100 protein-coding genes, 1 tRNA gene and 10 pseudogenes (1 of these 111 cut by a window edge) are annotated in these 114,523 nt (G+C 64.0%); 55 read left to right on the plus strand and 56 right to left on the minus strand.

Features of this window, described 5'->3' with window-relative positions:
• The coding region (locus ACQ5DX_RS26875) for a histidinol-phosphate transaminase (protein ID WP_430335823.1) at nt 1–1,092 on the plus strand (1,092 nt) is incomplete at its 5' end.
• A 240-nt stretch (nt 1,093–1,332) separates the two neighbouring features.
• Here ACQ5DX_RS26875 and glyA read toward each other — a convergent pair.
• From glyA to ACQ5DX_RS26915, 8 genes and pseudogenes are all read right to left on the minus strand, one after another.
• On the minus strand, nt 1,333–2,613 hold the full coding sequence (gene glyA / locus ACQ5DX_RS26880) for a serine hydroxymethyltransferase (RefSeq protein ID WP_430335824.1): 1,281 nt from the start codon (nt 2,611–2,613) through the stop codon (nt 1,333–1,335).
• 33 nt (nt 2,614–2,646) lie between these two features.
• Nucleotides 2,647–3,967: pseudogene (locus ACQ5DX_RS26885) on the minus strand (TrpB-like pyridoxal phosphate-dependent enzyme).
• A gap of 171 nt (nt 3,968–4,138) precedes the next feature.
• Nucleotides 4,139–5,386 carry a threonine ammonia-lyase IlvA gene (gene ilvA / locus ACQ5DX_RS26890; RefSeq protein WP_430335825.1) on the minus strand — a complete coding sequence of 416 codons (1,248 nt, stop codon included), beginning with the start codon at nt 5,384–5,386 and terminating at the stop codon, nt 4,139–4,141.
• Nucleotides 5,387–5,459: 73 nt separating this feature from the next.
• Nucleotides 5,460–6,086, minus strand: coding sequence for a non-canonical purine NTP pyrophosphatase (locus ACQ5DX_RS26895; RefSeq protein ID WP_430335826.1), 627 nt, complete (start codon nt 6,084–6,086; stop codon nt 5,460–5,462).
• 86 nt (nt 6,087–6,172) lie between these two features.
• Nucleotides 6,173–6,243 (minus strand) — tRNA-Cys (locus tag ACQ5DX_RS26900).
• Nucleotides 6,244–6,279: 36 nt separating this feature from the next.
• The gene (locus ACQ5DX_RS26905; protein WP_430335827.1) at nt 6,280–7,620 is read right to left on the minus strand and encodes an aminotransferase class III-fold pyridoxal phosphate-dependent enzyme; all 1,341 of its coding nucleotides are present in this window, start codon (nt 7,618–7,620) and stop codon (nt 6,280–6,282) included.
• A 37-nt stretch (nt 7,621–7,657) separates the two neighbouring features.
• Nucleotides 7,658–8,917 (minus strand): pyridoxal phosphate-dependent aminotransferase, encoded by a 1,260-nt coding sequence (locus tag ACQ5DX_RS26910; RefSeq protein ID WP_430335828.1) that lies wholly within the window; start codon nt 8,915–8,917, stop codon nt 7,658–7,660.
• 2 nt (nt 8,918–8,919) lie between these two features.
• Nucleotides 8,920–10,242: an aminotransferase class I/II-fold pyridoxal phosphate-dependent enzyme gene (locus ACQ5DX_RS26915; protein ID WP_430335829.1), complete on the minus strand. Its 1,323-nt coding sequence runs from the start codon at nt 10,240–10,242 to the stop codon at nt 8,920–8,922.
• Between the two features lie 77 nt (nt 10,243–10,319).
• On the opposite strand from ACQ5DX_RS26915, the gene ACQ5DX_RS26920 reads away from it, so the two are divergent.
• The 6 genes from ACQ5DX_RS26920 to ACQ5DX_RS26945 all read left to right on the plus strand — a co-directional run bounded on the left by ACQ5DX_RS26920 (nt 10,320) and on the right by ACQ5DX_RS26945 (nt 15,951).
• Nucleotides 10,320–11,090 (plus strand): YggS family pyridoxal phosphate-dependent enzyme, encoded by a 771-nt coding sequence (locus tag ACQ5DX_RS26920; RefSeq protein WP_430336314.1) that lies wholly within the window; start codon nt 10,320–10,322, stop codon nt 11,088–11,090.
• A gap of 2 nt (nt 11,091–11,092) precedes the next feature.
• Nucleotides 11,093–11,965, plus strand: coding sequence for a PfkB family carbohydrate kinase (locus ACQ5DX_RS26925; protein WP_430335830.1), 873 nt, complete (start codon nt 11,093–11,095; stop codon nt 11,963–11,965).
• Nucleotides 11,962–12,393 (plus strand): GNAT family N-acetyltransferase, encoded by a 432-nt coding sequence (locus ACQ5DX_RS26930; RefSeq protein ID WP_430335831.1) that lies wholly within the window; start codon nt 11,962–11,964, stop codon nt 12,391–12,393. The genes ACQ5DX_RS26925 and ACQ5DX_RS26930 overlap by 4 nt, the downstream gene beginning before the upstream one ends.
• Nucleotides 12,394–12,397: 4 nt before the next feature.
• Nucleotides 12,398–13,621, plus strand: coding sequence for a phosphoserine transaminase (locus ACQ5DX_RS26935; RefSeq protein ID WP_430335832.1), 1,224 nt, complete (start codon nt 12,398–12,400; stop codon nt 13,619–13,621).
• Between the two features lie 329 nt (nt 13,622–13,950).
• On the plus strand, nt 13,951–14,760 hold the full coding sequence (locus ACQ5DX_RS26940) for a YbjN domain-containing protein (protein ID WP_430335833.1): 810 nt from the start codon (nt 13,951–13,953) through the stop codon (nt 14,758–14,760).
• Nucleotides 14,761–15,426: 666 nt separating this feature from the next.
• Nucleotides 15,427–15,951, plus strand: a complete 525-nt coding sequence (locus ACQ5DX_RS26945; RefSeq protein WP_430335834.1) for a hypothetical protein — start codon at nt 15,427–15,429, stop codon at nt 15,949–15,951.
• A gap of 671 nt (nt 15,952–16,622) precedes the next feature.
• Here ACQ5DX_RS26945 and ACQ5DX_RS26950 read toward each other — a convergent pair.
• Nucleotides 16,623–17,474 carry a mycofactocin-coupled SDR family oxidoreductase gene (locus tag ACQ5DX_RS26950; RefSeq protein WP_430335835.1) on the minus strand — a complete coding sequence of 284 codons (852 nt, stop codon included), beginning with the start codon at nt 17,472–17,474 and terminating at the stop codon, nt 16,623–16,625.
• A gap of 17 nt (nt 17,475–17,491) precedes the next feature.
• Nucleotides 17,492–18,079 (minus strand): 2,4'-dihydroxyacetophenone dioxygenase family protein, encoded by a 588-nt coding sequence (locus ACQ5DX_RS26955; RefSeq protein ID WP_430335836.1) that lies wholly within the window; start codon nt 18,077–18,079, stop codon nt 17,492–17,494.
• Between the two features lie 139 nt (nt 18,080–18,218).
• Here ACQ5DX_RS26955 and ACQ5DX_RS26960 point away from each other — a divergent pair, with 139 nt between their 5' ends.
• On the plus strand, nt 18,219–19,124 hold the full coding sequence (locus tag ACQ5DX_RS26960) for a LysR family transcriptional regulator (protein ID WP_430336315.1): 906 nt from the start codon (nt 18,219–18,221) through the stop codon (nt 19,122–19,124).
• A 650-nt stretch (nt 19,125–19,774) separates the two neighbouring features.
• On the opposite strand, the gene ACQ5DX_RS26965 is transcribed toward ACQ5DX_RS26960, so the two are convergent.
• Nucleotides 19,775–20,485: a hypothetical protein gene (locus ACQ5DX_RS26965; RefSeq protein ID WP_430335837.1), complete on the minus strand. Its 711-nt coding sequence runs from the start codon at nt 20,483–20,485 to the stop codon at nt 19,775–19,777.
• 298 nt (nt 20,486–20,783) lie between these two features.
• Between ACQ5DX_RS26965 and ACQ5DX_RS26970 the strand changes: the two genes are divergently transcribed.
• On the plus strand, nt 20,784–21,239 hold the full coding sequence (locus tag ACQ5DX_RS26970) for a hypothetical protein (RefSeq protein ID WP_430335838.1): 456 nt from the start codon (nt 20,784–20,786) through the stop codon (nt 21,237–21,239).
• Nucleotides 21,240–21,576: 337 nt separating this feature from the next.
• On the opposite strand, the gene ACQ5DX_RS26975 is transcribed toward ACQ5DX_RS26970, so the two are convergent.
• The gene (locus tag ACQ5DX_RS26975; protein WP_430335839.1) at nt 21,577–22,041 is read right to left on the minus strand and encodes a hypothetical protein; all 465 of its coding nucleotides are present in this window, start codon (nt 22,039–22,041) and stop codon (nt 21,577–21,579) included.
• 147 nt (nt 22,042–22,188) lie between these two features.
• Nucleotides 22,189–22,653, minus strand: coding sequence for a hypothetical protein (locus tag ACQ5DX_RS26980; RefSeq protein WP_430335840.1), 465 nt, complete (start codon nt 22,651–22,653; stop codon nt 22,189–22,191).
• A 1,731-nt stretch (nt 22,654–24,384) separates the two neighbouring features.
• Here ACQ5DX_RS26980 and ACQ5DX_RS26985 point away from each other — a divergent pair.
• Entirely contained in the window at nt 24,385–26,838 is a 2,454-nt protein-coding gene (locus ACQ5DX_RS26985) for a LuxR C-terminal-related transcriptional regulator (RefSeq protein WP_430335841.1), read from the plus strand.
• Nucleotides 26,839–27,093: 255 nt separating this feature from the next.
• Here the strand turns inward: ACQ5DX_RS26985 and ACQ5DX_RS26990 are convergent.
• A pseudogene (locus ACQ5DX_RS26990) lies at nt 27,094–27,282 on the minus strand (type II toxin-antitoxin system Phd/YefM family antitoxin); the annotation flags it as partial.
• A 127-nt stretch (nt 27,283–27,409) separates the two neighbouring features.
• Between ACQ5DX_RS26990 and ACQ5DX_RS26995 the strand changes: the two are divergent.
• The gene (locus tag ACQ5DX_RS26995) at nt 27,410–27,634 is read left to right on the plus strand and encodes a hypothetical protein (RefSeq protein WP_430335842.1); all 225 of its coding nucleotides are present in this window, start codon (nt 27,410–27,412) and stop codon (nt 27,632–27,634) included.
• Nucleotides 27,635–27,904: 270 nt separating this feature from the next.
• Entirely contained in the window at nt 27,905–28,192 is a 288-nt protein-coding gene (locus ACQ5DX_RS27000) for a hypothetical protein (protein WP_430335843.1), read from the plus strand.
• Between the two features lie 110 nt (nt 28,193–28,302).
• On the opposite strand, the gene ACQ5DX_RS27005 is transcribed toward ACQ5DX_RS27000, so the two are convergent.
• Complete coding sequence (locus tag ACQ5DX_RS27005) at nt 28,303–29,994, minus strand: AMP-binding protein (RefSeq protein WP_430336316.1); 1,692 nt, start codon at nt 29,992–29,994, stop codon at nt 28,303–28,305.
• A 510-nt stretch (nt 29,995–30,504) separates the two neighbouring features.
• On the opposite strand from ACQ5DX_RS27005, the gene ACQ5DX_RS27010 reads away from it, so the two are divergent.
• The 3 genes from ACQ5DX_RS27010 to ACQ5DX_RS27020 all read left to right on the plus strand — a co-directional run bounded on the left by ACQ5DX_RS27010 (nt 30,505) and on the right by ACQ5DX_RS27020 (nt 32,157).
• Nucleotides 30,505–30,777 (plus strand): hypothetical protein, encoded by a 273-nt coding sequence (locus tag ACQ5DX_RS27010; RefSeq protein WP_430335844.1) that lies wholly within the window; start codon nt 30,505–30,507, stop codon nt 30,775–30,777.
• 419 nt (nt 30,778–31,196) lie between these two features.
• On the plus strand, nt 31,197–31,577 hold the full coding sequence (locus ACQ5DX_RS27015) for a hypothetical protein (RefSeq protein WP_430335845.1): 381 nt from the start codon (nt 31,197–31,199) through the stop codon (nt 31,575–31,577).
• 265 nt (nt 31,578–31,842) lie between these two features.
• Nucleotides 31,843–32,157 carry a hypothetical protein gene (locus ACQ5DX_RS27020; RefSeq protein WP_430335846.1) on the plus strand — a complete coding sequence of 105 codons (315 nt, stop codon included), beginning with the start codon at nt 31,843–31,845 and terminating at the stop codon, nt 32,155–32,157.
• Between the two features lie 150 nt (nt 32,158–32,307).
• Here the strand turns inward: ACQ5DX_RS27020 and ACQ5DX_RS27025 are convergent, their stop codons facing one another.
• Nucleotides 32,308–32,844: a YqeB family protein gene (locus tag ACQ5DX_RS27025; RefSeq protein ID WP_430336317.1), complete on the minus strand. Its 537-nt coding sequence runs from the start codon at nt 32,842–32,844 to the stop codon at nt 32,308–32,310.
• Nucleotides 32,845–33,935: 1,091 nt separating this feature from the next.
• On the opposite strand from ACQ5DX_RS27025, the gene ACQ5DX_RS27030 reads away from it, so the two are divergent.
• Nucleotides 33,936–34,319 (plus strand): DUF4259 domain-containing protein, encoded by a 384-nt coding sequence (locus ACQ5DX_RS27030; RefSeq protein ID WP_430335847.1) that lies wholly within the window; start codon nt 33,936–33,938, stop codon nt 34,317–34,319.
• Nucleotides 34,320–34,596: 277 nt separating this feature from the next.
• Here ACQ5DX_RS27030 and ACQ5DX_RS27035 read toward each other — a convergent pair.
• A pseudogene (locus tag ACQ5DX_RS27035) lies at nt 34,597–34,998 on the minus strand (ISAs1 family transposase); the annotation flags it as partial.
• A complete protein-coding gene (locus tag ACQ5DX_RS27040) occupies nt 34,881–35,507 on the minus strand; it encodes a transposase family protein (protein WP_430335848.1) in 627 nt (208 codons plus the stop codon). The gene ACQ5DX_RS27040 and the pseudogene ACQ5DX_RS27035, both read right to left, overlap by 118 nt.
• Nucleotides 35,508–35,833: 326 nt before the next feature.
• Here ACQ5DX_RS27040 and ACQ5DX_RS27045 point away from each other — a divergent pair, with 326 nt between their 5' ends.
• Complete coding sequence (locus ACQ5DX_RS27045; protein ID WP_430335849.1) at nt 35,834–36,505, plus strand: GntR family transcriptional regulator; 672 nt, start codon at nt 35,834–35,836, stop codon at nt 36,503–36,505.
• A 7-nt stretch (nt 36,506–36,512) separates the two neighbouring features.
• On the opposite strand, the gene ACQ5DX_RS27050 is transcribed toward ACQ5DX_RS27045, so the two are convergent.
• Entirely contained in the window at nt 36,513–37,466 is a 954-nt protein-coding gene (locus tag ACQ5DX_RS27050; RefSeq protein ID WP_430335850.1) for a LysR family transcriptional regulator, read from the minus strand.
• A 559-nt stretch (nt 37,467–38,025) separates the two neighbouring features.
• On the opposite strand from ACQ5DX_RS27050, the gene ACQ5DX_RS27055 reads away from it, so the two are divergent.
• From ACQ5DX_RS27055 to ACQ5DX_RS27080, 6 genes are all read left to right on the plus strand, one after another.
• Nucleotides 38,026–38,721, plus strand: coding sequence for a CoA transferase subunit A (locus tag ACQ5DX_RS27055; RefSeq protein WP_430335851.1), 696 nt, complete (start codon nt 38,026–38,028; stop codon nt 38,719–38,721).
• A 7-nt stretch (nt 38,722–38,728) separates the two neighbouring features.
• The gene (locus ACQ5DX_RS27060; protein WP_430336318.1) at nt 38,729–39,364 is read left to right on the plus strand and encodes a 3-oxoacid CoA-transferase subunit B; all 636 of its coding nucleotides are present in this window, start codon (nt 38,729–38,731) and stop codon (nt 39,362–39,364) included.
• 18 nt (nt 39,365–39,382) lie between these two features.
• Entirely contained in the window at nt 39,383–40,684 is a 1,302-nt protein-coding gene (locus ACQ5DX_RS27065) for an ArgE/DapE family deacylase (protein ID WP_430335852.1), read from the plus strand.
• Nucleotides 40,685–41,045: 361 nt separating this feature from the next.
• Nucleotides 41,046–42,539, plus strand: coding sequence for an amino acid permease (locus tag ACQ5DX_RS27070; protein ID WP_430335853.1), 1,494 nt, complete (start codon nt 41,046–41,048; stop codon nt 42,537–42,539).
• Nucleotides 42,540–43,772: 1,233 nt separating this feature from the next.
• On the plus strand, nt 43,773–45,134 hold the full coding sequence (locus ACQ5DX_RS27075; protein WP_430335854.1) for an aspartate aminotransferase family protein: 1,362 nt from the start codon (nt 43,773–43,775) through the stop codon (nt 45,132–45,134).
• Nucleotides 45,135–45,508: 374 nt separating this feature from the next.
• Complete coding sequence (locus ACQ5DX_RS27080; RefSeq protein ID WP_430335855.1) at nt 45,509–46,726, plus strand: acetyl-CoA C-acetyltransferase; 1,218 nt, start codon at nt 45,509–45,511, stop codon at nt 46,724–46,726.
• A gap of 626 nt (nt 46,727–47,352) precedes the next feature.
• Here ACQ5DX_RS27080 and ACQ5DX_RS27085 read toward each other — a convergent pair.
• A complete protein-coding gene (locus ACQ5DX_RS27085; protein WP_430335856.1) occupies nt 47,353–47,898 on the minus strand; it encodes a hypothetical protein in 546 nt (181 codons plus the stop codon).
• 118 nt (nt 47,899–48,016) lie between these two features.
• On the opposite strand from ACQ5DX_RS27085, the gene ACQ5DX_RS27090 reads away from it, so the two are divergent.
• From ACQ5DX_RS27090 to ACQ5DX_RS27100, 3 genes are all read left to right on the plus strand, one after another.
• Nucleotides 48,017–48,268 carry a hypothetical protein gene (locus tag ACQ5DX_RS27090; RefSeq protein ID WP_430335857.1) on the plus strand — a complete coding sequence of 84 codons (252 nt, stop codon included), beginning with the start codon at nt 48,017–48,019 and terminating at the stop codon, nt 48,266–48,268.
• A 258-nt stretch (nt 48,269–48,526) separates the two neighbouring features.
• Nucleotides 48,527–49,030, plus strand: coding sequence for a GrpB family protein (locus ACQ5DX_RS27095; protein WP_430335858.1), 504 nt, complete (start codon nt 48,527–48,529; stop codon nt 49,028–49,030).
• A gap of 742 nt (nt 49,031–49,772) precedes the next feature.
• The gene (locus ACQ5DX_RS27100) at nt 49,773–50,282 is read left to right on the plus strand and encodes a nitroreductase family deazaflavin-dependent oxidoreductase (protein ID WP_430335859.1); all 510 of its coding nucleotides are present in this window, start codon (nt 49,773–49,775) and stop codon (nt 50,280–50,282) included.
• Nucleotides 50,283–50,477: 195 nt separating this feature from the next.
• On the opposite strand, the gene ACQ5DX_RS27105 is transcribed toward ACQ5DX_RS27100, so the two are convergent.
• Nucleotides 50,478–50,627 carry an MBL fold metallo-hydrolase gene (locus ACQ5DX_RS27105; protein ID WP_430336319.1) on the minus strand — a complete coding sequence of 50 codons (150 nt, stop codon included), beginning with the start codon at nt 50,625–50,627 and terminating at the stop codon, nt 50,478–50,480.
• Between the two features lie 684 nt (nt 50,628–51,311).
• Here ACQ5DX_RS27105 and ACQ5DX_RS27110 point away from each other — a divergent pair.
• Both ACQ5DX_RS27110 and ACQ5DX_RS27115 read left to right on the plus strand, forming a co-directional pair.
• The gene (locus ACQ5DX_RS27110; protein WP_430335860.1) at nt 51,312–52,316 is read left to right on the plus strand and encodes an IS481 family transposase; all 1,005 of its coding nucleotides are present in this window, start codon (nt 51,312–51,314) and stop codon (nt 52,314–52,316) included.
• A 253-nt stretch (nt 52,317–52,569) separates the two neighbouring features.
• On the plus strand, nt 52,570–53,412 hold the full coding sequence (locus ACQ5DX_RS27115; RefSeq protein ID WP_430335861.1) for an ABC transporter substrate-binding protein: 843 nt from the start codon (nt 52,570–52,572) through the stop codon (nt 53,410–53,412).
• A gap of 1,579 nt (nt 53,413–54,991) precedes the next feature.
• On the opposite strand, the gene ACQ5DX_RS27120 is transcribed toward ACQ5DX_RS27115, so the two are convergent.
• Complete coding sequence (locus tag ACQ5DX_RS27120; RefSeq protein ID WP_430335862.1) at nt 54,992–55,309, minus strand: hypothetical protein; 318 nt, start codon at nt 55,307–55,309, stop codon at nt 54,992–54,994.
• A pseudogene (locus ACQ5DX_RS27125) lies at nt 55,251–55,379 on the minus strand (L-serine ammonia-lyase, iron-sulfur-dependent, subunit alpha); the annotation flags it as partial. The gene ACQ5DX_RS27120 and the pseudogene ACQ5DX_RS27125, both read right to left, overlap by 59 nt.
• A 38-nt stretch (nt 55,380–55,417) precedes the next feature.
• Here ACQ5DX_RS27125 and ACQ5DX_RS27130 point away from each other — a divergent pair.
• A pseudogene (locus ACQ5DX_RS27130) lies at nt 55,418–55,516 on the plus strand (AMP-binding protein); the annotation flags it as partial.
• A gap of 544 nt (nt 55,517–56,060) precedes the next feature.
• Here ACQ5DX_RS27130 and ACQ5DX_RS27135 read toward each other — a convergent pair.
• Genes ACQ5DX_RS27135 through ACQ5DX_RS27155 form a run of 5 tightly spaced genes read right to left on the minus strand, consistent with a single transcriptional unit; the run spans nt 56,061 to nt 61,243 of the window.
• Nucleotides 56,061–57,005: a polysaccharide deacetylase family protein gene (locus ACQ5DX_RS27135; protein ID WP_430335863.1), complete on the minus strand. Its 945-nt coding sequence runs from the start codon at nt 57,003–57,005 to the stop codon at nt 56,061–56,063.
• Nucleotides 57,006–57,011: 6 nt separating this feature from the next.
• Nucleotides 57,012–58,424 (minus strand): aspartate ammonia-lyase, encoded by a 1,413-nt coding sequence (locus ACQ5DX_RS27140; RefSeq protein ID WP_430335864.1) that lies wholly within the window; start codon nt 58,422–58,424, stop codon nt 57,012–57,014.
• Nucleotides 58,425–58,437: 13 nt separating this feature from the next.
• Nucleotides 58,438–59,124, minus strand: coding sequence for a GntR family transcriptional regulator (locus ACQ5DX_RS27145; protein ID WP_430335865.1), 687 nt, complete (start codon nt 59,122–59,124; stop codon nt 58,438–58,440).
• Nucleotides 59,125–59,180: 56 nt separating this feature from the next.
• Nucleotides 59,181–60,164, minus strand: coding sequence for an asparaginase domain-containing protein (locus tag ACQ5DX_RS27150; protein ID WP_430335866.1), 984 nt, complete (start codon nt 60,162–60,164; stop codon nt 59,181–59,183).
• The gene (locus tag ACQ5DX_RS27155; RefSeq protein ID WP_430335867.1) at nt 60,161–61,243 is read right to left on the minus strand and encodes a CapA family protein; all 1,083 of its coding nucleotides are present in this window, start codon (nt 61,241–61,243) and stop codon (nt 60,161–60,163) included. The genes ACQ5DX_RS27150 and ACQ5DX_RS27155 overlap by 4 nt, the downstream gene beginning before the upstream one ends.
• Before the next feature lie 192 nt (nt 61,244–61,435).
• On the opposite strand from ACQ5DX_RS27155, the gene ACQ5DX_RS27160 reads away from it, so the two are divergent.
• The 3 genes from ACQ5DX_RS27160 (at nt 61,436) to ACQ5DX_RS27170 (ending at nt 65,074) form a co-directional block, all read left to right on the plus strand.
• Nucleotides 61,436–62,785 (plus strand): MFS transporter, encoded by a 1,350-nt coding sequence (locus ACQ5DX_RS27160; RefSeq protein WP_430335868.1) that lies wholly within the window; start codon nt 61,436–61,438, stop codon nt 62,783–62,785.
• Nucleotides 62,782–63,960 (plus strand): amidohydrolase, encoded by a 1,179-nt coding sequence (locus ACQ5DX_RS27165; RefSeq protein ID WP_430335869.1) that lies wholly within the window; start codon nt 62,782–62,784, stop codon nt 63,958–63,960. The genes ACQ5DX_RS27160 and ACQ5DX_RS27165 overlap by 4 nt, the downstream gene beginning before the upstream one ends.
• 274 nt (nt 63,961–64,234) lie before the next feature.
• Nucleotides 64,235–65,074, plus strand: a complete 840-nt coding sequence (locus tag ACQ5DX_RS27170; RefSeq protein WP_430335870.1) for an HpcH/HpaI aldolase/citrate lyase family protein — start codon at nt 64,235–64,237, stop codon at nt 65,072–65,074.
• Nucleotides 65,075–65,378: 304 nt separating this feature from the next.
• Here the strand turns inward: ACQ5DX_RS27170 and ACQ5DX_RS27175 are convergent.
• The 5 genes and pseudogenes from ACQ5DX_RS27175 to ACQ5DX_RS27195 form a co-directional block, all read right to left on the minus strand.
• Nucleotides 65,379–65,624, minus strand: a pseudogene (locus tag ACQ5DX_RS27175) (hypothetical protein); the annotation flags it as partial.
• A gap of 282 nt (nt 65,625–65,906) precedes the next feature.
• Entirely contained in the window at nt 65,907–67,568 is a 1,662-nt protein-coding gene (locus ACQ5DX_RS27180) for an AMP-binding protein (protein ID WP_430335871.1), read from the minus strand.
• A gap of 45 nt (nt 67,569–67,613) precedes the next feature.
• Nucleotides 67,614–68,807 carry a nitrilase-related carbon-nitrogen hydrolase gene (locus ACQ5DX_RS27185; RefSeq protein ID WP_430335872.1) on the minus strand — a complete coding sequence of 398 codons (1,194 nt, stop codon included), beginning with the start codon at nt 68,805–68,807 and terminating at the stop codon, nt 67,614–67,616.
• The gene (locus ACQ5DX_RS27190; RefSeq protein ID WP_430335873.1) at nt 68,804–70,120 is read right to left on the minus strand and encodes a M20 family metallopeptidase; all 1,317 of its coding nucleotides are present in this window, start codon (nt 70,118–70,120) and stop codon (nt 68,804–68,806) included. Before ACQ5DX_RS27190 ends, ACQ5DX_RS27185 begins: the two co-directional genes overlap by 4 nt.
• A 14-nt stretch (nt 70,121–70,134) precedes the next feature.
• On the minus strand, nt 70,135–71,880 hold the full coding sequence (locus ACQ5DX_RS27195) for an amidohydrolase (RefSeq protein WP_430335874.1): 1,746 nt from the start codon (nt 71,878–71,880) through the stop codon (nt 70,135–70,137).
• A gap of 157 nt (nt 71,881–72,037) precedes the next feature.
• On the opposite strand from ACQ5DX_RS27195, the gene ACQ5DX_RS27200 reads away from it, so the two are divergent.
• The 3 genes and pseudogenes from ACQ5DX_RS27200 to ACQ5DX_RS27210 all read left to right on the plus strand — a co-directional run.
• Nucleotides 72,038–72,721 (plus strand): response regulator transcription factor, encoded by a 684-nt coding sequence (locus tag ACQ5DX_RS27200; protein ID WP_430335875.1) that lies wholly within the window; start codon nt 72,038–72,040, stop codon nt 72,719–72,721.
• Nucleotides 72,722–72,765: 44 nt separating this feature from the next.
• A pseudogene (locus tag ACQ5DX_RS27205) lies at nt 72,766–73,161 on the plus strand (RES domain-containing protein); the annotation flags it as partial.
• 47 nt (nt 73,162–73,208) lie between these two features.
• A pseudogene (locus ACQ5DX_RS27210) lies at nt 73,209–73,359 on the plus strand (IS256 family transposase); the annotation flags it as partial.
• Nucleotides 73,360–73,973: 614 nt separating this feature from the next.
• Here the strand turns inward: ACQ5DX_RS27210 and lipB are convergent.
• The 3 genes from lipB to ACQ5DX_RS27225 all read right to left on the minus strand — a co-directional run bounded on the left by lipB (nt 73,974) and on the right by ACQ5DX_RS27225 (nt 78,475).
• A complete protein-coding gene (gene lipB, locus ACQ5DX_RS27215) occupies nt 73,974–74,609 on the minus strand; it encodes a lipoyl(octanoyl) transferase LipB (protein ID WP_430335876.1) in 636 nt (211 codons plus the stop codon).
• Nucleotides 74,610–75,699: 1,090 nt separating this feature from the next.
• Nucleotides 75,700–78,234 carry an ATP-binding protein gene (locus ACQ5DX_RS27220; protein ID WP_430335877.1) on the minus strand — a complete coding sequence of 845 codons (2,535 nt, stop codon included), beginning with the start codon at nt 78,232–78,234 and terminating at the stop codon, nt 75,700–75,702.
• 70 nt (nt 78,235–78,304) lie between these two features.
• Nucleotides 78,305–78,475 (minus strand): hypothetical protein, encoded by a 171-nt coding sequence (locus ACQ5DX_RS27225; protein ID WP_430335878.1) that lies wholly within the window; start codon nt 78,473–78,475, stop codon nt 78,305–78,307.
• 145 nt (nt 78,476–78,620) lie between these two features.
• Here ACQ5DX_RS27225 and ACQ5DX_RS27230 point away from each other — a divergent pair, with 145 nt between their 5' ends.
• From ACQ5DX_RS27230 to ACQ5DX_RS27245, 4 genes are all read left to right on the plus strand, one after another.
• The gene (locus ACQ5DX_RS27230) at nt 78,621–79,214 is read left to right on the plus strand and encodes a TetR/AcrR family transcriptional regulator (RefSeq protein WP_430335879.1); all 594 of its coding nucleotides are present in this window, start codon (nt 78,621–78,623) and stop codon (nt 79,212–79,214) included.
• 35 nt (nt 79,215–79,249) lie between these two features.
• Nucleotides 79,250–79,786, plus strand: a complete 537-nt coding sequence (locus ACQ5DX_RS27235; protein WP_430336320.1) for a dihydrofolate reductase family protein — start codon at nt 79,250–79,252, stop codon at nt 79,784–79,786.
• A 35-nt stretch (nt 79,787–79,821) separates the two neighbouring features.
• Nucleotides 79,822–81,285: an MDR family MFS transporter gene (locus tag ACQ5DX_RS27240; RefSeq protein ID WP_430335880.1), complete on the plus strand. Its 1,464-nt coding sequence runs from the start codon at nt 79,822–79,824 to the stop codon at nt 81,283–81,285.
• Between the two features lie 646 nt (nt 81,286–81,931).
• Complete coding sequence (locus ACQ5DX_RS27245; protein ID WP_430335881.1) at nt 81,932–82,219, plus strand: hypothetical protein; 288 nt, start codon at nt 81,932–81,934, stop codon at nt 82,217–82,219.
• Here ACQ5DX_RS27245 and ACQ5DX_RS27250 read toward each other — a convergent pair.
• Both ACQ5DX_RS27250 and ACQ5DX_RS27255 read right to left on the minus strand, forming a co-directional pair.
• Nucleotides 82,216–83,025, minus strand: a complete 810-nt coding sequence (locus ACQ5DX_RS27250; protein WP_430335882.1) for an aminoglycoside adenylyltransferase domain-containing protein — start codon at nt 83,023–83,025, stop codon at nt 82,216–82,218. The two genes, ACQ5DX_RS27245 and ACQ5DX_RS27250, sit on opposite strands and share 4 nt — an antisense overlap.
• Nucleotides 83,026–83,381: 356 nt before the next feature.
• Entirely contained in the window at nt 83,382–84,233 is an 852-nt protein-coding gene (locus ACQ5DX_RS27255; protein ID WP_430335883.1) for a sigma-70 family RNA polymerase sigma factor, read from the minus strand.
• Between the two features lie 91 nt (nt 84,234–84,324).
• On the opposite strand from ACQ5DX_RS27255, the gene ACQ5DX_RS27260 reads away from it, so the two are divergent.
• The 3 genes from ACQ5DX_RS27260 to ACQ5DX_RS27270 are packed head-to-tail and all read left to right on the plus strand — an operon-like array spanning nt 84,325 to nt 85,978.
• Nucleotides 84,325–84,621, plus strand: a complete 297-nt coding sequence (locus tag ACQ5DX_RS27260; protein ID WP_430335884.1) for a hypothetical protein — start codon at nt 84,325–84,327, stop codon at nt 84,619–84,621.
• On the plus strand, nt 84,618–84,980 hold the full coding sequence (locus ACQ5DX_RS27265; protein WP_430335885.1) for a DoxX family protein: 363 nt from the start codon (nt 84,618–84,620) through the stop codon (nt 84,978–84,980). Before ACQ5DX_RS27260 ends, ACQ5DX_RS27265 begins: the two co-directional genes overlap by 4 nt.
• The gene (locus tag ACQ5DX_RS27270; RefSeq protein WP_430335886.1) at nt 84,977–85,978 is read left to right on the plus strand and encodes an IS481 family transposase; all 1,002 of its coding nucleotides are present in this window, start codon (nt 84,977–84,979) and stop codon (nt 85,976–85,978) included. The genes ACQ5DX_RS27265 and ACQ5DX_RS27270 overlap by 4 nt, the downstream gene beginning before the upstream one ends.
• A gap of 14 nt (nt 85,979–85,992) precedes the next feature.
• On the opposite strand, the gene ACQ5DX_RS27275 is transcribed toward ACQ5DX_RS27270, so the two are convergent.
• Both ACQ5DX_RS27275 and ACQ5DX_RS27280 read right to left on the minus strand, forming a co-directional pair.
• Complete coding sequence (locus tag ACQ5DX_RS27275) at nt 85,993–86,556, minus strand: SMI1/KNR4 family protein (protein ID WP_430335887.1); 564 nt, start codon at nt 86,554–86,556, stop codon at nt 85,993–85,995.
• 90 nt (nt 86,557–86,646) lie between these two features.
• Nucleotides 86,647–87,063 (minus strand): hypothetical protein, encoded by a 417-nt coding sequence (locus ACQ5DX_RS27280; protein WP_430335888.1) that lies wholly within the window; start codon nt 87,061–87,063, stop codon nt 86,647–86,649.
• 272 nt (nt 87,064–87,335) lie between these two features.
• Between ACQ5DX_RS27280 and ACQ5DX_RS27285 the strand changes: the two genes are divergently transcribed.
• Nucleotides 87,336–87,683, plus strand: a complete 348-nt coding sequence (locus ACQ5DX_RS27285) for a transposase (RefSeq protein ID WP_430336321.1) — start codon at nt 87,336–87,338, stop codon at nt 87,681–87,683.
• Nucleotides 87,684–87,915: 232 nt separating this feature from the next.
• Here ACQ5DX_RS27285 and ACQ5DX_RS27290 read toward each other — a convergent pair whose 3' ends face one another.
• Genes ACQ5DX_RS27290 through ACQ5DX_RS27300 form a run of 3 tightly spaced genes read right to left on the minus strand, consistent with a single transcriptional unit; the run spans nt 87,916 to nt 90,514 of the window.
• Nucleotides 87,916–88,824, minus strand: a complete 909-nt coding sequence (locus tag ACQ5DX_RS27290) for a LysR family transcriptional regulator (RefSeq protein ID WP_430335889.1) — start codon at nt 88,822–88,824, stop codon at nt 87,916–87,918.
• Between the two features lie 56 nt (nt 88,825–88,880).
• Nucleotides 88,881–89,414: a 2,4'-dihydroxyacetophenone dioxygenase family protein gene (locus ACQ5DX_RS27295; RefSeq protein WP_430335890.1), complete on the minus strand. Its 534-nt coding sequence runs from the start codon at nt 89,412–89,414 to the stop codon at nt 88,881–88,883.
• Nucleotides 89,415–89,455: 41 nt separating this feature from the next.
• Complete coding sequence (locus tag ACQ5DX_RS27300) at nt 89,456–90,514, minus strand: 2,3-butanediol dehydrogenase (RefSeq protein WP_430335891.1); 1,059 nt, start codon at nt 90,512–90,514, stop codon at nt 89,456–89,458.
• 1,507 nt (nt 90,515–92,021) lie between these two features.
• Here ACQ5DX_RS27300 and ACQ5DX_RS27305 point away from each other — a divergent pair.
• The gene (locus tag ACQ5DX_RS27305) at nt 92,022–92,573 is read left to right on the plus strand and encodes an RNA polymerase sigma factor (protein WP_430335892.1); all 552 of its coding nucleotides are present in this window, start codon (nt 92,022–92,024) and stop codon (nt 92,571–92,573) included.
• Between the two features lie 16 nt (nt 92,574–92,589).
• A complete protein-coding gene (locus ACQ5DX_RS27310; RefSeq protein WP_430335893.1) occupies nt 92,590–93,675 on the plus strand; it encodes a CU044_5270 family protein in 1,086 nt (361 codons plus the stop codon).
• Between the two features lie 217 nt (nt 93,676–93,892).
• Here ACQ5DX_RS27310 and ACQ5DX_RS27315 read toward each other — a convergent pair whose 3' ends face one another.
• Entirely contained in the window at nt 93,893–94,144 is a 252-nt protein-coding gene (locus ACQ5DX_RS27315) for a hypothetical protein (RefSeq protein ID WP_430336346.1), read from the minus strand.
• Nucleotides 94,145–94,192: 48 nt separating this feature from the next.
• Nucleotides 94,193–94,560 (minus strand): annotated as a pseudogene (locus ACQ5DX_RS27320) (integrase core domain-containing protein); the annotation flags it as partial.
• A 93-nt stretch (nt 94,561–94,653) separates the two neighbouring features.
• Between ACQ5DX_RS27320 and ACQ5DX_RS27325 the strand changes: the two are divergent.
• Both ACQ5DX_RS27325 and ACQ5DX_RS27330 read left to right on the plus strand, forming a co-directional pair.
• Nucleotides 94,654–95,025 (plus strand): hypothetical protein, encoded by a 372-nt coding sequence (locus ACQ5DX_RS27325; protein ID WP_430335894.1) that lies wholly within the window; start codon nt 94,654–94,656, stop codon nt 95,023–95,025.
• A gap of 810 nt (nt 95,026–95,835) precedes the next feature.
• Entirely contained in the window at nt 95,836–96,876 is a 1,041-nt protein-coding gene (locus tag ACQ5DX_RS27330; protein ID WP_430335895.1) for an NAD(P)/FAD-dependent oxidoreductase, read from the plus strand.
• A 634-nt stretch (nt 96,877–97,510) separates the two neighbouring features.
• On the opposite strand, the gene ACQ5DX_RS27335 is transcribed toward ACQ5DX_RS27330, so the two are convergent.
• Complete coding sequence (locus ACQ5DX_RS27335) at nt 97,511–97,939, minus strand: GNAT family N-acetyltransferase (protein WP_430335896.1); 429 nt, start codon at nt 97,937–97,939, stop codon at nt 97,511–97,513.
• Nucleotides 97,940–98,669: 730 nt separating this feature from the next.
• On the opposite strand from ACQ5DX_RS27335, the gene ACQ5DX_RS27340 reads away from it, so the two are divergent.
• Nucleotides 98,670–99,002 (plus strand): histone-like nucleoid-structuring protein Lsr2, encoded by a 333-nt coding sequence (locus tag ACQ5DX_RS27340; RefSeq protein WP_430335897.1) that lies wholly within the window; start codon nt 98,670–98,672, stop codon nt 99,000–99,002.
• Nucleotides 99,003–99,022: 20 nt separating this feature from the next.
• Here the strand turns inward: ACQ5DX_RS27340 and ACQ5DX_RS27345 are convergent, their stop codons facing one another.
• The gene (locus ACQ5DX_RS27345; protein WP_430335898.1) at nt 99,023–99,412 is read right to left on the minus strand and encodes a hypothetical protein; all 390 of its coding nucleotides are present in this window, start codon (nt 99,410–99,412) and stop codon (nt 99,023–99,025) included.
• A 524-nt stretch (nt 99,413–99,936) separates the two neighbouring features.
• Complete coding sequence (locus ACQ5DX_RS27350) at nt 99,937–100,590, minus strand: metal ABC transporter ATP-binding protein (protein ID WP_430335899.1); 654 nt, start codon at nt 100,588–100,590, stop codon at nt 99,937–99,939.
• 89 nt (nt 100,591–100,679) lie between these two features.
• Here ACQ5DX_RS27350 and aztB point away from each other — a divergent pair, with 89 nt between their 5' ends.
• From aztB to aztD, 4 genes are all read left to right on the plus strand, one after another.
• Complete coding sequence (gene aztB, locus ACQ5DX_RS27355) at nt 100,680–101,540, plus strand: zinc ABC transporter permease AztB (RefSeq protein WP_430335900.1); 861 nt, start codon at nt 100,680–100,682, stop codon at nt 101,538–101,540.
• Nucleotides 101,541–101,825: 285 nt separating this feature from the next.
• Complete coding sequence (locus ACQ5DX_RS27360) at nt 101,826–102,788, plus strand: hypothetical protein (protein WP_430335901.1); 963 nt, start codon at nt 101,826–101,828, stop codon at nt 102,786–102,788.
• Nucleotides 102,785–103,714, plus strand: coding sequence for a zinc ABC transporter substrate-binding protein AztC (aztC, locus tag ACQ5DX_RS27365; protein ID WP_430335902.1), 930 nt, complete (start codon nt 102,785–102,787; stop codon nt 103,712–103,714). Before ACQ5DX_RS27360 ends, aztC begins: the two co-directional genes overlap by 4 nt.
• A 166-nt stretch (nt 103,715–103,880) precedes the next feature.
• Nucleotides 103,881–104,942, plus strand: a complete 1,062-nt coding sequence (aztD, locus tag ACQ5DX_RS27370) for a zinc metallochaperone AztD (protein ID WP_430335903.1) — start codon at nt 103,881–103,883, stop codon at nt 104,940–104,942.
• A gap of 424 nt (nt 104,943–105,366) precedes the next feature.
• Here aztD and ACQ5DX_RS27375 read toward each other — a convergent pair whose 3' ends face one another.
• A complete protein-coding gene (locus ACQ5DX_RS27375; protein WP_430336322.1) occupies nt 105,367–105,903 on the minus strand; it encodes a TetR/AcrR family transcriptional regulator in 537 nt (178 codons plus the stop codon).
• A gap of 12 nt (nt 105,904–105,915) precedes the next feature.
• Between ACQ5DX_RS27375 and ACQ5DX_RS27380 the strand changes: the two are divergent.
• Nucleotides 105,916–106,305, plus strand: a pseudogene (locus ACQ5DX_RS27380) (ABC transporter permease); the annotation flags it as partial.
• A 426-nt stretch (nt 106,306–106,731) separates the two neighbouring features.
• Here ACQ5DX_RS27380 and ACQ5DX_RS27385 read toward each other — a convergent pair.
• Both ACQ5DX_RS27385 and ACQ5DX_RS27390 read right to left on the minus strand, forming a co-directional pair.
• The gene (locus ACQ5DX_RS27385; RefSeq protein WP_430335904.1) at nt 106,732–106,950 is read right to left on the minus strand and encodes a hypothetical protein; all 219 of its coding nucleotides are present in this window, start codon (nt 106,948–106,950) and stop codon (nt 106,732–106,734) included.
• A gap of 1,228 nt (nt 106,951–108,178) precedes the next feature.
• A complete protein-coding gene (locus ACQ5DX_RS27390) occupies nt 108,179–108,547 on the minus strand; it encodes a VOC family protein (RefSeq protein WP_430335905.1) in 369 nt (122 codons plus the stop codon).
• 172 nt (nt 108,548–108,719) lie between these two features.
• On the opposite strand from ACQ5DX_RS27390, the gene ACQ5DX_RS27395 reads away from it, so the two are divergent.
• Nucleotides 108,720–109,598 carry a LysR family transcriptional regulator gene (locus ACQ5DX_RS27395; protein WP_430335906.1) on the plus strand — a complete coding sequence of 293 codons (879 nt, stop codon included), beginning with the start codon at nt 108,720–108,722 and terminating at the stop codon, nt 109,596–109,598.
• A 453-nt stretch (nt 109,599–110,051) separates the two neighbouring features.
• Here ACQ5DX_RS27395 and ACQ5DX_RS27400 read toward each other — a convergent pair whose 3' ends face one another.
• Nucleotides 110,052–110,522, minus strand: a complete 471-nt coding sequence (locus ACQ5DX_RS27400) for a hypothetical protein (protein WP_430335907.1) — start codon at nt 110,520–110,522, stop codon at nt 110,052–110,054.
• A 227-nt stretch (nt 110,523–110,749) separates the two neighbouring features.
• Here ACQ5DX_RS27400 and ACQ5DX_RS27405 point away from each other — a divergent pair, with 227 nt between their 5' ends.
• Complete coding sequence (locus ACQ5DX_RS27405) at nt 110,750–111,394, plus strand: PASTA domain-containing protein (protein WP_430335908.1); 645 nt, start codon at nt 110,750–110,752, stop codon at nt 111,392–111,394.
• A 70-nt stretch (nt 111,395–111,464) separates the two neighbouring features.
• On the opposite strand, the gene ACQ5DX_RS27410 is transcribed toward ACQ5DX_RS27405, so the two are convergent.
• From ACQ5DX_RS27410 to ACQ5DX_RS27425, 4 genes are all read right to left on the minus strand, one after another.
• A complete protein-coding gene (locus tag ACQ5DX_RS27410) occupies nt 111,465–111,848 on the minus strand; it encodes a helix-turn-helix domain-containing protein (RefSeq protein WP_430336323.1) in 384 nt (127 codons plus the stop codon).
• 939 nt (nt 111,849–112,787) lie between these two features.
• Nucleotides 112,788–113,666 carry an IS30 family transposase gene (locus ACQ5DX_RS27415; protein ID WP_430335909.1) on the minus strand — a complete coding sequence of 293 codons (879 nt, stop codon included), beginning with the start codon at nt 113,664–113,666 and terminating at the stop codon, nt 112,788–112,790.
• A gap of 6 nt (nt 113,667–113,672) precedes the next feature.
• The gene (locus tag ACQ5DX_RS27420; protein ID WP_430336324.1) at nt 113,673–113,951 is read right to left on the minus strand and encodes a helix-turn-helix domain-containing protein; all 279 of its coding nucleotides are present in this window, start codon (nt 113,949–113,951) and stop codon (nt 113,673–113,675) included.
• 296 nt (nt 113,952–114,247) lie between these two features.
• Nucleotides 114,248–114,523, minus strand: the final stretch of a protein-coding gene (locus ACQ5DX_RS27425) for an Ig-like domain repeat protein (protein WP_430335910.1). Its footprint extends 1,146 nt past the window's final position; the window shows 276 of its 1,422 coding nt (coding positions 1,147–1,422); the start codon falls outside the window, past its right edge; its stop codon occupies nt 114,248–114,250.

Consider the following 114,523-nt stretch of genomic DNA (forward strand, 5'->3'; position numbering starts at 1 on the left):
GCCGGATCGGCCGTCGGTATCGACGATCTGCCCATCCGGGAGAACCTGCACGGTCAATTCCCGTACGGCGCACCGCAGTTGACGGTGCCGGTGCAGCTCAACACCAATGAGAACCCGCACCCGCCGTCGAAGGCGCTGGTCGACGACGTCGCCGAGGCTGTGCGCGCGGCCGCCGCGGACCTGCACCGCTACCCGGACCGGGACGCGGTCGCGCTGCGCACCGATCTGGCCGAGTACATGGCCCGGCAGACCGGTGTGGCGCTCGACGTGTCCAACCTGTGGGCGGCCAACGGCTCCAACGAGGTGCTGCAACAGTTGCTGCAGGCGTTCGGTGGGCCCGGCCGCAGCGCGATCGGCTTCGTGCCGTCGTACTCGATGCACCCGCTGCTCGTCACCGGCACGCAGACCGAGTGGATCGCGGCCCCGCGGCACGACGACTTCTCGCTCGACACCGCGGCCGCGGTGCGGGTGATCGAGGAGCGTCGACCGGACATCGTCTTCGTCACCAGCCCGAACAACCCCACCGGGCACAGCATCCCGCTCGAGGACCTGAAGCCGATCCTCGCCGCCGCTCCGGGCATCGTGATCGTCGACGAGGCGTATGCCGAGTTCTCGTCGGTGCCCAGCGCGGTCAGCCTGATCGACGAGTTCCCCACCAAGCTGGTGGTGAGCCGGACGATGAGCAAGGCGTTCGCGTTCGCCGGTGGCCGACTCGGCTACCTGGTCGCGGCGCCGGCATTCATCGACGCAATGCTGTTGGTGCGCTTGCCCTATCACCTGTCGGTCGTCACGCAGGCCGCGGCGCGCGCCGCGTTGCGCCACGCGGACGAGACGCTCGGCAGCGTGGCCGAACTGGCGTCCGAGCGAGTTCGGGTGAGCGCCGAGCTGACCGAGATGGGCTACACCGTCGTGCCCAGCGACGCGAACTTCATCCTGTTCGGGCTCTTCGAGGACGCGGCGCGCACGTGGCAGCACTACCTCGACGAGGGAGTGCTGATCCGCGACGTCGGCATCCCGGGCCATCTGCGTGCCACGATCGGCCTGGTCGCCGAGAACGACGAACTGCTGCGCGTCAGCAGGAAACTCGCGTGACACCCGGGTGCGGGCGGCCAGTCAGGGAGGGTGACGAACAGTCACTCTTTCCTACCTGGGTGATAGGCGGAGTTTGTCGATTCCCGCGTCGAGAATCACTGACAGGCAGAGGTTCTCGGTGTCGCGTGCTGAGGCATAGCCGCGCGTTACAGGCGGAGCCACTCATCGGCAATGATCGGCGGTGGGGCAGTCGGTGGCCTCCTGTTCCGGATCCATCCGGAACAGGAGGCCACTACACCGCTACCGCGGCAGTCCCGGATAGAGCGGATACTTCTCCGCGAGTGCCTTTGTACGAACGCGTAGTGCAGGAATGTCCGGGTTCGGTTGAAGGGCGTGGGCGACGATGTCGGCTGCTTCGATGAAATCGGGGGTTTGGAAGCCGCGGGTTGCGAGAGCAGGGGTACCGATCCGAACGCCCGAGGTGACCAGCGGTGGCCGTGGATCGAAGGGAATACTGTTCCGGTTGGTGGTAATACCGACTTCGTGGAGAACTCGCTCTGCGGTGATCCCGTCGATTTCGGAAGAACGAAGGTCTGCAAGGACGAGGTGGACGTCCGTCCCTCCTGTGAGCACGTCGATACCGCTGGCGTGGGCGTCCGGGGCGAGCAGTCGGTCCGCCACGATACGAGCACCTTCCAGGGTTCGGCGCTGTCTGTCGATGAAGGGTTCCGTACCGGCGAGTAGGAACGCGGTGGCCTTTCCTGCAATGACGTGCATGAGTGGGCCGCCCTGCTGGCCCGGGAAGACATTCTGGTTCACGCGCTTGGCGTAGGTGTCGTCGCGGCTGAGGATGAATCCGCCGCGTGGGCCGCCCAGAGTCTTGTGGCTGGTGGACGAGACAATATCGGCGACGGGGACGGGGTTCGGGTGGAGGCCGGCGGCCACCAGTCCCGCGAAGTGGGCCATGTCGACCCACAGGAGGGCGCCGACCTCATCCGCGATCTCGCGAAAGGCTACGAAGTCGAGATGCCTTGGGTAAGCAGACCATCCGGCGATGATGACCTTCGGTCGGTGTGCACGAGCGAGGTCACGCACATGATCCATCTCGATGAGGGACGAGTTTCGATCAAGCCCGTACGTGACGACGTTGTAGAGCTTGCCGGAGAAGTTCAGTGGCATCCCGTGGGTGAGATGCCCGCCGTGATCGAGCCGCAGCCCGAGGATTGTGTCGCCCGGCTGGGCAATAGCGGACAGTACCGCGGCGTTGGCGGTCGCACCCGAGTGGGGTTGAACGTTCGCATAGTCCGCGCCAAAGATCGCCTTTGCGCGTTCGATCGCGAGTTCTTCGGCCACGTCGACTGGCTCGCAGCCGGCGTAATAGCGGCGTCCCGGATATCCCTCGGCGTATTTGTTGGTCAGCACGCTACCCGCCGATTCCAATACCGACACCGGAGCGAAGTTCTCCGAGGCGATCATCTCCAAGTACGAGCGTTCGCGATCGAGTTCGTCGTCGAGAACCGCCCTGATTGCGGGGTCGATCTGAGCCAACGAGGCGCTGAGGTGGTCATTCAAGTCATTCATGTGAGGTCTTCTTCTGTTGTTTGGATAAGCGGTTCACCGTGAAGTGCCGGACAGCATGGAGTGGTAGGCGGGTAGGTCGAGTTGCCCGTGCCCGGAGAGGCCGATGACAATGGTCTTCTCTCAGTTGGTCTTGTCGAGATACGCAAAGGTTGCAGCGAGCGCGTGGGTGGACTCCGGGGCCGGCACAAGTCCTTCGGTGCGGGCCAGGAGAGCTCCGGCATGGAATGCCGCATCCTGATGGATTGCAACGGGTTTGACCAGACCTAGGTTCACGGCATGACTCAGCGCAGGTGCCATGCCGTGATAGCGGAGCCCGCCGGCATGGATCGGGTCCGGTACGAAGTCGTGGCCGAGTGTGTGCATCTTCATCAGCGGAGTCAGCCCGTAATAGTCCCCGTGGTCGTATCGGTACTCGCCCTGGGTCAGCGAGGGACAGGCGGCAGGCTCCGCTGCGATCACCTGTGTCGACGCATCGGTGGTCAGCACCTCCCGCAGAAACGGGAAGGAGAGTCCGGCAAGGTTGGAGCCGCCTCCGGCGCATCCGATCACGACATCGGCGGTAGCTTCCCCATACTCGCTGAGTTGGGCGATAGCCTCCGATCACTGTCTGGTGCAGAGCAACGTGATTGAGCACGCTTCCCAACGCGTACCGCGCCTGAGGCTCGGCGAGCGCTACCTCGACTGCTTCGCTGACCGCCATGCCGAGGCTGCCCGGGGTGTCCGAATCGCTGCTCAAGATCGCTCGGCCCGTTGCAGTCCGTGAGGACGGACTGGGATGCACCTGACCGCCGTACAGTTCCATCAGGTATCGCCGGTAGGGCTTCGACTCGTACGAGGCCCGCACCTGCCACACCTCGACGTCCAATCCGAACATCGCCCCTGCGAACGCGAGAGCGCTGCCCCACTGGCCCGCTCCGGTCTCGGTCGTGAGCTTGGCTACGCCCTCCATATGGTTGTAATACGCCTGCGCTACAGTCGAGTTGGGCTTATGGCTCCCGACAGGGCTTGCGCCTTCATACTTCAAATAGATGCGCGCGCGGGTGTTCAGCGCATGTTCCAGACGTGAGGCACGCAGTAGTGGGGTGGCCCTCCATGACTTATAGATATCGCGGATCGGCTCAGGGATCAGGACGAATCTGTCCTTGCTGAGTTCCTGTGCCGCCAATGCCGTCGGAAAGAGACCCGTGAGGTCGGCGGCGGTAACAGGCTCGCCGGTCGCGGGATCCAGGTGTGGTGGAATCGGTTCGGGCAGGTCGGCTGCGATGTTGTACCAATGCGTCGGCACGGGCGCGGGGCCTGCTCGAGCATGACTACGTCCGGTGGGATTCTCCTGGCCACCCGGACGAAGTAACAGTTCTGCCGAGTCGGGAGTAACGTTATCTACCCTCTTCATATTCGATGGTAACAGGTGGTGAAGAAGTGCGACGGCGCTGGATTGGGTTCGGACGCCTGGACGTGGAGTCGTCGTCCGCCTCCACTGCTGCTACTTCGGCAGTCAGGCAATCCCGCGCCGTCGGGGAATGTATTACTGGACGAAACCGAAAAGGGGATCCTCTGGTTCGATGCGTTGAACCATACAGCGCGAGCGCACCATTCGAGAGAGCAGTGCGTCGAGGCCGCCACGGTAGCCAACCTGGATACCAACTAGTGCTGGACCGGTTTCCCGATTGTTGCGTTTGACGTATTCGAACATAGTGATGTCGTCGTCGGGTCCAAGCATGTCGTCGAGGAAGCGGCGCAGCGCCCCGGGTTGCTGAGGGAAGTCGACGAGAAAATAGTGTTTGAGGCCCTCGTGTATGAGGGAGCGTTCGAGGACCTCGCTGTAGCGGCTGACGTCGTTGTTTCCCCCGGACACGACACAGACAGTGAGCTCTCCGGGTTCTGGCGCGGCCGAATCCCCAAGGCTGGCGGTGGCGAGAGCCCCGGCGGGTTCGGCGATGATCCCGTCGTGCTGATACATGGCCAGCATCTCCGAACAAACACGGCCCTCGTCGACCGTTGTCACTCGTGCAACGTGGTCGCGGATCAGTGGAAAGGTATGTGAACCCGCGGTCTGGACAGCCGCACCGTCGACGAAGGTGTCGACCGATTCGAGCGCAACCGGGTGTCCTGCGCGCAGCGCCGCTGTCATCGACGCAGCCCCTGCCGCCTCTACGCCGATCAACTGTGTCTCGGGAGTGTGTTCAGCTGACCATGCCGCGATCCCTGCCAGTAGCCCGCCTCCGCCGATTGGAACGATGACCCTGTTGGGAACCTCGCCGAGCTGTTCGACGATCTCACGAGCGATGGTTCCTTGTCCTGCGATGGTGGCCGGCGCATCGAACGCGGGCACCAGCATTGCGCCGGTCGTCTCGGCGTGCGCACTCGCCGCCTGATGCGCCCGGTCGTACGTCTCGCCGGTCGCCATGATCTCGACAGCGTCACCTCCGAGGCTCCGGATGCGTTCGCGTTTCTGGCGTGGGGTGGTGCGCGGCACGTAGATTCGGCCGGGCAAGCCGAGATGATTGCACGCCCAGGCGACGCCTTGTGCATGATTGCCTGCGCTGGCGCAGACCACTCCGACACCGCGGACCTCGTCCTGGATCTGCACGATGAAGTTGTAGGCGCCCCGCAGTTTGTACGAACGCACGACCTGCTGGTCTTCCCGCTTCAGCCAGACTTCCGATCCTGTCATATCCGACAGCCGGGCATTTCGCTCGAGTGGAGTACGACGGATGATCCCGTCAAGGCGCGATGCCGCTTCATCAACTGCCGCGGCGACAACTGCATGCACGTGATCATCGCCTTTCACGTAGGGAGTTCGGGGCAGCAGGGATACGCCGCCGTAGTTGGGTGATGATGACGACTCATCCGCGCGCAAGGACGTCGGTCAGCGCTTCGAATGCGGGAACGAGTGCTGCGAGTGCGCGGGCCCGGTGCGATTTCCGGTACCGGTACTCGGTGTCCCACTCGGCGACGGTGAATTGGTAGCCGGGCCTTTGACCGTCAGGGATGAAGATCGAGTCGTAGGGGAATCCGTCGTCACCCGCGGATGTCGCGGCCAACCGGCCCGACCAGTGTTCTTCGGCAACGTATTCGGCGCCACCAGGAGTGACCAGCGCGAGCGCAGAGGTGAATCGCGCCGTCCGGTGCGGGTCGGTGACGTCGGAGAGCTGGTCGAGCAGCAAGTTCCGGTTGGCGGTGAGGTCCTTCCGGTGCCCGGCCCAGAAGGCCGAGAACACGCCGGGGGCGCCTCCGAGTACATCCACGCACAGTCCGGAATCGTCGGCGAGAGCGGGAAGCCCGGAGTGTGCGGCGGCGACGCGTGCCTTGATGAGGGCATTGTCGCGGAAGCTGAGCCCGTCCTCGACCGGTTCGGGGCCGTCGTACGAAGCCGGTGTCCAGCCTGGCAGGACCAATCCGGTGATGTAGTGGTACTCGGCAACTTTGGTTGCGTTGTGCGTCGCAAGAACGAATGCGTTGTGCTCGGTCATCTACGACCTCTCTTGGCCGGCAACAAATTCGGGAACTATCGGATGCACCACCACGGGGCCCGAGCCCGCGGAGGGTTTTCCTGTCGAGGTGGGGGCAGGATTCGAACCTGCATGCGCGGTGTTGCGCACCGCTACCTGGCCATTCGGTCACCCCACCGTGCTGCACCGACTCCTCGGCCGGCGCAGCGTCGACTCACTCGTGTCGGTTGAGTGCATCCTCGATCACGGTGAGCGCGTACTCGAGGAGATCGTCGGTGACGTCGAGGGTGGGCAGGAATCTGATGACGTTGCCATTGCTGCCGGCGGTGATCAGGACGACGCCGCGACGGGCCGCGTGCTCGCTGATCGAGGCGGCGCTACCTGGCAGCGGTTCGGTCGTTCCGGCCCGGGTCAGTTCGAAGGCGATCATCGCACCGTGCCCCCGGATGTCGCCGATGACGGGATGGTGCGCGGCGATTCGCCGTAGCCCACTGGTGAGCGTGCTGCCGATCCGGCGGGCGGCGGCGAACTGCTCCTCACCTTCCAGCAGGTCGAGGACGGCGTGCGCGGCGGCGATCGAGACGGGGTTGCCGCCGAAGGTCCCGCCGAGGCCGCCGGGCGCCGCGGCGTCCATAATCTCTGCTCGTCCGGTGACCCCGGCAAGGGGCAGGCCGGCGGCGATCTGCTTCGCGGTGAGCACGACGTCGGGGACGAAGCCGAAGAGTTCGCTGGCGAACCAGGTTCCGGTCCGGCCAAGACCGCACTGGATTTCGTCGGCTACGAGAACGACGCCGTTTCGGTTGGTCCATTCCTGCAGGGCCGGAAGGTAGCCGTCCGCGGGCACGATAAATCCGCCCTCACCCTGGATGGGTTCGACGACGAGAGCGGCGAGATCGGCGGCGCCCACGCGTTCCTCCAGGTATGTGATCGTCCGGTCGGCGGCCTGCCGACCCGTGAGCCCGTCGCGGAACGGGTAGGAGTTCGGCGCCCGGTGGATGTCGGGTGCGAACGGCCCGAAACCCGTTGCGTACGGGACGGCTCGGTGGTTCATTGCGAGGGTCAGATTGGTGCGGCCGTGGAACCCGTGGTCCAGGGAAGCTACGGCTCCCCGCCCCGTGTACGCCCGCGCGACTTTCACCGCGTTCTCGACCGCTTCGGAACCAGAGTTGACGAACATGGTCTTCTTCGCGTGCGAACCGGGAGTCTTCTCGGCGAGGCGTTCGGCCAGGTGCACGTATCCCTCGTAAGGCGTGATGCCGAACAGGGTGTGGGTGACTCGGTTCAGCTGCGCCGTCGCCGCATCGATGATGCTCTGCTGGTGGTGGCCGATCATGTTGACGCCGGCGCCACAACCCAAGTCCAGAAACCGGTTGCCGTCGACATCGATGAGCCACGGGCCTTCGGCGTGATCGATGTAGATCGGCAGCGCGCTCCCGATTCCGCGGGGCACAGCTGCGGTCTTGCGGCTGTGGAGCGCGCGACTCTTCGGCCCGGGAACCTCGGTGACCAGCGCTGGCCCGGTTGCGGTGGATGCCGTAGTAAGGGTGTCGGTCATGTGGCTTCTTTCTTGTGTCGGTTCGGTTCTGGGGGCCTCACACCGCGCGGGGGTGTGAGTGTTGCCGGTAGTCGGTGAGGAACCGGGCGAACCGTTCCAACGCGTCGGCGAGTACCGGAGTGTGGGGCAGGAAGGCGATGCGCAGGTGGTCGGGGCGCGCCCAGTTGAACGCGCGCCCGTGGACGAGGAGAACATGCTCGGCGTCGAGGAAGTCGAGGACGAGCTGTTCGTCGTCGACGATCTCGTGGACGTCAGGGTCGATGCGAGGGAAGACGTACAGGCCGCCGCCTGGTTCGTGGCAGGTCACGCCGGGGATGTCCTGCAACAGCCGGACGGTCAGTGCGCGCTGTTCGAAGAGGCGTCCTCCTTGCATTCGGAGCGCGGCGATCGTGTCGTCGTGCAGCAGCGCCGCGGTGATCGCGTGCTGCGCGGGAACGGAGGCGCACATGCGCATCGAGGCGAGCAGGCGAAGGCCTGCGAGGTACCCGTCGTCGGGCGTGAACCCGGTAGCGACAACCCAACCGGCGCGGTAGCCGGCGACACGCGATGTCTTGGACAGTCCCGAGAAGGTGATGCACGGCTGTTTGGGCGCAACCTGAGCGGTACTGACGTGGACGTGCCCGGGGTAGACGATCCGGTCGTAGATCTCGTCAGAGAGCAGGAGAAGCCCGTGCCGATCCGCGACAGCGGCGATGGCTTCGAGCGTGCGCCGTGAGTACACCGCGCCTGTGGGGTTGTTGGGGTTGATGACGACGATCGCCCGGGTATGTGGCGTTACCATGCGCCCCAATTCCTCTGTGTCGGGCGCCCATCCGTCGCCTTCGTCGCACGGGTAGTGCCGGGGTACTCCACCGGCGAGCACTGTCGAGGCCGTCCACAAGGGGTAGTCCGGAGACGGGATGAGGACTTCGTCACCGGGCTCGAGGAGGGCCTGCAGGGTGAGGGTTACCAATTCCGATACACCGTTGCCGATCAGGATGTCGTCGATGCCCGCGGCCGGAAACCCTGGCCGGGCAGCGTAGTGGTCCCGGATCGCTTCTCGGGCGGAGCCGAGCCCTTGCGATTCGGAGTAGCCGTGCGCATGCGGAAGCGCGTCCCGGAGCGCGCCGACCACAACCTCTGGCGCTTCGAACCCGAACGGGGCAGGGTTTCCGATGTTCAGGCGCAGGATCTCCTGCCCGCGCCGCTCCAGTTCGGCGGCGCGTTCGTGCACGGGCCCCCGCAGGTCGTAGAGGACGCCGTTCAACCTCGACGACGAGCCCACCCGTATGTGCTTCGCGACTGGTGTCACGTGCATTGTCACAGTCCTGCTCCTGTCGTGCGTGCGGCTGCCGTGGCCTTGGCGAGAGCGTCGGCCAGCGTCTCGGCAGCGTCCGTGTCGAGTTCGTGGACCGTCAGTCGAATACGTTCGGCGCCCGACTCGGTGCCCAGGGCGAAGCTGTCACCCGTGCGGGCGATCCAGCCGTGACGCATCAGCTGCCCGGCGACGGCATGCGCGTCGGAGCCGGTATCCACCCAGATGTTGACGCCGTCGCCGCTGGTGGCGGTGATTCCGCGATCTTGCAGAAGCTCGACGAACTGTGTGTTTTGCCGGTGATAGTGCAGGGCGGCGGCGTGAATTCGGTCCTGTGTCGTCCTGTCGGTGAGGAGCGCGTGTACGGTGCGCTGGAGGAGGTGGCTGACCCACGTCGTTCCGCCACTGATCTGTGTCGCGAACCGTTCCGCGGTGCCCGGGTCGCTCGCTACGACCGCGACGCGCAGGTCGGGGCCGAGGAACTTCGACACCGACCGCACCAGTGCCCACCGCTGATGGGAGCGCGAGATGATGCTGTGGTAGCGGGCCTGGGAGAGGAGGGAGAAGTGGTCGTCCTCGATGACCAGCACGTGCGGATGGTTGGCGAGCGCGTCCTGTAGTTCTGCGGCCCGCGACGGCGTGAGGCTCAGTCCGGTGGGGTTATGGGCGCGAGGAGTGCACACGACGGCGCGGGCGCCGGCCTCCAGGGCGGAACGCAATCCGTCGGCTGTCATCCCCTCGTCGTCGACCGGGACGGGGACAGGTCGGTAGCCTGCGCGCCGGACGGCGTTGATGCTGGTGAGGAAGCAGGGGTCTTCCAGGGCGACCGCGTCACCATGGCTGAGCGCCTGGGAGAGCAGCTTCTCGATCGCATCGACAGCGCCGCTGGTGACCGTCAGACGGAATTCGCGCGGCTGATCGGCGGCGAACTGCGATGTTGCCCATTCCCCCAGTCCCGGGTCGATTGTCGACTCGCCGTACAACACCGGTGGGGACGGTGGCAGTTGCACTGTCGTGGGGTCGGGTAGAAGATCCCGGTCCGGGTTCCCGTGGCTGACATCACGGAGGACGGTGTCCGGGGCAAAACCTTCCTCGACGAATCTCGGGGCCGGGGCGATCGACGTGCCCGCACCTCGATTGGTTATCGCGACGCCCGCGAGGGCTAGTTGACGATAGGCGGCGACCACGGTGTTGCGATTCACGCCGAGCGACTTCGCCAGCTCGCGGACCGGGGGCAGCCCGTCTCCGGCGTGCAGCGAGCCGGTGTCCACTAGCAGGCGCACACTGCCGGCGATGTCGGCTGCCGTTTTGCCCTCGATTCGCGTCACTTCGAATGTCCTTCCGTCACACCGCTCGTCGACTTAGACTAGACCATGTATTATTTGGCCTATGCCAAGTGTATCCGATGCATCGAGTCGTCCGGAGTACCCGCCGGCCAGCAACCATCGACGACTTTGCGCGCAACATTGCTTCGGTGCGGGCCCGTATCGCCGCGTCCGCCGAACGATCGGGTCGCGACGCGTCCGAGATCCGGTTACTACCGGTGAGTAAGACCGTCGCCGAGGACAGAGTCCGCCTGGCGGTGCAGGCGGGATGCCGCGAACTCGGTGAGAACAAGGTGCAAGAAGCCAAACGCAAGCATGCGAACCTCGCCGATCTTGAAGTTCGATGGTCGGTCATCGGACATCTGCAGACCAACAAGGCGCGGGATGTCGCCGCCTTCGCAGCTGAATTTCAAGCCTTGGACAGCCTGCGCGTCGCCGAGGTACTCGATCGCCGCCTTCAGGCATTGGGTCGGTCCCTCGATGTCTACGTGCAGGTCAATACCTCGGCCGAAGAGTCCAAGTACGGGCTGGAACCGGCCGACGTGCCGGGCTTCCTCGCCGCACTGCCGCGGTACACGGCGCTCAGGGTTCGAGGATTCATGACACTGGCCCTGTTCACTGCCCACACGCCCCGGGTCCGCGAGTGCTTTCGGCTACTGCGCACCGTCCGCGACCACGCCCGTGACACCGATCCCGACCTCATCGGTCCGGGAGAGCTGTCGATGGGCATGTCCGGCGACTACGAGGTTGCCATCGAGGAAGGCGCGGACTGCGTTCGCGTGGGCCAGGCCATCTTCGGCGCACGAACCACCGCGAATGACCTCTACTGGCCCACGCCCACGAAAGAATGATCGTGAGTACTGATCAGGCGACCCACGTCGGCGCCGGCAGTGCGGACGCCCGGCACCTCGAACTCGATCCGCGTCCCGCGGAGGTCTTGGCCATCGGCTCGCAACTGGCCTACGGCTCGGTCGGCCTAAACGCGGCCCTACCCGTGTACGAGGCCTCCGGTCTGCGATGTGCCGCGGTGCCCACCACCATCCTGAGCGTCCTGCCCCACTACCCGTCCATGCACAGGGCGGACCTGCCCGCGGACTGGTTGTGGGAGGTCCTGCACGACTTGGACCGCAGTGGAGCACTCGACCAGCTGCGCGCCATCAGCGTCGGCTATCTCGCCTTGCGGGAACACGCCGCAGTTGTTGCCGAATGGTGCAGTTCGCGCACCGGATCGGCGGTCGACGCTCCGTTCGTGCTCGACCCGACCCTTGGCGACGTCGGAGTCGGCTTCTACAACGATCCGAACGTGGCTCCAGCGCTCCGACGATGGCTGCTGCCGATGGCCACAGGGCTCACACTGAATCTCTTCGAACTCGCGCTCCTCACCGATCGCCCGCTCTCCTCGTTGACACGACTCAAGGACGTAACGGCCGCAGCGCAATGCCTGATGACGCACAAGACGCAATGGATCGTCGTGACGGGGCTGCGCAGCACGACCTTGAGCGTCGGCGGTTCCAGCCTCGGCCGGATCGGTGAGCTCGTTCTCACTCACGACACCGTGCAAATCCTCTCGCGCACTGTCGCTCCCGCTACTCCGGCGGGGGTCGGTGACACCTTCACCGCGTCATTGATCTCACGACTGCTCGCGGGTGACGATCTTCTACCGGCCGTCGACGCCGCCGCCGGACACACAGCACTCCAGATCTGCCGGAAGGAACGTTTCACATGACCACGCGACTCGTCGACCTGGGTCCAGATGACGTGCTTTGGGGGAGTGCCTTACCTATCCTGCAGGAGCTGCGCCCCCATCTCACCAGGGAACTCTTGGCACAGATCCTCCGTGAGGGTGCCCCGCAGGGCCTGCGATTCACCGCTGTCGTCGAGAACGGACGCTGCGTCGCGGTGGCGGGCTGGCGAATCATCTTCGGAACGTCCGCAATTCGCAAACTTCACGTTGACGATCTTTCCACGACGGCGAACGCACGCTCCCGAGGACACGGGGCCACTCTGTTGAGGTCTCTCGCGCAACGTGCCCGCGACCTCGGATGTCAGATTCTCGACCTGGACTCCGGGGTCCAACGGCACGATGCCCACCGCTTCTATCTCCGCGAACGCATGGACATCAGAGCTCACCACTTCACGCTCGAATTGACCTAGGATCATGACGCCCCCACCCTCCACCCGACCCACCCGTCCCCAATTCTCTTCCGGTCCAACGGTGAAGCGTCCCGGATGGAGCCTCGAGCAGCTCGCCGGCGCGCCGCTGGGACGGTCGCACCGTGCCGAGGCGGGTAAGGACCGGCTGAAACTCGCCATCGAGCTGACCCGTGACGTGCTGTGCGTCCCCGCCGGTCATCGCATCGGTATCGTGCCCGCCTCCGACACTGGCGCCGTCGAGATGGCACTCTGGTCGTTGCTCGGTCCTCGGCCCGTCGACGTCCTGACGTGGGAAAGCTTCGGCCACGGCTGGGGCACCGACATCGTCGACCAACTGGGCCTGGACGCTCGTATCATCACTGCTCCCTACGGAGAGCTTCCCGATCTCACCCGAGTCGACCCCAGCGACCGCGATGTGGTCTTCACCTGGAACGGCACCACCTCCGGTGTGCGAGTTCCCAACGCCGACTGGATTCCACTGGACCGCAAGGGATTGACGATCTGTGATGCGACCTCGGCCGCCTTCGCTCAACCCCTCGACTTCGAGAAGCTCGATGTGGTCACCTTCTCCTGGCAGAAGGCTCTTGGCGGCGAGGGCGCCCACGGAATGCTGATCCTGTCACCACGCGCGGTCGACAGGCTTGAGAACTACACACCGAGATGGCCACTCCCGAAACTGTTCCGACTCACCAACAACGGCAGAATCAACGAAGGCATCTTCCAAGGCGAGACCATCAACACCCCCTCGATGCTCTGCGTCGAGGACTACATCGACGCGCTACATTGGGCCGAGGTCAACGGTGGATTGACAGGACTCGTCGCCCGTGCTGACGCCAACGCCGAAGTTCTGACCGACTGGGTAGACAGCCGGGGCTGGGTCACGCATCTCGCCGTCAGGCCAGAAACCCGCTCCAACACCAGTGAGTGCCTGTCGATCGTTGACCCCGAAGTGACCGCAGGAGGTAGTGAGGCCGTCGCCGCATGCGCCAGGGGTATCGTCGCCCTGCTCGAAGCGCAGGGGGCAGCCTACGACATCGGCTCCCATCGTGACGCACCTCCGGGACTGCGCATCTGGTGCGGCGCAACCGTGGAAGCTCACGATCTCGTTGTGCTGACCGACTGGCTGGACTGGGCGTTCACTGAAGCCAAGTCTCAGTCCATAGATGGCGTGAAATACGTTGAACTTCAGCTACAGTGCCGACCGCTACCGCCCTCGAGTCAGGGTTGAAGCATGGTGGATGAGCAGTGAACATCGGCGGCAAGCGAACTTGGACGAATCATTCAGGACGACGAGCCTCTCGCCCGTGGGCCGGAGGACCAGATCCGGGCCGAGTACAAGCTCGATCACCACATCGAGATGGGTGCCCAGGTCAAGGGTGCCGAGACCGAGACGGTGCTGGGTGGCCTGTTCGCATCGAATCTCGACGACTCCGGCGCCTGCAACGCCACCTCGTCCCCCCGCCGGGCACGATTGGTCGCCTCAACGGGGCGCATCTGCCCGAATGGATCGAGCGGCTCGACGACGAGGCCGAGAATGTCGGCAGACTGCTGCTGCCGTTGCACGAGACCGCCGAGGCGTTCTCCAACTCCACGAGCGGGCGGAGCGAGAATCAGCGAGCTGGCGGGCCCGCCGGGGCGAGCCTGAAATTAGAAAAGATTCCGCCGTGGGAAGAACTCTGTCGCGCGTTGGTATCGATGTGTTCGCGCCAGCAGAAGACTCCGCCACCGCATGCGCCGATCTGGCCTCGGTACAGCAGTTTTCGCATCGAGATGGCGGGTTCATCCATGAAGTACCGCGAAGTAGCATTCGCCACGCTGCCTGAGGCGGCGGCAGGTAACCACCCTTGGCTGCATCGCACTCAATACCAGTCGGAAGGGCACACCATGAGGTTGTTCAGGAAGGAAGCGGTACCGGGCATTGAGAGCGGTCTCGCCGCGCTCTCGCAGGAACGAATCAAGGCCGCGCTGGAGCGGGCGGGGTGGTCGTACAGTGTCGACGCCAACGGTGCCATCGGCGTCACTTGGGTGTATGGATCGTTTCACTTCTTAGTCAACGGCGGCAGCGGAGAGTTATTGTGCGTGTGTGGCTTCTGGCACGGCAAGATCGAAGAATCCGACTACCTCCGGGCTCTCAAGGTCTGCAACACGTGGAACTTCGAGAAGCTGTGGCCGAAGGCCTACGTCGAGCGCGACGACGAGGGCATATTGCGTCTTCACGCCGAACTCAATGTCGACTACGAGCACGGTTTGAGCGACGACCAACTCCTGCAGCATCTCGCCTGCGCCATCGACACGGGCATGACGTTCTTCGAGCATGTGAACAAGAGATTCCCGGAGGTGTGGGAAAGGGCTCGGCCTAGACAGTAGCGGACTGGAGACACAGCGGTCGCCACTCGGCAGGGAAGGCCTCGCTTGATTCACTTTCCCGCGAACGGACCAGTGCGTGACCGCCGTGTTCAACGAGCGGATTCGTGTATTTCGACAGATTCCCTGTGCCGTGCGAGAGGTTGGTGCCGTGCTGGTGGGCTCGGCAGATCGTCGAAGTCACTGATACCGGGCCCGCACCGCGGGCGTGACATGCCAGCGAAATTCGTTCCGTGGCAGACAATCTGGAAGCGCAATGCCGGTACGGTCCTGGGAGGCGATCCTGGCCGCACTCCTGGCCCATGCCGATGCGGACGGCCTCGTCGGCTTTGCAGTATCGGTGTCTACGTCGGGTCGTCGAAGGCATCTTCTCGTCATCGCCATTGGCCGCGATCTGGACCGGGCCGCCATTGAGGTCGCGGCCGGTGGTGGGTGCTGTCGATCGCGCGCTCGCGCGGTGCAGGTCGACGGCACCGGTCGAGCGGCACGACAACCGCCATACTCCAACCGACACTGTGCTGAATCACGGCCATTTTCCTGACGCAAGGCAAGCCCCAGCGGCCCTGAAGTTGGCACGATGACCGGACTAGGCCTCGACGGAGCCGGCTGGCGGACAAACGTGTCGGGATCATCGGAACCGGCGCCACTGCCGTGCAGTGTGTTCCGCCTATGGCGGCGCACGCGCAGCATCTGTACGTGTTCCAGCGGACGCCATCGCTGATCGGCGAGCACGGCAGCAGCCCCACAGACCCGGGATGGTGGGATCAGCTACCGGGCGGTTGGCCGGTCGAACGGATGATGAACTTCACCCGGATGGTGTCCGGACACACCGACGGCGATGACATGGTCGATGACGGGTGGACTCGCGTCATGCGCAAGGTCGGGAGCTTCTTCAAGAAGGAGATCCATACTGCAAGTCCGGAAGAGATGCCCGATCTACTCGAAGTAGCGGACTTCCATCATATGGAGGACCTGCGCCGACGCGTCGACCAGCTCGTTCACGACATCGGCACCGCGAAAATGCTCAAGCTCTACTACGGATCCTTATGCAAACGGCCCTGCTTCAGCGACGACTACCTCCCTGCCTTCAACCTGCCCAACGTGTCCCTCGTCGACGTCAGCGCCCACAATGCCATCACAACAATCTCCGATCGCGGGATCGTCACCGCGAGTGCGGAATACGACCTCGACTGAATCGTCTTCGCCACTGGATTCCACATCGGCACAACCATCGTCGAGCGCAGCGGATTCGACATCACCGGGCGCGACGGTGTCGCGTTGTCGAGCAAGTGGCAGGCAGGTCCGAAGACGTCGCACGGGCTCATGCCCACATCCGGTATGACCACCGTGTAACCCAGCGCCAACAGCGGCCCGAACAGGGCCGCTTCGCTGGATGCGAGCGTGCCCCTGATCCCGAAGTTGCGGCCACGGGGGCCCACCCACCGATCGGGCTGTTGCCGGCGATCGCACGCGATGGGCCGTCGTCTGGAGTCAGCGAGTCGTAAAAGGACTGGTACGAAACGACTTTCTCTGGTTGGGCCTTCGGTGGCCGCAGGATCGAGGTCACGTTCGCAGACGCTCGACCGAGCGCGTCTGCCGAGCGGTAGAGGACCTGAATCGCCTGTAGCGGTGTAGGGACGTTCACCATGGCATCCGGGCTCAATTCTCCCTTCGCCACCTCACGCGAAGCGTCTTTCGCGCAGTCGGAGACCAATCGAGCTGGAAGCGCCCGTGCCGCTGCTCATGCGCGGCGATTGCCACGTACGAGCAGCGACGACAGGCGCGACACACGTAGCAACCGCCTCGGTGACCCCGGGGCGCCGACGGGGCGGTATCGGGGTCGAAGCATGTTCGTGCGACAGCGCTTACACGTCGTGTGGAAGCTTGAACGGCGCGGTCAGTCCACCGTCGACCGGCAGAACGACTCCCGTGACGTATCGGGCTTCGTCGGAGGCGAGCCAGAGCACTGCACTGCTGATGTCCTCGGATTCAACCCACGGGATCGGAAGGGCGTGCATCGACTTCATTGCCGAACTCGCCTGTTCAGCGGTAGCTCCGGCGACCCCACCGGTGAACAGCTCGTAGACCGCCGGGTTCTGGATCATGGGGGTGTTGACGTGGCTCGGGCAGATGACGTTCACGCGAATGCTCTTCGGAGCCAGCTCCACGGCAAGAACCTTCATCAGGCCGATGAGCCCGTGCTTCGCCGCCGAGTAGTGCGCCAGGTTCGGGAAGGCGATCATCCCTGCGACGGAGCTGGTCAGGATGATTGAGCCGCCCCGTCCGGCTTTGTCCATTGACGGTGCCACCGCGCGCACGGTCTTCCATGCGCCGGTGAGGTTGATGTCGATCATCTCCTGCCAGTTGGCCTCCGACAATTCGATGGCCGGTCCGTAGCCGGCAATGCCCGCGTTGACGGCGAGGATATCGATGCTGCCGAAGGCTGCCAGGCCGTTCTCGACGGCCTTCTCGATCTGCCGGCTCTGCCGCACGTCGGCCTCGGCGGTGATGATCCGTCCGCCTGCTGCCTCGACGAGTTCTGCTGTGCGGCTGAGGTCCTCGGTGGTCGATCCGGTGTAGGGGGCGGTGTCGAGGTCGCGACAGATGTCGAGGGCGATGATGTTCGCGCCCGCTTCCGCCAGCCGGACCGCGTGCGCGCGACCCTGGCCGCGCGCCGCTCCCGTGATGAATGCAGTCTTTCCTGCGAGTAGCGTCATGGGTTCTGTCCTGTCCGTCAGCGACCGGTGCGGGTGGGAAGATGGGCGACAGCGCCGTTGGCCTCGGCGAGATCCCAGAGGAGATCCGCTGTGATGATGCCGGCGACGTTTCCGTCGTCGTCGTAGCCGACGATCGGCCCGTGGAAGATGCCGAACATCAGGGATTCGGATTCCTGCTTGGGCAGGTGCACGATGCCGCCCGGTTCGTAGACGTAGCAGTTGGGTCCGATGGGGTCGGCCTCACCCTCGTAGGCCCAGTTGCCGAAGATGTTGTATGCCTCGGCGGCACCGATGTGGCGGTGCAGCGGCGCCTGCGCCCCTTCGGAGACGTAGAGCAGAATCGATGTGGCGCCGGTGGTTTCGTTGATGTTGAGGAGCTTGAATGAGGTCCCCGGCATGGGAAACGGTGTCCAGGGGATGATATCGCAGTTGGTGACCCGGGAGGCGAGGCTGTTGGTCGGCCCGGTCACGGGCTGAGCCGCTCGTCCGAAGACCTCGGCCACGGCCGGATTCTGGGACGGGTCGATGGCGGGCCCGCCGTTGGGCACTGCCGGCTGGGCGACGACGGGGCCCGCAGGGGTCGGGGAGTCTGTGCTGATTGTCATGATGAGCCTTCCTGGTGTTGGCTGTGTTGCCTGTCACATCCGGTGACCAAATTGCCTCGACACGTAGGAGGACGTCCATGTCCCATGTCAGTAGGGCCATTAGGATCTACCTAACGGTCCAGTTCCTCCTCGGCTGGTGATGATCTCGATGGAATCCACCCCGAACCTCAACACCCGAGTTCTGCGTTACTTCGTCACGCTTGCGCGCGCTGGGACCTACACGCGGGCGGCGGAAATGCTGCACGTCGCGACGCCCTCACTGTCCCAGCAGATAGCGAAACTCGAGCACGACGTGGGCGTGAAGCTGGTCGAGCGGGATCATCGCGGCGCGCGCCTGACCGAGGCCGGGACCGAATTTCTTCCGCTGGCAATCAATCTGTTGGCGGTGCACGACCAGGCGATAGGTATCGTGCGGCGGCACCGGCGGGCAGCGCAACATCGGATTCGTATAGGTTTCTTCGCCTCGGTCGCGGGACCGCGTACCCATGAAATACTGGATTTGCTGCGCGCGTCTGTTCCGGGTATCAGTATCGAGCTCGTCCAGGTGGCGTGGGGGGAGCAGGTGACAGCCGTGACGGACGGTCGGGTCGATGTCGTCTTTGCGCGTCCCCCTCTGGATACGACGCACGTCAATGTGTTTCCGGTGTTCACCGAGAAACGGGTGCTTGCGATGTCGGCGAACCACCGCCTCGCCGCAAAAGATGAGTTGACGATTGCCGATCTGGCGGGTGTCGTTCAGGTCGATACCGACAATGTGCCGGAGGACTGGCGGAAATGGTGGTCGGTGGACCCCCGGCCGGACGGAACCCCGGTCATCTATGGCCCCATGGTCCATGGCGTGGAAGAAATGCTCGAAGTCGTCGCAACCAGTGACGCAGTCGCCGTCACCGCGGAAAGCCTCGTCACCGCTTTCCCCCGGAAGGACATCGTGTACCGACCGATCGTCGATATAGAACCGTCCCAGATGGTTCTCGTCACGCCCATGGAAGAACGATCGACGATTAGTGCGCTGATCCATGCCGCACAGATGACTTCACGCCCTTAGCGGATTGCGCGGTAGGCCGGCATCGGGGTCATCGGGGTCATCGGGGTCATCGGGGTCATCGGGGTGTCCGCGAGTGGGACGCGATGGTCAGTGGTGGAGCGGGCGAGCCCGACCTCCCAATCGATCGGCCCCTTCTCCGGCACCGCCGCGTCGGCGTCCAGGCTTCCAGACCCCTGCCGCCGGCACGAATCCGCCTACGCCGGACAACCGTTCGCGCGCAGTAGATCGCTGGCCGTCTGGGCAGTCGTCGAACCATGCGACGAGCCGGTGATCGAGATCGGCGGGTTCGATGTCACTGTCGCCGACACGATCGAGACCGAGGTCGAGGTTGCTGCAACGAGTCTCGACGTGAGCGACGTGGACGAGAAGACATTCGTGCTGTGGTGCGCATCGTCGATGGGCTGCGGGCCCGTAAGGCGCTCGCGGGCAATGTCAGCAAGTCACAGGGGTGACTGCTGGCAGCAGCTCAATCGTCGGGGCGGCGAGGGAGTTTCGTTGTCGGTGGCTGCTCGTAGTCTCTCGGCACGTTGATTGAGGGGTGTCGGATGATCAAGCCGCCGGGGAACAGCGACGTGGCGGGCCCACCTGACACGCCTTAGAGCCTGAGTTCCAATTAGCCGGATCGGCCGGCCATTCCGTTTGCGAAATGACTACCTGGAACGCTCATCAAGCCAGATCGCGTGATCGAGTTCCCACGCTGTAATCCGCCTGCCCATGCGGACACTCAACCGCTCCGCAACAGTAGCGAGCACCTGTCGCGCCTCCTCGGGTGACACGACCACGCCGTGCCGGGCGAGCCAACGCAGCACCATGCGGTCGGGCTTCACCTCGTCCTCATTGCCGACGAGCATCCACAGGTAGCCGCGACGGACACCCGCAGTGCCCTCGCCGGGGATCTTGCGCAGATCGGCTTCGACCGCTTCGAGCCGATGCGGATCGGTCAACAGCCGGCGGGCGTCCTGGAGCGTCCGAATGTTGTGGTCGACGAGAACCCGTGCATGCTGCAGCACTGCGTCGGCTTTCAGGATCCCGCCACGCGCTGGCGTGCGCTGCCTGTTCCGGGTCGACGCAACAAGTTTGTCGGTCGCTGGATAGCGGTCCAGGAACATGTCGAGCGGGAGTGGGTCCGGCTCATCGTTGGTCGAGTTCTGAACTGAGGGCGCGTCGACTCCACAGTCCTCGGCGACCCTGTGGACGACTGGAACTACGACTGAGTCGTAGCGGGCGCTGATGCTGTAGACGGCATCGAGGATGCAGAAACTCAAACTCACCCAACGACGCTCGCGCGGCTGCGGGTCCAGTGCTTCGGCAGCGTCAACCAGTCTGGTGAGGTCATCGTCTGACAACATGCCGAGCACCATAACTGAGCACACAGACAGTTCCGGAAGATTCCCGCCGAGGAAGGCTCGACCGAGAGTTCGGCCCCTGAGGTTGGGTTTCAACCGGAGTCCATGCGAGTGTTCTCGAATGGTCGTGTCGCATTGCAGCCCTGGGCGCCCACCGAAGCGCAGTGTGAGCGGCTGTCGCGTGTGGATGCTCCTTCTTGCGCTCGGCCTCGTCAGCGCCTGCTCCGGGCAGGAACCCGTCAACCCATACGCTGACGCATCCGGGGCGGTATTCACGAGGAACGGGCACACGGGACCGCGGGATCTATCAGCGGTGCCCGAACTCCCCACCTCGACGACCCCCGGTGCAGAATTCACACTCGATGGCCTGTGGTCAGGAACAGCAGTCACCGACGACCCAACACATCTGACGTGTGGCCATGACTCCGGAAACAACAGTCAGACATACACCGTCACAACGCCGACAGCGGGACAGTTCTCCGGTGTGGACAACTATCCGACCGCGGACTTCTACAGCCTCACCGTGTTCCTCTTCGATCAACCACAGTCGGAGACCGGAGTCGAACGGACCGCGCAAGTTGTGGTTGGCTTCGCGGATTCGACAGGCACATACGTTCAGATGGCGGCACCTGAACCCAGCAGCGTTGTCGTGCAAGCCAACGAGGACAAATCTGCAGTGGCGTTCTCGATGATCAACGTGGCAGCGGACAAGCGGAGCGACGGATCACCCACCACCGTGGACGGCACCATCACCTGCCCCACGCAGTGACGGAACACTGCCGCAACGCGCTGGCCCCAGCGCCACGGACAACCGTGGAGAATTTCTCCACGGTTGGCGCGGACAGAGGGTCGTGGGCACGTGTGGAGAATTTCTCCACACGTGGCCGAAACCGCAGGTCAGAGCGCACTCGAGCTAGAGCGCGGTCGTTGAACAGGAATCTTCAGCGACAGCAGTAAAGTTGCTGGTCAAACTGTACGCAAGCTTGCGTACCCCGATTCGGCCCCGGTGACTCGCCCGGTCCGTATGACAATCCGAATGATCAGGCTCAACAAGTGCACGCGGATCATACGAGTGCCATCGGGCGTCGCGACGCGGAGCGGTGGGGCTAGCATTCGCCTTTCGCGGCCGCGTAGACGGCCTTTCGGATCTGCTCCTGATCGGACTTGCTGAGCTGGTCCCACTCCTCGTTGCCGGTGGGTTTGCCGGACTCTGCCGCCAACTCCTGAAGCTCCGGGAAGTTCTCTGGATGTTCGATCAGGGCGATGAACTCGTCCGCGGCCTTCTTCGAATCCCATGGTTCGCCTGTCATCTCCGAGAGTTCTTCAAGTCCCTTGAAGAAGTCCTTCGAGGCTGTGCATGTCTCGGTGTAGAGCGCCTTACCTGTCGGCAACTCGCCCGAGGAGGGTGGTGCCGCTTCTGCCGCTGCCGGGGTGGATGTGACGGGGTGGTGCGAGCTGGTCGCTGTCGCTGCGGAAGTGATCGCGGCTTTGTCGGCGCTTTCACTGTTCGAGCTGCAGCCGGCCAGGAGAAGTGCGGACACGGCGATACCGGCCAGCAGGGTGCGTCTCATACCCCATGAATATCAGACAAAGCCGACAAGTCGGATGGATTCGCGCTACATCGCCTCCGCGGGCCTCTCGAGCGCACGTCTTCTCGCTGGACCCGAGTCGCCCGGCAGACATCTCGTATGCCGGTTCCCATGTCGAACTCGGACGACTCAAACGGGCCTGAGAGTGAACAGGTTGTCAGAGATGTCGACGACAGCCTTGAGGCGGGCTCCGACCGTCATGATCGGTTCGGGTTCGCACCGGAAGTAGCCTTCGAACGGTGGCACGTCCGGCCCGCTGATTCGCAGCGTCAGTTCCGCCCACTCGGTCTCGCCGTCAGTGGTCACCTCCATGTCGATAATCTCAGCGACTGCGGGCCGACCGCATTGTCGCAGTCGCGCGAAGTCTGTCCTCTGCTCGCCTGCATCGCTCCACAAAGAGGCGCCCAAAGCCATCAAGAGCGGCACGCAGATGCCGAAGAGTGCCTTCTCCCACCACGCGGCGTCCGCAACGATGAGCCAGGCGAGGGAGCCTAGAGCGCCCATCCAGGCAAGTGCAGCGCCGCAACGGGCCGAAGCGAAACTGCTGCCAGTGAATACGGCTGCTCTACCGGTCGTGTTCCCATCGGTGGTCACCCCGTGATTGTCGCAGTGGATCTTCCCTCGATCACGCTCTGTCCCTCAACATCCAATCGCTCAGGTCGAGGAGCTTCGATCGGAATCGGCACCATGCCCCCGACAACGTCAATCGCGTACACGCGGAATGGAAGGCGCGAGACCGCACTGACTTCGCCGCGAGACCATTGAGCGAGCTCGGTTCACCTGTCCCACAGGGGACACCCAAAGCCTCCTCACGCGAGGTGAGTTGCGTCCGGTAGCCCGCCTCGAGGGGACTGACAAGTGGTGAGTCCCCTCGAACACTGCTCGGGCCCCAGCGGCGCACGATCCGCGCGCAGACCCCGGCCCCTCGCGCGCTTCTTGCGTCCCCGCTGCGTGCGAGTACCACCGACTCTGCCTCCACATCTCGTAAGCGCCATTCGCGAGCGTTGACGCCGCCGCTGATCTGAGTAGCGTCGAAAATCGTTGCCCCGCAGAGTTGAGAGCTCCACACAGGGGTGACAGCCCGCAACAACGCCACACGCATCGAGCGCGGCGGGGTTGTGGGTCCTCGGACGGCACCGCGCGAGGGGCAGACTCAGCGGTGCCGCCCCCTTATGTCAGCCACCCCGGCGGGGTTTCGTGCACGGCGGCCGACGAAATGGGTTGATCTGCGGAGTGAAATCGCTGCGGCTCGTGTGCGGCCCGCTTTGGCCGGTCTACTTTCAGATGCGCCGTATTCCGTAAGCCGAACCGGGGTGCGGCCGGGGGCTGGATCGGTCCCGACACGAGCGGCCCCGCCCCACCACGGCTCGCCCGTCCCGTTGCCTCCTGCAGTAGGCGGGCGATCGGCCGCCCCCACGGCTGAGTGACTGTTGGGCGGCCAGGGGTGGATCGGGGCAGATCTCTCCATCACACCCGATCCACCCCACCCCTGAATCGACGAAAGCCCACGCGGCTTCTGGCCGAGCCGGTGATCCGTCCACTGCGGGGCTATCCCGTCGGCGTGGCTCGCCGGTAGTGTCTGGTCCGCACCACCCCAGACGGTGCACACGCGGCCCCGCCCTGGTCAGTCACTGGACCTTGGCGGGGCCATCCCCACTCCCACGGCATCGGCGAATAGGCTTGCGGGCGTTCAGGCAATGAGCGAATGAGAACCCTCAAAGTCACCTGCACCACACCACGCCGCCGAAGTATTCAGCCGGCTCACCTGCAACCGCTGCGCACTCAGAGCCAGCATCGACGAAAGAGGCCCTTCCGAATCCTTGCCTGTGGTGCGCCACGAAGACGGGTGCGGTTGGGCTCCCTTGCGCCAGAATTAACTCCGTTGCGCAGGCGTGAGCGACTCCATCAAGGTTGGGCCCATCCCCGCCGTGTGCGAAGAATCTGTTGAGCCGCCGTCCAGCTGCCCTCGCGCAGCAGTCGCCCTAAATTCGCGGGCAGAGTCACGACTCCACTGACGAAGGAACCGTCATGAGGTTCGAATCCATTCAGTCCGTCGCGGATAGATGTGCGATCCACCACCAAACAGTTGGCCGCGCCATCAGAGCAGGCCTGCTCACCGAACACCGCGTGGCCCCCGCCTGCATCCGGCCGAACACTGACGAAGCCGACGAAGTGTTCCGGAACCACTTACGGGTGCGGAATCACCTTCGGCAATTGATCCGTGTCGAGCCGGTCGGGTGACCGTGCTCACTGTCGTCGGAGACCGGTTGGTACAAGATATCTACAGCCAGATTCGGACATCATGGGGTCTAGAGGGGAGTGAGGATGGCATCTACCAGTTTGCCGTGGGGACGATCCCGGCTGCTCTCCAGGCTCGACGAGGCACCCCTGACTGTGTTGTCGGCGCCCCGTGGGTACGGAAAGACGACACTCGTGGAGACGTGGCTGGCGGCGCAACCGGACAGCACCGTAATCCGAGTCGAGGTTCCCGATCCCGGCATGGCCACGCAGCAGTACTGGTCGGATCTCGCGGAGAGGGTGAACGCGGACACCGACGTGCTCGTCCTCGACCGCCCAGATCGGCTGTGTGGCGTGACCATCTGGGAATGGCTGCGCACGATCCGCGCGGCGCATCGCGGGTTGCGCGTCGTGGTGTCGATTCGCGAAAGCACCCTGCTGGAGTCCGGACGCTTGCCCGACCCGACCCTGACGGTTGTCACCGCGGCGGAACTGGAGTTCACCGAGGCGGAGGTCGCCGACCTGCTCGCACGCCGTGGCGTGTCGTCTCCGGAGCGGACGGCGCGGGACCTGTTGCGAATCACCGGAGGCCATCCAGCGCTGGTTGCGATCGCCGAGGGCGTGGTCCGAGTCTTCGGCAGCGACCTGGACTTCGAGCGGGAGCGTGCCTACCTGGCAGTGCGGGTAGAGATCGACAGGTATGTCGAGGACATGCTGCTGGAGGAGCCGGGCATCGGCGACATGGCCCGCACGATCGCAGTGCTGCGGCGGCCGTTCCCCGATGCGCTAAAGCTGTTGGGGATCGACGACGGTGCAGGGACCCTCAGCGGCCTCGAACGCGCCGGGCTGTTGCGACGTATGCCAGCGGCACCGGACCCATACTGGACGTGGCCCACAGCGTTCCGCAGATCCGTACTGCGGATCGTGGAGCGGGACGCCGTGGTGCCCTCTCGCGTGGCCTCGGTGACCCTCGCACGCTGGTTCGCCGACCGCGGCGAGCCTGTCGAGGCACTCCGGCACGCGACCGACGGTCAGGACTGGGATCTGCTGATCGCCACCCTCGCCACCGAGTGGCCCGCCATCGTCACCACCGGGCTGGGAGTGCTGGTCCGTGCGTTGCAAGCACTGCCAGAATCGGAGGCGCGGGCGAACCCGGCCGTGCGGTACGCGCGCCTGCTTGTCGCCGGAGTCGGCCTGACGGCGGGAAGTCCGGGCTACATGCGCGGGCCGCTGCCGGAAATCTCCGTTACCGGGACCGCTGATCGCGACTCGGCCGAACTGGCGCTCCTGACCGGCATACTGCGCCTGTGCGTTCAACGCTGGAACGGCGACTACGACGAGGCCGTGCGCGACCGCGACGCACTGGTGACACTCGCGAACCGGGTAGGCGAATCCGGTGGCCTGGACCGGCGCTGGCTCTCCTCGGTCTGGATGCACCTCGGGCTGGCCAGCCAGCTTCGCGGCGGGGACAGACGGACGGTCGAACTCCTCACCCGAGCCGTCGACTGCGGCATCGACGATCCCGGCAACTTCGCGTCCCGTCAAGCCACCGGTCATCTGGCGCTGCACCACGCGGTACGGGGCGAGCCCGAGCGGGCGGCCCACTGGCTCCGGCAGGAGGCGCGGTTCGGGGAACGGGCGGGCTGGATCCGAGCGTTGGTCGAACGTCCGGCGATCGTTGCGCGGGCACTGGAACAACTCGATCGCCTGGATGTCCCGGCTGCGGAAGCCGCAATGGATGAACTGGACGAAATCGACGACGAGCTCGACGAGCTCGGGGCGTTCGTCGCGTACGTGCGCAGTCAGCTCGACCTGATCCTGGGCCGTTCCGAGGTCGGGCTCGACCGGGTCGACAGGAGCCGCGACCGGCTCCGGCGCCGGCTCGGCCCGACCGCCGCTGCGGGCCCACTGCTGACCGCGGCTTCGATGGACCTACACACGGCGGCGGGTCAGGCGGCGCGGGTGCTCGCTCACGCCCGCCTGGCAGACGGACCGATGCACCCAATGATGCGGCTGGCCGCGTCGAGGGCCGCCATGTGTACCGGCGACCATGCAGCCGCGACCGCGTTCTGCACGCCTCTGACCGGGCGCCATGTCAGTGGGACCCGGGTCCGCCTCGAGGCGTTGTTGATCGCGGCCACGCTCGCGCACGAGCAGGGTAGCGACGACGAGGCCCGGATCGCATGGGAACGAGCGACGGCGACGTCTCGAGACAGTGGGCTGGTGCGGCCACTATTGACCGTGCCGCCCGCGATCCGCGACGCGCTGACCGCGGGCGGAGACGCGATTCCTTTCGCGGACAAACTTGCCGAGTGGGGCGACGGGCCGTACCCGCAGCCCGCACCGCTGGTAACTCTGACCAAGCGCGAGGCCGTCGTGCTCGACGGCCTCGCCCGCGGCGGCAGTCTTGCGCAGATCGCCGAATCCCTGTTCGTCTCCACGAGCACCGTCAAATCCCAGCGCCACAGCCTGTACCGGAAGCTCGGTGTGCACTCCCGCCGGGACGCCGTCCTGGAGGCTGCACGTCGCGGACTTCTCTAGACCAGCGTCGGGGGCGGAACTCCCGTTGCGACGGGCAGGGATGTCCTTGCCAGCCACCATCTCGGCGAGGGACAGCTCAGCGGTGAGAGTGCCATCCTCTAGGTGATCGAGCAGCGATTTTCCTCCGAAGATTGACCGCTCAATTGGCCACCAGCTCGCAGCACCAAACGGGTCCTCGACCGGCAGCTGGATGCACGGTCGATTCGGATGATGTCAGCTGGGTCGATCATCGTGGAGGAATTCTTGAGCGCTGACTCACGACTCCTCCGTTTGGCCGAGGCTACGCTGCAGTCTCTCGCGGTTGGCAGGCGATCGGAGTAGACATGCTGTCTCAGCCAGCGACTCGTGTTCGGCAAGCGACGTCAGGACTGCGTTGCCGTGCTCACTGACAATCTCGACTGTCGTCGCATCGTCGTTCACCTGACGGATCAGCTCGCCGAGCCTCTCCTCGGCCTGTTGTTGTTATACGGATGTCAAGTCAAAATCGTTCTTGTACAACTGGATTGAGTCCATCGAGCGTGCTCGCCGGATATTCTTCATCGTATCGAAATCCCAGCTCAGGAGGAGTGCGATGTGCGATGTCCTCGACGATGAGCAGGTCCGGCGTCTGGTGGGCAACGACGTCGACTGGTACCGATCTGCCGGTGGGCTGATCGAGCTCCACGACGATAATGGTCTTCGCTGGTTCCCGCTGTTCCAGTTCGACCAGGACTGGGGTCGTGTTCACCCGATCGTGGCCTGCGTCAATCGGAAGCTCGGCGCGGCCGCCGATCCGAAGGCGATGGTCGACTGGTGAACCACTCCGAGCCAGCACTTCTGTGAGCGGACCCAGATCGATCTCGTCGGGGCCGGCCAAGCGCGGGTTTGTCATAACGGTCAGTCAGAGTCGACTCATCGCTGGTCATCAGGGCGGAGCTCTTCCGGCACTGTGTACTGGCCGCACAAGCCGCGATCATCGCCCTCTGGATACATGTGGTGTTGCTGCTCAGCACGTTCAGCAATCTGGTTGGCCTCGGCTCGAGCTTTGGCCATCCGGTTCTTCAATCGGTTGGACGAAACCGTCGTGATGAACGGGTTCGACGACCGGACCACACGCGAGGTGACCGGGCTCGACGACGTCGTCACTCGCCGGCTGGCCCGTCGGTCCGTCGACGTCGGCCCCGACGTTGTCGCGCTGCTCTGCGCACGGGGTTTCGACCCGGTCTACAGGGCCCGCGGGCTACGACGCACCGTTCGCACGGCGCTGACCGATCCGATCGCGGCTGCGGTGTTCGAGCACCGCCCGGTGGGGACGGAACACCTCGCACTGACCACGCGAGTGGTCGACGGCCGAGTTCGGGTCACCTGCGTGTGATGGATGACCTGCGGCATTCGGTCGGGCTGCTGGCCGCAGCGGCAGGGGACCTCGACCCGGTCCCATCCGGCGAGCCGGATGGGACCAGGTGTCACCTAAGCGACCGCCAACTAGTCGATGAGGTCCTCGTAGCGGTACTCGGTGCTGATCGGTGCGCTGTCGCGGTGTGCGATGTCTTCTCGGTTCTTGAGTTCGACGCGGCGGATCTTTCCTGAGATGGTTTTCGGCAGTTCGAAGAACTCAACCCGCCGGACCTTCTGATACGGCGCTAGATGGTCGCGCGAGTATTCGAGGATCGATCGGGCGGTCTCCGCCGTCGGTTCCCAACCCGCAGCGAGTGCCACATAAGCCTTGGGGATGGCGAGTCGGGTGTCGTCTGGCTGCGGAACGACTGCCGCTTCCACCACGGCCGGATGCTCGATCAGAACGCTCTCCAGTTCGAATGGGGACACCTTGTAATCCGAGGACTTGAACACGTCGTCGGTACGTCCGATGTAGGTGATGTAGCCGTCGGAGTCGCGTTGAGCAACATCGCCGGTGTGGTAGTAGCCGCCGGCCATCACTTGTTCGTTGCGTTCAGGATCGCCTAGGTATCCGGTCATCAGGTTCATCGGACGCTGGCTGAGATCGAGGCAGATCTCGCCCTCGTCGGCCGCTTTGCCCGAGACAGGATCGACCAGCACTACCGGCACCCCTGGCATCGGCCGTCCCATCGATCCTGGCTTCACCGTTTGCCCGGGCGCATTCCCGACCTGAAGTGTCGTCTCGGTTTGCCCGAATCCGTCGCGGATGGTGAGTCCCCATGCCTCCTCGACCTGGCGGATAACGTCTGGGTTGAGTGGTTCACCGGCTCCAAGGAGTTCGCGTAAGAACTCAGGCTTCTCACCAAGGTCGGCCTGGATGAGCATGCGCCATACCGTTGGTGGCGCGCAAAAGGTGTTCACCTCTGCTCGACGCAACTGGTCCATCAAGGCGCTCGCATCGAATCGGGGGTAGTTGTAGACGAAGATCGTCGCCTCAGCAATCCACGGCGCGAAGAAGCAACTCCACGCATGCTTCGCCCAGCCCGGTGAGCTGATCGCCAGGTGCACATCGCCAGGTGTCAGCCCAATCCAGGCCATCGTGGTGAAATGCCCTACCGCGTAACTAATCTGGGAGTGCTCGACGAGCTTCGGCTTGCTGGTGGTCCCCGAGGTGAAATAGATGAGCATCGGCTCGTCGACGGTCGTCACCGAGTTGAACGGACCGTCCGACTCCACCGAGGCCGAGTCGGCAAAAGGCTGCCACCCATCTGGGTTACCACCCACCGCGATGCGGAGATAGTCACCTCCGATGTCGTCGAACTTCGACGTGTCCCCGGCGTTGGCGATCACGCAGCGGACTGCGCCGCGAGCGATGCGGTCACGCAAATCCTCGGGGCCCAGCGCCGCAGTCGTCGGCATCACGATCGCGCCGAGCTTCATGACCGCCAGCATCGCCTCCCACAGCTCGACCTGGTTGCCGAGCATCAGGATGACGCGGTCCCCTTTCCTGATCCCCAACTGCTGCAGCCACGTCGCCGTGCGATCCGACCGGTCAGCCATTTCGTCGAACGTCACCTTCAATTCGGTGCCGTCAGGCTCGACGATCCACAGCGCGAGGCGCTCGTTGCCGCGGGCGAACGCATCGAACCAGTCCGTCGCCCAGTTGAACTGGCCCGTCAGATCCGGCCACCGAAACTCGTCAACGGCCTTGTCGTAGTCATCGGCGAGCGCGATCAGCTGATCCCGGGCCGAACGGTACAGGTCTGTGTTCGTCTTCATGTAGATCATGATCTGCGTCACAGCGTGATCGAGACCACCCCCGAAAGGGGGTCCCACCAGTGGTCGCTGCGCGGGGTCTGCGCCGAACACGACATATAGCGGGAGTTCATCGGGTGAATCTGGCGATCCGCGCTCGACGAGCTTGCCGGCCTTGAAGGGGATTACCTGCTCGACGACATGGTCGTACCGCCCTGCCCGGAGGATTGAGCCAGACCACCTATCCTGACGCCGCTGTTCGCCGACCCCAACCCCAGGCACCGGAGAAGGGGGAGGCGAGGAAGCTCTAGCCAGCGGCGTTCAGCCCCGGTCATCCGCAGATGGCCGGGGATGAGCGCCGTCCGCGGGGACCCCACGCAGACGGCGCTCGTCCGGCACGCCGAAATCCGCGTGCCGACTGATCTCGGTGTCGGTTACTGTCTCGGTGCCTCATGGAGCACCCGACTCCGGACCGGGAGGGCGCGAGTTCGACCCTCGCCGCCAGGTCCACGTTCGTATCTCTCGGGAGGGTCGTTGTCTGATCAGGCGTTTCGGGACGGCCCGGCGCAGTACGCGACCGGGCAGCTGACGCGTGCACTCGAGATCGCGGTGCGTGTGGGAGACACCGCAACGCGTGCGCGGGCGCAGGAGAAGGCGCAGCGGTGGCGGGATGTCCTGGACGGGATTGCGACTGGGCACATCAGGGTCGGCAGCCGCACGCCTGTCGCAGATCTGCCCGCCTGGGTGACTCTCGAAGTGGCGCACGGCGATTTCGCTACCGGCCGCGCGTTGTCCGAAGCGCCGTAACGCAATGCGCGACGCGACAGGGCGCAACGCCAGACGGAACAGGGCGCAACGCGCGACGCGCGGATGCCCGACAGTCTCGACCACGTCGACCTGGCGGGTGGTCGCGGTCCGATCGCGGTGATTGCGAACGCAGCCGATGCGTGGCCGGTCGGAGTGCAGGAGCGCGGTGGTCGGCGACGTCGTTCCACTACGCCGGCGACGAGGTACTGACCCGCGTGGGTGGTTTGCCTCGTCTGGAGCCAGCGGGTTGAGGTGCTTGGTCGGGTGGCCGCCTTTGCGCCGTGGGACGCTGCGGTCGGATGGGTCGTGCCGCACTGTGGCGGTGCGGGTCCGTCGGTTCTGCGGGCAGTAGTCGGTAACGCTCGCGCCCGCTGCGCGATCCACTCGGTGGGAGCTGTCCGACGAAGGGGAGGATCGGAATGCTGAAGAAGTTGGTAGTGAGTGCGGCGATCGCGACGGGTGTCGTCGTGGGGGTGGCGCCGCAGGCGAGTGCTGCGGATCAGGCCTACGTTCCGCCTGCCGGGTACGAGCTGAACACGAGGTGGTTCAAGCTGCCGGGGGAGCCCAGCAGGTCGTGGGACAACAACGCGGACCTGCTCAGTCCGTTCGGTACGAGCGACATCTACTGCTACACCTATCCGGGGGCCGTGACCGGCCCGCTTCCGTTCGACTGCTTTCAGCTCGATCCGTGGCGCCAGACACATCAGGTGATGCGGGTCCCGTTCTCGCAGAACTTGCACACCATCAATCCGGTTGCGACACCGCCAGGGCTGTTTCCGGGGACTCTGGGATCGTCCTGACACGCGTCCGCCCGCAGCGGTACGGCTCGGCCCCTGCACCCCAGGTGGGTGCGGGGCTGTTCTGGTGTAGTGACCTTCGTGGATCGAGTTTCCCGTCTGGGGACGTGGGCGCGCACCGCGTTGCATGGCGTCGCAAACGTTACCCGTCAGTACCTCCCGAACTGTAACACGTTCTAGGACTGGAACATTCACGCGATTCGGTCCTGGTGTTGGATGTATCCACGACGGGGGATCGCGCCTCGTCCGAACACTCAGGAGGCAACCCATGGGTATCGCAACGCTGACGCCGACCGCCGTCGCCGTCGACACGGCCTCGGACGCGGGCCTGTACCGGCTCGATCCGCCGATCGTCGGGGACGACGGAAAGGCGCACGAGTACGGTGCGGCGATGGCCATGCCCCTCGGCATCCTCGTGGACGTGTGGGCCGCCCGCGAGGACGGCAGCCTCGTCCTGGACGACCACGGCGACTGGGTCGCTCTCATCAACTGCTCTCCCGCGCCGGGATTCCGGCCCACCGTTGAGGGCGAGTTCGAGTCGGCAGGGTACGAGGTCTACTGCCAAGGACGCGCGGCGTCGTAGCCCGGCCCGGGCGCCCGGGATATTCCCAAGGTGCCGGGCCGACGCCCGGGCGAACGGAGATGACGTGTGGGAGACAATTCCCAGACGGGTGCCCGTCAGCCCGCGCGGACGACGTGGACGCGTCTAGGGGCGGGAGTGGCACCGATAGCATCACCCTCTGCGGGGAATTGCCGACTGAGCACTCGTTGATCCACTGTCGCCTGTGGCGACCGGCGGTCTCTCAAACCACGCGCCGGTATTCCTATCGCTTGTCGCGGTCTCGCACGATGATGCCTTGATCCTGCAGGCGGCTGTGAAGATCTCTCGCTTTGTCGGACATCGTGTCAGACAGCGCACTTCGACGCTGACGAAGGAGTTCATGGGCCCGGTCGTCGAGGTCGGGTGCCCGTCTGTCCAGCGCGTGAACATGCCTTCGTGGGGATTGGTGTCGGTCCACGGGTAGCCATGTGCGGTGAATGCGTCGGTGAGCGGGCGTGCGTTCAGGTCGTTGCCGTTGCGTCGTGCGAGTTCACGCTCCGTCGAGTCGATGAGTCCCAGGTCCTTGCCGTCGCGGAACACCGAGTGCACCTTCGATTGAGAAATGTAGAGTTCGTCACCGTCCTGATGCAGGAGTGCACCGTTGGAGTCGACGGAACGGCGAGGCTCATCCCCTGTGCCTGCTCCGGAAGGACTCTGAACCCGGTCGATGGCATGGCACGTTCGCTGGAGCCGCGAACTTCATGCTCGCCGACGGAGATGCTCTGCACCAGCCGCGCACCGCCCCAAACCTCTTGCAGTTGAACGACAATCAGCCGCTGGTCGATACTGGTCTCGGATGCCAACCTGCCCAGGCGTGGGCCCTCGATTTCTTCCTCACCCTCGAAGCACCATACCTGCAGCCTGTCGCGGTCAAGACTTCCGGCCCGGCGCCGCAGATGCACGCCGGCTACGGAATCACGGGCGACGGTGGTGAGATCACCATAATTCCCTGGGGGCGCCTCAGGACCTGCGATCGTCGCAAACGCCCCGGCTTCTCGTATGGCGTGGCGGCACGTGTTCGAAACGACGTGCTGGACTCCGCCATCCACCTGGCCCGGGCAGTCCACCGAACTCCGGCTCAGCGATCACTCGGGGGTCATGTGCCGACTGATGCCGGCAGAGCCGACGTCATATTCCCCGATATCGGCACATTGGCCGGGGCTCGGTGGCGGTCCTCAGCTGGGTAACCCACCCGAGACGACCGAGCGCATGCCCCCGGCCGCACCGGGCGACCGACGTGCACCGCTTGTTTCCCGGCGGGCAGGGTTTTCGGGCCAAGGCGTGCGTACAGCCGTCGGTGCAGCCGCCGGGCCTCGCCGACGAGCTCGCGTTCGCGTGGGGTCAGCGGCCGGGCAGACTCGATCGTCGTCGCCGTCCGCAGGAACTCCTCGACACGGGTCAGCTCCGCACGGGCGACACGCTGACGCTTGCTGTCTACCGGCGTCGGCGTCTTCCCTGTGCGGCTCCTACTTCTCCCCATAGCTCGGATACTCGCACACCCCAATGACATCGACTCTCGCTTTCCCGGCGTGCGCAATGTCGGCGGACGCGAGGCGGGACGCCACATCATCCGGGGGGCGGGGCCCGGCCGGATAGATGGCCACGTCTCGTTCGCAAGAGACATCAGCGAGGTGTGCGTGGAGAAGACATGGCGGGGTGGTGGATGGATAAAGCCCTTCGAGTCCGAGAGGCCTGCCCGACGGCGGAATGTCGGCGCGGTCTGGTTCGATGTCGCCAGACAGACTCGGATACAGGAGGGTGTGGATACCGTGGGGACCTGGGGCAGCGGCAACTTCGACGACGACACCGCCGCCGATCATCTCTCGGACCTGACCGGCCGGCTCGTCGACGAGGTCATCAAGGCGATGTCCGGTGACCCGGTCGAGATCGAGCCGGACGACTACTGGGGCGTCGCGGTGCCGTGCAACCTGGAGCTGCTCTACCTGATCGCGCAGCAACACTACGTCGGGGTCAGTCTGCCCGACCCGGAGACCGTTGCGGGCTGGAAGGGCCGGTTCCTGGCCGTCTGGGACGGGGCGATCGATGGGCTGGAGCCTGCGCCGGGCTACAAGGAGCGGCGACGTGAGGTCCTCGTGCGGACCTTCGACCAACTGGCTGAGCTGGCGGCGAAGCGCGAGGGATGAGGAGCCGGGCAGGGCGCAAGCAGTCGACCGCTCGTGTGCGAACTGTCGTTCGTTGGAAGGTCGGGTCCCCGGCAAAGTCGCGTAGGCCCATGTCATATGGCGTGAAGCAGATCGATCGGGCGGTGCGGGTTGCGACTGTGATGCCGTAACCCAGCGGCGAGGTTCGTGATGCCGGCGAGCCGGAGGACACTGATGGTCGTGTTGCGGAGGGTGGCCATGTCCTGCGGCCGGTGCCGGTTCGGGTGGTGGAGCGGTCTTCGTCGAAGGTGGCGTCACGGACCCAATACAGTTGGTTCCCCATGGCCCAGTGCCCGCGAATCCAGGCCGCAACCTGCAACGGAACGGCTTCGGTCATCGGCATGGAGGTGATCGGGTAGACGACCTCGACGGCCTTCCGTCCGTTCCTGGTGACGGTGCGGCGGACCTGTAGGACTTGTGTGGCGTGCGGGAATCCGAGGCCGGCGGCGACCTCCGTGGCTTTGATCGTGCGCCGCTCCCGGCGTCCGTGACCACACCCGGCGATCGAGGATGATGCGGGAATCTCTTTCCAGGGCAGTGCTTTCACGAGATTCCGTAGGGCACGTCGGTTGTTCCTGACGGTGAACACGTAGTGCCCGCCCCGGCCCACGATGCGTTCGGCAGTGGCCCGCCGGCAGCGCAAGGCATCCGCGGTGACCACAGCATCGGTGAGGTCGAGCATGCCGAGCAGATCGATCGGCAGGGGATCTCATTCGTCTTCGCGCCGACCTCGACCTGTCCGAGCACAACCCCGCTCCCCTGATCGAGGGCCGCGAGACGATGCGTCAGATGTTCGGCCGAGTCCTTCGCACCCCGCAACGTCTTGCCGTCGACCGCGACCAGCCGGCGACCGTCGATCATGCTGGTGCGCAACCAGACCCACAACCCGATGACCTGGTCCACCACCCCGGCGTCGACGCGGGCGAGGGTGCGGCGGATCGTCGACTCCGACGGCGGCCGGCCTTCGATTCCGAGTCGGCCCGGGGCTTCTGTCGGGGCATCGTGGACCCATTCGGCTATCGCGGTGAACGAGCGGGCTCCCGCGCACACCGCCGCCAGCGCCACCGTCAGGATCACCGTGAGCCGGTGCCGGACCCCGCGTCGGGCCCGTGGATCGGGTACCTGGTCGCGTACCTCGAGGATCCGGGCGTCGGACACTCGGGCAGGCATGGGGGAAGATGGGGCTGCAGCACGACTCGTTCCTGGTTGTGGAGCTGGTGTAGGAACGTGAATCATTGCCGTGGCGGTCGTGCCCGCCCCAATCAGCGCTCCCGGTCGAGCGGTATCCCGTACTGAAACCGCAGGTCAGCGGGCATCACTCACGACTTTGCCGGGGCCCTGGTGGCGCGGGTTACTCTCATACGAAGTGGTAACGATGGCACAGCGGTCGCCGCGGTACCACCGATTCGAGGACCCCGTGCCTTGAAGGTTGCTGCAGCGGCAGGCAGTGCTTCAATAACTACGTCTAGATCTTGACCTCGATCTGAAAGTCATACATGTACGACGTCCCTGCAGAGTCCACATCAGGCGGCCTGGAAGAGTTGGCCTATCAGCGTCTCAAGGAAGCGCTGCTTGTTGGCACATACGGACAGGGTGACCGCCTGTCGATTCGTGGTGTCAGCGATTCTCTCGACCTCAGCCCTATGCCGTGCCGAGCGGCGATCCGACGACTCGTACATGAGAATGCTCTCGACACAACCCGGGCGGGCACCGCAATCGTGCCGCACCTGACGCGGCGGGGGTTCGAGGACCTCACTTTGATGCGCATTCGGCTCGAGCCTCTGGCATTGCAGCTAGGTGCGCCGAACTTGACTACCGAGAGTTTCGAGCGTCTCGGCACGCTCGTTCGTGATCACGACATCGCTCGCCTCGCCAGCGACACCCTCGGAGCGCAGCAAGCCGACACTGCTTTCCTCTTCGAGATCTATCGCGCTGCCGCCTCGCCCCTACTTCTCCGATACATCGAGGGGCTCTGGTTGCGGCGAAGTCCACTCTTCTGGGAAGCGCGATGGATCGTGATGGGAAGCAGCGTCGGCCGTGTTCTTCGCCACCAAGAAATCGTCGACGCTCTGCATGCAGCCGACGTGGAGGTCGCGTGTGAGCTCCTGACCGAAGAAATCCGAGCGACGGCGGATTTGCTGTTGGCAGAATTCGACTTTCGATCCTGACATCGAATCATCGGTAGGTGCGTTGGGCGATTGGGACTGTGTCCAACATGGACCGAATGCTCCTGAGGAACGCCGCCTCTGCGGCATCGGCACTCCGCCGCGGATTGATCACTAGATGGACCTCGGTCGGCAAGAGTTCAGACGTGGGGAGCAGCGGCCACAGCAGCCCCGACTCGACGTCGGCGCGCGCAGTATGCACGGGCAATGCCCCGATACCCAGGCCCGCGATGATCATGCGGCGAACCTCGAGCAGGTTCGCCGATACCCCCCGCGGCTCGGGGTGCAGCTTGAACCGCTCCCTGAGTTGCCGCACCCGAAAGAGTGCGCCGTTTTCCAGCTCCGTCTGGAACGACACGGCCGTTCTCCCCGCCAGTTCGGGGATGGCAATGCTTGTTCGTCCGAATAATTCGTGCCCTGGGCCACAGTAGAGACCGAAGTATTCGCAATAGAGCACATGACTTTCGACAGCAAGGTCCTCGTCACGCATCAAGCAGATGCCAAGAGAGGCTCGGTTCTGCCGTACTCGACTGAGTACGTCGGCACTGTCAGTCACCACGCTCGAATACGTCACGTCCGGGTGGGCCGCATTGAACTGCCGCAGTACCTCGTCGAAGTGCGGGCTCACTACGTGACTCGCCGCAGCGAGGGACACGTGGCCCGATATGGATTTCTCGGAGGCCACCATCAAGCTCGGAATTCGCGAGACCGAATCGAGCATCGCACTACTTTCCCGGTAGAGTGCCGCCCCCGCTGTGCTCAATGTGAAATGGCCCGGCCGTCGGTCGAGCAACTGGTGGCCGACCGCCTGCTCCAAACGCTTCAACGCACTACTGACAGTGGGCTGACTCAGGTCAAGAAAGTCTGCCGCCCGCGTGATCCCTCCTTGTTCGACGACAACAGTGAAAGTCCGCAGCAGGTTCCAGTCCAGAGACCAGAGGAAAGGTTGCTCGTACGGCCGCACAATAGACTCCAGTAATAGTCGTTGTGCGCAAACATAACCCCGAGGCATGGCGACGGGCAAGTACACACTCCCTCACCGGGAGGCGGCTGCGCAGTTCAGGCCATGCGGACGCAACTGGTCTGCCCATCGCAGCCGACCGCAGGCATGCCCCTTCCGCAACTCGAACCCGGGATGCAGCATCCATTGCCGCACGCCAAGTCCAACTATCGAGGGCCTGGCTCTATCTGGCGCGGTCACGCCGACCCCATCGCAGGCCGCACATTTCAGCCCACTTGCCACGTCGCGAAGCGCCCGTTCGGGAACGACCTCATGCAGGGAGAAGCGGGATGGCATTCTCTACGCGAATAGACAGAATCAATTCTGTCAATAATCGAACATTTCGTTGCCCTCTAGTTGGGGACCTTGTAGTCTTCATCACGACCCGCACACATTTAGGCCGACAATGGCCACGTCTTCTCCCCCCGTTTCTGCGTGGGTGAGCACTCTGCGTGAGTGAACACTCTGCACATCGAGAATTCGACCACGCTACGTCGGCCCTCCGAATGCACATGGATGGTTCGTGTTCACGCTCCCGAGTAAATTCAATCGCATCGAAGAAGCCGTCTCGCAGATCCGGGATGGTGCGGTGGTGATGATCGGCGGATTCGGTGTGCCAGGCACTCCGTTTCTCCTCATCAAGGAACTGGTCCGGCAGGGGCCGCGTCACCTGACCGTCATCAAGAATGACGCGAACGAGGCCGGCTCGGGAGTTGACTGGCTCTTGGAGAACGGGCAGGTCGACCGCATCATCACCAGCCACATCGGACTCAATTCGAACGCTGTTCGAATGATGAACGAGAGGCGGATCGAGGTCGAGTTCGTGCCGCAAGGCATTCTCGCTGAACGCATCCGCGCCGCCGGCGCGGGACTGATCGGCTTCGTCACCGATGTCGGGATCGACACCGAGGTCGCTACGGGCAAACAAAGCATCGAAATCGGCGACACAGTCGGGATTCTCGAGACTGCACTTGCTGCCGACTTCGCGCTCGTGCACGCCGAGAAGTCCGACCCGTTCGGAAATCTGACTTTTTCGGCGGCCGCCAGAAATTTCAACCCGATCATGGCGATGGCAGCCGGCCAAACAATTGCCGAAGCGGAGACATGCGTCGACCTAGGCGCCATCGAGCCCGACAACGTCCACCTTCCGGGCACGTTCGTCGACCACATCATCGAAATGTTCGAACTGCCGGAGACCTCCAATGTTGTTGAGCGCTAAGGAATCGATGCTTCGCCGTGTGGCAGCGGACATCGTCCCCGGAATGACCATAAATCTCGGCATCGGGCTGCCGACCGGGGTGATCCAGTACATCGCCCCAGGAACCTGCGTCTGTCTTCACTCCGAGAACGGCATCGTCGGCGTCGCGCCGACACCGCCCGGCGACACCCCTGATCCCAATCTTGTCGACGCCGGCGGTGCCCATGTATCGCGCCTGCAAGGTGCCGCCTTCTTCGATAGCGCAGTCAGCTTCGCGATCGTGCGCTCTGGCCGTATCGATCTCACGCTGCTCGGCGCACTCGAGGTCTCAGGCCACGGGGACCTGGCCAACTGGAAGATCCCGGTCAAATTCACCCCCGGCATGGGCGGCGCAATAGAACTCGCGCAGAAAAGTCGTCGGGTCGGTGTGGTCACGTCCCATGTCGATCGCCACGGCAACCCCAAAATCGTCTCCGAGTGCACTCTTCCGCTCACAACACGGGGGCGCGTGAGCCGGATCTACACCGACATGGCGGTCTTCGACGTCACTCCAGCAGGGTTGAGTCTCATCGACATTGCAGACGGTGTCAGCGTGCGGGAACTGCGCTCGGTCACCGGAGCCGAATTCGTCGTCTCTGCCCTAAATCCGACTACCTTCTTCTAGCCGAGAGCCGAAATGGTCATGGAAACAACCCAACTGGACATTCTGCGCGCGGTCGACGCACTATTCGACCAGGAGACTGAGTTTCTTGCAGAACTCGTGCGATACCCCTCGCTGCGCGGCAAGGAGACACCCGCACAAGAATTCGTCGCCGACGTCTTGTCCGAGCGCGGATTCGAAGTCGACAGCTGGAATCTTGATGTCGACGAAATATCGGGAATGCCCGGCTTCTCACCTGTCCACGCAGCCTACGACGACGCAATCAACGTCGTCGGAACCCTCCGCAGCGACACGCGCCGAGGGCGAACCCTGATTCTCAACGGACACATCGACGTTGTCCCCCCAGGGCCTCTCGAAATGTGGACCCACGATCCCTTCACACCCACCATCGACGGCGGGTGGATGTACGGTCGCGGTGTCGGTGACATGAAGGCTGGACTGACCACCAATCTGTATGCCCTCGAGGCCCTGCGAACGCTCGGGAAACGGCCCGCCGCCGACGTCTTCTACCAATCGGTAGTCGAGGAAGAATGCACCGGCAATGGTGCCCTCGCTTGTTTGCGCCGCGGGTATCGAGCGGACGCGGCACTAATCTCCGAGCCGTTCTCTGAATCCCTGGTCGCTGCCCAAGTCGGCGTGCTCTGGTTTCAAGTGCGCCTCAAAGGCCGCCCGACTCATGTCGCCTACGCAGGTTCTGGAGCCAACGCCATCGAAGCGGCAATCCCACTCATTGCCGCCCTGCACGAGATGGAACACGACCTGAACACCGCGGCTCGGCGCCACCACGCGTTTGCTGACGACGAACACGCCCTGGTCCTCAACATCGGCAAAATCCACGGAGGCGACTGGGCCAGCTCGGTACCTGCATGGTGCACCTTCGACGTTCGGATGGGCCTTTTCCCCGGCCAAAGCGTCGACGAATTGCGGGCCCGTATCGAATCCGTCATCCACGACGCGGCCCGTAAGCAACCCTTCCTGGCCGACAACGCCCCTGAGATCGTGTACGACGGCTTTGCTGCCGAGGGCTATGCTCTGAGCGACGACACGACCGCGAACGCAGTAAGCGCCCAGAACTTGCTCAAGTCAGCACACCGAGCTGCCACAGGGCAATCGTTGCGGCACACGGCGATCACCGCAACGACCGATGCACGTTTCTTCGGGCTCTACGCAGGCACCCCCGCGCTCGTGTACGGCCCCCACGCCGAGGCAATTCACGGCTTCGATGAACGGGTTGATCTCGAGTCGGTCCGCCGCGTCACCCATGCGACCGCGCTGTTCATCGCGTCCTGGTGCGGACTTGAAGACGACAAGGGCCACTCGTGAATACCACTGCCGTCTTTGACGTTACCGCTCAAGCCACGACCGGCGCCGCACACCGACGTGCTTTCAGCGAGGTACAACATCCGACACTCACCGCCCACACCGTCCGCGCCGCGACCTCGCCGACCGGAGCGGACGGGTATCGAGATGGGATGGCGCTGCATGGTCAGGCCTTGGCGAATGAGGAACGTCCATGAACACCGCCCTCGCTGAGGTCACTTTTCGTCGCGCTCGAAGAGAGGACTGCGGAGAGGGACTACGCGCACTCACGCTCCTCACCGAGTCGATCGGCGGCGTCATCTGAGAAAGATCGGGGCCGCCTCCCCAAGCACCCGCCCTGTAAGGCACAAATCCGAGGATCGATATGGACATCCCCCCGCCCAAAAAGACGCTCACCGAACCGACACCGGAGTCAACGATGACCCAAGTTCCCGGCGCGCCCCTCTTGCGCGCCTCAATCAACAGTCGCCAGATGAGCATGATCGCGATCGGCGGCGTCATCGGGGCTGGCCTTTTCGTCGGCAGCGGAAGTGTTGTCAATACCGCCGGACCAGCCGCGCTGGTTGCGTACACGGGGTGCGGTTTGTTGGTGGTTCTCATCATGAGAATGCTCGCCGAGTTGTCCGTTGCCTCGCCGACCACCGGATCGTTCGCCGCCTACGCCAGCCGAGAATTCGGTAGTTGGGCCGGCCAGACGATCGGGTGGCTGTACGCCTACTCGTGGTCAATCACGGTTGGTATCGAGGCCGTCATCGGCGGCGGTTTGGTGCACGAGCTTTGGCCGCAGGTCCCCGCCTGGTTGGCGGCTCTCGTGTGCATGGTGCTCCTGACGGGATGCAATCTGCTCACGGTGCGCGCCTACGGCGAGGTCGAGTTCTGGTTCTCCGCCATCAAGGTAGGCGCCATCTGCCTCTTCCTCGTCCTCGGAGTCGTTGCCATCGCTGGCTGGTTCCCAGGAGTCCCCGCGCCAGGTACCTCAAACTTGCTCGGAGACGGCGGTTTTGCGCCGCATGGATGGGCAGCCTTGTTGCCTGCGTTGCTGGTCGTGATGTTTTCGTACAACGGGACGGAAGTCGTGACAATTGCAGCAGGAGAAGCCGTCCGACCCGCCGAGGCGGTGCGTAAGGCCATGCGGTCGACCGTGCTGCGTATCCTGACCTTCTACATCGGCTCGGTGGCCGTGTTCGTCACGCTCATGCCCAGTGATGACGCCTCGATCACCCGCAGCCCGTATGCCGCTGTGCTCGAAAAACTCGGTATCCCCGGCGGCGCTCTGATCATGCAGTTCCTCGTTCTCGTTGCTGTGCTGTCCTGTTTGAACTCTGGCATCTACACCTCGTCGAGAATGCTGTTCGCGTTGAGTAGTAACGGTGAGGCCCCCGCCGCGCTCACCCGCACCTCGCGTCGAGGGGTGCCGGTGACGGCAATTCTCGCTGTATCTGCGGTGGGATTCACTACCGGTTTCGCGAACTACTTCTTCTCGACTTCGTCGCTTTTCGTGCTCCTGACCGGCACCACTGGTTCCATCGTGGTTCTTGTCTACCTGTGCATTGCCGCCACCCAGATCCGGAGCCGCTCGCGGGCACGTCGCGAGGGCATCGAGCTTCCGGTCCGGATGTGGGGGTTTCCGTACATCTCTTGGGCGGTGATTGTTCTGCTACTCGCATTCACCGCAATGCTCGCGGTCAACACGGACACTCGACCACCTCTTGTCCTGACCCTCATCGCAGCATCGGTGGCTATGGCCTTTGCAGTCGTACGCCAACGGCGAACTCCATCCCGAACGGACGCTGCCCGCACAGTTACTTCACAGCCGAGGCTGGCAGAGAACGAGGTGGCCCGAGATGGATGGAACTGACGGCCCCACATGCTGCCGCCACGCACCCTGCTTCACGTAGCCAAATCTGACGACACCTGCAGAATGCAGGACGAGCTTGGTGTCGACCAAGCAATCCGCGCCCGGGAAAGTACGACCGGAGATCCGACGTCACCAATCCCCGGTTCACCGATCCGTAGCGGCAGATCGCGGGACGTAGACACAAATCCCCTCCCAGGGTGCACGAGTCGACCACAACCAGGATGTGAGATGCCCCGATGCCCTGCTCACGACTTCTCACCGAGAGCACCTCTCAGGAGGATCAAGGGAAAGGCGAGTAGGTGCTCACAGACGGCACCTCGTTTGCAATGGCGGATGTGCTGACATTGTCGGAACAGCCGGTATCGCGCCTGCCCAGAGCAGGTCACAGATCCAGCAGGCAAACCCAAGCACTACCGGTGTACCGGCCTCCGAGCCAATGCATCTGCCCCGCACAGCTGTTGGGTAGCGCGAAGCCACCGCAGTGACACTGCACGCTCGTCGGACTGGAAGCCACAACGCACCCGGGTGGAAACCCAACAGTTGGCGCGGCATCACGGTCGGGAAGATCAGCCACGGAACGGGACCTTCGACAGGACAACTACGGCGGGGTCATGACCGTTGATACCTAACAACTCTCGTCCCGCCACCACCTGCAGCACGCTGATGAGGGGCAGGCCCGACTACCAGACGTTCGATCGTGATCGGCAGAACGTCCGATTGGTCCGATCGCAGATTGTCCACGATGCCCCGGGAGAAGCCCCGGGCCGACTCGGAATCGACGGCCGGCCGCCGTCGGAGTCGACGATCCGCCGCACCCTCGCCCGCGTCGACGCCGGGGTGGTGGACCAGGTCATCGGGGTGTGGGTCTGGTTGCGCACCAGCATGATCGACGGTCGCCGGCTGGTCGCGGTCGACGGCAAGACGTTGCGGGGTGCGAAGGACTCGGCCGGACATCTGACGCATCGTCTCGCGGCCCTCGATCAGGGGAGCGGGGTTGTGCATGGAAGTGACAGCACCCTAGAGGCATCACCTCGAAAGCCAAACTGTGATCACAAAAGCGATAGTAGTGTGATCGAAGAAAGTGTGTCATCATGATCACGGTTCTGTGCATCCAGGACGCCGAATCGTGCCCGGTCGAAGTGCTGCAACGGCGCGTCCCACTGCCGGCTAGCTGAAACTCACCGCGCCGATCGACGAAAAGACCGAATAGCTCGAACGAGGAGAGCGAAGACCATGCAGGAAACGTCTCAAGCGAAATCCCACCTGTTCTACCAATCTCACGGGCGGCGTCCGCGCGGGTCCCACGCGGCTGGGATATACATCTGGGACGGGGACGGAAACAGATACATCGACGGGTCCAGTGGCGCGATGGTGGTCAACATCGGGCATTCGAACCCCAACGTGATCGCTGCAATGAAGAATCAGCTCGATCACGCTACGTTCCTCTATCGCACGCATTTCGAGAACGAACCAGCCGAGCAACTGGCCGCCGACCTGGTGCAGCGGATGCCCGGCGACCTCGACAAGGTCTTCTTCGTCTCCGGTGGCTCCGAGGCCACCGAATCTGCGCTCAAACTGGCCAGACAGTGGGCCGTTGCGACAGGCCAGAGCAACCGGTGGAAGGTAATCTCACGTTTCCCCTCATACCACGGATCCACGCTCGGAGCGCTCGCGGTAACCGGGTACGACTCCCTGACAACACCATTCGCACCAATGCTCCAAACCATGCCGAAGATTTCAGCCCCAACCGCATACTTGGACCGCGACGACCTCAGCTTCGAAGAGCGAGGCACCCGATATGCCAACCAGCTCGAGTCGATGATCCTCGACGAGGGGCCGGAGTCTGTGCTCGGCTTCATCATGGAGCCCGTCGGCGGTGCCTCGACCGGAGCCTTGGTCGCGCCGGACACCTACTACACCCGCGTGCGGGAAATCTGCGACCGCTATGGAATCCTTCTCATTCACGATGAGGTCATGAGCGGTGCCGGCCGCACCGGAAAGTACCTCGCGGGCGATCATTGGGCGTGTCGTCCCGACATCGTTGCGATGGCGAAGGGGCTCGGCGCCGGTTATGCACCGCTCGGTGCGATGATCGCGTCTGAGCGTCTGGTTTCGCCGATCATGGAATCGGGGGGCTTCGCCCACGGATACACCTACGCAGGCAACCCGCTCGCCTGCGCAGCTGGAGTGGCAGTCCTCTCCGAGATCGACCGATTGGACCTTGTCGCGAATGCGGCCAGCATGGGAACCCGTCTCAAAGACGGGCTCCGGATGTTGGCAACACGCTACCCCTTCATCGGGGATGTGCGTGGCAAAGGGCTGTTGCTGGCCGCGGAGTTTGTCAGCGACAGGGAAACCATGGAGCCTCTTCCGGCGCACTTGAACGCATACAGTCGCGTCGTCGAGCTCGCCTATGAACGAGGTCTCATCATCTACTCGCGGCGCACACGGGGAGGCGCCGCGGGTGACCACTTCCTGGTCTGCCCACCGATGATCGTTACTGCCAACGAGGTCGACGCGATCGTGAACATCATCGACGACACCCTCTTGGCACTAGCGAACGAGCTCCATCTTCCTGTCGAGACTGGAAGATAGCTCGCACCCATGAGCTCAGCGAAATCGGGCGGACCTCCCAGCGCCGCTCAACCTGACGGCGCCGAGATGCTGCCCAATGACGCTCGGGCCGCAACGTGGTACGGGCTTCGGTCCCGCTCGAAGCCTGAGCCCTGTCGGTTCATGAACTCGCAGCGACGCTGATGGGGTTCCCGAGACCGACGCATGCGTAACGCAGGCAATCGAAACCGGCTATCGACAGCCTTGCCTCGCGGGTAAAACCCGACCTTAGTCGACACAGCTATCGACCCCAGTGTGCTTGGAGGACAATCGCTTCGGCGTGGCGTCCCGAGCACTTGTTTTGGACGGGCAAGTGGATTCTCCACGACTCCGCCGACAACTTGAGAGGAGTTTTCATGCCTGAAGCCGTTATCGTCTCGATCGCCCGTTCGCCGATCGGTCGCGCCATGAAGGGTTCGCTGGTGGGAATGCGCCCGGACGACCTCGCCGCACAGATGATCCAGGCGGCCCTCGACAACGTGCCCGCGCTCGACCCGACCGACATCGATGACCTGATTCTGGGCTGTGGTCTGCCCGGCGGTGAGCAGGGATTCAACATAGGCCGCAACGTCGCGGTCCAGCTGGGCTACGACTTCATTCCCGGCACCACCATCACCCGGTACTGTGCGTCTTCGCTGCAGACCACCCGGATGGCGCTGCACGCGATCAAGGCAGGTGAGGGTGAGGTGTTCATCTCCGCCGGCGTCGAAACGGTCTCCCGGTTCGTCAACGGCAACTCCGATTCACTGACCGACACCCAGAATCCGCTGTACGCAGACGCGCAGGCCCACACCCAGAAGCTCGCCCAGGGCGGCCAGCAGTGGGCCGACCCACGGCAGGAGGGCCTGATCCCCGACCCCTACATCGCGATGGGCCAGACTGCGGAGAACGTAGCGCAGGTCACCGGCATCACCCGCGAGGAGCAGGACCGGTGGGCGGTGCGCTCGCAGAATCGCGCAGAGGAAGCGATCAACAAGGGCTTCTTCGCCCGCGAGATCACCCCAGTCATGTTGCCAGACGGCACCGTGGTCTCGAAGGACGACGGCCCCCGCGCCAGCACCACCTACGAGGCGGTCTCGCAGCTCAAACCGGTGTTCCGCCCGGACGGCACCGTCACCGCGGGCAATGCGTGCCCGCTCAACGACGGCGCCGCCGCGCTGGTGATCATGTCCGACGCCAAGGCGCAGGAACTGGGGTTGAACCCGTTGGCACGGATCGTATCCACCGGGGTATCCGGGCTATCGCCGGAGATCATGGGGCTGGGCCCGATCGAGGCGTCCAAGCGTGCTCTCACCCTTGCCGGGATGAGTATCTCCGACATCGACCTCGTCGAGATCAACGAGGCGTTCGCGGTCCAGGTGATCGGTTCGGCGCGGGAGTTGAACATCGACGAGGACAAGCTGAATGTGTCCGGCGGTGCCATCGCGTTGGGCCACCCGTTCGGTATGACCGGTGCTCGCATCACCGCGACGCTGCTGAACAACTTGACCAACCACGACAAGCAGTTCGGCCTCGAAACCATGTGTGTCGGAGGCGGGCAGGGTATGGCCATGGTCCTCGAACGATTGAGCTAGCTTCGATCCCTCCCCGAGGGATTCGTGCTGGGTTATGTCGAGGACGTGGTTGCGATACTCAAGGCCGTCGGCAAATTTTGGAGGAGGGTGGTGAGCGTCCGGCGCCGGGCGGCCCGCGTCCGCCAGGGACGCGCCTTCACCGCGGTCTGTCGAGGTGTGGTTGAAGGAACCGACGAAAAGTTGCGACACGTCATGACCACGGAGGAGCCCTTCTTCGAGAGCGTGCGATACTTCTCTCCTATGTTGGCGGTCAACGGGATTCGGCGAATTCGATTGATCCAGACACGTTGAGAACGGACGCCTACGTGAGCGGGAAGGCGCTTCGGCACTTCTATGTCGTTTCCCAGGTCGACCCGCCTCCGTCTGGCGGACGCGGGGTGGAGGTAGGGTCAGTCCAGCTTTACACCGCCGACACCAGTGTTTGGCGATATCTCACCGTGTGGCGGTCAGGCTGCCGGTGGCAGTACTGCTTGGTCTTAGTTGTCGTTCGTGCTGTCGCCGAAAGAGATCGAGGTGATGGTGCCGTCGCCGTTGCTGGTGGGGCGGTGACTGGGCCGGACGATAGCGGTGAGTTCGTAGTCGGCGATCGCCCTGTTGTCGTGGTAGGCGATCCTAGGGCATGCCTCCTATTCAGTGAGGGACTTCAACCAGGTACAGACCGCTGAGAGGACTACGCCCGCGCGGTAGGTGAGGGCGAGCTTGTCAGCCTCGGCCGTTCCCTCCAGCAGGAGCCTGAACAGCCACTCGGCGCCATCGGCATCGTCCTCGTCGTCATCCGGGACGTGAATCTCTCCACAGCTCCAGGCGGAGTCGGTGTCCTTGCGCCACAGGCATGCAGTTGCCCGCGGCAGCCCGTTGCCGGGTTGTTGGTCGGCTCGGCCGGCACCGCGTCGGCTGCTCACTTGTACTCGGGGGAGGGCTACCAGGGGATTTCGTTCGATCAGAACGAGTCTCGGGTTCCCCCGGATCTGGGCGCTGGTAACGCGTTCGATCGCGTTGTTCCCGAGGAGTGGATCGGTGTGGTCCTCGGTGAGGGGTCGATCTACGACACGGATCCGCGGTATGTGTATGCCACGACTCAGCAGTTGATCGACGAAGCCGTTGTTCGTGGGGAGACACATCCAGTTCGACGTGAACGACCCGGCGATCGGGGGTAGCCGTTTCGGCGTCATCCAGCAGTGGTGATTTGCTGCTGAACTGAGCCGTTCACTGCCCCTGCATCTGTCGTTTGGATGTGGGGGCAGTTTTGGCGGGAAAGGCGAGTGAACTGTGGGGGTCGGGATGGCCGTCGTGGCAGTGATTTCCGCATTCGTCGTGGACGGGCTGATACAGAGGAAGGACAGGCCCGAGGTTCATCGGAAGGTTCGGGCGATTCAGAACCTGAACTGGTGTCTGTGGACAGTGGGCTTCATGATCGTGGCTGTGGTGCACGGGCGCCTGGGATTGGCTGTGGGGATACTCATCGTCAGTGTGGTGGTGTACCTGAGGAATAGGGGCCAAGACCGGGACTGGTACGAACTGAAATTCAACGAGCGGTACTGAGGGACCGGACCGGGGCCGTAGGGGCGGTCCCGGTCGTCGATCGTGTTCGCGCGGCAATGCTCGGCCATTGTGTGCGTCGGCGACGTGGTTCGGCGGCTGCCGTATGCTAGGCCCTTCGGTCGGGTGTTTCTTGCCGGTTTGTGATCGCGTCGATGAGTCGAGTGAGTGTGGGTTGTGGTTGGTTCGGAAGAGATTATGCGGCAACCTGATCCGGATCCGGACGAGGATCCTTGGGTGAGTGGCCCTCCAGCGCCGGAGGTGATCGAGATCGCGCCGTACGATCCTTCTTGGCCGACGCGGTTCGATGAACTCGCGGCCACGATACGTACGGTCCTCGGCACGCGTGTTGTGGCGCTTGAACATGTGGGCTCGACCGCGGTGGAGGGGCTGGCAGCGAAGGATGTGATCGACATTGATCTCATCGTTGCTGATCCCTGTGATGAAGCGGACTACGCGCCCGCGCTCGAAGCGATCGGCTATGTACTCACCGTTCGCGAACCGTCCTTCTACCAGCACAGAATGTTCCGGTTGCCTAGTCCTCGTACGAATCTGCACGTCTTCGGTCCGGATTGCCCAGAACATATCCGCCACATCATGTTTCGTGATTGGCTTCGCACACACCCCGAAGACCGGGCGCGGTACGAGGACACGAAGCGACAAGCGCAGCCCGGCCGGCAGACGGTGATGGACTACAACCGGAGCAAAGGGGCGGTGATCGCCGACATCTACGAACGCATCTTCGCTGCTGCAGGCTTCAAGTAGATCACCTCAGTACGAACGGGCGGGCTGGGGCGTGGTCGAAGATCCAAAGACCTGGAGACCACTGTTGCCGCGATCATGCCGCCGCGCATCCGATTGCGGCCGCCGCTTGCGTGACCACCGAGCAGTTCGAGGGCTGCCCGTTCGATGGCGGTCGGGGCGCGAACATCTCGACTGATGGCTCGGCCAGGGTGGTGACTCTTGGCGACGCAACCACTCACCATCGATGAGCTCTTTCCCTACCTGCAGCCTTCGCGCTACGGAAATCCGCCTGTCACATCTGTCCATGATGTGACCTGACGCCAGTTTCTTAGGCGGGTCGGCCACGCACATCGAGCTGGATGTGCGAGCTCATCGGTGGGTGCCACGCGGCCTCAGTACGGGCAGTCACTCGGCGACGTTCCGTCCATCGTGCCGGCGTCTTGGAACTGTCTTCGCACGAGACGGCTGGCCAGCTCGACTTGTCATCCGACTCAGCGGCACAATGCATCGAACCGTGAACCGGGGCGTCTTCCGATGCGATGGGCTCCGGCGGCGTCGACGCCGTTCACGGTTCCTGAGTTCTCGGCTCGACATGCCGGGGCGACCCGTCTTCCCACGAGCCAGACAACTTGTCACACGGGCCGCAGAATTCGGGTATCCCCGCCTTTACGGGCAGCGCGTTCGTGGAGAATCTTCGGTGGTGACCTTCGCCCCTAGTCGACCGCCGATTGTCGGTGTGCTCTTGGAGATGAAGGGAGCGCTCGTGGGAACAAGCAAGAAGGTGCGCACAGGCCGGCAGGTTGCCCTCGTCATGCTCGCACTCGCCGGCGTGCTGGTCGCATGGCTGGTCTTGTTGCCGAGGTGGTTCAGGCGAAACCGGTCACTGTTGTTGAGCCGAGGGCCGTTCAGGCGGCTGTTGAGGGCGTACAACAACTGGGCTCTTCATATCTCTGGGACTCGACGGTCGTCGTGGGGGCTACTGACCCACTTGGGCCGGCGCAGCGGACGCACGTACCAGACGTCGCTGGGCACGCATCCCTTCGGCGACGGCTTGTTGTTGCCGTTGGGCTATGGCACTCGAACGGACTGGTACCGGAACGTGATGGCCGCCGAGGAATGCGCCGTTGCGTGGAAGGGGCGTACCTATCACTTGGGCCGGCCCGAACTCATCTCCGGTCCGGAGGCGATGGAGGCGTGGCCGATACGGGACCGAATCCTACTGCGACTAGCCGGAATCCACGACTTCGTGTGGCTGCACCACCTGGGGGAGTAGTCGGTCGGCTCACCCCGATGTGGACGCCTCGATAAATGAAACTGTCGTGATTCGCGTCGTCCGCGGACTTCGTGCCGAGCCTGCTGCCCTTCGATACCGATGCACGAGGCCGAAGCGCCACCAGGTCAGACACCCCGGGGCGATCTCCTAGGGTGATTCGAAGTAGCCATGCAGGTCTTCCCGCCGGAAAGCCATCTACTCGCGGGCGGAAGCCAGAACCGGGACGTCGGGGAAGTCCGGCAGGCCACTGACGTGGTCCCAGTGTGCGTGGGTGAGCAGGATTCCAGGCAGGCCGCCGAAGTCGTAGCTAGCAGCGCCCAATTGGTCGCGGACCTGGTCATACACATGAACCAACGAGGCATCGTGGCGAACCGTCGCTCGATGTCACCCCCAAAACCGGAATCCGACAGTGACATTGAAGTCCCCCAGCCATCAACCCCGATGGCTGGGGGCCTTCGACGTTTCCGGCCGAAACCGGGTGGCGCACCTGGACGCCACACCACCCGGCCCGTCGACGCGGTGCCCGGACCTCGTCGGGGGAATGGCCCGGGCACCGCAAATCCGACCGTAACGACGACAGCCGGATCCCGCGGCGACTGTTGCGCACCTCTCGAGAACGGATTTGACCGACACCCGTGAAATCGCAGCAGCGGGCGCGACCAGGCGGGGAACCCCCTGCAGCCACCGCCCGGCCGCTTCGCATCCGCCTATCGGAGGCGGCATGCCCCCTGCCGCTGCATGGCCCGCAGCGATCGTGACGTTAGCGAACGAGTGCCGCCTAGGTGGGAGAACACTTCCACCCCCGTGGATTTCATCCCTAGGTTCGCCCCTTCACGGCCGGGCCAAGTCGTTTCCGGGCCATGGCCAGTGACATCGATAAAGTGACCGTCCCCGTGTCCGCGCACCGTCTAGATGTTGCGGTTCATGAGGTTGATGACGCGGTAGGGAGACGTCGGTAGAAACGGGCGCGGGTCTCGATCGGCAGGATGAGAAGTGCGACCAACTCGTCCCGGCCAGAAAGAGACCCGCGTGTCCCACCGTAACGCCCCGCTCACCCCTGCGGGAAGGCTGCGGCTCGTCCGCCGCTGCGAGCACCGGCCGATCGCGCATGTCGCCGCCGAGGCCGGCATCTCCCGTCAGTGCCTGTCGAAGTGGGTGAACCGCTACCGGACCGGCGGTGAGGCCGGGTTGCTCGACCGGGCCTGCGTCCCGCACCACCAACCGGCCACCCTCGACCCGGCGTTGGTCGCCAAGATCGAGCGGTTGCGACGGGAACGGAAGTGGTCCGCCCGCCGCATCGCCGGCGAACTCGCCACCGACGGCCACCAAGTCTCGGTGTCGACCGTGGGGCGGTGGCTGGTGCGCCTGGGCATCAACCGGCGCCGATTCCTCGACCCGAACGGCGCCGACAACCGCAAGCCCGCGAACACCATCGTCGCCCGCTACCCCGGCCACATGGTCCACGTCGACATCAAGAAGGTCGGACGGATCCCCGACGGCGGTGGCTGGCGCGTGCACGGCCGCGGCAGCGACCACGCCAAGACGGTCGATCGCGGCAAGAAGCGCGGCACCCGCACCGGATACGTCTACCTGCACTCGATCGTCGACGGATTCTCCCGCCTCGCCTACACCGAAGCACTACCCGACGAAAAAGGTGTCACTGCAGTCGGTTTCATCAACCGCGCCAAGGTGTTCTTCGCCGCCCACGGCATCACCCGGTTCACCAGGGTGGTCACCGACAACGGTGCCTGCTACCGCTCGACGGTATTCGCCCGCACCCTCACCGGGATGCGGCACCAGTTCATCCGGCCCTACACCCCACGGCACAACGGGAAGGTCGAGCGCTACAACCGGATCCTCGCCGAGGAGTTCCTCTACGCCCGCGAATGGACCAGTGAGACGCAGCGGTCCCAGGCCCTGAGTGTCTGGAACATCCACTACAACTACCATCGACCCCACACTGCCGCCGGGAACCGGCCGCCAGCGACCCGACTCCACACCGGCGTCACCAACGTCATGACCTCATACACCTAGGCCTCTGCCGGACATGGTGATACGTTGGGTTGCCTAACCTAACTTTCGATTTTCTGCGGTGGAGGTTGGGTGGATAGCAAACTTCGTGAAGGAGTCTGGCGTGAATATGACGACGAGTGACCCACGGGCCACGTGCCGACACCATCTTCCGGACGCGCAGGCATCGGTAAGGGCCGCGCTGTCTCGACGCCATTTTTTGGCCGGAGCATCGACTCTGGCCGCGTTGAGTCTGTCCTCGTGTGCGCGGTCGGCGGTGGCAATCGACGATCAGCCCGAAGTCGGCCTCACTGTTTCGACACCTCTTGGAACCTACGACATCCCCCGGGAGCCGAACCGCGTGTTTGCAGTTGACTCGCGGACCGACTTTGAAACCGCTGTCGCGCTGGGTCTCTCAGTCGTTGCGACGAGCTTACGTGCACCAACCCCGTGGGTGCCGGCACCGGACGGCATCCAGATCCTCGATGGCCCGATCAACCTCGAACAGGTCATCAAGCTCGAGCCCGACCTTATTGTGTGCTCCGGAGTCGATGACGGAGAGTACTGGCCGACAACAGCCTTGAACAAGATCGCACCGGTCCTGCCGACCGATTTCCAACTGGGGTGGAAGAACGATCTCACCCGCACTGCCGACTGGCTCGGCCGACGTGATCGTGCCGAATCTTTGATCGCCGAGTACGACCAGAAGCTCGTCGAGGTTCGTCGCAGGCATGAATCGGTGATCGAACGGGCCCGGGTGGTGCATCTGCAATACGTTCCGAGTTCGGCATCCTTCATCGTAAATGCGAGAGGACGACTCCAGACTGAGATTCTCAGCGACATGGGTGGGCACCTGTTCGGCGACGAGCACGACGCTACGGCCGATGCGATGGTGTCCTTGGAGGTGATCGGACAATATGGCGGCGCTGACGGATTCCTTGTGCAGAACACCGACAGCACTTCAACCCTGGCTTCGATGAACAATCTTCCGATTTGGCGGGACCTACCTGCCGTCCGAGAGGGTCGAGTCGTCGAGACGCGGGGAAATGTGAACTACGGGGGTATCTACACCGCAGGTGAGGTCATTCGCAACTGGTCAGCTCTCTACGACACGATGTAGGCGCCGCGACGATCGGCTTCGGACCGCTCTGGCAGTGAGTCGACACGTTAGCCCGCCTTCCCGCAAATTCTTCGAATCGTCCGAGTGCGCCGAGTAGCCACCAGGGCTCGCGTACCTGAGCTCACGAACCAGGTCGGTCCGACTATCGCCCGACAGTGAAATAGCGTCTCGACCCCGCACCACTCCTTGGCGCGAGGACTCCCGCATCTTCCCGATGCTCGCCGACGCGAGTTGCGTCGAACGGGCGGCCCGGCCACTCACACGCGAGTGTTGGTCACGCTATGAGCGCTCAACCGAATTGGGGTCGCATTCTGTGGCGTCGTCGACGGCAGACACATCGTCACAGTTGATGAAGACGGCGCCGCGTTCTGAGCGAACAAGCGGCGTCGTCGCATGTATGGCGAATCCGCGGTGAGTAGCGTCGAACACGTCGCGTGCTCAGATAATCGAAAGCTCCCAGGACTGGCGGCGGCCCGCGGCAATCCCAAACGCAATATGCGCGGTGGGGTTGTGGGTGACGGGCGGCGTCGCGCGTCGGGGCAGACGCAGCGGCGCCGCCCCTCTCACATGTTGAGATCGTGGTGTCCTGAATCCCGGTTCCTCCTGACTGGCGAGTCATTTCCGGCGTCCTGCATTTTTCAATCCATACGATCGAGTCGATACGGTGCAAGCGGTTGCTTGTTCGCCTGAAATTCGCTCTGACCTGCGTAAATACTCGCCGGCACCGTGCCGCCCCGAGACCCGTCCAGCGGCTCCTCCAGAGCCCCTGTGGTCACGGACGGTCCTCCCTGCATGGACGCATGGTCGTGCGCAGTGAGGGCGGCAAGGGGCCGGCGCCGTCGCGCGCGGCCCGCTGGAGGGCGCAGGGTCCGCGGCCACACACTGTCATCTTGATCGCGAGGTAGAAGCCGTAGCCGCCGGTCAGGTACTGAATGGCTTGAATCATCATCACGGGGCTGCATGGTTCCTGAGGGGTTCTCCACCCCCCGGATCTCGCGCCCGTCCGCTCGCGGGGACATGCCATCACAGCTGGTAAACGCACACTTCTCGCCGCCCACGGCTGGGCTGACGTGCCGTGCGGGCGCGCGGCGTCGGTCTGCACTGTAGGAAGAAGGGCATGGCTTCGAGATTCGAGTGCGACGGGTGCGGGGTCGCTGCGTTCGACCTGCCTGACGTCATCGACCCAGACGATGTGTTCCTGGACGCCCCGGACGGCCGGGTGCTGTGCCAGGGCTGCATCATGCTCGCTCCGGGACCTGGTACGCGCCGATCCGCAATGGCCTACCACCGCAGCGCTGAGAGACGTACTGTCTCCGGCCATGACCACGACTCCAACGCCGAGCATTGAAGACTTGTACGACCTGCTCGGAGGAGCAGACGACCGCTGAGCTGACCAACGTTTCCGCCCAGGTCGCGCTATTCGCCGCGCTCATCGGTCTGGCCCCGGTTGCGGTCGTTTTCGGGATTCTCGGGCTGCACGAAGCCGCTCGTCGGCCACATGAGACCGGCAGCTGAATTTCCTTCGCCACCACGATGTTGGGGCTGATCGAACTCATTGTGGTGATCGTCCTCGCCATCCTTATGACGCGCTGAGTCCGTGCTTGGCAGCCGCGCTCCACGTGGCTCGATGAGCATGGCGACAGGGCGGGGTGCCGTCGAGGGGACGTGTCATCTGTGCAGGCCACGTGCAGGTTCTTGTCCTATCGCCGTTGACGATCACTCGGGAAGAGCGACAGTAGCCTCGTGGAGTGGAGACCGATCGCGCCGTCCTGTCCGCCCGCGTACGCCAAGCCCGCCTGCCCGCGCTTCCCCCGTTCGCCACCGGTGCGGCGGCGGCCATCGAACAAGCCGAGCCGACCTCGCCCTGACAGCCCACATCGGCACCCCCGCGCGGCATGAATTGCGGTAACGGCGCCCATCCCGTTGCGCTCGATGCACGGAATCTGCACCAGTCCACCAACGGGGTTCGGGTGAGCGCGTCCAGACGATCACGCTCAGGCGGCGCGTGACTTCGCGCTGGCAGTCTCGGCGTGCCGCGCCGACCGCGACCGCCACCAAGCCCGGCTCCGCGATGGCGCCGCTGCCCGGCATCTCCGCGAAGATTCGACACCGAACGGCTCCACCGCCTCGTCGAGGCTGCGCCGGTCCAGGACGATCCTTTCCCATCGGAGGCCGAATTCCGTTTCGACGTATCCGTTTACGACCCCGACCGCGACCTGTTCCCGCGCCTGGTTCTGGTGGTGCGGCATCTCGTCGCCGCCGGTGTGCTGCACGCCGAGGTCGACAGAGTTCGACCCCGCGGCGTGGCGGGGCATGTCAGCCGGAACGCGACGGCCGATTGTGGTCCTGAACGTCTGACTGAGAGTTCCGATCCCGACGATGAGGTCGCAGCGTGCGGTACCGCTTGGTCGATGCCACCGTCCATTCGCTGCTGCACACGGTCGGCGCCGACCACGAGCACGTAGTAGATCGTGACGCCGTACTTCTCGATGATCTGGAAGTGGCGGTGTTCGTCCGGCGAGTTGGGGGTGCCCTCGTAGACGACCTGCGTGACGAGGTGAACCGACAAGAAATGTACCGTCCGGTAGTTTGGCGGGTAGGTGTTTGCTAGCGGCGGTTGGCGTCGTGCTCATCTCTTCGGGAGGTGATCATGGCATAGCGCTTCGCAGATTGGCTGGAGGCATTGATCGGTACCAATGCTCGGCAATCTGAGCGCGAGTGCAGATCCAGACACCGTCGACTTCTTTCACGTACGCGATGAACCTTTGGAGTGCGCGAGCTCGGCCGGGGCGGCCGGCCATGCGTGGGTGGAGGCCGACGCTCATCATTCTCGGTGTCTGTGCGGACTCGGAGTACAGAACGTCGAATGTGTCGCGCATATGCTGCTCAAAGTCGGCACCGGTGGCGTATCCGGATGGGAGTGAGAAGCGGAAGTCGTTGACGTCGAGCGTGTATGGGATGATGAGCTGTGGTTTGTCGTTGACTAGCTGCCAGTGGGGGAGCTCGTCGTCATAGGCGTCGCTGTCGTACTTGAATCCTGCTGCGGCGGCGAGTTCTCGACTGTGGAGACTTCCGCGGCCGCTGTACCAACCTACTGGCGCTGTGCCGGTCAGTTCGGTGATGACCTCGATTGAGCGTTGGATGTGTTCCTTCTCGACGCTCGGATCAACGTCGATGTAGTTCTTCCAACGCCAGTGGTGACTGGCGACTTCGTGTCCGGCCGTGGCGAAGGCTCGTCCGACGCGAGGGTTCAGCGCTAGCGCGTGGCCGACAGCGAAGACAGTGACAGGGATCTGTGCCTGTTCGAAAATCCGAAGAAGTCTCCATACCCCCACTCGCGCCCCGTAGTCGTAGACGGATTCGGCATTGACGTCGCGTTGACGAAATAGTGGAGTGGTAGCCGGAATCTCGTGAATATAGTTCTCCGACTGGGTATCTCCGTTCAGTAGTGTGTTTTCGGCTCCTTCTTCGTAGTTGAGCACGAAGTTGAGCGCGAGCCGGGCCCCGTTTGGCCAGCACTGTTCCGGAGGCGTGTCGGCGTAGCCGCGGAGGTCTCGAGGGTAGGGATGCTGGCCCATGTCAACGATGTTCATCTGCACTCACCGCGCCAAGTCTGGAAGCGCACGCAAGCGTGCTTGCGCAAGCTCGTCGTGTGTCATCAGGCCGCGTGCAAGAACGAGCTGCTCGATGGGCTGGCGCGTCGCCACCGCTTCGGAAGCGACTTTGGCGGCATCGGCGTAACCAATCCAGGGAGTCAGAGCGGTGACGAACGAAGCGGACGATCGAAGCTGTTCCGCCAGGAAGCTCGTGTTTGCCGTAATACCGGTGACACAGCGATCGGCCAGAACTTCCGCGGCCGCGGTCAGATGTCGTATTCCGTCGAACAGACTGAGGGCAATGACCGGTTCGAACGCATTGAGTTGAAGCTGACCCGCCTCAGCGGCAATGGTGATAGTCATGTCATTGCCGATGATCTCGAAAGCAACCTGGTTGACGACCTCCGGGATAACGGGATTGACCTTCCCCGGCATGATGCTCGATCCAGCTTGCATCGGCGGAAGGTTGATCTCCGCGAAACCGTGCTGGGGTCCCGACGAGAGCAGACGAAGGTCGTTGGAGATCTTCGACAGCTTCACCGCAGCTCGCTTGATGGTCGCCGAGACCTGAACAAAGACTCCAGTGTCCTGGGTGGCCTCGATGAGATCGTCTGCTGGCGTGACATTCCGACCCGAGACCGCGGCCAAGTGTTCGGCCGCCAAGTGTACGTACTGCGGGTGCGTGTTCAGGCCCGTTCCGATGGCAGTGCCACCCAGGTTGATCTCGGCGAGAAGCCTTTGCAGGTCCGCGAACCGAGGGATTTCTTCTCGGAGGGTTGCGACGTATGCGCCGAATTCCTGTCCGAGAGTCATGGGTACAGCGTCCTGAAGCTGAGTACGTCCGACTTTTCCGATGGTTCGGAACTCCGCAGCTTTGCCGTCGAATGCCGCGATCAGACGATCGAAGGAGTCACTGAGCTCCGTGAGCTGGTGGCGTAGAGCAAGTTTGAGGGCAGTGGGGTAGACGTCATTGGTGCTCTGACTGTGGTTGACGTCGTCGATGGGATGCAGGTGCTGGTAGTCGCCGCGTACCCGGCCGAGGTGTTCGAGTGCACGGTTCGCCACGACCTCGTTTGAGTTCATGTTTGTCGATGTTCCGGCGCCACCCTGCAGCACGTCTACGATGAACTGGTCGTGCAGCGCCCCTGCGGTAATTTCGGCGCAGGCGGTGATGATCGCGTCGGCCTTGGCCTCGTCAAGTTGGCCGAGATCGCGGTTTGCTGCGGCCGCCGCTGACTTCACCTGCGCGAGAGCGGAGAGGAGATGCGGATAGACAGAGAGCGTGCGTCCGGTGATGGGAAAGTTCGCGGCGGCTCGCATCGTGTGGATTCCGTAGTAGGCCGAGGCAGGCACTGCGAGGGATCCGAGGGAATCAGTCTCGATGCGTACGGCGTCTTCGGCGGGGGTAGCGCGCATGTAGGTCCTTGGTTCAGAGGTCGAGTGGATCAAGTGAGAGTTCGTTAAAGCGGGTGATCATGCGGTGGATGATCCGGTCTCGGGCTTGGTGGATGTGGGCGATGCTGGCGGCACGCGCGTCGGACGCGTCACGACGAGCCAAGGCGTCGATGATGGGGGCGTGATCGGCTGCGTTTGTCTGGCCATCGGATTCGCCGATGTTGGTGAACAGGATGCGTTGTATGTCTTGAAAGCTCTGCCGAAGCGCGGTGTGCAGTCTGCGATTGCCGCCTATTTCAGCGATCAGGAGGTGGAAGTCCTGGTTCGCCTTCATGAAGTGTTTGCGGCTTTCCGGATTGTCCGCGGTGATCTCGACAGCCGAGAGCCTGGTCAGTTGCTCGATGTGGTCGGCCGTCGTTCGCGGTGCGGCCAGTTCAGCTGCGGAGGATTCGAGAATCAGCCTCATCTGGAAGAGCTCATGAAAGTCGTTCAATGTCAGCTCGGTGACCGTGTAGCCCTTACGCGGCAGTACACGAATCAACCCGTCCTGCCTGAGCCTGCTCAGAGCTTCCCGCAGCGGTGAAGTACTGACCTCGAACCGCTCGACGAGGGCGGCTTCATTGAAGGCTTGTCCTGGCGCCATGTCACCGACAATGATGTCCTCGCGGATCAGACGATAGACACGCTCGGCCATGGACTCGTTGACTGCTGCCTCGGACACGGTTCCTCACTTCACTGATGTGCTTACAGGGTCGTTGGCGATCTTTACACCAATCGTCAGTACTCTTGGAAAACCCTCTTGACTTCGTTGGCTGCAAGGTCTGATGCCAAAGCCAGAAGCAACAGGACACGAGCCTGTGGGGCGGGAAGATCGCCGGCCGGGATCAACTGGTCCGTATCCGTGAACTCGCCGCCGGACTGAACACTGCCGAACGGCACCCGACTCGATCGAACGACAACGACCTTCTCTGCCGCCACAGCATCGGTCAGGGCCTGCTCGACCTTCGGATGCATGTTTCCGTTCCCGACTCCAGCGAAGACGATTCCTGCTGCTCCCTTGTCGATCGACGCGTGGACGAGATCACTGCTGTCGCCGGCGTAGCCGTACAACAGGTCTACGCGCGGGAGCAGAGGCATCGGCTCGATCGCAAATTCCGAGTTCGTGGTGTGGCGGTGCGCTACTGCGTCTGTCGGTGAAGTGGCGCGTCGGGACGTCCACCAGGTGCGGTGTTGGATGCTGTTCACGGCGTGAGTGTGGAGTTTCGAGAGTCCCCGCGCGGGGTGGATGACCCCGTCCATCGCAACAACCACGCCGAACGACCGACAGGTCATCTGTTGCGACGTCACCCACGACACTGCTGCCTCGAGATTGGCAGGCGCGTCAGAGTCTGATTGGTCGAGTGGACGCATCGCGCCCACAACCACGACAGGCTTGTCGGTGGGAAGGGACAGATGCAGAAAGTAGGAAAGTTCCTCCAGAGTGTCAGTTCCAGCAGTGACGATGACGCCGGTGACCACCGGGTCCGCAACCTTGTCCAAGATGTGGTTCCGGATGATGCGCCAGTCGTGTTCGGTCATGGCTTGTCCGGCCACTGAGCACGCGTCGTCGCCAATGAAGCGGATACCCGTGCTTGTGGCCAAACCAGTCCGAATCACGTCGTTCACGGAGTTTTGAGCAGCCTGATACCGGGTGCCGTCTCCGTGACTCCGTCCTGCGATCGTCCCGCCGGTTCCGATCACCGCAACGGTCGGGGTGATCACCCTTCGGTCCTGATGGTCGCTCGATCTCCGTCAATCAGGATCTTGGTTCCGAACGGCGCGGAGAGACGTTGGATTCGGTCGAAGACCGGGATCGCTGAGTCGTCGGTGAGCAGAGCGGGGAGCCCGACAGACCGTGGGCAGAACGTCGCGCGGAGTTCGATCTCGCGTACGGCGTGGGGTTCGAGAACGAACCTTGCCACAGTGGACCATTCATCGATATCGGCGAAGATGGCTGCTTGGGCCGGCGACGCTCCGGCCCAGTCCTGCTGTGCAATGTGATTGCCCAGGCTGTAGACGATCGGAACACCCTTGTACACCTCGATCGGACCGGGGCTGTGAGTGTGATTTCCGAGAAGAAGATCAGCACCGGCGTCGACAAGCGCGTGGGCGAGGGGACGCTGGTACTCGGCGAGTACCGCACCCCGTCCATAGCCCCAGTGGACACTGACCACCACGAGATCGACCTTGTCTCGTAGTTCGCCAATTTGTGCGGTCAGTCGAGCCAGGTCCTCGCCGCGTACCGCGCTGCGGACCTTGAGGGGCGCGCCCGGTTCGATCAGCATCATCAAGGGATGGAGATCGACCGATTGGTCCACTCGCAGTGGTGCGATTCCGGGTCGAGTTTCCGTCGCGCTGTAGTCCGGCGGCAGCAGACAGGACACCGCCAGCGTGGCAACCTCAAGCCCGCCGACCGTACGGATGACCGGCGCGATCGCTTCGCGGAACGTTAGACCTCCGCCCACGACGTCCACGCCAGCAGACGACAACGCGTCAAGTGTGTCGACGAACGCCTCCTCTCCGAAATCGCAGGTGTGGTTCGTCGCCACGGTCATGATGTCGAATGCGGCGCGTGCCAAGTCATCGGCAACAACCGGTGGCACGCGATAGGCGATCGGTGCGTCGGTTCGGTATCCCCTCGCCGAGAACTGGACTTCACAGGAGCCGAAGGAGGCATCCGAATCGCGTAGGTACGCGGCCGTACTCGCGTATCCGGAATCGACGATCCTCTCCTCCTCGTCCAACAGGCGTTCGCGGATCACAACGTCTCCCGCTGCTGTCAACACTGCCGACTTCACCATGGGGCAACCCTTCTGATGCATTACTGATGTCTGGACTACTACTTGTTCTAGCAGCACATCGATCGTATGGCAAGGTAGACAAGCGCCTAAAAATTACCCCTAAAGAGGGACTGATGTTTTGTTGGTGCATCAGTTACTGTGCTCAACGTCGCAGCGACTGACTACCATCGCCCCCACAGACGGAGCACCCTCATGACCGACACATCGACCCAATCCGCAACGCCTGCCGGCTCGTCGGACAGGCAAGAGCGGCTGGATGCGATCTACAGAAAGATCACCTGGCGGATTCTGCCGTTCATCATGGCGCTCTGGATCCTCGCCTGGATGGACCGTTCAAACATCAGCTTCGCGAAACTCGAGATGCAGGTCGACCTCGGTTTCAGCGCGGCGGTGTACGGACTCGGCGCGGGCATCTTCTACATCGGCTACCTGATTTTCGAAGTTCCCAGCAACCTCTATATGCAGAAGATCGGGGCCCGAAAGACGATCGCTCGCATCGTTATCGGGTGGGGCCTGGTGTGCGCGCTGACGTCCCTCGTGCAGTCACCGTGGCAGTTCTACCTGGTCCGGTTCTTTCTGGGAGCCTTCGAAGCCGGCTTCTATCCGGGCATCATCGTGTACTTGACCTTGTGGTTCCCAGCGCGCCGGCGCGCGAAGATCTTCGGGGTATTCATGTCAGCATCAGCCCTGTCTGGTGTTGTCGGCGGCCCGCTTGCAGCATTCCTCCTCACGCACTTCGACGGGGCCTTGGGACTGAGCGGCTGGCAGTGGATCTTCATCGGTGAAGGCCTCCCGACCGCGATCGCCGGCCTCTTCGTCCTCGTCTATCTCACCGACCACCCACACCAAGCCCGGTGGTTGTCCGACAGTGACAAGCAGCTGCTCATTGCGGACCTCGCCACCGACCTCGAAGCACATCCCGACCAGAAAGACTCCCTGCGCGACGCACTCCGTGACCGCCGTCTGTGGATCTTCACCGCGATCTACTTCTGCACCATCATCGGAAACGCGACGGTCGCCTTCTGGGGACCGACCGTGATCTCCACTCTCACTTCCTTCAGCATCACCACCATCGGCTGGATCATCTCGGCCATCTCCCTCTGCGGCGCGGCAGGTATGGTGCTGAACGGCGTGTGGTCGGACCGCAACGGAGATCCCCGCAAGTGCACCACCGCAGCGTTGGCCTTCGGTGCCGCTGCGTTCTTCGTCCTCGCGTTCGTGTGGACCTCGTCGCCGATCGTCTCTGTAATCGCCTTCGGCTGCGCGCTCGTCGGTGCATACAGCGCCCTGCCCACCTTCTGGCAGATTCCCAACATCGTCTACACAGGCACCGCCGCAGCCGGGGCTGTTGCGATCGTGAACTCTTTCGGCAACCTCGGAGGGTTCATAGCGCCCTACGCTCTCGGCCTCACTGAGACGAAGACCGGCACGGTCACCTGGGGGATCATGGGGGTAGGTGCAGTCATGGTCGTCGCTGCACTCCTGGTCATCTCGCGGTTGCCGAAGGTCAACACCAAGAAGACCGTCGAGGTGCTCTCATGACTACTACCACCGGGATTCTCGATGCCGTCGAAGGCATCCAAGACACCTTCATAACTCTGCGCCGTGATCTCCACCGCCATCCCGAGCTTGCGTATGACGAGGTACGAACTGCCGCCCTCGTTCGCTCCCAATTGGCTGACATGGGCATACCAATCGTTGCGGAACTCGCCACAACAGGCCTGGTAGCGGCGATCCAGTCAGGATCGGGTACGAGATCCATCGGCCTTCGCGCGGACATGGACGCCCTCGCCATCGACGAACAGACCAATCTCGCCCACGCCAGCACCGTCGAGGGCGTGATGCATGCCTGCGGCCATGACGGGCATGTGGCCATGCTCCTCGCGGCCGCGAACCACTTGGCCACTACACGGAATTTCGACGGCACCGTCTACTTGATATTCCAGCCCGCCGAAGAAGGCGGGGGCGGCGCCAAGGTCATGGTCGATCAGGGTCTATTCGATCAGTTCCCTATGGATGAGATCTATGCCCTACATAGCTGGCCGGCCCTGAGGACAGGCACGATTGCCGTCTCCCCTGGGCCGGTGATGGCATCGACGAACGACTTCGAAATCACCCTCCACGGCCCCGGTGGACATGCCGCCTTCCCACATCTCAGCGCTGATCTGATCGGCCTCGCAGCCACAATAGTCACGCATCTCAGGTCACTGACCACGAGCACTCTGCCTCCCGGCACCGAGTCGACACTGGCCGTAACCTCCGTCAATGGCGGAACCGCGATCAACGCCTTCCCCACGTCAGTCTCCATCCGCGGAACGCTTCGAGCATTCTCCGACCAAATCGTCGACACGATCGAGCGTCACATGCGCGAACCTATCGATTTGATGGCCCGCGCGGCCGGAGCAACCGCCACCGTCACGCTCAACCGGATCTACCCGCCCACAATCAACTCGCCGAAACCCGCGAGACGAGCAGAAGAAGTCGCAACCACCCTTGTCGGCGCCGAACGGGTAGTCACACAAACGCCGGCAATGACATCCGAAGACTTCTCCTTCATGCTCGCCGAGGCCCCCGGAGCCTACGTCTTCATTGGAACCGGAAGCGAAGATCGCGTAGCCCCACTGCATTCCCCGCTGTTCGACTTCGACGACGACGCACTCCCCGTCGGTGCCGGTCTGCTCATTGGACTCGCTGAGGCGTCACTAGCGGCTCGCTAGTCCGCCGAAACCGCAAAAGCCGGTGCGAGTCTCGACAGTCCGCTGTCGGCGTCCCGCAAAGATTCGACGAGCACGGTGGGTGTGGTGTGAGGGCGGGCCCGTGACACACGGGCCCGCCCGCGGCCGATCTCTCACACCTAAGAAGCTGACAGCATCGGCACGTTCGATGCCATGTCACAGCCGCGGCCGGATAGTTGAATCGACGCGATCGCCGATCTACACCTACCTGAATCAATCCACCTGTGTAGCAACTAACTATCAGAAGGAACCTGAGATGCGGTCACCAGCCGTCGTCCGATCCAATATTGAACTAGCACGAACCTGGTTGCTGACAGCTGCCTCTGATTCGGCCGCCATCACCGCTGCCAGCACCTGCGGTGCGGACGCAGTGGTACTCGACCTCGAAGACGGAGTCCCGCTCCGCGACAAGCCCGCTGCCCGCGCCCTCACATCCCGATGGCTCGGTGACGGAAACACCGGATGGGTGCGCATCAACGACGCAACGACGACAGACTGGGCCCGAGATTTGGAGATGCTCGCCGATATCAACAGAGTGGAAGGTGTCATGCTGGCCAAGGCGGAGAGTGCCGATCAAGTCGCTGCCACCGCCGAACACATACCTGCCGGAACTCCTGTCGTGGCGCTGATCGAGTCAGCCATCGGGCTCGAGGAAGCACGTTCGATCGCTCGAGTCGACGCAACAGTGCGGCTTGCATTCGGCAGCGGCGATTTCCGCCGTGACACGGGCACGGCGGTCGACCCCGTGTCGATGGCGTATGCACGATCGCGCCTAGTGGTCGCCAGTCGGGCAGAACGGATTGCACCACCCATCGACGGTCCCACGCTCGTGGAGTCCGAAGCCGCGCTACGCGCAGGGACCGCGGTCGGCGCTGCCGCGGGGATGACAGGCAAACTAGTTCTACGACCAGACCACGTCGGGACCATCAACGCTGCACTTTCGCCAACCGAACACGACATCGAATGGGCAGAGAAGGTCATCGGTGAACTCGGACCTGACGGTGCACACGTGACGCGCGGCAGCGATCGACCGAAATTGGCTCGGGCGCTGCAGATCCGACACCTCGTGGCAGTGTTCCGACTCGACAACAGCTAGGTATACCCGGCCAGGACGTTGGTAGCGGGCGTGACGGCTTGATGTGAAGAGAACCTCCGAGTGGGGTGTGGCTTGTCTAAGGCCCACATCCGCTCGGAGGTGGCTCATGGTCCAGCGCCCTCCTCGGCAGGGATCCTCTCCGCTTCCCGCGATAGTGCTGCCTCGCGACGCGCCGTTCACGCATGCGTAGCTCGACGATCCGCGTCTCGACATCGGTCGCGGTCCGGGTCGGCAACGTGTGCGGGCGGGAGGCCGGTCCGATTGCGATCGACTATCAGGTCTGGCTGCAGCCACACGGCCCCGACTATCGGCTCGAGATCCACACCGCGCACGACCGCACGTCCGCGGACGTGCGGAGCAGCATCAAGCTCATCGACCCATCCGTGGAGCGCATCGTGGCATCCAGCCGTTCACACAGCGCGATCAGGTCATCCCGCAAGGATCCGGTATCGATCCGAGTGGCAGCGGTATGCGATGCAGGGCCGGCCTTGATCGCAGCGACAACCATGTCGCGCTTTGTTTCCCATCGCCGGTATAACGTCGCTTTCGACGCTTGGGCGCGGCGGGTGACCGCTTCGAAACTTAAGCGGTCGTATCCCTACTCGCCTAGGAGTTCGAGTACACACGCGAGAATTTCCGCCTCGCGTGACTGATCGCGTGGCCCCCCTCGGCGCGCTAGCCGCGGGGTCAGCGGCCTCCACATTACGCAACGACACGTTCCGTACCGTATCGGGACTCCGCGCCGGATCGCAGGAATTCGGCCCGCCACTCGAGCGGGGCGGGCCGAATCCTGCGTTCCGCGGGGTGATCCGGTTACCCGCGCGTCTCGGTTTCAGTTCCGCTGTTCGTCGTGGTCGATCAGTTCGATCGACAGCTTCCGCATCTCGACCTTGCGGATCTTGCCGGTGACGGTCATCGGGAACTCGTCCACCAGATGCACATACCGCGGGATCTTGTAGTGGGCCAGCTTTCCGGTGCAGAACGCGCGCAACGACGCGGCGTCGAGAGGTTGGGCACCCTCCCGCATCCGGATCCACGCCATCAGTTCCTCCCCGTACTTCGGGTCGGGGACACCGATGACCTGGGCGTCGAGGACGTCGGGGTGGGTGTAGAGGAATTCCTCGATCTCGCGTGGGTAGACGTTCTCACCACCGCGGATCACCATGTCCTTGATCCGGCCGGTGATCGCGACGTAGCCGTCGGTGTCCATCACCCCGATGTCGCCGGTGTGCATCCACCGCGCGGAGTCGATCGCCTCGGCGGTCTTGTCCGGGTTGTCCCAGTAGCCGAGCATCACCGAGTACCCGCGGGTGCACAACTCACCGGGTTCGCCGCGCGGCACCGTCAGCCCGGTTGCGGGGTCGACGATCTTCACCTCGAGATGCGGGCCGACGCGGCCCACCGTGGACACGCGTTGGTCGATGGTGTCGTCGCGGCGGGTCTGCAACGACACCGGCGAGGTCTCGGTCATGCCGTAACAGATGGACACCTCGCTCATGCCCATCCGCTCGATGACCTGCTTCATCACTTCCACCGGGCACGGCGAGCCGGCCATGATCCCGGTCCGCAGGCTCGACAGGTCGTAGGTGTCGAAGTTCGGGTCGGCGAGTTCGGCGATGAACATCGTCGGCACCCCGTACAGCGACGTGCAGCGTTCGGCCTGCACCGCCGCCAACGTTGCCGCCGGATCGAACGATAGACCGGGAATCACCATCGCGGCCCCGTGGCTGGTGCACGCGAGGTTACCCATCACCATGCCGAAGCAGTGGTAGAACGGCACCGGGAGGCACACCCGGTCCTGTTCGGTGTACCCGCACAACTCGCCGACGAAATAGCCGTTGTTGAGGATGTTGTGGTGACTGAGCGTCGCACCCTTCGGGAAACCCGTTGTCCCCGAAGTGTACTGGATGTTGATCGGATCGTCGGCGGAGAGCGCCGCCTGCGCTCGGGCAAGCACGTCACGGCCGTCGCCGAGGGCCCGGCGCCCGTTCTCGAAGAGCTCGTCCCACTCCGCGTCGCCGAGCAGCACGACGTGCTCGAGCGCGGCGCACTCCGGCCGCACCTGCTCGATCATGGCGCCGTAGTCCGACGTCTTGAACGACGGCGCCGCGATCAGCATCCGGATCCCGGCCTGGTCGAGCACGTACTGCAACTCGTGCGACCGGTAGGCGGGATTGATGTTGACCAGGATCGCGCCGATCTTCGCCGTCGCGTACTGCACCATCGTCCACTCCGCGCAGTTCGGTGCCCAGATCCCGACCCGATCGCCCTTGCCGATCCCGATGCCGAGCAGCCCGGCCGCGACCGCATCCACGTCCGCGGCCAACTCGCGGTAGGTCCACCGGCGTCCCGAACCCCGATCGATCAACGCATCCCGGTCGCCGTGCGCGGCGACCGCCCGATCGAAGTTGTCACCGATCGTGTCGCCCAGCATGGGGAGCCGGCTGGTGGCGGAGGTGTAGCTGGGCTGAGTCAGCGCCCCAGTGTTTGTCATGCTTCGAGTACTCCTCGGTAAAGGTTGAAGCGACGGCAACCGCCGTCAGCTGTTGCCTGCCCACCGGGCCAGAATCGCCTCGACGTCGTCATCCCCCGGTGGCGCGATGTGCCGCGATCCCGGAAAGTCATGCGCCGGAGGGGTATATGTGCCGCGCTCGACGAGGAGTCGGATGTTGCCCCGATAGATCTCGTCGGCAGCCGCGTGTCGGACCGGTTCCTGCTCAAGCCACAGATTGGCCGGATGGATCGGCCGGTCGTACATCCGACGGAACAGTTCGGTGCGGACGTCCTTGAGCCAGTTCGAGTTCAGATTCATCATCCGGAACTGGCGCAGCGCCTCGATGTCGATCATCCCCGCGACCACGCTGTTGGCGCCGGACACGGTGTGCCCGATCACCGTGCCGAGGTAGTCGACGACGTGCGAGTTGCCACCGCCGACATCGAACGGGTGCTCGACATCCGGAGTCGTGTACACCGGCCCCACATTCGGACACAGCATGTAGACCCCGTTGAACTGGGCGTGCGCCCGGTTCTGGAGCAGCCACGTTCCGCCTGGTTCGGAGCCCAGCTGGGTCATCGGCACGGCCTCGCTGGGCCGGTACACCACCTCGGCCCCGTTGAAGGCGAGGGCGCGCACCGCCTCCGGGTATTCACCGTCGCTGCAGCAGATGGTGCCGACGTTCCCGATGTCCGGCGTGCGCAGGACCGGGTAGAACGCGTCGATCCCGTCCCCGAAGAGCTCGACCCAGCGGTCGTAGACGTCGTGCGGGGTGCACGAGTGTTCGCGGCACCACACGTGATTCTTCGCGGCTCTGTGCACGATCTCGCCCTGCGGCGAGATCACCACCATCATGTTGAAGAACCGGTCGTCGACGATCTCGGGCCAGCGGGCCTTGCACTGGACGACGATGTACGTCTCGTACAGCCGGGCGAGGTCGGCGAGCCGATCGGTTTCCGGGCCGGGGATGTCGATGAAGAGCTCGCGTGAACTACGGGCGTGTGGGAGGTCAAAGACCTCGTCGGTGAACCCGGTGAGCGCACCCTCCGCCAGCGCGATGAGCTTGACCGGCAGATTGATCCCTACGATGGACACGGCTCCGTGGATGGCCTCCTCGATGGTGTCGAGGTTGCGGGCGATGTGTTTGCGGGAGCCGATACCGCGCACGATCGTCGACAGCCCGACTGCCATGTACGGCGCGATCGGAGCCGACCGCCCCGCAGGAGCGGTCTCGGTCATTCGGTACCACACCACTCGATCGCCGTGAATGCGTATGATTGTGCAGCACAGATGATCTCGTCCACCGAGCAGCGCTCGTCGACGGCATGCGCCATGCTGAGGCTGCCCGGCCCGAGGCCGACAGTGGGGATACCGGCGCGTGACAGCCAGGTCAGATCGGTCGCTGACGGGAACGGCATCACATCGGGTGGCCCGTCGAGTCGCGTGTGCGTGGTCGCCCGGGTGCGGGCGCCAGCGACGGTCAAGCAGAACGGGTGGTCCCCGTCGGTGCGACCACCCGGGTAATGCATCTGCCAGGTGATCGCCGGGGGATGGGCCCGCATCCACGGATCCCGCTCAGCCGCGCCCGCCACCGCCCTCTCGATCTCGCCCTGGATGTCGGACAGTTCGGCCGCGGGCGGGTAGAACACCGCGTACTCGAGGGCCATCTCGTCCGGGATGAAGGCGACGTTGCGACTACCGCCCGCGCCACCGTCGACCACGTCGAGTCCGATGGTGAACTGACCGGGCGTGAATAGCGGATCGATCTTGGTGCTCACCCAGTCGGACTCCAGCCGGCGCAACGCCTCATGCACCGCAAGGCCCGAGTCGATGGCGCTCGCGGCCACCGGCTGATCGCTGCGCTCGGCGAGCATCCGCGAACGCATCGATGCGTGTGCCGCCTTCCCCGTCACGTCGACACGGAAGACGAGGACTCCCGGAGTGGCCGGCATGACCGTCAGGGGTCGAGCGGCGCCGGTCGGCTCCGCCACGATCGCGGCGTCGCCGAGGTAGCCGCGCGCGAGGACGGCGGAGGTGCCCATGTGGTGCTCGAGGTTCTCCTCGCCGGCCACCGCCTGCAGGATCAGGTCGCCGCGCAGCCGGATGCCCGACTCCCGTAGCGCACGGGCGGCGAAGGCCTGGGCCACCAGCCCGCTCTTCATGTCCACCGAGCCGCGGCCCCACAGGTGGTCGTCGGCGACGACGGCGGTGAAGGGGTCGTAGGTCCACGCATCGACGTTGTCGGCGGGCACCACGTCGACATGCCCGTTGAAGACCAGTGAGCGGCCGCCGCCGCTGCCCGCGACCACACCGACGGCATTGTCACGGCCCGGGGCCTCGCCGAACAGCTCCACCTCGGCCCCAGCCTCGCGGTAGACGCTGGCGAGGAGCTGCGACACCTCGGTCTCGCCGCCGACCAGATCGTCGTAGTCCTGGTCCGCGTAGGTCGGGTTGACGCTGCGGATGCCGATGGCAGTGGAGAGCGTGGCCAGGAGTTCGTCGCGCAGATCGTCGATCCGGGCGCCGACCCGGTCGGCTGCCGTGTCGTTCATGTCGTTCACCTTGTTCATGGCGTCACCACCGTCGATTGGTCGGAGGGGGCGGCGAGGTCGCCGCTGTCATGCACGGTGCGTCCACCGAGCAGTGTCCGGAGCACCTTCGTGTCCGCGAGATCGTCTATGTCGCAGCGCAATGGGTCGCGGTCGACGATGAGGACGTCGGCCTGACTACCGGGGGAAAGCGAGCCCACATCCGACCATCCGATGACCTTCGCGGCGCCGGTGGTCCACATGGACAGCGCCTCGGCGCGGGTCAGCACCTGATCCGGCCCGTCGTTGCGGTGATCGCAACCGGCGAAGCGGTGAGTCTGCGCGAGTTCGATCTGCTCCCAAGGGTTCTTGGGCCCCCAGTCGGTACCGCCGCCGAGGTCGAGGCCGGCGTCGACCAGCCGCTTGAGCGGTTCGAGGTCGCGCCAGACCTGCTCGCCCATCCGCTCGCCGTACATCTTGCCCTTGCCCCAGGCAAACCCGGCCGAGGTCGTGACCTGGAAGCCGAGATCGGCATACCGCCGCACCTGAGCGGGGGTGATTGTGATGGCATGCTGCAGGACCCAGTTCCGGTCGCGGAAGTCGTGCTCACGCGCTACCCGCTCGGCGATGTCGAGGAACTCGTCGTGCTCGCGGAACGCACCCATACACATGTTCGCGCGGATCCGGTGCTCTGCACAGAACCGGACGAATGCCTCCTCCTTCTCCGTCGAGAGGAACCGGACGCCGCGGGTCTGTCGCCCGAACGGATTCATATGCGCCTGGTAGGTGGCGAAGTAGCCGGAGAAGCACGGCCCGCCCGGGCTCATCGTCAACCCGTTGATGCGAAGCATGTCGTCGTCGAGGTCCATGGCATCACGAGCGAAATCTCCTAGACGCTCGGTGAATTCGTCGATGGTCAGCGGATCGAACGGATAGAAGATGACCGATTCGACGTCGAAGGTCGCCATGACGCGCAGGGTGAGCGCGTTGCTCGCCCGCAGGTGGCGGTAGAGGGCGATGTGCTCCGGTTCCATAGCGTGACCCTCGTAGGCCGTCGTCACGCCCTGAGCTGTGAACCGTGCCATTTCGGCCAACGTTCCGGCCGCGGCGTTCTCGAGGTTCGGCGGCGGCAGCTTCATCAGGATCTGACCCCAGAACGGGTCGTAGGTGTAGTAGTTGGTCACCGGGCCCCTCAGGATTCCAGTGAGTTCACCTGTCTCGTCCTTCTCCAGGTCCACATCGCACACCCGGTCGGGGATGAAGGCCGTCAGTCCCACCGCGCGCAGGCCGGCGCTGTTGAACGCCACCACGTTCGGCATCTTCGGCGCCCACGCCTGGATCATGACCGGATGCGCGTCGGTCGAGCGATCGAGGGTCCACCGGTCCGGGAGCCGCCGTTCGAGCAGATCCTGCTCCGAGCGACGGATGAAATAGTGCGGTTCACCGACCGGGGTACACATGATCCACTCGCCGGGCGGTGTGATCGCGGCCCTGGCCCGGATCCGTTCGACGATGTCAGCGTGGTCGACGGCATCGGTGAGGTCGACGAGCCCGCCGGCGAGGGTGCCGAAGTGCATCACGTGCGGATGCGTGTCGATCAGGCCCGGCATCACGGTGCCGCCCTCGGCATCGATGCGCTGTGCGCCCGGACCGGCGAGGCTCGTCATCTCGTCGGTGCTTCCCGCCGCGAGTATGCGGCCGTCCGACAGCACCAACGCCTCTGCCTCCGGAACCGCGGGGTCGAATGTGAGCACTCGCCCACCGCTGACAATCGTGTTGGTCATCGCTTCCTCCGCTCCTGACCGGTCCACCCGATCTGGCACCTGAAGCTATGCCGCAGGTCACACCCCGACATCAACCCAACGGATGAGATCCGCTCGGGGATTTCAACCGCGACAGGGTCTGGCCGGAAGCGGCGAACCGCACTAGGGTCTGTGGACCATGCAGCCGCGGTCCGACATCGACGACCTTGCCCAGTACAAGTCCGAGGCGATGGGGTTTCTGGCCGGGTTGGTGCCGATTTCGGGGATCGTCTTCTACTCGGTCGATACCAACCTGAACCCGGTCGATCATGCGTTCCATCGGATCGAATCGGACCGGAACGTGCGCTACACCGAGTTCTTTCACCGGCTCGACCCGTTCCACCCCCGCCGGTTCGCCGCGACCGGCAAATCCCTTGTGAGCGTGCGCGATCTCCACCAGCGCTACCACGGGGGCGAATACCACCGCCGATTCATGGCTCCACTCGGCCTGGACTTCGAGGCCGAGCTGTACCTGTACCGGGCCGGGCAGATGGTCGGCGGCATCTCCCTGCACCGCTCGTCCGAGCTGGGCGACTTCACGACTCACGAGCTGGGGCTACTCGGCAATGCCCGCCCCTTCCTCCAACACACCTTCACTACCGGGCGGTCCTTCGAGGCGGCGCGGCGAGTCGACGAATGGGGTCTCACGCAACGCGAACGCGACGTGCTTCGTCTCATCCGCAAGGGAGCGGCGAACGCCGAGATCGGCCGCACGCTCTACATCAGCGTGCCGACCGTGAAGACCCACCTGCAACACATCTACGACAAGTCGGGGCTGAGGTCCCGAGCTCAACTCATCGCACAGCTCGGCACGACCGGCTGATCCACCCACCGCCCGGTTAAGTCCGATTGGGTGGGCGACCGCGCATGCTCGTGGGCCGCAAGAACGGTGACCTGATTGCAGGCATCCGAGCCGACGAAGTGCTCGAGTGGCAGCCCACCGAGATCACGTGGCGGGTGCACCGCACCACCGGGCCGCACATCCTGCCGTGGCACGAGCTGCGCACCTTCGGGCCAATCCTGCGGTTCGACCACCACCCGGTCCCGCGCGACGAGCATCCCGACTACGGCATCTGGTACGGCGCATCCAGCCCCCGCGGCGCGCTCGCTGAAGCCTTCCAGTCGGCGCGGATCATCGACCGCCACCGCGGTGACCCCTACCTGACCGGACTCCGGTTCACCCGTCCACTCCGGCTGCTCGATGTCTCCGGAATTGGGGGAGCGGCCTGGGTCACCCGGGTCGGCGGCAACCACGCCCTCGATTCCGCTCCGCACGGCCGCTCGCAGCACTGGGCACGAACCATCCACCGCGCCCACCCCGACGTCGAGGGGACGCGACTGGCGCCTTGGGGTTCTGGCAGCCGTTACGAGAAGTGTTCTCCGACACCCGTGAGTAGCGTTTGCTGGTTCCACAAACGGGCGAATGTCTTTGCTGCGCTACCGAAGGCGGCGCATCCGGGAGGTTGTCGACGGTGAAGAAATCTATCGCAGTGGAGTTCGACATGGAGGGCCTTACCCTGAACGATCTTCGGTGACCGGAAGGTTGGCGCTCCTGCACCGGGTGCGGGTCAAGGGGGAGCCCTTTCCGGATCTTGTGACCAACCAGTTTGGGTCGTGTGTGCTGCTGTGCCGCACACGAAACCGGACACTACCGACATACCCGACCAGCCTAGTCGTTAGGCTTTCGGCCATGATCAACAGCACGCGCCGCGCGGTGACGTTCACGATCGTGGCGCGCGAGGACACCCACACGGTTGAACTCGAGGACCGCGCCGACCGGGTGTGGGACCGCAGATTCGCCGACAGCGGCTGCACAGGCCGCCGTACGCGTCCCGCGACTCGTCTCGAGCGAACCTCACCCGACCATGCTCCGGCATGTCACCCACACCTACGAAGGCGTCATGTGGGTTTGACGACCCTCACACGCGGTCCGCTGGCGCACTGGCCGGTCACTGCGCAGACGAGACAGCCCCGCCTGGTCCAGTGACTGCCGGGCGGGGCTGCGTGTGTCGTTTGAGGTGGTGCGGACCGGATAGCAGTCCATGCCGGCGAGGGACGGGCTGGACCCCGGGTCGTCAGGCTGCTCCGAGCGCCGCGGCTACAGCGTCTCGCACCGCCTCTTCGGTAGGGACGGGCCTGTCCAGAGCGGCGGCCATTTCCGCAAGCGAGGTCATGGCCACCTCGGGCAGTCCGCAGGCGGTGAATGTCGAGAACGCGGTCAGATCCGGCGCGATGTTCAGAGCAAACCCGTGGCTGGTCACGCCGCCACGGATCCGCATACCAATCGAGGCTACTTTCCTGTGCTCTGGCGTCCACACCCCGACCAGGCTCTGAGCCTTGGGTGGGGTGTCACGTCGAACGGCCTGCAGATCCAGCGAGTCCAGGGCACTGACCAACCCCTCTTCCAGCCAGCGCACGATGTCCCCGGGGCCGCGCTCGCGGAGATCGACCACCAGATAGCCGATCAGCTGCCCAGGCCCGTGGTAGGTCGCCTGACCGCCTCTGTCCACCTCAACCAGAGGAATCCCGGTTTGCAAGGGCAGTTCGAGACGCGGTGTCCGGGCGCTGTAGGTGATCACTGGCGGATGGGTGAGGAGTGCCAGCCGATCCGCGATCAACCCCTCCTGCCGCCGGCGGACCCAGATGCCCATCTGCTCAACCGCTTCGACGTAGGGAATCTCACCCAGGTCAACCCGTGCCAGCTCGCCCACACCCGACCCTCTCGGTGCCACACCCATCCGACAGACAGGCAGAGCGTACGCGCAGCGGAGATGCGAACGTTGCCTGATGCGGCGCTAGTTCCGCCCCATTCCAGTGTCTTAGTCCTGATCGGTGCACGAACCTGTCGCGCCATTGAATCGTTCGCGGTCTTCGCGTTGAGAGGCGAAACCGAAAGCGACGATTGCTACGATGCAGGCGATGAGGGTGGCGACTATACCGACCGAGTTCAATCTTGGGCCCCTTCCACTTCTCTTCCGGCGTGCAGGGCGGAGCCGTCAACAGCGGGAAACGGGCCCGCCCCACCGGATTCCGCGCGGCCCGGGCCAGCGGGCGGCGCAGCCACCGCCCGTGGACGTTCGAAGGCCGGACGGCACCGTTGAGGCTATCGACACAATCCGGACATTCGATCGATACGTGTCGAGGGTCACGCCAACAATGATCCGATCGGAGGAGCACAGACTTGCGGGAGCGGCACCACGGAGTTCGCCCTGAACGCGGTGCCGCTCGTTACCCGCAACCCCACCGCGCATGATGCGTTTGGCGTTGCCGCGGGCAGCCGCCCCGGCCCAGAGGTTCGATGTCCGCGGGCCGGCACCACTTGACGCTACCCGGAAGCCTGATGACGTCAATGCCCATGAAGAACGGACTACGCATGTCAGAGGAACGGCACCGTGCAGTTCGCTCTGGACACGGATGGACACGGTGCCGCCCAATCGCCGACGGCTGTGCATCCCTGCCGTACGGGGCGTGCCGCCAGCGACGGCCCGATTCGAAGAGCTCTTGTACCGCGTCCGCATGTGGCTGGGCCGCAGAATCGACGCTACTGGCGATCAAACAAGCCCGGGCGAGCGAATGACCCCGCACCAAGGGGTAGCGCGGGGTCTCAGGGTGCACTGCGGCACAGTCGCGGCACGAACATATCGGTCGACGTAGTTGAAGATCACACCGCGAACGCCGCGACTTCACCTCGAGTTTCCTGGCATGCCAGGGTGATTCGTTGGTCTGGATGAGAACCAAACCGACGCGCCAGAACTGGATCCACCGGAAATCTGACATTCCCACAAACCCCACAGCTTCAGGTCAATCTGTGTCCGGTGGTGGTCGTGAGAGTACCCATATTGCGATCTGTGTCCTCGAGGTGAGGCCGAGTTTGGTGAGGATCTTTTCGACGTGTCCCTGGGCGGTGCGCGGGGTGATGACGAGTCGTTCGGCGATGGCTTTGTTGGTCATTCCTTGCGCAACCAGGTCGGCTACCTGATGTTCGCGTGTTGTCAGGCGGGAGGGCGATTGTGCGGTGGTGTGTGCGGGCAGGGTGTCCGCGGCTGTGTAATCGAGGGTCTCGCCGAGGGTCATCTTCATGCCTTGGTGCATCGCGATGTTGAAAGCCCGGGTGCCGAGTGCTGTGCGGCTGCGCTGCTCGAGCTGGCGATGCCAGGCACGCAATCTCGGGGCGATGACTCCGGTGTTGCCGACCGAGGTCCAGAGGGATCGGGCGGCGCCGAACAGAATCGCGGCGCGCTGGTGATCGGCGGCATCGGAGGCGAGGCACGCCAATCCCTCGACGCAGAGAGCTGATCCGATGATGTCGTCGGTCGATGCATTGAGTTGCAGGCTTTCTTCCCACAGCCTGCGGGCGCGGGCGGGGTTGTCGGTAGCGACGGAGAGCCCCTCGATGAAGGGTGCGTATGCGTTGTAGATCGTTTCCCCGCGGGGCGTGGTGATCTCGAGGATTTCGCGGGCGCTGTCGGTGGCACGGGTGGTGTCACCGTGCAGCGCCGACGCCAGGCCCAGGCCGTACAGCACCGAGAGGTGGCGTCGACGGTCCGCCCCGTCCCGTACGCGGCGTAGGAGAGGGATGAAGAGTTCGACTGCGTGGTCGAGGTCGCCGGAGAGGAACGACACGTGCCCCGACGTCTCGGCCACTGTCTCGTCGAGATTGGAATCGTGCAGCGTGGTGGCGAGAGCTTCGGCCTCGCCCAGCAATGCTGACGCGGCGTTGATGTCGCCCTGGTTCGCCGCGATCATTGCTGCCCCGCACAGCGTGGTGACGCGCTCCGCGCTCGGGTCGGTGTAGGCGTCGAGGACTCGGCTGAGCCATAGTCTTCCTTCGTGGAGTAGTCCGCGCGCCAGCCAGAATGCGACGAGCGCGTTTGCGATCACCAGCCCTTGTTTCTCTTGACCCGGTTGGGATACGCAGTGCGACAGCACTTCCCGCAAGTTCGCTCGTTCGCGTCCGAGTCGGGAGATCCATCGAGCCTGGTTCGGGCCGATCCACTCTGTGTCTACGCGCTGGGTCAGTTGCTCGTACCAGTCTCGGTAGCGGCGGCGAATCTCGGGTGCCTCTCCCGCCTCCTCGAGTTGTAGCAGTCCGTATGCGCGGATCATGTCGAGGAATCGGTACCGGACACCGTGTCCGTCGTCGTACTCTTCGCGGGTCAGGATCGACTTGTCGATCAGTGAAGAGATCAGGTGGAGCAGTTCGTTGGGGGCGTGGTCGTCGGCGGTGATGCCTTCGGCCGCGTCGAGTTCGAAGCCCTGGGCGAAGACGGCCAGGCGGCGCCATGCCGCCTGTTCCTCCCGAGTGCACAGTTCGTAGCTCCAGTCGATCGACGCCTTCAGCGTCCGCTGGCGGCGGGGTGCGTCGCGCCCGCCGTCAGTCAAGATATCGACCTTCCCGAGCTGTTCGAGGATCTGCTCGACCGACATCATTCGGAGGCGGGCGGCGGCGATTTCGATCGCCAGGGGCAAGCCTTCGAGCCGGCGGCAGAGGCGAGCGACAGCCTCACGGTTGTCGTCGGTGATCTCGAAGTCGGCAACCGAGGCTTTGGCGCGTTCGGCGAACAGCGCCATTGCCTCGTTGTGTGCCGATGTGCGCGCCGATATGGGGTGCCCGGGGTGGGGCACGGTGAGCGGCGGCACCTGCATCACCGTCTCGCCGCCGAGCAGCAGCCGCTCCCGGCTGGTGGTGAGAATCTGCACGTCGGGGCACGAGCGCAACAGGGTCTCCGCGAGGGTGGCGACAGCGTCGATGAGGTGTTCGCAACTGTCGAGCACCAGCAGTAGGCGGCGCTCGCGAAGGTAGTCGGTGAGCATGTCTATCGGGGGAGCCGCTGACCAGTCTCGTATGCTCAGGCTCGCAGCCACGGTGCCCGCGACGAGTTGTGGGTCGAATTGCTCGCCGAGTTCGACTAGCCATGTGCCATCCGGGAATGATCGTTGTGTCGCGGCTGCAACGTGCAGGGCAAGTCTGGTCTTGCCGACCCCCGCGACTCCCGTGAGTGTGACCAGGCGAGATTCGCCGAGGAGCCTCCTCGTGGCCGCGACTTCGCCGTGGCGGCCCACGAAACTGGTCAATTCTTGGGGAAGGTTTCCTTGATCCCCTCGCGCAACAGCCGGCATAGGTGACTCTCGTCCATCGCTCCTCCTATGGGTTACGGTACGCCCGCCAAACAACCTTTCATTCGGGATCCTCGACGACTGACCACACACGGGTGCCGCACTGGTTCGGTAGCACCGGCCGGGGCCGTTCGAGGTCCTGAGCCTCTTCGGGCCGCAGGGGGCAGCGCATGCGCATGGCGAAACCGGCTGGGTGAGAAAGCGGCCGGCTCGATTCAACGTGAGGTGCAGAGCTTGGCTGGCGGGGATGGGCGGTGTGTCAGCGGCGATCGTCTCTGCGAGCCGGGTGTCAGTACGGACGAAGCAGGACCGCCGCCGCGGCGATGCTGGTCGCCGTGAGCGCCGTGATCACGACAGCGGATGGGATCGACTGGTGCACGTGCAGCGTCACCAGGCCGGGTATCGCAGACAGCGGCAGTAGGAGCAGCGGAACCGCCAACTTCGCCAGTCGACGTTGCACCCGCATCTTCCGTCGGCAGGCAGCGTGTCGTGTCTGAGATGAGCAATCTGACATGTCTCCCCTTGGCCGCCGGATGGAGGGGTTGCGTGTGGTCACGCCCGCCTGATAATAATAAATGTACAGTCATTTAATAATGGAGGGTGATGTGGCGGGACGTCCGCGAAGTATCGACGATGCTGCGATTCTCGAGGCCACCGTGCGGGTGATGGGGCGTACCGGCCCGGCCGCGTTGACCTTGTCTCAGGTCGCGTCGGAGGCCGGTGTGGTGCCGGGAACGCTCGTTCAGCGTTTCGGGTCCAAGCGGGGTCTGATCTTGGCGCTCGCCGAATACAACGCTCAGCGCTTGTCGGACCTGCGTGAGCAGGCGCTGCGCGACCAGCGTCCACCGCTCGAGGTTCTCGCGGAGCTCCTGGTCGGCGTGTGGGAGCAGGCGTCCACCCCCGAGGCCTTCGCCAACCATCTCGCGTTCCTGTGCGCGGACCTCGCTGATGCGCAGTTCCGTGACCTTGCATTGGCCAATCACCGGTCCACGAGCGCTTTCATCGCCGAGTTGCTCGGTGCCGCTGTCGAAGACGGTGAACTGCAGCCTGGCACCGACGTCGATGCGCTCACCGATGCGATCCAATCCACTGTTACCGGTGCGGGATTGATCTGGACGATCGAACGGGAAGGCACACTCTCCGAACGGCTGCACACCAGTCTCGAGCGCGTTCTCGAGCCTCACCGCAACGATCTCTGATCCTCTCATTCACCATCGAAGGAGTCCCTGTGACCATGTCGACCACCCCGCAGCGCAGCTTCCGCACCCGGGTCTTCATCGCCACCAGCCTCGACGGGTTCATCGCCCGGCCCGACGGCAACCTCGACTGGCTCACCGAACGTGGGGAGAAGGCGGGCGATACCGGCTACGACGCCTTCATCGCTGACATCGACACAATCGTGATGGGACGCAACACCTACGAGAAGACCCAGACCTTCGGGTTCTGGCCGTACGAGGGCCTGAACGTCAGCGTGCTGAGCACTCGACTCGACTCCGACGACCCGAACATCACCGTCGAGCGGGACCTCGCCGCCCTCGTTCATCACTTGAATGCCTCGGGTGCCGCCAACGTGTATGTCGATGGCGGACAGCTCGTTCAGTCCTTCCTACGAGAGGGCCTGCTCGACGAGATCACCATCACGACAGCGCCGGTCCTCCTCGGCTCGGGAATCTCCTTGTTCGGTGCACTCGATCACGACATCGAACTCGAACACCGCACCACCACAACCCTGGCCGAAGGATTCGTCCAGTCCACCTACGCAATCAACTAGAGCCCACCGCGGCGCCTCGACCAGAGGGCGATTCAGTGACAGAACAGTCGCAGCTCGCCGCCCCGGCGAGCGATACCGGCACCGGACGGGTCGGACCACTTATCGCGCTCCTGGTGGGCGCCGCCTTCGTCGTCACGTTGAACGAGACCATCATGGGAGTGGCGCTGCCGCGGTTGATGGTCGACTTGTCCATCACGGCGAGTACAGCGCAGTGGCTGACCACAGGGTTCATGCTCACCATGGCCGTGGTCATTCCCATGACCGGATACATGCTCGAACGTTTCACTCTCCGCGCGGTGTTCTTCACCGCGATGGGCATGTTCTCCGCCGGAACTCTCATCGCAGCAACAGCACCCGGCTTCGGGCTGCTACTCGTCGGCCGCATCGTCCAGGCCGGCGGGACCGCGATCATGATCCCCCTGCTCATGACGACGGTGCTGAACGTGGTCGCACCGGCCCACCGCGGGCGCATGATGGGCGTGACAACGATCGTGCTCTCGGTGGCGCCAGCCATTGGCCCGACGCTCTCCGGTCTGATCCTCTCGGCCCTGGACTGGCGTTGGATGTTCCTGCTCGTGCTGCCCATCGCGCTGGTGGCACTCGGCCTCGGAGCCATCTGGATTCGGAACGTCACCGAACCACAGGCTGTCCGGTTCGACGCACTGTCAGTGGTGTTGTCTGCGTTCGCGTTCGGCGGGCTGATCTTCGGGCTCAGCAGCATCGGAGAAGCAGTAACCGGTCATGCGATCGTTCCCGTGTGGATTCCGCTCGTTCTGGGTGCGGTCGCTCTCGTGGGATTCGTTCTGCGTCAGCTGCAGCTCCAGCAGCACGACCGGGCGCTGCTCGACCTGCGGACCTTCCGTTCACGCCCGTTCAGTCTCGCGGTCGTCCTCGTCCTCATCATGAATGCGGGCCTCTTCGGAACGCTCATACTGTTGCCGCTTTACATTCAGAACGTTCTCGTGCTCAGCACCCTGCAAGCAGGTCTCGTCCTGCTCCCCGGAGGCCTGTGCATGGGCCTGATCGCACCCGGTGTCGGTGCGTTGTTCGACCGTTTCGGCCCACGCCCCCTGGTGATCCCCGGAATGGCGCTCTCCACGCTGGCGCTGGCGGTGATGACATCCTTCGACGTGTCCACCCCGATCGCATGGGTCGTCATTGCACACATCCTGCTCTGCGTGGGATTCGGGCTCGCATTCACACCCCTGCTCACCTCGGCGCTCGGTTCGCTGCCGCAGGAGCTGTATCCCCATGGCAGCGCGATCGTCAGCACCATGCAGCAGCTGGCCGGCGCCGCCGGAACTGCCTTGTTCGTGACCGTTATGACTGTTCGCTCGGCCTCGGCGGCGGACAGCGGAGCTGATGCCGTCGCGGCGTCCGCCGAGGGTATTCACTCGGCATTCGTCTACAGCGCAGCCATCGTCCTCGTCGCGGCCGTTGTGTCTCTGCTGATCCGCAAGCAGACCTCGAACCCGGACGCCGAACCCGCACACGTCTGATTCCGAGCCAGCTGTCGTATCGACTTCGAGTGTCGCGCCACCGACAGTCGAGGTCGATACCGCGGTATTCGATTCGAGTCGAATAGATAACCACGCGTGAAGGTTTCGCCGATTTCGGGACAATCTAGGTCACGTCTGTTGTCGCGAGTCTCGCGGGCCACCTATGCGACGTCTCCTTCACGAGAACCACTACTCTGGCCGAGATTGCGAGGCGGATCGACGGCACATTCACACCGTTCTGTCAGCGATGGTGCCGATATGCATCTGTACTGCCATCCACATGGGCAGGGCGCGCGATGCGGTTACCAATGGCTATGGTGGAGGTCCGACTTCGCTGTATTGAGCTGATTTGTCGATGTGACTCTCCGTCCTGACCTCGGGAGTCCAAGCTGAAACGTGTGGCCGGACTACGGAGCAGCCAACCCGCCGAGGCCAGCACGCAGAAATGAACGGCCGCGGGCCGTTTCCCCAGATTGCGGCAGACAACGACCCCCATGAGCTGCACGGAAGGCACAGGGCCCGTGCCGAACAGAACGGGGCCTTTTCTCGAAAGTCACCGCAGGTGGGGCGAATTCGCCTCCGAGCGGACTCGCCGCTTCGATAGCCGCCGCGCGATCGAGTCCGATTTGCGTGCTCACGAGGTCCAGTGACGTTCGAGATGTCTCGCGGCCGGTTCATGGCGTTGGGTGCGGGTGCTGTGGGCGCCGCCAGCACCCACCTGGCGCTGTACCCGTACGCGGGGGAGTTCGCGCTGCCCCGGCACTACGACGTGGTCGACGACCACAGAGACATCGTGCCGGTGCCAGGCGGGCGCGACGACCTGACGATGATCGGCCCCAACGGTTTCCGGCAGGAGTACGCGGGATCGGCGACTGGTCCCGGCGCGGCCGTGCAGGCGGGAACGACGATCGACGCGGCGAGCCCGCTGGCCTAGCGTGCGTCTGACAGATCTCGTGTCGGGGTGGTGGCGTCCTGCTGGAGAATCTCGCTAGCGAGGGCCTTCACAAGTGCCTGGGCTTCTCGCGACGATTCACTCCAATCATCTGTCTCGAGCCCGAGGTACCCGGCGCGTGCCATCTGCAGTAGTGCCCGCTCGTGCCCGGTTCGACGCGTCGCGACCGTCTGCGCTGCGGTGTCCTTCGACACGATGTCGCCGGTCTCCAGGGTGACGATGATCCGCGCTAACGTCAGCAGCACGTTGCGCTCGTCGCCGTCGACCTCGCTGATCAGATTGGGAACCTGGTCGATGGCAGCTTGGCGAAGCAGGTGAGACGGCACTGGGTTGAATACCTCACCGAGCGCGCGGCCCCGTAGTGCGCGGGAGAACTGGAGCGCTGTGGCCAGCAAAATGACGGCGTCGGGATCCTCGGCAGGCTCGGGCAAGGCACCTGTCGTCATCTCCTCGCGCAACCACTCGCCGTACTGAAAGTCGCGACGGGGGCGGGCGGTCATCGGCGTGAGGTCCTGACGCACGAGGAATGTCACTTCCAGTGGTCGACGGCCCGCCACGTCGGGGAACCGCTCGAGGTGCCCGTGCCATCCGGAGATACCCAGTAGCAGCTTCACCAGGCTGGCGCGCTCCGCGCGGGTGAGTGACCGCCGCGTCACAGCGAGAATGTCAATATCGCTGTCGGGTCGCAGACCGGTGCTGGCCGCCGATCCGTAGAGATACACGCCGACGACATCTCCAGGGTCGTGTCGGTCGATGTGCGCGAGAATCGGGGCTAGTAGCTCATCCATTGCGACCAGGCTAGTGCGCGCCCCGACAGATGTGGAACCCTGTTGTGTGCGAGTCTGTTCGAGTGTCTTAACCGATATGACACCAGGACGAGTCTTGCGCGCTCGGGTCCATCTTTGGGGCGCCACCGCGTCCGGAGCTGGGGCTGTGACGATCACCGGTGCGTCGGTCGCAATCTGCGAGCCGTTCTCCTCGACAAGGCCGGGGTCAAGCCACGCCTGGCCGGCGAGGCCGCAGACCCGAGGAGCCCGAGGAGATCACCCTCGGCGGCGACCGTGCCGCCGGGCTCATCGGTGCCGAGAACTGCGACGGTAAACGGATCCGAAATAACGTGATGTGCGCCTCTAGCTGTTGCGGGTCAGGAGGTTGTTGGCAGCATTGCGAGTTCAGCGAGCGGGCCGGTTCGGTTGATATCGATCTGAGCGATTCGGCCTTCTGCGACGGTGATGCTGATGACTGCGAGTTGGTGCCCGCCCGGCGCGATGATGTGGACGAGGCGTCCGTTGGCGAGCATTGGTGTGCTGGCTCGGATTCGGTCGGCAAATAGGGTGGTTTCCTGGGCGATTGCAGGCGCGCCGACGACGGTGGTGGGCGTGTGTGCGGGGATGAGGGCTGGATCGGCGACGCGCACGCAGTCGTCGGTCATCAAGGCGATCATTCTGGTTGTGTCGCCATCTGCAGCGGCGGTGAGGAACGCGTCCACGATGGAGCTGTCGGTGGTGGCACTGGCGGGAATCTGCCGATTCTGGTCGATCCGCTTTCGTGCGCGGCTGGCGTGCTTTTTCGCATTGTCCGGGCTGGTCCCGAGCGTCTCGGCGATCTCCCGGAACGGAGCAGCGAACAAGTCGTGCAGAACGTATGCGACGCGTTGAGCAGGTGTGAGCCGCTCGAGGACCACCATCAATGCTCGGGAGATGTTCTCGCGCCGTAGGTAGTGCTCGTCGGCCGCGACCGCGTCAGCGGGAAGCATGTCCGCGAGCAGGGGCTCTTCACGGCGGCGTTGCCGCGTACGCAATTGGTCGAGACACTCGCGAGTGAGGACGGTTGTGACGTAGGCGGCTGGATTTCGAAGGTCATCATCGGCTACGGCGGATGCCTTGATCCAGGCGCTCTGTACTGCGTCTTCTGCGTCATGGATCGAGCCAAGCAATCGGAATGCTATCGCCGTCAGCTGCGGCCGTGACGTCTCGAACACCGCGATCGATACCACCAGGTGTCACCTTTCTGAGCTGGGAAACGTCGGGACAAACGAGACCACCAATCTCACGCCCGATTACCCCACCAAGAGGAGGCACTCGCTAATGACTGTACAGACGGTCCGGTTCCAGACGAGCCCTGAGCACGCGGACGCAGTCGTTGAACAGATCGCGGCATTGTTCGACGCTGTCCATGCAGCAGCGCCCAAGGGACTCAAGTATTTCGCGGTACGCGAGACCGATGAGCCGGTGTTCATGCTGCTTCTCGAGCTCCCCGAGGATGCCGAGAACCCGCTGCCGTCCATTCCTGCGGCGGCGGCCTTCCGGGCATGGCTGCCGACCCAGACCGACGACGATCCAGCGCCACGCGCGTGCACCGTTTTGGGCAGGTACGACGCATGACGGCGGCACTGTTCACTGCGACGATCGTCTGCATCGTCGCCAGTGCTCTCATCGCGATCGCAGACTACGCCAAAGCAGGATTCGTCGTGAAGAACTCCGCTGAGGTTCATGTTCCTGTCAGCGCCCTGCCCTATCTCGCAACGTTGAAGCTGGCCGGAGCCGCAGGGCTTGTTATCGGTCTGGTAGCCGTACCCTGGCTGGGCGTCGCCGCCGGCATCGGTCTGATCTTGTTCTTCGTCGGTGCTGTCGTCGCTCACATCCGTACCCGGGTGCTCTACAATATCGCGTTCCCCGGACTATATCTGCTGCTCGCGGCGGTATCGACCACTTACATGGTCCAGCTGGCGGCCGGGTCGTGAGTCACAGGAACGCCCCGTTGTCGGTCGAGGGCCGTCGCAGACTTATCCAACGCTGCCGCCACCGGCCGATAGCGCACGTGGCAGCGGAGATGGGAACCTCGCGGGCATGTGCGTCGAAGTGGGTCAACAGGTACCGCCGCTACGGCGACACCGGACTTTACGATCACTCCTCCACTCCGCGCCGTCAGCCAAGCGCCACTCAACCGGAGGTCATTGCCCGGATCGAGTCTTGGCGGCGCGAGCACAAGTGGTCTGCGTCTCGGATCGCGTTCGAGCTCAACAACGATGGGATCGCGATCAGTCGCCGCACCGTCTCTCGGATACTCGAGCGGCTCGGCCTGGAACGTCGGAGGTTCATAGGCTCCAACGGCGACAGCAACCGCAAACCGTGCGTGATCGTTGCTAAACGGCCGGGGCAGATGGTGCACGTGGACGTGAAGAAGGTCGGACGCATCCCCGACGGCGGCGGCTGGCGCGTTCACGGCCGCGACTCCGAGCAAGCACGCACGGCTAAGCGCGCGAAGACTAAGACCGGCAAACGCGGCTACGTCTACCTGCACTCCGCAGTCGATGGGCACACCCGTTTCGCCTACACCGAAGCACTCTCGGACGAGAAAGCCGCGACCGCGATCGGCTTCCTACACCGGGCACGAGCATGGTTCGCCGCCCACGGCATCAATCGCATCGAGCAGATCGTCACCGACAACGGCTCCTGTTATCGCGCTGAGGCTTTCACCCAGACGCTTCTCGGGGCGCGTCACAAGCGGGCCAAGCCGTATACGCCTCGACACAACGGGAAGGTGGAACGGTACAACCGGATTCTGGCCGAAGAGTTCCATTACGCCCGCACCTGGATCTCGGAAGATCAGCGCGCCCAGGCACTGCAAGTGTGGAACGTGCACTACAACTATCACCGACCCCACGGAACCGCCGATGGACAACCACCAGCCTCCCGCACCCCGACAGGCGTCACGAACGTCATGACCCCATACACCTAGGGCGAAGAAGCGTCTCAATCTTCAGGTTCGGGGACGAACTCTTCTGCTTGATCGCGGAACCACGTGAGCGATGCGTCAAGATACGCCTCACCATCGAGTGCCACCAACGAGATCTGGTCGGGGTCATGCACGTAGGAGATCACCTGACCGACCTCGCCCCCGGGGCCCGGGTCGCAGTCGGCGAACAGGACGATCGTGCTCCCTCCAAAGGCTGCGAATGGCACCCACGTGTCGAGGAACCAGCCCGCGCGGATCCGACCATCGCGAGGTACCGACTCCTGCCAGCCCGCGAAGTTCCCCGCAATATCACGCAGGCGATTGCGCAACGCAAGGGACTGCGACACGGACAGGAAGTCCGCACCGGTGAAGAAATCTGGCCGTGTGAACACCGGACTGTAGACTGGCCCGCCGTCGGCCACTCGCCACAGATCGACGAGCCAGTCCACCACCCCGTATCCCAGCGACGCGAGCATCGCGTCACGATTCGTGTCCGCCAGCGGGGCTCGCAAATCCAGAGAAGCATCAAGTTCCGTGTATATCTCCGCAACAGCGTCGAGATAGGCACGAGGTGTCGTCATGCACTTACCCTTTCACTCCCAAGGCACGTGGGTGCCGGCGCTAGTGGCAACCCCGGGCCAGCTTCCGGATTCCAGGGCCGCTCGGGGGGCTCACACGGCGTTGCTGGAGAAGTCGTTGCTGCCGGGCGTGGTCTTCGCGGGGTACGTGACACGACCTTCGCGACGCAGCCGCCGCATCCTGCGGCCGAGCAGGAAGAAGACCAGCGTGAACACGACCAGGCCGCCGGCGGGGATCGCGACCGCCAGGAGCAGGCCTGCGTGTGCGCTCATGGGGACCATCTTGCCTGTCGAATGCAGCACCGGCCGCTGAGCGGCGGTGACGTTTCCAGATCGTCTGCCACGGCCCGAATTCGGCAGGCACGGCACACCGACCCAGTACCGGTAGACGATGCCCTCGACGACCCGGCGGTTGTTGCGGAACGGACGTTCACCCTGTTCGCTGACAGACGGCAGCAGGGGCTCGATAAACGCCCACTGGGCGTGGGACAGGTACTCGGTACGTGACACGCGAGGCCTCGCCACCCGCTCCGACAAACACGCGATCGTCTACCGAGCTGCCGTCCTCATCCACGCCGCAATCGCCTGGTCCCACGCTTTGTCAGACACGCCCTAGCTGACACGCCGCCGGGAACCTCCGCTGGGGCTGTTCGGGTCGGCGCATCCGCATCGGTTGATCTCACAGCCCGAGGGCGTCAGCGCCAGGGCGGGAGCGACTGTCGGGAACCAGGTTTGCGCGCACGTGGAATGCGATTGTCGACGAGGACCCGAGTGGGCGGATCCTGTCCGCTTACATCGCGAAGGAGGAACTCCGCGCTCTACTGGCGACCGTCCGCGTCGGCGGCGATGGACACCTGACCCGGCACCGTTTGAACCGGTTCCTGGCCTGGTGCGCTGATTCGAACATCCCGCAACTTCTCGCCCTCGCCAAGACCGTCGACGCGTGGTGGCCCGAGATCAACGCGTTCGTCCGCACCGGCATCACGAACGCCCGCACCGAGGGCTACAACCGGCTGGTCAAGGCCGTCGAGCGCTCGGCCTGCGGATTCAGGAACCGGGAGAACTCGGCGCGGCGGATACGATTCCACTGCACACGCACTCAGCGAGCCGCGACTCAGACGTCATGCTGACTGCCCGGTCAAGATCGCAGAGCCGAAAAAGGGCATCTTCACACTTGAGGACAAGTTTCGTGGAAGATCTTGAAAGTTGCAGGTCACCGGACAAGTAGATCCGGAACCTACAGCTGACCTCCTCGCTGCTGCCTGTGTGAACTGATGGGTGGCCGGATCTCGCTCCCCAGCGGCCATCCAGTGACCGTGAAAACTACAGGTCAGGCTCTACTCGTGATTGCCGGGGTTCAGGTCACTCCTCGGGCGGCTTCAGTGCCACTTGGCGACAGGCCTGACCGATCGCATCCTGCAGCGTTGCCAGCTCCGGCCTTCGGTTGCCTTCCAACGTGCACAGGGTGACCACGCTCGGGCCGATGTCTTCGATGGGCACGAAGCTGACCAGCGGATGGCGGTAGTAAGTAGGCAGCGACTCAGGTGTGGTGGTGACCCCTGCGCCGGCGGCGACCGCTTCGAGTAGTTCTTCCACGGTCGATACGGCAAGACTCGGTTCGGCTCGGGTGCCGTCCGGCCGCGGGTTCACCATCCAGAAGTCGGTCCATTCCGGCGGCCCGCCGCTGCTGCTTATGAACGGCTCTGTGGCAATCTCGGCGAACCGGATCGACTCCCGGGTTGCCAACGGGTGGTCGTGCGCAAGCACGGCCACCCGTCGCTCTGACAGAATTCGCCGGCGCCGGACGCCCTCCGCAGGAAACGGTTCCCGGACAAAGACTGCATCGATGTCGCCGGCCAGCAGTGGAGCCAGTTGTTCGCTCCACTCGAGGTGGTGCAATTTGACGTGCAGATCCGGATCGGCGGACCGGAGCTGATCCAGCACGGCAGTCGTGAGCAGGCCGGCACCGGTCGCCATGAACCCGATATCGATACCGCGGCGGCCCAGACGGACCGAATCACGCCATCGCAGAAGGGTCTCGTTGGCGGCCACGACTGCGCGTGCCTGCGGGATCAGTGCGCGTCCCGCTTCGGTTAGCTCGACGTGTCGAGAGTTGCGTTCGAAGAGCAGGAAACGCAGGTCCTTCTCCAACCGGGACACCTGCTGACTCAGCGCCGGTCCGGTCATGTGTAGCAGTGTGGCTGCGCGTCCGAAGTGCAGCTCGTCCGCGACGGCGAGGAAACATCGAAGCGCCTGGGGCGGGACATACATGCTTCACCTTGCACGCTATCGGTTGGAACTGGGTGTCAGGCTAGCCGATTCGGCGGCTACCCGATTGCCTTGACGTGCATCTCCTGAGACGGATCGGTGGCGTAGTCGACAAGCTGGAGTTGCCCGACGGCGTCGTTGTCACGCGCCATGTAGTAGTGAAGTCGGGCGTCGGCGACGACCGCGAGTCCGCCATCCGGCAGGTAGCCGGCGATCGGACCTTCGACCATGGCGATCATGACACAGCCGTCCGGGGCAATCGGCGTGTGCACGGCACCGGCTACCTCGCAGGTGTACATGCCGGCCATGCCGGGATCGTCCTCCTCGTAATAGAATCCGCCTTCCAGCAGGTACGCCTGCACGTTTCCCATATGCCAATGCGGAGTGGCGACGGTGCCGGGATCTACTTTCAGAATGAGCGTGAATGCGCCGGATACGAGGTTGCAGTACAGAAGCTTGAATTGGGTACCCGGCATCAGCCAGTCGGTCCACGGAATGTCGTCAGGGTTGACGAATTCCTTTCTTGCGCCCTTCGACGTGACGCCGGGGTTGGTCATCCAGAATGTGGGTCCGAGGTTCGAGGCAGCGGTCATGGGTTTCTCCTTCTATTCCGTGTGAGGGGGCTTCGGGTCCGTTAATCGCCTGCGGTCATATCGACCAGGATCTTGATGGCAGTTTGGTCCCGCAGTGGGCCGAACCCGTCGGTGATGAGGTTCTCGAATGCGATCGTCTCCACCCAACTGTCCAGCGGATAGGCACCGCGAGCCATAAGCTCGATGGCCTCCGTGTAGTCGCGGCAGTACGCGATGGAGCCGACGATCTCGCACTCGTTGAACAGGATCTCGGTGGGGTTGAACTCGACGGGGCGCTGGTGCACCGCGACGACCACGACTCGGCCGTGTCCAGCTGTCGAGCGGACCGCATTGAGGAAGGTTGCCGGAACGCCCGCCGTCTCGAACGACCTCGCGACACCGGCGCCACCGGTGTGCGCGCGCAATTCCGCGACGACATCCGTCTCGTTGGGATCGATGACCTTCGTCGCTCCGACTGCCTCGATCGCCGCGCGCCTGGTCGCCGACGGCTCGATCACGATGACGTCCTCGACGCCTTTGGCCCGCAACGCCAGGAAAACCCCGATTCCGATGGGGCCGGCTCCGTGAACCGCGACACTGCTCCCCGGAGCGACATCCCCTCGGTTCACGGCGTGCAGGGCCACGGACAGGGGTTCGATCAACGCTCCCTCTCGGGTGCTCATACCTTCCGGAAGCCGATAGACGTGATCGGCGTCGACGACTGCAAACTGTCCGAGTCCACCCCCACCCGCCCAGCTGTAGCCGACGGCGGCGATGCTGCTGCAGAGGTTGTACGAGCCGGCCAGACAGGCCGCGCATCGTCGGCAGTTGACGGTGGGTTCTACCGCGACAGCGTCGCCGATCGACAACCCGTCAACCTCTGAACCCATCGCTACGATCTCGCCGGAAAACTCGTGACCGAGGACGACTGGGACGCTCACCCCAGTCAGCGGATGCGGTGTGATCGGCGCCATCATAGGCGCGTGGTAGTACTCGTGCAGATCGCTTCCGCACAGGCCATTGAAATGAACCCGAACTTTCACCTGACCCGGACCTGCAATAGGCTCGGCGATATCTTCGAAACGGATATCCCCAACTCCGTGGTAACGGGCTGCCTTCATTCTTTAACCTCCCATTTTCGAAACTCATGTTGGTTTCGAAGTGATGCAGACAACAGTGGCACCGGGCATGTAGAGAAGTCCAGGTACTTTCTTTCGGGTATCGATAAGCCGCGCTTACTGATCGGCGCGGAGTGCCTCTTCAGCCTGCAGGTGAACCGGACCGCGTTTGCTGCACGCTCGCCGCGGGGTGCAGCATGTCCCACATGCCCACGCGGTACTGAGTGGCGGCGCCGCCGGTAATGGCACGCTGTTCGACACCGAGCTGCACACCGGTGAGTACCCGCTGATTGAGTTGGCCGGTTCAGTGAGGACGCGATCACCCGCACTCCGTGGGTGGCAGCTTCGGTCTTTGGAAGATCAGCGTGCACCTACTGCTGCTTTTACTGGCGCCGGTGCGGCCGATGGCGAGGCCGTGTGCGACCTTGTCGAGGTCGCAATAGACCGTGTCGCTGCCCTTCTGCGGGCCGATGCAGATCTTTAGTCCCGGATCTTGCCGGTCGTCTCGCTGAAGACGGTGTTCTGTTCTGGGGGAACGTGATTGAAGGCGATGACCTTCTCGGGCAAGTAGCCCCAGGGTCTGCAGCTTAGCGGCCCGCGAGCCGCTTCAGGAGGGCGTGGTCTCCGGCTGTCGGACACCGCGGGCATGATCGCCCGAGGGGGGAGCACTCGCGGATGATGAGACGCAGAGCTGACGCGCCGTCTGGGCCGCCTGCCGCTTCCCCCGCGACCGTTCACGAAGGCTCGATCGCCCCGATTGTTCGCTGGCACCTGACCCGGACCCTGTTGTTAGGACTCGCGCTACATCGTCGACGTACCTCCGGTTTCACGGGTCGCCGACGTTCTGCAACTCGTCAGCCCTATCAACGATCAAATCCTGCCCATATCGCGTGTACACGGAAGGACCCTTGGAGGCTCGTGTGAAGGTAGACGCTTTCCACTCGTCGAATCCATTGAATCCCACATCCTTCCACTACCATCGGAACAGCCCCATAGGAACTCGAATACCAAAGTGCAACAGAAGTATTGGTGAGGGAAACCGGTCGCGCTGCCTCATCTGTGCCGAGATCGACATTTGCGAGTCGCGCATCGCTTCGCGCGACCACTGATCGGCAAGAGAGGCCGATGCCGGAACGACAGTCATGACCGAGGCGTCAACATAGTTCCAAGCCACCGTGCCCGCGAACTCGCCTCGATCCGTCCGCTCCATGTGTTCGCGACGGAGGCGCACGCCGTCGACGAACCGGGCAGTGCCGCGCTAGAAGATGTAGTCACCGCCCGGCGGGTCGTTCTAGTGCCGAGGGTGCGATGCCCGGGCCTTCAGCGACGCGGTGGCCATATTGCCGTCACGGGACTACGCGGGGCGGCCTTGTCCGCGTTGTCGGCCACATCGATCGCGTAACCGGGCGTCGATCGGCTCGAAATGGGGCAGGACCGGGTGTTCGGTGTGTTCTAGCCAACTCCTTCACGACTATGGGAACGCTGGAATGTCACGCGGGCAATAGACAGTGTGAGTATCGAAACCGACACCGAACCCGACACGAGAGGGCCATGGTTGGAAGCCGCGGACTGGCAGGACCTCTATAGCGCTCATGCGCAGTCGCTGTACCGCTATGTCGTGCGCAGGGTAGGCGAATCCGCGGCCGAGGACATCGTCGCGGACGCATTCCTGGAAACCTGGCGAATTCGTGATCGGTACAACGCGAACATCGCGCAGAGCCGATCGTGGCTGTTCGGCGTCGCGACTAACAAGATTCGCCACTACTACCGCGCCGAAGCACGTCGGCTGAAGGCCTCGGCGAGGAACCTCGCCGCGGAAGCGACGACTGTGTCGAACGACCCTGCGGATCTCGGCTGGACGCTGGATTCGCGACTGGCACTTGCTCTGTCGAACCTGCGTATCGAAGAGCGTGAAGTGATATTGCTCGTCGCATGGGCCGATCTGACGCCGTTGGAGATCTCGAGAGTGCTGGATCTGCCTCCAGCCACCGTGCGCACGAGGCTCTTCCGTGCGCGGACGGCACTCAAACGATCGTATCCCCAGGTCCTGGACAGGTCCTGAGATGAAGGAAGAAAACATGAACGAGACGATCTCCGATGAACAGCTCGACGCCGACCTGTGCCGACTGGGAGGTGACGTGCCGGAGCTCCCCGAAGGACTCGCCGCACGGATCGACAACCTGATGGCCGACCGACGGATCGACACCTTGATGGCCGAATCGAGGACACCGAAGTCGCGTGTGTGGATCGCGGTTGCTGCCGCGGTCACCCTCCTCGCGGGGGGCGTGGTGGTCGGAACCTCGGTCGTGTCGAGCAACCCCGGCGCCGACTCCACTGCTGGCCCAAGCAAGGAGTCACCCCTGGCCGCGGATCCCACGAGGATGACGGTTGACGCGCTGCTGCTCGCGTCGTCCGAGAAGCTGGCGAGTACGCCGTCGACGCGTGCCGCCTTCACCTTCGTCGAGGAGCATGCATGGTGGATGTCGTCAGGCGACGGTGAGTATGGAACGTTCGCGTACCTGGGGGAGAACATTCTTCAGACCTGGATCCCGGCAGACACGAACGACGAATGGCTGCAACGTCGTTCAGTGTCGCCGCATCGGCAGTGGGTTGTGGGCAACGAAGAGATCGCTGGAAAGTCGGCGCTCGGACCGGGATGGCCCGAGGGAGAATTCCGTGGTCGGCGTGGACAGTTCTTCCCGAGCGCGGGTGACGACGCTGTGCCGGCGTCGTTCGCGAACCCGTCCGCTGAGTACCTTGACGGACTACCCGACGACCCGACGGCGTTGTACGAGAAATTGCGAGCCGAATCGGGAAGTGACGCACAGCTACTGTCCGACGTCGCTTCGGGCCTGCGCAGCGGTCTGGTGAGCAACCACGTAACCAGCAACATCTACCGCGCTCTGATCGCACTTCAGACGCTTGAGGTCACCGATGGGCAGGCCAACCTCGATGGGCGGATCGGCACCGGAGTCGGCGTCGTCAACGACGGCCGGCGCACTGAGATCATCATCGATCCCGTAACCGGTGAGTTCATCGGCCAGCGTGTCGTCACGCTCGACGGCTACGACGACATTCCGCCTGGTACGGCCGTGGAGTTCAGTTCGGTCACAAGGTTGGCTGTTGATGCGGCGGGGGAAACGGTCGGCTCTGGGACGCGATAGCCGGAATGCCAAATCCGGCGCATCCCAGGACGCCGCAACGCAATCCGGCGTCGCATGGTCGTCCTCCGGCTCGGCTCTCGGCTGCCTTGCGACTCGCGCCTTGCGCCTTGCGCAAGTCGGCCTCTACTGGTCGTCGTCCAAGTCTCATGGGTATCCCAGGGGCGCAGTGGGAGGGGCACTTCCGATCAAGTTCGACAGCGTCCCTCCCACAGGGACATCACTTCAGGCAGCACTCGGACACCAGGTCATAGATCGCCTGCGACTGTTCAGGTGCGGGGGACACGTCCTGGTACGCGGCCCGCTTGCCGGCGTTGGACACGATGATGTGGGATTCCTTGCCGACACTGATCTCCTGGCAGGTGTTCGCCAGTAGGGTCGCGATCGGGGTGTCACGCCGTCCGTTCGATAGCTCCGGGTATGCGGAGCGGAAGGCGCGACGAACGCCGCGGTGTCGCTGTGGTCGGCTCATCAGTTCGCGCTGCTGATGCGGCAGGCGACGAAGCTGCAGCGCTGTGCCCGCAGGCGGCCGGTCGCCGTCGGCGGTGTGGGGTCGGTGGTAGTTGTGGTGGATATTCCATACCTGCAGAGCCTCGGAAAGCTGGGCGTTGCTGGTCCAGGTGCGCGCGTAGAGGAACTCCTTGGCGAGGATTCTGTTGTAGCGTTCGACTGTGTCGATTATGGCGCGGGGTGTACGGGGTGATCCGCTGATGCCGCGCCCCGTGCAGCACCTTCGCGAAGTCGGATGCCGTTGTCGGTGACGACGCGGTGAACGTGTTCGATGCCGTGGGCGACGAAGAACGCAAAGGCTCTGTGCACGAACATGATTGGGGTGGTAGCCCTCTCGGCAGTGAGAGCTTCGGTGTAAGCGAGGCGGGACAACCCGTCGCGCCAAGCCGTAAAGCCAGCGCGTACGGCACGGTCCCTTCGGCGGCGCCGCGCCAACCTCCGCCGCAAACGACAGATGAGGAAGAAGCACCGGTGGACGACCTGTACCTGCCTGCGTTCGGGCTGTTCAGCAAGTGGGGATTCAACGACGGCAACGTCATCTGGGAATGGATCGGCGCCGCCGAGGACTCTGGCCTGGTCGAGCCGCGCCAGCTCGACGTCGACACTCACGTGGTGCTGATCCAGCTCGTGACCGAGCATCTGCTACCTCTGGTGCCGGGACCGTTCACGATCCAGCACATCGACACCATCCACAACCCGATCCGTGTCGGCAGCTGGCGCGGCGAGGAGTGGGACGACTACGCCAAGAACGCGCCCACTGAGGTCTCCGACATCTCGGTGGTTGTCCCCGGCCGGCTCGTGCTGCGGGCGCTCGTCGAGCACCTGGACGGCCCAGTCCCGTAGGAGGTGATGCGCTCGCTCCTTGAGCTGCCTGACGTTCGCTACGCCGTCACCCAGATGCAGCAGGTCAGCGAGCGGTCCGGGATTCCGCGGTCGACGGTCTCTAAGATCCTGACGTGGCGCTGGCGACCGACCTGGAGGAGGTGGCGCTGGCGCGCGTGTTTCGAGGTGAGAATAAGCGAGGTGATGAGGGCCGTCGATCGGTCCTCGTCGTAGCCGCGGCTGATCGCTTGAGGTTCACGCCGTCGGCCCCTGCACCTTTCGGGTGTGGGGCCTTTTGGTTTCCTGACCGGGGTGGATGGCATGTCCCGGTGGGGCTGGGGTGTGGTTGGGTTTGTGTTGTGGGTTGGGAGGAGCGTGTGGTGGGTAGGACTGTGGGTGGTTTCGGTGTGTTGGGGCTGGTGTGTGGTCTGGTGTCGCTGGGTATCTTTCAGTGGTGGTGGGGTGGGCAGCCTGAGCCGTCGGTGGTGATCGGTGAGGGTCCGGAGACGGGACTTCCGGCGTGGGGACGACGGGTGATCGCATCCGAAGGGCCTGCGGTGGATGGGTGGTTGTATGTGGCCCTGGTTGCTGTGCCTGTGGTGCTGGGGTTGCTTGTGGGTGTGGTGGTGCGGCGTGCTGGTTGGGGACTGTCTCGGGTGCGTTGATGCGCTGTCAATGAGCCCGTCTGTCGGCCCGTGCACCCTTGGGTGTGAGGGCCGTTCGTGTGCTGTTCGGAGTGTGTGCACAGAACTGAGCTGTGGCACGACTCCGTCCTCTCGCCGGTACGAAGGCCGCAAATCGCAAATGAAGCGTCCGGATACCGTCTTGTTCATGTCACGGTTGAATGATCGAGATGACGGCTCGATTCTGGTGGTTGGTGCCGGAATCGTTGGTGCGTCAATCGCGTCCTATCTGGCTCGTGCTGGTCACCAAGTCGCGGTATTGGAGGGAGACTCCGCAGCAGCAGGGGTGACCGGCAACTCCTTCGCTTGGGTCGGCCTTGCGAAGAGTGCCTGCGCGGCCTTCTCCGATCGGCTTCGGCGCAGCGCCGCCGACGAGTTCGGCCGTCTCGAGCGTGAACTCAGTGAACCATTCGGTTTGCGTCGCGGGGGAGCGATCACGTGGGAAGAGACTGAGGTGGCGACGCGGGAATTCGTCGACGCCCATCGTGCGCTCGGCCATCCGATCGAACTCCTGCGTGGGGAGGATGTCCTTGATCGTGAGCCGGGATTATGTGAGGCCCCGACGGTGGCCGCGTACGCGCCAGACGACGTCGGAGTTGACCCGGTTGCGTTGACCCGAGCGCTCCTTCGGAATGCTGAAGATCACGGCGCCACAGTGCGCTACGGGCAGCCCGTGCTTTCTCTCCTCCAGGAAGGGGGCAGAGTGTGCGGTGTGGTGACTCCTCACGGGCCGGTCTATGGCTCGACGATCGTGCTCGCCGCAGGCACCGCGATCCCTGAACTCGCGGCGTCGGCCGGAGTCGTCGTCGAGGTCGATGCCTCACCGTGCTGCCTGATCAGATGTTCAACGCCGTATCCGCTCGTGAGAGGGGTTCTGTCCACCCCGGAGTTTGAGGTCAGGCAGTTGGACGACACGACATTGATCGCGGCGGAGGATGTTCCGGTCGGTTTCGGGGGCAATGTGCGCGAACTGGCCGAGCCGACTCTGAGGGCGCTGCGCCGGTTACTCGTTGGTGGTGACCAGGTGGAACTGATCGATGCTGTAGTGGTGGATCGTCCTATCCCGCGCGGTGGTCGTCCTCTGTTGGGCTACGCCAAGGGTGTGCCGGGGCTCTATCTGGCTGCTGCGCACCCTGCGATCATTCTCTCTGGGGCGATTGGGTTGCATGTGGCCCGGGATCTCGCCTGAGGGCAAGAAATCCCCATTGACCCTGAGGTATACCGAGTTTCGGTTGGCTCCGCGTAGCCGCTGCGTGGCCGGTGTGGGGCCCGCTTGTCCGCCGCCTTGCGGCCGGGTGGCCAACTCTCTGGAATCGCGGAGAAGTCTTCTGGATCGACGGATCAGGAGGCGCCCGTGAGTAGGCAAAGCGACGCCCGGGTTGGGGGAGGGAATGAGCTGATGAGCACGGCGGAAATGCAGACGCTCGGGCTCGGGTGGATGGAGGTGTCGCATCATCGGACCACAGGTCGCCCGGGCTCGATCTGACGCGTGTGGATCTGGGGGACGCGCTGGCGGTCCTGTCGGATGCGGGGTTCACGGGCGTCGAGCGTGAGGGGATCGTGGTCCGGGTCGTCGCGCGTGATGCGTCGGCTCCGGGGTTTGATCCGGTCTGATGGGGGTGGCGGCCCGGCCCGAAGGACGCGGACGGGGTCTCCGCTGGTCGGTGTCACCGATCGTGTTCGCGTGGTGCTGCTCGGCCCTCACACCCTGGTTGGGTGTGGGGGCGTTGTGGTGTCCTGGGCGGCACTGATGGCATGTCCCGTTCCGTGGCCGGCGGTATGCGGGTGTGGTTCGGCGGCTTCGCTCCCGGGCAGGCTCCGCCTCAGGGGTGTCGGGGTGGGGTGGGGAGGTTTTTGCGGAGGAGGATCTCGATCGGTTCGTCGGGCAGCAGTAGTGCGCCGCAGTCGAGGTATCCGATGTGGCGGTAGAAGTGTTGTGCGGATTCGTTGGCCAGTGTGGAGGTCATGACGTGGGTGTGTCCGTCGTGGTGCATCGCTTCTTCCCAGTGTTGGACGAGATGTCCGCCGATGCCCTGGTTGCGTTTTGCGGAGTCGACGAAGAGCATGTTCATGAATGGGATTTCGTCCCAGAACATGCCCCATCGCAGCCATCCCGCGATCTGGTTGTCGTTCTCGGCGAGGAGGATCCGTCCTCGTCGGATGATTGATGCGAGCTCGCCGGGGTCGATGTGGGCGTCGCGCTCTTGGAGCCAGGCTAGGTCTGATGAGGCAGCAAGTCGGATCTTGATCATTTGTCGATAGTGGCAGTACGAAGCGGGGCCGGGGTGGGCCGGCCTGGGGGCATCCGGTTCCCGGTTGTGAGTGTCGCTGCCCGGGACTAGTGCTGCATCACGAGATGCACTCAAGCGCGCTGAGGCCTCCATCACTCCTCGACAGTGATCCGACTTGGCAGACCACCAAGGACCGGAAGCGTTCGGTCGCCTCTCGGCGATAGCCGCAATGCAGCTCCAGCCGTACGGAACTCTGCGAGGGCGTGATTTGAGCCCGGGGGAGACGGAACACAACCGATCCGCCTGCCTCAACGTCGGCCGCTATCCGTCCCGACAAAAGGACGATGCGGCAGGTATACAACAGGCTCGGGGGCTACGACGCCGGGTTGGTTCCGATCGAACAGAACCGGCTGCTGTCGAGTGATCTCTGGCGTTGATTCCTGGACTCCGTTCGCAGGACACGTTCGCTCGCCCGTAGTGGACGGACCGACACCTGGCTGGTAGGCCGGTCCGGTCTGTCTCTCGAAGTCTCAGTGGTTCTCGTCCAAGCCGTGCTTGAGCGACACTGAGAACCGTTCGGACTCCTTCCGGAGACTGCGTCGAGCCTTTGTACTACCCTTCGCCCGATCCGCCTCGGCCCAGAAGCGTTCAGCCTCATCAGGTTTCTGATCGCTCGATTCCATGACTCGAGTATCGCCCCTGACCTGCAGTAAAGTCAGTGCGTCGGGCCCATCAACGAGGAGGAATGCACGTGGCGCAGAAGGTTGTAGTTCAGCTGGTCGATGACCTCGACGGGGATCCGATCGACATCGGTGGCGAGACGATCAGCTTCGCGGTCAACGGCGTCGACTACAGCATCGACCTCAACGACAAGAACGCCACCGAGTTTCACAGGAAGCTGGACTACTACATCAAGTACGCCACTCGAGTCGGAGGCCGCAAGGCCACCCGGCCGGCCAAGCAGGCCTCGAATGGTGCCAGCACTCAGCAGATCCGGGAGTGGGCCAACGCGAACGGCTACACCGTCTCCGCTCGTGGTCGGGTCGCCGCGGACATCGTCGAGGCATACGCGGCGGCTCACTGAGGTCAGGCAGCGGGGAGCGGCTACGACCAGCGGGACTGGTCGTCCGCGACTTCGCCCTGCGCAAGGGAGATGAGCTCGTCATGTCTACTCGGATTATCCAGCGGTTCGACGGGCATCGCTTCGTCGGTCGTCGAGCGATTCGGGTAGAACCACCACGATGCGATGGCCCACGGGTCGTCCTGCGCCTTCAGTATCCGGTTGATCTCCTCGACGAGCTCCTGTGTGCGGGCGTCCGATCGGAACTGGAACGCGGGGTACCGGACCAGGGGGCCGAACTCAAGCCTGATCAGGCCGGGGCGCGACGCCAGCTCGCTCGGGACTTCCTCGGGCGACTGCATCGGAAACGACAGGATGTAGTCGATTGCGGCCTGAAGGACGGCCTGTTCTTGGCTGAGATCCTTTTCGTACATAGGGATTTCACTCCTGACACGAAGACGCTCGACTAACTTTCCCTCGAGACTAGCCTCGGCGCCCCCTCGAGCTCCGGACCATCTGACCGATGCACGCGTTGGACGGTCCGGGTTCAATCTGAACAGCAGTAGCTATCCGAAGGAGTCCCATACCTAGCGCCCTCGCTCTGCGCCGCCTAGTTCGATCTTGGGGTCGGCGATAGTCGCCCAGACAGCGATCTGCTCGCGGCCCGCGTACCTCGCTCGAGCGCGTCGACTCCGTCGTCGGTGCTGAGCGGCCCCGGGACGGAGCCCTTCATTGGTTGTGGCGCTAGAGCACGGGCGCAATGCTTCGTAACCTGGTCACCGGCGCGGCCCATGATCGGGCTTGCCCTACGGGCAGCGATCGTCATGCGGCAGCGCGTACGAAGGGCGTGAAGACGCTCGATCCTTCCGGTTGTTCGATGTCTCCATCGAATCTGGAGTTGGCCTATGGGATCAGAATCGGGGACTTGCCATTTGACCGTCACCGGACCTTTGTCCCGCTACGCGTACTTGATCAGGTGGCCGTCCGCGAGCTCGAGCACCTGATCGCTGCCGGCCGCGTCCTGCGCACGGTGTGTGGCCTGGATGACGGTGGTGCCAGCGTTCGTCTGCTCGCGTAGTAGTTCGTCTATGGCCCGTTGTCCCTCTGTATCGAGCGCGGCTGAGGGTTCGTCGAGGAGGAGTAGATCGCTCTGCTGAGCGAGAGCCTGCGCGATCAGGGTTCGCTGGCGCTGGCCTCCGGACACATCGCGTAGTTGCTTCCGGGCGAGGTGGCCGATGCGGAGCTTTTCCATGAACTCGTCCACGGTTCGCCGATCGGCCCTGGTCATTCGCCGTAGCAGGCGATGTGGGCCGAAGCGCCCGAGCATCACACATTCGTGAACGGTGAGAGGGAGCTCGTCTGTGTTCATCGAGCGTTGGAAAGCGATTGCCGGCCGGAGCCTGTTTCGGCATATGAGCGAACCGGCGTCCGGCGCGAACACGCCGGCAATCAATGCCAGGAGCGTGCTCTTGCCGGACCCGTTGCCTCCGACAAGGGACACGAGCGTTCCGCTGGTGATGGTGAACGAGACCCCGTTCAAAGCAGGGCGAGCGCCATACCGGTAGGACACCTGATCCGCATCAACGATGGCATCGCGATCATCCACGCTCATTCACCCTCATTGGACTCGCTTCCCTGCAACTCGACCGGTTCACCGCACCCTATAACGATAATGATTCTCATTACCAGTATGGTGCTCTCATGCTTGTGGAGTTGCTCGATCCGTTCACGGTCCCGTTCGTCGTGCGGGCGGTGGTGGGGGGAGTCCTCCTCTCCGCGATTAGTGCGCTGGTGGGGGTGTGGGTGATCGTGCGGGGAATGACGTTCCTCGGTGACGCGATGAGTCACGGGATGCTTCCTGGGGTGGCGATCGCGTCCGCCCTGGGCGGGAGCCCGGTACTCGGAGCGGGAGCAAGTGCATTGGCGATGGCGTTGGGGGTCAACAGCTTACGGAGGAGTCGCCGGTTCGGGCAGGACACGAGCATCGGACTGCTGTTCGTCGGCATGCTGTCGCTGGGGGTCATCATCGTCTCGCACTCCCGATCCTTCGCCACCGATCTGACGGCGTTTCTGTTCGGTGACGTACTCGCCATCGGCACACAGGATCTGGCGCTTCTCGCCGTCGCATTCCTGGCCATCGCGGCCGTCTCGATTCCGCTGTACCGGCCGTTCCTCGCGCTGAGTTTCGACCCGAGGAAGGCACGGACCCTCGGCCTTCGGCCGGATCTGGCCAACGTCGTCATGCTCATCCTGCTGACTGGGACGATCGCGGTGTCTTTCCACGTCGTCGGGACGTTGCTGTCTTTCGGCATGCTCATCGCCCCGTCGACAGCCGCACTCCTGGTCGCGCGAAGGATCCCGGTGGTGATGGTCGCGGCCTTCGCGCTGGGCTCCTTCTCAACCGTCGTAGGTGTGCTCTTGTCCTGGCACCTGGGCACTGCTGCCGGAGCGTCGATCGCGGCGACCGCCGTCGCCGTCTTCTTCGTCCTTGCCGCAGGACAGAGCATCGCGGGCCGCTTCGCTGTCCGACCGGCACGCCTCACGCATCTCGTCACCAAATAGAAAGGGCCGCCATTGATACCGCGCAGCCACCCCGCCCCCGCTCACGTTTCGAGATCGATCGCGTTCGGTGCAGCACTTTCAGCAGCTGCGGCCCTCCTGAGTGGGTGCGGATCCCCAGACACCTCCGCGGGCACACCCGGTACACCCGCTGCGTCGGAGGCCTCCCCGCACGGCTATGTCGAAGGCGCCACGGAGGTCGCCGACGCACAGGTCGGCCTGGCGTATGCGGAGCGTGGATCCACGAAACTGGCAATCCTCGACCTGGCAGGCGAAACCACCGACCTGGTGAACCTGACCATCAACGCCGACGCCCTCGTCGAGGACGGACGATTCGTCTATGCCAGTGACGGTGACCGCACGATCGAGGTGATCGATCCCGGAGTGTGGACCGTCGACCACGTTGATCACGTCCACTACTACCGCGCACCAACCACATCGGTCGGAACCGTCAGCCTGGATGCTCCGATGAAGAGCATCATCGGCGATGCTCGTCACACTGCGATCGGCACGGCGGACGGCACGATCACCGTTGTCGACCGCCGTGCTCTGGAATCCGGGCAGATCACGATCGTCGGTGAATTCACCTCCGACGCGGCAGTTCCTTTCGCCGTCCCGTACCAGGACGGATTCCTTGTCTCCCGCTCACACGGGATGGCATCGGTCGATCTGCACGGGAACCCCTCCGGCGCGGTGGATGCAGAATGTCGCGAGCCTGCCGGATGGGCGATCCTGCGCAGCGGCGTCGCTATCGGGTGCGGCGAGGGAGTCCTCCTGGTCAAACACAAGCCCGACGGCGAACAAAGCCTCATGATTCCGTATCCGAAAGATGCTGAACGAGTAGGCGAGTTCCACTACCGGCCGCGAAGCAACGAGGCCGCAGCAGTGGCCGGCGCAGGCGTCTGGAACGTCAACGTCTCCAAGCAGACCCTCCACTACGTGCCGATCGAGACTGCCGGTGCCGCGCCGGTCGTCGCCGCAAACTCGCCCGCCAACGGCGAATACGTCCTCAGCCTCGGTGGCGACGGCCACGTCCGTGCCACGGGCCTGACCGATTCCGCCACGATCACCGATGCCCCGTTGCTTCCCGCCGGAACCCCCGGGCCTATCCGACTCGACACCTCACGTGCCTACGTTGCCGATCCCACTGCGTTGGAGATCTACGAGCTGGACTACGGCGATGGTCTGCGTACGGCACGAACCTTCGCGGTCGACGCGAAGCCCGACCTGATGGTGGAGATCGGGCGGTGAGAGCGAAACTGGCATCGGCGGTCGCGGCACTCACGTTGTGCGTCACGCTCCTCAGCGGCTGCGGGCCGATGGCGAACAACGACTCGTCCCGCATCGTGGTGACCACCAACATCCTCGGTGACATCGTCGGAGCGATCGTCGGAGACGAAGCTGACGTCGCCGTCTTGATGAAACCCAACGCCGATCCTCATTCGTTCGCCATCTCCGCGCAGGAGGCGCATGCCCTGCAGACCGCGAACCTTGTCATCTTCAACGGTCTCAGGCTCGAGGAAGGCGTGCTACATCATGTGGAAGCAGCCTCTCGTGAGGGAGTGCCCACCTTCGAAGTAGGTGCCGCGGTCGACCCGATCGAGTACACGTCCGGGGACACTGCGGGACAGGCAGATCCCCACTTCTGGACCGATCCCACGCGGGTTGTTCGGGCCGTCGAACGCATCACCGACCAGGTGATCGAGCACCTACCGCACGTCGACGCCAACACCCTCCGACAGCGGGCTGCGTCCTACGCGAAGGAACTCACTGCTCTGGATGCGCTGATGGAACAGCTATTTCAGGCAATCCCGGAGACCAAACGAAAGCTGATCACCAACCACCATGTTTTCGCCTACCTTGCGCAACGCTACGGATTCACGGTGATGGGCGCGATCGTGCCCAGCGGAACGACACTGGCCTCACCCAGCGCATCCGACCTTGCATCCCTGGTCGGGGCGATCAGCGACAACGGCATCAGCACCATCTTCGTCGACACTTCACAGCCGGACCGGCTCGCGCGAGTACTCGCCGATTCCGCCGGCATCGACGTGGATATCCGCAGCCTCTACAGCGAATCACTCGGAGGGCCGGGATCGCCGGCGGACACCTACCTGAACATGATGCGGTTCAACGCATCCCAAATCAGCGACGGCCTCCGTGCGGCCGCTCGCTGAACATCGCCATATCGACGGATTCCCCGTCACCCACCTTCGAGAATGGAGAAGACTCCCAGTGCGCACGAAGCAACTATCCACAGCCTCCTCGGCCCTCCTCGTAGGGGTGTTGGCGTTGAGTTCATGCTCCTCCGAAACGCAACCGCAAGCCGCCGCCAGCGAGCCGGTGAACAACGCCATCGCGATCACCCACGACGGGGGCATCTACGTCCTCGATGGCGACACCCTCGAGGTTCACCACGACGTCCCCCTCGACGGATTCAACCGGGTGAACCCGGCGGGAGACAGCAGGCACATTGCCGTCTCGACCGAGGACGGGTTCGAGTTCCTCGACGCCACTTCCGGGGAGATGACGGACATCGCCTTCCCCGGCGAAGCGCCCGGACACGTCGTCATCCATGGTGGCAAGACAGTGCTCTACACCGACGGCAGCGGAACAACGAACATCTTCGACTCCAGCCAGCTCGAGAACGGTCAACCCGATCCCGAGGTCTACACCGCTGCTGCTCCTCATCACGGCGTTTCCGTCGTGCTCGACGACGGCACATTGGTCACCACCCTCGGCACCAAGGAAGGCCGTCCCGGCGCTGTCGCCCTCGACGCGAAGCGAAACGAGATCGCCCGCAACGAGAACTGTGAAGGCGTGCACGGTGAAGCCGTCGCCAAGGGCGAGGTTCTGGCACTCGGCTGCCGCGACGGCGCACTGTTGTTCAAGGACAACAAGTGGGTCAAGGTTCCTGGCGGCGCCGCCTACGCCGCCCTGGCCACCCAAGCCGGAAGCGACGAATCCACCGTCATTCTCAGCGACTACAAGATCGACCCCGATGCTGAGCGTGAGTTCCCCCAGCAGTTCGCACTGGTCGACACGGTCGCGGAGAAGATCACCGTCGTCCCGATGCCGAACCGCGCCAGCTACAGCTTCCGGTCCCTCGGCCGCGGAGCGCACGGCGAAGGCCTGATCCTCGGCACCGACGGCAAACTCCACATCGTCGACCCCGACACCGCCCAGATCACGCAGTCGTGGCCCATCGTCGGCCCGTGGAAAGAACCCATGAAGTGGCAGGAAGCACGCCCCTCCCTCTTCGCGCGCGGACACAACGCCTACATCACCGACCCCGCGACCCGAACCGTGTACCGCGTGAACAGCGAAACCGGACAAATTCTCGCCCAAGCCACCCTCGACGACACGCCCAACGAAATCAGCGGGGTGACGGCCCCCGGCCACTAGTTGACCGCTGACAGGGCGCTGATGCACCTCGCTGGCTGCATCAGCGCCCCCACCGCGATCCGGGAGAGGGCAGACTGTGCCGTCCAACTACCCTCGTACACGGAATGAATACCTCACCCTTCGAATACGCCATGGTGATGGCAGGAACTCGACCGCGCCGGGCGGGGTCGCCCAGTCTCGGCGGGGACGGGAAGCCTTGCGTAACGGGTGGGACTAAGCGGCGTTCCGGGAAGCGCTGTGGCAGACGCGAGACCCGACTCTGTTCTGAGCGGCGGCGTCGGGCTGGGCGGGTTGGAAGCGTTGGGTTGCGATTCAACTCGTAGGGGATTTCGGTGGGGGATATCAGTATGGCTTGGGATCGCATCCCGACCTGGATGATCCGGCTGGATCCCGCTGACCCGCCGACTGCCCGTCACTTCGCGTATCAAGGGCGCGCGATTCGGATCAGTTCGGCGGCCATCTCACGGCCGCGGTGAATCGGTTCCTCCGAGTGCGCAAACTTGGATCGAGCCAGGGCGCCGTCGTACACCAGCTGGATGCGCGCGGCAGGCTCCTCTGGGCGCGCACAGCCCGCCGCCTCCAGGTTCTCGGTGATGCGCTCGAGCACCCAGTCCCGGTGGTCCCGCACAGGAGCAAGTATCGACTCCGCGACAGCGGGAAACTCCGTGGCAGCGTTGAGGTACTGGCATCCGCGGAAGTTGCGGACCGGGGCCGATGCGGCCGCGAGATCGAAGAATGTGTAGATGCGATCGAGTGGATCGTCCACGACTTCGATCGCATCCGCCCACCGCGCCCGGTCCCGCATGTCCAACCCCTCGAGATACGCGCGGACGAGAGCGTCCTTGGACCCGAACGACGAGTACAGGCTGGCTTTCGCAACGCCCGATTCCGAGAGGATCCGGTCGATTCCCACCGCCCGGATCCCGTTCTCAGCGAACAGTTCGGTCGCGGTTGCTAGCAGCCGGTCCGCCGGCCGATCGTCATCAACACCGCGGCGGGTGTGCCCGCGATCGACCCCGGGTACCTGATGGTGGCCCGCTCGATGTGGGCAACCCGCACCGAACGACTCAGGACCGTCGTCCTGCCCGCGATCCGCGGCCATCTGCAGACCGGTCTGCGCGTCGCGCTCGGCATCGCGTGGGTGGTGCTGGTGCCGGCGGAGATGCTCGGGGTGCAGTCGGGCCTGGGCTACCAGATCCTCAACGCCCGCGACCAGCTCGCGTACGACCAGGTGATGGCCGTGATCCTGGTGATCGGCGCCCTCGGCTTCCTGTTCGACTCCGCCGCGCAGCGACTGCTCACCTACCGCGAGCGTCACCGCCCGGAGCCCGTTTTGGCCCCCGTGCCAGCCCCCGTCGGCTGATTCCGCGCAGTGCGTCGAGTAGACCGCGCCGGTCATGACGCGCGTAGTAGGCTCAGATACCCTTTTCGGACCAGACGATGACTCGCCTGCCGGCTTCTCACCGTGTCACCGCAACACGAATCTCACCCGTCGCCCGAATGTCCCACATAGAGCTGACAACCGGCTCGAGTGATTCCCGCCACCGCGACGTGCTCGGGTACCACGATGGTGGCGGTAGGGGACAGAAGCCGCGACGAACAGAACGGAACCATACGGGCCTGGCCGTAGCCTGCTAGTTGGCGCCTGCGGGGCCGGGGCGTGCTGTCGTTGCGGGGGGTGGGGCGGTGATCAGTGACTACCCTCGCCCCACCCGGGTGTCGCATGCGGCAACATGCAGCACCGCGCCCACTGGATACCGCTCTCATGGCAGCCAGGGGGCGAGCTTGTTTAGTCGAGCAGTGTCCCTGTGAAGTGATATGCCGCGTGCGCGCTGCCATCGGATGCTGGTGACACGTCGACGAGGCGGGGCTGGGTGGTTCGTCTCGGCCGCCGGCTGTCGGCGAAGATTGCGTCCCATCGCGCCTGCGCCATTCGGTCGATGTCGCCGAATTGCGTGTCAACGCTGGCAACGACCGTGAAGGTAACGTCTTCGCTGACGAAGGTCATGGGGCGCCGATCTGTCGGGGTCGGGTCAATGGCGAGTTGAACGCCCGCTGGAGGCGACAACCCTTTAGCCAGCGGGCGATCAACCCGCTGACGGTGGCGTCTTCACCGGCCAGGGCGATGCCACCATCCACGACCAGCAGGAGATCGTGGGCGCCACGCCTTTTCCGTGATCCTGTGTGGCGCCGACGGAACGGTAAACCACCACGGCCGGGGATGTCATCCCCCTTTGACGACATTCAAGGTCCCGTAAGTGCAGGTCAGAAGCAATTTCAAACACCCGACCGGGCGTTCGTGTGCGGCGCTCGAGGCTATTCCGATTCGAAACACCAGGACGCAGAGGCGGGGGTACGCAGCTTTACTGCACCTGAATTTCAAAAATGGACCATCTCGAAATGTAGGACAGACGACACCGCGCAGCGTCACCCGAGGCGATGTCGCCCGTTCCCGCAACCCCACCGCGCCAGATGCGTGTGGCGCCTCTGCGGGCTGTCGCCCCGTCCAGGACGTATCGACATCCGCGGGGGCAACAACTTTCGACGCTACTTGGACAGGCCGTTGCGGGTAGGGGTCAAGGCCACCGGGGCAGTGACGAATAGGGGAACCGAGGGGCTGTCTCGCGACGAAGGTGTCGCATATGGACCTCAAGCGGTGCCTGGGACGGGCTGCTGCGCGTCCTGATTCCAACTGGAAACGGAATCGGGTGTCTCGACGTCGTCCCGTGGTGTCCATTCGCGGCTGTGGCACCGCAGATTTTGACCGAGCGACTGGGAGCTGCGATCCGCGAAAGCCGAAATGACCCACCAGCCGGATATTTGGCGCCCCAGGTATCCCTCGCGACCTCCCCGCCGAGCGTCTCGCGGCCGCTTCGGACGTTGCGCGCGTTGGGCCCCTCATCGGCGCGTACAGGCGGATTCGTGGTCTGCGGCAGGTCGCCCTCGGACCTCGACTGGACCGTGGGGAGCGCACTCGAGATCCGCGGACCGGGCGAAGCCCTACCCATGTCCATCGGCGGCCGCCACGGTGCCCCGGACGAGCTCGAGGGCCCCGGCCAAGCGACTCTGCGCCGGATCGGCGGCCGATCGGGCCGCCCATCGCCAGGGGTTGAGCCTGAATCCACCGATGGTGCGACGGTGTGCGCATGTGGTCAATCGCGCGAAAGACTGTTCCGGGCAGGAGAAGTGGAGTACCCACACCGCGATCCGAGGGGTGGCGGTGTGGGGGCGGCGAGTCAGTGCTCGGCGGGTGCAACCCTGAGGCGGTTGCCGTCGAGATCGGCGGCCACGAACGTCAGGCCGAAGACATCCTCGGACGGCTCCTCCACCATCTCGACGCCCTTGTCCACCCACTCGTCGTAGATCTCGCGGATCTTCGCGCTTCCCCCTTCGACCAGAAGCCCGACCTCGAAGGCAGGAGCCGGGGGAGTGCCGTCCGTTCGGCTCTTCCCTCCCCACAATGCGAGAACGACGCCGCCGCCCAAGTCGAAGACCGCGTAGCGGCTGCTGAGCATCTCGGCTTGCATACCGAACAGCTCGCCGTAGAACGCTGCCGCCGAGGCGGCATCGCTGACGTAAACCAAGAACTGATTGGGGAGACGCATGAGAATGCCCTTCGCTTGAGGAATGTGACTGCCGCGTGGGTGCACGTCCGACCGGAACCAGCCCAGGTGAAACGCGGGCGGTTCGGTCGGAAGTAGGCCGCGTGATCACGCTAGGTCTGCCGACGGTGATACGTCCAAGAGCTGGTTCGTCTCATCACTAGAATCATTAGTTATGGAACTGCGCCAGTTGCGGTACTTTCTGACTGTCGTCGACGAGGCGAACTTCACCCGGGCGGCGGAGCGGCTGCACGTCTCGCAGCCGGGTGTCAGCGCGCAGATACGTCAGTTGGAACGCGAACTGGGGCAACAGCTTCTGGACCGCTCGGGGCGGACGGTGACGTTGACCGAGGTCGGTGCCGCAGTACTTCCCTATGCGCGCGCCGCGGTGGCTGCCGCATCGGCGACGCGTGATGCGGCCGATGCGGTGGCGGGTCTGGTGCGCGGGCATGTCGGAATCGGCTCGGTGCCCTCGGCGGCGCTCGATTTTGTCGAGCTGCTGGCCGACTTTCATACCCGCTACCCGCACATCGAGATGACCCTGACCGAGCAGAGTTCGGAGAACCTCCTCGAGGAGGTTCGCACCGGACGGCTGGACCTGGCCTTTGTCGGTCTGGCGGGGGAGTCGCCGCGGGGTGTCGCCTGTCGCGTCATTCGGGAGGAGGCGCTTGTTGCCGTCGTCGCCGGCACCGATCCACTGGCCGAGAAGCCCACCGTCGACCTGGGCGAGCTCGCTGCACGCCCGCTGATCACGCTGCCGCGCGGAACGGGGATCCGCTCGGCGCTCGACGCGAGCTTCGCCGAGGCCGGCCTGCACGCCCACATCGCCTTCGAGGCCAGCGATCCGCGGGTCGCGGCTCGACTCGCACAGCGAGGGCTCGGAACGGCGATCCTGCCCGCCTCCGAGGTCGCGGAGGACGACGACCGAGGGCTGGTCTGCGTGGTCGCGATCGTTCCGCGAGTGTCGGCCCGCCTCGCTCTGGTGTGGCGCGCGCAGGGGCCGTTGAGCCCCGCCGCGGGCGCCCTGGGCGCGCTGGTCACAGCGCGACCCTGATGCGGATCGAGCCCAATGCCCGAGGCATGATCCCAACCAAGACCCGGCACAGTGAAACCAAGAACGCGGCCGATCCATGGGTAGTCACCCACGTGGTGCGCATAGACGCACTGATCGTCACGAACGAGCGCGCTAAGTGCCCGGAGCAGCGGATCACAACCCTCGAATCCCGAATATCGCGATGGACTTCGACATTGAGTGCGTCACGCTGAACGATCTTGGGCGACGGGAAGGTTGGCGCTTCTGAATCGGGTGCGGGTCAGATAGCGGGCGACCGACTGGATGTTCGTGTTCCTGCGCGGTTGCTTGATCAGATCGATGCGGAGATCGTTGATGCTGATTAGGACGCGTTCAACAGCGAGTTCGGCGAGGATCTGCGGAAGCTGCGGCTGATCGCCGAGTGATGGTGTGGCCCCACGGTTTGACCGCCACGGGGCCGTCAATCTCGGTCAGCTACCAGCCACCCACTGTGGCATTAACCGATTGCGTCACATCCGCGCTCGCCATATCCATCTGTCCCATTGCATCCAGGCAGTCAGTCATCCTCGTAGTACCACCGCTTGCAGCACCCGACTTGCAGCCCTGGCTAGTCATCGTGGACGCGTCGAGAATCTTCCTGGTTGCCGCAACGACCTTCGGCCAGCCTCCAGGCATCGCTTTTGCTGCGAGCATGATGTCGGAGGTTAGAGCGTCGCCTTTTGCTGCCGCTGCAACGCAGGCGGGTGTACCGATTTCGTCGGCGCACGGCTTGTAGGTGGGCGTGAGTGCTTCTGCTGCGGCGAGGAATTCGTCGGCGGTCGTGAGTGGGACGGAAGCCTTCGTGGCCGTGGTGGTGGCTTCTGCTCTTGCCGGCTCGTTGGCTGAGCTGCAGCCGCCGACGAGTAGGAGCCCCCCGACGGCGAGCGCGGTGATCGTGCGTTTCATGTGGGTAGGTGTAGCAGACGAAGCCGACAGCTTGGTCTGTCATGTCGCGGAATCATCGCCGACCCGTTCGACCCTCTGTCGACCCGGTCACAACCCACACATTCGGGATAAACCGACCAAAAAGTATGGTACCCATTGCCATTATGAAACGCATACTCGCGGCCCTGGCGGCAGCCGCAACAGCTTTAGTTCTCGCTGGTTGCAGCAGCACGCCCAGCGAATCGCCCATGCCCGACCTGACAGGCGTCAAGCTCAAGGCTGCCGAGAAGAGCCTCGACGACATCGGGGTGAAAGTCACTACCGTGGATGCGACTGGCGATGGTCGCAGCGTCTGGGACAAGGACAACTGGACTGTCGCCTCGCAGAACGTGGACCCAGGCGAAACCGTGAAGAAGGGGCAGCAAGTCAAGATCGCGATCCTGAAGTCCGGCGAACGCGATGTGGTCCGACTGTCAGGAACTCCAACCACCACAGCAGCCACGACGCCGAGTCGTGAGGTGTTGGCTGAGCCGACGTCGACGGCCCCAACGACCACGACTGCGCCGATCGCTCCGGTGACGACACCTCTACCAGTTCCGACCGCTGCACGGGGCTCCACGGCTCCGGTGGTGATCGCGCTGCCCGTGAGTTTCGCTGAGAGCAAGCATCGGGTGCAGCTGGATACGTGGGATTTGGCTCCGAATCTGGTTCCGGGGATGTCTGGGTCGCGGGCGCGGACAGTGTTCGATAAGGCGAACTGGAAGGTAGTTGCTCAGTGCGACACGATGTCTGGCGGTCGGGTGACTGTTGGTGTGGTGAAGCTTGATGAGTGGCCGTCGGTTGCTGGCTCCGCTGTGGCGAACAACGAGTATGCGGGATTGCTTGACTGTTGATGTGATGTGAGACGAATGTGCCCCACCTGGCATGTAGTGGCTGGGTGGGGCCTTTTCGTCGTTTATGGGGTCACCACGGGTCGCCGACCTTCCGGGTGTGGGCTGTCTCGTACGCCTGTACCGCTTCCTCCGTGAATCTCACTGAATCACCGATCCGGATACTGGAGATCTCGCCGGCCTGAGCTAAGCGATAGACAGTTCTGGAAGAGATCTGCCATCGTTCAGCGAGTTCGATCGCCGTCAGGAGGCTGCGTCGACGTGACGTCGGGATGCTGGTGGTGGTCGCTATCACGGTGCGATTGTTGCGTGCCTGAGTTGGTGATGGACCATGCGGATTTCCGTTGCTAGAGAGTCGGTCTCGATCGTGCGGCAGATCTTTCCAACTACCCGCGGAGTTCTTGTGTGGTTGGCAAGTGTCGCAGTTCGTTACCCACACGCGCTGCGGACATCGCATTGGATTCCGTGATGACACTTGCAGGGTTGCGCCCTCACGCACTCTCCCCGGGGTTGGCGTTGCGGGAGTCCTCCTAGGACAGCGCCATCCACGGGACGGAATTCCTACCGGCTGACCCGTTTAGTTGGTATGGTGGTGGATGTCGCCTGGTCTGGACTGCCTTCCTGGGCGGGCGGCAAGTCGCTCTTCGGACGAGTGACTGATGGGTGGTCTCGGAGTGGATCGGGAGGGGTTTCGTCGATCACGCTCGATCCATCCCGCTCCTTGAAGTGGTGGAAAGCCCCGGCCCGGACAGTGATCCGGGTCGGGGTTTCGTCAATCGTGGGGTGTCGCTGTCTGTGTGGCTCGGTTGGTGTCTGGTTCGCACCGCCCCAGACGGTGAACGCACGGCCCCGCCGGGCAGTCGGCGGATTCCAGCGGTCGTCGCAACACCGCTGCCGCTTCTTGCCGTGACGAGGGGATCGAAGTGCTCGACTGGGAAACCCCGGCCGAGCACTTCGGTCAACTTGTCGACAAGGGCAACTAGCATCGCGGATGTGCCTTCATACGAGACGCTCGATCCCCTTTACGGCCCGATTCTGCTGGAACGAGACCGCGACGGCTCGCGGGTGACGGTTTGCGGCGAGTCGATACCCACAGCGTCGATCAACCGCACGAGTGACGCGGCGGTGCGGAGCGATGTGCCGATCGGCACCCGTGACGGTGGGCAACTCCGGCTGATGCTCGGCGGCAACGAATTTGACGTCCGTCCGTCCCCCGGTAGATTCTCCCGTCGCTCGTACCGTGTCGAGGTGACGGGGCACGGACACTCGTGGCTTTTCACCCCGGCATCTCCGACTGCTCACCGGCTTGTTCAAGGCTCGCGGTACACCGGGCACAACGAAATCGGAATCTTCACCTCCGACGAGGATGAAGTGAGAGTTGAGTTGTCGCAGGAGATCAGCGTTGCGGGCGCGGTTGCGCATAAGGTGGATTCGACGCCGTTGGACTGCGCGCTCGGGTACCTTCTGACCGCCGCGTTCGGTACCGGCGCACAACTGATGCTGGCCGCAATCGTGACCGGTGCGACGGGCGCACTGTTTCCCGGCTGAGCCACCTGTTATGTCGGCCGTTGAGTTCGGCGGCGACGGTATCGAGGTGTTTACGGCTGTGGACGGACAGATCTATCCCTTTCGGAAAGTATTGCCGCAGCGGGTTGTTGGTTTTCTCGTTCGAGCCTCGCTGCCAGGGGCTGGCGGGATGGCAGACGTAGACGGGGATGTCGGTGGCGATCGTGAACGAGTGGTGGGCGCTCATCTCGCTGCCCTGATCCAGGTTAGCGACCGAGTAATTTTGCGGGGCAGACGTTGTGACGGTCTCCCCCAGGGCGTCGCGCATGAGATCGGCGCTGCGTCCGTGGGGAAGATGTACCAGGATCACGTATCGGGTGGCCCGTTCGACTAGGGTGCCGATGGCCGATGCACCGTCCTTTCCTTTGATCAGGTCGCCTTCCCGATGGCCAGGCACCGCGCGGTCCTCGACCTCGGCGGGGCGGTCGGAGATCATCACCATCGGGGTGGCGAAACGAGGCTGACGCTGCTGGGCCTGGCGGCGTGGTTGGCGGCGACCGCGTCCGGTCCGCAGGGCCTTGGCCAGTTCGTGGCGTAGCTCTCCGCGTCCCTGGACATACAAGGCCTGGTACATCGTCTCGCGGACCACATGCATCTCCGGGCGCTCGGGGAAGGCTGTCTGCAGGGCTTGGCAGATCTGCTCCGGACTCCAGCGCTTGTCCGAATGGGTTTGAATGAACCGCCGCAGCTGGGGGTTTCGACCGATCATTACGATCTAGGGACGGGGCCGGCGGGCATCGGCTCGGGCTTGGGCTGCGTGCGGCCGGTACTGGCCGCTGACCGGATGCCGTTTGCGGCGGATCTCGCGGCTGATCGTCGATGGGCTGCGCTCCAACTCGGCCGCGATGTGTCGGATCGCGGCGTTCTCCCGCAATTGATCCGCGATAAACCGGAGGGGCGCCACCGATCCCAGCGGTAGCGCCGCCGCCTGGCCCTTCCCGCTACCCGCATGAAGCCGACCGCATCCCGCGGAGGCCTGCCGGATCGTCGGCATCAACCGCCGGGCAGGTAAACGGTGGCGCAACGGCCGTGCGCCGTCCGGCAGGGATCGTCACAAGCCGAGTCGGTCAGCAAGTTCGCTGTAGTCCCACTGCCACAATCCTGGGTTGTCGACTGGGTATTGTGAACGAAACCCGATCAGGCGTTGAACTCGTTCCGGAAGGGTACGAACGAGCTGACCCTGCTTCTTTAGCCACCGCGACGACCGAAATGAAAACGGGTGAGCCCCACCGAAATTGCTTCGGTGGGGCTCACCCGTGTGCGTTGAGCTGGCTCGGCGTGTGTCCTGGGTTAGCTGGAGCCGAAGAGCCCGGACAGCGAACCGCTCGCGGAGCCGTTACCGCCGTCGTCGGGCCCGCCCGGGTTGGTTAGGGCGCCGACGGTGACGGTTTTGGTGATGGTGGTCGCGGTGCCGTTGGTGGTGATCTCGGCGGTCAGGGTGTGGGTGCCTTCGGCCGGTGTCCAGGTGCAGGCCGCGGTCCCGGTCGGATCGGCGGTCGCGGTGCAAATGGCATCGCTGCCGTTGTGGATGACGACATGCGAGTTGGCATCGGCACCGACAACGGA

The organism is Rhodococcus sp. ACT016 (genome assembly GCF_050477185.1).
Classification (GTDB): domain Bacteria; phylum Actinomycetota; class Actinomycetes; order Mycobacteriales; family Mycobacteriaceae; genus Prescottella.

Coding starts and splice junctions, on each gene's coding strand:
- ACQ5DX_RS27190 (WP_430335873.1), bottom strand. CDS start 70,120: ATGAACGACACGGCAGCCGACCGGGTCGGCGCCCGGATCGACGATCTG.
- ACQ5DX_RS26945 (WP_430335834.1), top strand. CDS start 15,427: ATGGCGGCGCACGCGCAGCATCTGTACGTGTTCCAGCGGACGCCATCG.
- ACQ5DX_RS27330 (WP_430335895.1), top strand. CDS start 95,836: ATGTCACGGTTGAATGATCGAGATGACGGCTCGATTCTGGTGGTTGGT.
- ACQ5DX_RS27155 (WP_430335867.1), bottom strand. CDS start 61,243: ATGGTGAAGTCGGCAGTGTTGACAGCAGCGGGAGACGTTGTGATCCGC.
- ACQ5DX_RS26975 (WP_430335839.1), bottom strand. CDS start 22,041: ATGAGACGCACCCTGCTGGCCGGTATCGCCGTGTCCGCACTTCTCCTG.
- ACQ5DX_RS27415 (WP_430335909.1), bottom strand. CDS start 113,666: ATGATCGGTCGAAACCCCCAGCTGCGGCGGTTCATTCAAACCCATTCG.
- ACQ5DX_RS27165 (WP_430335869.1), top strand. CDS start 62,782: ATGACTACTACCACCGGGATTCTCGATGCCGTCGAAGGCATCCAAGAC.
- ACQ5DX_RS27410 (WP_430336323.1), bottom strand. CDS start 111,848: ATGCGATGTCCGCAGCGCGTGTGGGTAACGAACTGCGACACTTGCCAA.
- ACQ5DX_RS27080 (WP_430335855.1), top strand. CDS start 45,509: ATGCCTGAAGCCGTTATCGTCTCGATCGCCCGTTCGCCGATCGGTCGC.
- ACQ5DX_RS26905 (WP_430335827.1), bottom strand. CDS start 7,620: ATGACCGACACCCTTACTACGGCATCCACCGCAACCGGGCCAGCGCTG.
- ACQ5DX_RS27310 (WP_430335893.1), top strand. CDS start 92,590: ATGAACGAGACGATCTCCGATGAACAGCTCGACGCCGACCTGTGCCGA.
- ACQ5DX_RS27160 (WP_430335868.1), top strand. CDS start 61,436: ATGACCGACACATCGACCCAATCCGCAACGCCTGCCGGCTCGTCGGAC.
- ACQ5DX_RS27085 (WP_430335856.1), bottom strand. CDS start 47,898: ATGACGCCGAAACGGCTACCCCCGATCGCCGGGTCGTTCACGTCGAAC.
- ACQ5DX_RS27075 (WP_430335854.1), top strand. CDS start 43,773: ATGCAGGAAACGTCTCAAGCGAAATCCCACCTGTTCTACCAATCTCAC.
- ACQ5DX_RS27135 (WP_430335863.1), bottom strand. CDS start 57,005: ATGAACATCGTTGACATGGGCCAGCATCCCTACCCTCGAGACCTCCGC.
- ACQ5DX_RS26935 (WP_430335832.1), top strand. CDS start 12,398: ATGACGCCCCCACCCTCCACCCGACCCACCCGTCCCCAATTCTCTTCC.
- ACQ5DX_RS27275 (WP_430335887.1), bottom strand. CDS start 86,556: ATGACGACACCTCGTGCCTATCTCGACGCTGTTGCGGAGATATACACG.
- ACQ5DX_RS27400 (WP_430335907.1), bottom strand. CDS start 110,522: ATGAAACGCACGATCACCGCGCTCGCCGTCGGGGGGCTCCTACTCGTC.
- ACQ5DX_RS27395 (WP_430335906.1), top strand. CDS start 108,720: ATGGAACTGCGCCAGTTGCGGTACTTTCTGACTGTCGTCGACGAGGCG.
- ACQ5DX_RS27345 (WP_430335898.1), bottom strand. CDS start 99,412: ATGTACGAAAAGGATCTCAGCCAAGAACAGGCCGTCCTTCAGGCCGCA.
- ACQ5DX_RS27405 (WP_430335908.1), top strand. CDS start 110,750: ATGCCCGACCTGACAGGCGTCAAGCTCAAGGCTGCCGAGAAGAGCCTC.
- aztB (WP_430335900.1), top strand. CDS start 100,680: ATGCTTGTGGAGTTGCTCGATCCGTTCACGGTCCCGTTCGTCGTGCGG.
- ACQ5DX_RS27290 (WP_430335889.1), bottom strand. CDS start 88,824: ATGTATGTCCCGCCCCAGGCGCTTCGATGTTTCCTCGCCGTCGCGGAC.
- ACQ5DX_RS26930 (WP_430335831.1), top strand. CDS start 11,962: ATGACCACGCGACTCGTCGACCTGGGTCCAGATGACGTGCTTTGGGGG.
- ACQ5DX_RS27390 (WP_430335905.1), bottom strand. CDS start 108,547: ATGCGTCTCCCCAATCAGTTCTTGGTTTACGTCAGCGATGCCGCCTCG.
- ACQ5DX_RS27350 (WP_430335899.1), bottom strand. CDS start 100,590: ATGAGCGTGGATGATCGCGATGCCATCGTTGATGCGGATCAGGTGTCC.
- ACQ5DX_RS27385 (WP_430335904.1), bottom strand. CDS start 106,950: ATGACCTTCGTCAGCGAAGACGTTACCTTCACGGTCGTTGCCAGCGTT.
- ACQ5DX_RS27300 (WP_430335891.1), bottom strand. CDS start 90,514: ATGAAGGCAGCCCGTTACCACGGAGTTGGGGATATCCGTTTCGAAGAT.
- ACQ5DX_RS27070 (WP_430335853.1), top strand. CDS start 41,046: ATGGACATCCCCCCGCCCAAAAAGACGCTCACCGAACCGACACCGGAG.
- ACQ5DX_RS27005 (WP_430336316.1), bottom strand. CDS start 29,994: ATGAAGACGAACACAGACCTGTACCGTTCGGCCCGGGATCAGCTGATC.
- ACQ5DX_RS26995 (WP_430335842.1), top strand. CDS start 27,410: ATGTGCGATGTCCTCGACGATGAGCAGGTCCGGCGTCTGGTGGGCAAC.
- ACQ5DX_RS27140 (WP_430335864.1), bottom strand. CDS start 58,424: ATGCGCGCTACCCCCGCCGAAGACGCCGTACGCATCGAGACTGATTCC.
- ACQ5DX_RS27295 (WP_430335890.1), bottom strand. CDS start 89,414: ATGACCGCTGCCTCGAACCTCGGACCCACATTCTGGATGACCAACCCC.
- ACQ5DX_RS27200 (WP_430335875.1), top strand. CDS start 72,038: ATGCAGCCGCGGTCCGACATCGACGACCTTGCCCAGTACAAGTCCGAG.
- ACQ5DX_RS27260 (WP_430335884.1), top strand. CDS start 84,325: ATGACTGTACAGACGGTCCGGTTCCAGACGAGCCCTGAGCACGCGGAC.
- ACQ5DX_RS26960 (WP_430336315.1), top strand. CDS start 18,219: ATGATCTCGATGGAATCCACCCCGAACCTCAACACCCGAGTTCTGCGT.
- ACQ5DX_RS27180 (WP_430335871.1), bottom strand. CDS start 67,568: ATGACAAACACTGGGGCGCTGACTCAGCCCAGCTACACCTCCGCCACC.
- ACQ5DX_RS26910 (WP_430335828.1), bottom strand. CDS start 8,917: ATGCACGTGACACCAGTCGCGAAGCACATACGGGTGGGCTCGTCGTCG.
- ACQ5DX_RS27020 (WP_430335846.1), top strand. CDS start 31,843: ATGGGTATCGCAACGCTGACGCCGACCGCCGTCGCCGTCGACACGGCC.
- ACQ5DX_RS26985 (WP_430335841.1), top strand. CDS start 24,385: ATGGCATCTACCAGTTTGCCGTGGGGACGATCCCGGCTGCTCTCCAGG.
- ACQ5DX_RS27060 (WP_430336318.1), top strand. CDS start 38,729: ATGCTTCGCCGTGTGGCAGCGGACATCGTCCCCGGAATGACCATAAAT.
- ACQ5DX_RS27250 (WP_430335882.1), bottom strand. CDS start 83,025: ATGGATGAGCTACTAGCCCCGATTCTCGCGCACATCGACCGACACGAC.
- ACQ5DX_RS27170 (WP_430335870.1), top strand. CDS start 64,235: ATGCGGTCACCAGCCGTCGTCCGATCCAATATTGAACTAGCACGAACC.
- ACQ5DX_RS26965 (WP_430335837.1), bottom strand. CDS start 20,485: ATGGTGCTCGGCATGTTGTCAGACGATGACCTCACCAGACTGGTTGAC.
- ACQ5DX_RS27040 (WP_430335848.1), bottom strand. CDS start 35,507: ATGCCTGCCCGAGTGTCCGACGCCCGGATCCTCGAGGTACGCGACCAG.
- ACQ5DX_RS27265 (WP_430335885.1), top strand. CDS start 84,618: ATGACGGCGGCACTGTTCACTGCGACGATCGTCTGCATCGTCGCCAGT.
- ACQ5DX_RS27015 (WP_430335845.1), top strand. CDS start 31,197: ATGCTGAAGAAGTTGGTAGTGAGTGCGGCGATCGCGACGGGTGTCGTC.
- ACQ5DX_RS27235 (WP_430336320.1), top strand. CDS start 79,250: ATGTCGACCACCCCGCAGCGCAGCTTCCGCACCCGGGTCTTCATCGCC.
- ACQ5DX_RS27185 (WP_430335872.1), bottom strand. CDS start 68,807: ATGACCGAGACCGCTCCTGCGGGGCGGTCGGCTCCGATCGCGCCGTAC.
- ACQ5DX_RS27000 (WP_430335843.1), top strand. CDS start 27,905: ATGAACGGGTTCGACGACCGGACCACACGCGAGGTGACCGGGCTCGAC.
- ACQ5DX_RS26950 (WP_430335835.1), bottom strand. CDS start 17,474: ATGACGCTACTCGCAGGAAAGACTGCATTCATCACGGGAGCGGCGCGC.
- ACQ5DX_RS26955 (WP_430335836.1), bottom strand. CDS start 18,079: ATGACAATCAGCACAGACTCCCCGACCCCTGCGGGCCCCGTCGTCGCC.
- ACQ5DX_RS27120 (WP_430335862.1), bottom strand. CDS start 55,309: ATGCCGCGCGGGGGTGCCGATGTGGGCTGTCAGGGCGAGGTCGGCTCG.
- ACQ5DX_RS27420 (WP_430336324.1), bottom strand. CDS start 113,951: ATGCCGACGATCCGGCAGGCCTCCGCGGGATGCGGTCGGCTTCATGCG.
- glyA (WP_430335824.1), bottom strand. CDS start 2,613: ATGAATGACTTGAATGACCACCTCAGCGCCTCGTTGGCTCAGATCGAC.
- ACQ5DX_RS27045 (WP_430335849.1), top strand. CDS start 35,834: ATGTACGACGTCCCTGCAGAGTCCACATCAGGCGGCCTGGAAGAGTTG.
- ACQ5DX_RS27195 (WP_430335874.1), bottom strand. CDS start 71,880: ATGACCAACACGATTGTCAGCGGTGGGCGAGTGCTCACATTCGACCCC.
- ACQ5DX_RS26895 (WP_430335826.1), bottom strand. CDS start 6,086: ATGACCGAGCACAACGCATTCGTTCTTGCGACGCACAACGCAACCAAA.
- ACQ5DX_RS27315 (WP_430336346.1), bottom strand. CDS start 94,144: ATGAGCCGACCACAGCGACACCGCGGCGTTCGTCGCGCCTTCCGCTCC.
- ACQ5DX_RS27335 (WP_430335896.1), bottom strand. CDS start 97,939: ATGATCAAGATCCGACTTGCTGCCTCATCAGACCTAGCCTGGCTCCAA.
- ACQ5DX_RS26920 (WP_430336314.1), top strand. CDS start 10,320: ATGCATCGAGTCGTCCGGAGTACCCGCCGGCCAGCAACCATCGACGAC.
- ACQ5DX_RS27065 (WP_430335852.1), top strand. CDS start 39,383: ATGGAAACAACCCAACTGGACATTCTGCGCGCGGTCGACGCACTATTC.